At 69.2% G+C, this 112,777-nt stretch carries 115 protein-coding genes, 1 tRNA gene and 1 pseudogene (2 of these 117 cut by a window edge); 63 read left to right on the top strand and 54 right to left on the bottom strand.

Features of this window, described 5'->3' with window-relative positions:
• Positions 1–857 carry the 5' portion of a class A beta-lactamase gene (gene bla, locus HF024_RS18270; RefSeq protein ID WP_168690539.1) on the bottom strand. It extends 142 nt beyond the left edge of the window, so only the first 857 of its 999 coding nucleotides appear in the window; its start codon is at positions 855–857; its stop codon lies beyond the left edge, outside the window.
• An 88-nt stretch (positions 858–945) separates the two neighbouring features.
• Here bla and HF024_RS18265 point away from each other — a divergent pair, with 88 nt between their 5' ends.
• Complete coding sequence (locus HF024_RS18265) at positions 946–1,839, top strand: LysR family transcriptional regulator (protein WP_168690538.1); 894 nt, start codon at positions 946–948, stop codon at positions 1,837–1,839.
• Positions 1,832–2,728, top strand: a complete 897-nt coding sequence (locus tag HF024_RS18260) for a serine hydrolase (protein ID WP_247597191.1) — start codon at positions 1,832–1,834, stop codon at positions 2,726–2,728. The genes HF024_RS18265 and HF024_RS18260 overlap by 8 nt, the downstream gene beginning before the upstream one ends.
• Positions 2,729–2,829: 101 nt before the next feature.
• Here HF024_RS18260 and HF024_RS18255 read toward each other — a convergent pair whose 3' ends face one another.
• Both HF024_RS18255 and HF024_RS18250 read right to left on the bottom strand, forming a co-directional pair.
• A complete protein-coding gene (locus HF024_RS18255; protein WP_247597190.1) occupies positions 2,830–3,897 on the bottom strand; it encodes a S66 peptidase family protein in 1,068 nt (355 codons plus the stop codon).
• Positions 3,890–4,822, bottom strand: coding sequence for an NAD-dependent epimerase/dehydratase family protein (locus HF024_RS18250; RefSeq protein ID WP_168690536.1), 933 nt, complete (start codon positions 4,820–4,822; stop codon positions 3,890–3,892). The genes HF024_RS18255 and HF024_RS18250 overlap by 8 nt, the downstream gene beginning before the upstream one ends.
• A 466-nt stretch (positions 4,823–5,288) precedes the next feature.
• Between HF024_RS18250 and HF024_RS18245 the strand changes: the two genes are divergently transcribed.
• Complete coding sequence (locus HF024_RS18245) at positions 5,289–6,209, top strand: hypothetical protein (protein ID WP_168690535.1); 921 nt, start codon at positions 5,289–5,291, stop codon at positions 6,207–6,209.
• Between the two features lie 28 nt (positions 6,210–6,237).
• Here HF024_RS18245 and HF024_RS18240 read toward each other — a convergent pair whose 3' ends face one another.
• From HF024_RS18240 to HF024_RS18225, 4 genes are all read right to left on the bottom strand, one after another.
• Positions 6,238–7,776 carry a glycosyltransferase family 39 protein gene (locus HF024_RS18240; RefSeq protein ID WP_168690534.1) on the bottom strand — a complete coding sequence of 513 codons (1,539 nt, stop codon included), beginning with the start codon at positions 7,774–7,776 and terminating at the stop codon, positions 6,238–6,240.
• A gap of 133 nt (positions 7,777–7,909) precedes the next feature.
• Positions 7,910–8,986 carry a HAMP domain-containing sensor histidine kinase gene (locus HF024_RS18235; RefSeq protein ID WP_168690533.1) on the bottom strand — a complete coding sequence of 359 codons (1,077 nt, stop codon included), beginning with the start codon at positions 8,984–8,986 and terminating at the stop codon, positions 7,910–7,912.
• Positions 8,983–9,648, bottom strand: a complete 666-nt coding sequence (locus HF024_RS18230; RefSeq protein WP_085368281.1) for a response regulator transcription factor — start codon at positions 9,646–9,648, stop codon at positions 8,983–8,985. The genes HF024_RS18235 and HF024_RS18230 overlap by 4 nt, the downstream gene beginning before the upstream one ends.
• Positions 9,638–9,958 (bottom strand): hypothetical protein, encoded by a 321-nt coding sequence (locus tag HF024_RS18225; protein ID WP_168690532.1) that lies wholly within the window; start codon positions 9,956–9,958, stop codon positions 9,638–9,640. The genes HF024_RS18230 and HF024_RS18225 overlap by 11 nt, the downstream gene beginning before the upstream one ends.
• A gap of 73 nt (positions 9,959–10,031) precedes the next feature.
• Between HF024_RS18225 and HF024_RS18220 the strand changes: the two genes are divergently transcribed.
• From HF024_RS18220 to HF024_RS18190, 7 genes are all read left to right on the top strand, one after another.
• On the top strand, positions 10,032–10,775 hold the full coding sequence (locus HF024_RS18220; RefSeq protein WP_168690531.1) for a Type 1 glutamine amidotransferase-like domain-containing protein: 744 nt from the start codon (positions 10,032–10,034) through the stop codon (positions 10,773–10,775).
• 75 nt (positions 10,776–10,850) lie between these two features.
• A complete protein-coding gene (locus tag HF024_RS18215) occupies positions 10,851–11,627 on the top strand; it encodes a hypothetical protein (RefSeq protein WP_247597189.1) in 777 nt (258 codons plus the stop codon).
• Positions 11,628–11,676: 49 nt separating this feature from the next.
• A complete protein-coding gene (locus tag HF024_RS18210; RefSeq protein WP_168690530.1) occupies positions 11,677–13,047 on the top strand; it encodes a ferredoxin reductase family protein in 1,371 nt (456 codons plus the stop codon).
• Positions 13,044–13,568 carry an FMN-binding protein gene (locus HF024_RS18205; protein WP_168690529.1) on the top strand — a complete coding sequence of 175 codons (525 nt, stop codon included), beginning with the start codon at positions 13,044–13,046 and terminating at the stop codon, positions 13,566–13,568. The genes HF024_RS18210 and HF024_RS18205 overlap by 4 nt, the downstream gene beginning before the upstream one ends.
• 29 nt (positions 13,569–13,597) lie before the next feature.
• Positions 13,598–14,317 carry an FAD:protein FMN transferase gene (locus tag HF024_RS18200; protein WP_247597188.1) on the top strand — a complete coding sequence of 240 codons (720 nt, stop codon included), beginning with the start codon at positions 13,598–13,600 and terminating at the stop codon, positions 14,315–14,317.
• 35 nt (positions 14,318–14,352) lie between these two features.
• On the top strand, positions 14,353–15,012 hold the full coding sequence (locus tag HF024_RS18195; protein WP_247597460.1) for a response regulator transcription factor: 660 nt from the start codon (positions 14,353–14,355) through the stop codon (positions 15,010–15,012).
• A gap of 13 nt (positions 15,013–15,025) precedes the next feature.
• Positions 15,026–16,270, top strand: coding sequence for a HAMP domain-containing sensor histidine kinase (locus HF024_RS18190; protein ID WP_168690527.1), 1,245 nt, complete (start codon positions 15,026–15,028; stop codon positions 16,268–16,270).
• Here the strand turns inward: HF024_RS18190 and HF024_RS18185 are convergent.
• The gene (locus HF024_RS18185) at positions 16,230–16,601 is read right to left on the bottom strand and encodes a hypothetical protein (RefSeq protein ID WP_085368402.1); all 372 of its coding nucleotides are present in this window, start codon (positions 16,599–16,601) and stop codon (positions 16,230–16,232) included. The two genes, HF024_RS18190 and HF024_RS18185, sit on opposite strands and share 41 nt — an antisense overlap.
• Positions 16,602–16,711: 110 nt before the next feature.
• Between HF024_RS18185 and HF024_RS18180 the strand changes: the two genes are divergently transcribed.
• Positions 16,712–17,947, top strand: coding sequence for a prolyl oligopeptidase family serine peptidase (locus HF024_RS18180; RefSeq protein ID WP_168690526.1), 1,236 nt, complete (start codon positions 16,712–16,714; stop codon positions 17,945–17,947).
• A 12-nt stretch (positions 17,948–17,959) separates the two neighbouring features.
• On the opposite strand, the gene HF024_RS18175 is transcribed toward HF024_RS18180, so the two are convergent.
• Genes HF024_RS18175 through HF024_RS18165 form a run of 3 tightly spaced genes read right to left on the bottom strand, consistent with a single transcriptional unit; the run spans position 17,960 to position 19,371 of the window.
• Positions 17,960–18,265 carry an NIPSNAP family protein gene (locus HF024_RS18175; RefSeq protein ID WP_168690525.1) on the bottom strand — a complete coding sequence of 102 codons (306 nt, stop codon included), beginning with the start codon at positions 18,263–18,265 and terminating at the stop codon, positions 17,960–17,962.
• Complete coding sequence (locus HF024_RS18170) at positions 18,262–18,756, bottom strand: GNAT family N-acetyltransferase (RefSeq protein ID WP_168690524.1); 495 nt, start codon at positions 18,754–18,756, stop codon at positions 18,262–18,264. Before HF024_RS18170 ends, HF024_RS18175 begins: the two co-directional genes overlap by 4 nt.
• A 48-nt stretch (positions 18,757–18,804) precedes the next feature.
• On the bottom strand, positions 18,805–19,371 hold the full coding sequence (locus tag HF024_RS18165; protein WP_168690523.1) for an XRE family transcriptional regulator: 567 nt from the start codon (positions 19,369–19,371) through the stop codon (positions 18,805–18,807).
• A gap of 90 nt (positions 19,372–19,461) precedes the next feature.
• On the opposite strand from HF024_RS18165, the gene HF024_RS18160 reads away from it, so the two are divergent.
• From HF024_RS18160 to HF024_RS18110, 11 genes are all read left to right on the top strand, one after another.
• Positions 19,462–20,412 (top strand): NAD(P)/FAD-dependent oxidoreductase, encoded by a 951-nt coding sequence (locus HF024_RS18160; protein WP_168690522.1) that lies wholly within the window; start codon positions 19,462–19,464, stop codon positions 20,410–20,412.
• Between the two features lie 77 nt (positions 20,413–20,489).
• Positions 20,490–21,488 (top strand): LacI family DNA-binding transcriptional regulator, encoded by a 999-nt coding sequence (locus tag HF024_RS18155; RefSeq protein ID WP_168690521.1) that lies wholly within the window; start codon positions 20,490–20,492, stop codon positions 21,486–21,488.
• Between the two features lie 40 nt (positions 21,489–21,528).
• Positions 21,529–23,196, top strand: coding sequence for an ABC transporter substrate-binding protein (locus tag HF024_RS18150; protein WP_085368269.1), 1,668 nt, complete (start codon positions 21,529–21,531; stop codon positions 23,194–23,196).
• An 82-nt stretch (positions 23,197–23,278) separates the two neighbouring features.
• Positions 23,279–24,682, top strand: a complete 1,404-nt coding sequence (locus HF024_RS18145; protein WP_168690520.1) for a glycoside hydrolase family 32 protein — start codon at positions 23,279–23,281, stop codon at positions 24,680–24,682.
• Entirely contained in the window at positions 24,679–25,785 is a 1,107-nt protein-coding gene (locus HF024_RS18140; protein WP_168690519.1) for a glycoside hydrolase family 172 protein, read from the top strand. Before HF024_RS18145 ends, HF024_RS18140 begins: the two co-directional genes overlap by 4 nt.
• Positions 25,782–26,759: an ABC transporter permease gene (locus HF024_RS18135; protein WP_168690518.1), complete on the top strand. Its 978-nt coding sequence runs from the start codon at positions 25,782–25,784 to the stop codon at positions 26,757–26,759. Before HF024_RS18140 ends, HF024_RS18135 begins: the two co-directional genes overlap by 4 nt.
• A 4-nt stretch (positions 26,760–26,763) precedes the next feature.
• Positions 26,764–27,708, top strand: coding sequence for an ABC transporter permease (locus HF024_RS18130; protein ID WP_085368265.1), 945 nt, complete (start codon positions 26,764–26,766; stop codon positions 27,706–27,708).
• A complete protein-coding gene (locus tag HF024_RS18125; RefSeq protein ID WP_168690517.1) occupies positions 27,705–29,531 on the top strand; it encodes an ABC transporter ATP-binding protein in 1,827 nt (608 codons plus the stop codon). Before HF024_RS18130 ends, HF024_RS18125 begins: the two co-directional genes overlap by 4 nt.
• The gene (locus HF024_RS18120) at positions 29,528–31,003 is read left to right on the top strand and encodes a glycoside hydrolase family 32 protein (protein ID WP_210723985.1); all 1,476 of its coding nucleotides are present in this window, start codon (positions 29,528–29,530) and stop codon (positions 31,001–31,003) included. The genes HF024_RS18125 and HF024_RS18120 overlap by 4 nt, the downstream gene beginning before the upstream one ends.
• Positions 31,004–31,014: 11 nt before the next feature.
• Positions 31,015–32,040, top strand: coding sequence for an aldo/keto reductase (locus HF024_RS18115; RefSeq protein ID WP_168690515.1), 1,026 nt, complete (start codon positions 31,015–31,017; stop codon positions 32,038–32,040).
• The gene (locus tag HF024_RS18110; protein WP_168690514.1) at positions 32,037–32,996 is read left to right on the top strand and encodes a PfkB family carbohydrate kinase; all 960 of its coding nucleotides are present in this window, start codon (positions 32,037–32,039) and stop codon (positions 32,994–32,996) included. The genes HF024_RS18115 and HF024_RS18110 overlap by 4 nt, the downstream gene beginning before the upstream one ends.
• 56 nt (positions 32,997–33,052) lie before the next feature.
• On the opposite strand, the gene HF024_RS18105 is transcribed toward HF024_RS18110, so the two are convergent.
• Together HF024_RS18105 and HF024_RS18100 are read right to left on the bottom strand one after the other, a co-directional pair.
• Positions 33,053–33,123 (bottom strand) — tRNA-Gly (locus HF024_RS18105).
• A gap of 254 nt (positions 33,124–33,377) precedes the next feature.
• Positions 33,378–35,147: a chloride channel protein gene (locus HF024_RS18100; RefSeq protein ID WP_247597187.1), complete on the bottom strand. Its 1,770-nt coding sequence runs from the start codon at positions 35,145–35,147 to the stop codon at positions 33,378–33,380.
• A 67-nt stretch (positions 35,148–35,214) separates the two neighbouring features.
• On the opposite strand from HF024_RS18100, the gene HF024_RS18095 reads away from it, so the two are divergent.
• From HF024_RS18095 to HF024_RS19915, 5 genes and pseudogenes are all read left to right on the top strand, one after another.
• Positions 35,215–35,685, top strand: a complete 471-nt coding sequence (locus HF024_RS18095; RefSeq protein WP_168690513.1) for a MarR family transcriptional regulator — start codon at positions 35,215–35,217, stop codon at positions 35,683–35,685.
• Between the two features lie 48 nt (positions 35,686–35,733).
• The gene (locus HF024_RS18090) at positions 35,734–35,898 is read left to right on the top strand and encodes a hypothetical protein (RefSeq protein ID WP_168690512.1); all 165 of its coding nucleotides are present in this window, start codon (positions 35,734–35,736) and stop codon (positions 35,896–35,898) included.
• Entirely contained in the window at positions 35,885–36,523 is a 639-nt protein-coding gene (locus tag HF024_RS18085; RefSeq protein WP_168690511.1) for a DUF1295 domain-containing protein, read from the top strand. Before HF024_RS18090 ends, HF024_RS18085 begins: the two co-directional genes overlap by 14 nt.
• A 24-nt stretch (positions 36,524–36,547) precedes the next feature.
• Positions 36,548–37,078, top strand: a pseudogene (locus HF024_RS19920) (FAD-dependent monooxygenase); the annotation flags it as partial.
• Positions 37,079–37,265: 187 nt separating this feature from the next.
• Positions 37,266–37,724: a hypothetical protein gene (locus HF024_RS19915; RefSeq protein WP_247597468.1), complete on the top strand. Its 459-nt coding sequence runs from the start codon at positions 37,266–37,268 to the stop codon at positions 37,722–37,724.
• Between the two features lie 19 nt (positions 37,725–37,743).
• Here HF024_RS19915 and HF024_RS18075 read toward each other — a convergent pair whose 3' ends face one another.
• The 3 genes from HF024_RS18075 to HF024_RS18065 are packed head-to-tail and all read right to left on the bottom strand — an operon-like array spanning position 37,744 to position 40,702.
• Positions 37,744–38,928: a TlpA family protein disulfide reductase gene (locus tag HF024_RS18075; protein ID WP_168690510.1), complete on the bottom strand. Its 1,185-nt coding sequence runs from the start codon at positions 38,926–38,928 to the stop codon at positions 37,744–37,746.
• Complete coding sequence (locus tag HF024_RS18070; RefSeq protein WP_085368256.1) at positions 38,925–39,773, bottom strand: cytochrome c biogenesis protein CcdA; 849 nt, start codon at positions 39,771–39,773, stop codon at positions 38,925–38,927. Before HF024_RS18070 ends, HF024_RS18075 begins: the two co-directional genes overlap by 4 nt.
• Positions 39,770–40,702, bottom strand: a complete 933-nt coding sequence (locus HF024_RS18065; protein ID WP_210723984.1) for a cytochrome c oxidase assembly protein — start codon at positions 40,700–40,702, stop codon at positions 39,770–39,772. The genes HF024_RS18070 and HF024_RS18065 overlap by 4 nt, the downstream gene beginning before the upstream one ends.
• Before the next feature lie 519 nt (positions 40,703–41,221).
• Here HF024_RS18065 and HF024_RS18060 point away from each other — a divergent pair.
• Positions 41,222–41,965: an ABC transporter ATP-binding protein gene (locus HF024_RS18060; protein ID WP_168690976.1), complete on the top strand. Its 744-nt coding sequence runs from the start codon at positions 41,222–41,224 to the stop codon at positions 41,963–41,965.
• Positions 41,962–42,729 carry an ABC transporter permease gene (locus tag HF024_RS18055; RefSeq protein ID WP_168690509.1) on the top strand — a complete coding sequence of 256 codons (768 nt, stop codon included), beginning with the start codon at positions 41,962–41,964 and terminating at the stop codon, positions 42,727–42,729. The genes HF024_RS18060 and HF024_RS18055 overlap by 4 nt, the downstream gene beginning before the upstream one ends.
• A 74-nt stretch (positions 42,730–42,803) precedes the next feature.
• Here HF024_RS18055 and HF024_RS18050 read toward each other — a convergent pair whose 3' ends face one another.
• Together HF024_RS18050 and HF024_RS18045 are read right to left on the bottom strand one after the other, a co-directional pair.
• Positions 42,804–43,076 carry a metal-sensitive transcriptional regulator gene (locus tag HF024_RS18050; protein ID WP_179150718.1) on the bottom strand — a complete coding sequence of 91 codons (273 nt, stop codon included), beginning with the start codon at positions 43,074–43,076 and terminating at the stop codon, positions 42,804–42,806.
• A gap of 33 nt (positions 43,077–43,109) precedes the next feature.
• Entirely contained in the window at positions 43,110–43,295 is a 186-nt protein-coding gene (locus tag HF024_RS18045; protein ID WP_085368252.1) for a hypothetical protein, read from the bottom strand.
• A gap of 105 nt (positions 43,296–43,400) precedes the next feature.
• Between HF024_RS18045 and HF024_RS18040 the strand changes: the two genes are divergently transcribed.
• Together HF024_RS18040 and HF024_RS18035 are read left to right on the top strand one after the other, a co-directional pair.
• Positions 43,401–45,062: an FAD-dependent oxidoreductase gene (locus HF024_RS18040; RefSeq protein WP_168690508.1), complete on the top strand. Its 1,662-nt coding sequence runs from the start codon at positions 43,401–43,403 to the stop codon at positions 45,060–45,062.
• 146 nt (positions 45,063–45,208) lie between these two features.
• On the top strand, positions 45,209–45,625 hold the full coding sequence (locus HF024_RS18035; protein ID WP_247597186.1) for a hypothetical protein: 417 nt from the start codon (positions 45,209–45,211) through the stop codon (positions 45,623–45,625).
• A gap of 2 nt (positions 45,626–45,627) precedes the next feature.
• Here the strand turns inward: HF024_RS18035 and HF024_RS18030 are convergent, their stop codons facing one another.
• From HF024_RS18030 to HF024_RS18015, 4 genes are read right to left on the bottom strand one after another with little or no spacing between them, the layout of a single operon-like run.
• Positions 45,628–46,017 (bottom strand): carboxymuconolactone decarboxylase family protein, encoded by a 390-nt coding sequence (locus HF024_RS18030; RefSeq protein ID WP_210723983.1) that lies wholly within the window; start codon positions 46,015–46,017, stop codon positions 45,628–45,630.
• Complete coding sequence (locus HF024_RS18025; RefSeq protein WP_168690506.1) at positions 46,014–46,421, bottom strand: cupin domain-containing protein; 408 nt, start codon at positions 46,419–46,421, stop codon at positions 46,014–46,016. The genes HF024_RS18030 and HF024_RS18025 overlap by 4 nt, the downstream gene beginning before the upstream one ends.
• Positions 46,418–47,449 (bottom strand): zinc-dependent alcohol dehydrogenase family protein, encoded by a 1,032-nt coding sequence (locus HF024_RS18020; RefSeq protein ID WP_168690505.1) that lies wholly within the window; start codon positions 47,447–47,449, stop codon positions 46,418–46,420. The genes HF024_RS18025 and HF024_RS18020 overlap by 4 nt, the downstream gene beginning before the upstream one ends.
• Entirely contained in the window at positions 47,437–48,699 is a 1,263-nt protein-coding gene (locus HF024_RS18015) for a multidrug effflux MFS transporter (protein ID WP_168690504.1), read from the bottom strand. Before HF024_RS18015 ends, HF024_RS18020 begins: the two co-directional genes overlap by 13 nt.
• 102 nt (positions 48,700–48,801) lie before the next feature.
• Here HF024_RS18015 and HF024_RS18010 point away from each other — a divergent pair, with 102 nt between their 5' ends.
• From HF024_RS18010 to HF024_RS17990, 5 genes are all read left to right on the top strand, one after another.
• On the top strand, positions 48,802–49,704 hold the full coding sequence (locus tag HF024_RS18010; protein WP_210723982.1) for a helix-turn-helix transcriptional regulator: 903 nt from the start codon (positions 48,802–48,804) through the stop codon (positions 49,702–49,704).
• A 53-nt stretch (positions 49,705–49,757) separates the two neighbouring features.
• Positions 49,758–50,363 carry a dCTP deaminase gene (dcd, locus tag HF024_RS18005; RefSeq protein ID WP_085368246.1) on the top strand — a complete coding sequence of 202 codons (606 nt, stop codon included), beginning with the start codon at positions 49,758–49,760 and terminating at the stop codon, positions 50,361–50,363.
• Positions 50,364–50,397: 34 nt separating this feature from the next.
• On the top strand, positions 50,398–50,925 hold the full coding sequence (locus HF024_RS18000) for a hypothetical protein (protein ID WP_168690503.1): 528 nt from the start codon (positions 50,398–50,400) through the stop codon (positions 50,923–50,925).
• Positions 50,926–51,024: 99 nt separating this feature from the next.
• Entirely contained in the window at positions 51,025–51,999 is a 975-nt protein-coding gene (locus HF024_RS17995) for an alpha/beta hydrolase (protein WP_168690973.1), read from the top strand.
• A gap of 59 nt (positions 52,000–52,058) precedes the next feature.
• A complete protein-coding gene (locus HF024_RS17990) occupies positions 52,059–52,880 on the top strand; it encodes a M55 family metallopeptidase (RefSeq protein WP_168690502.1) in 822 nt (273 codons plus the stop codon).
• Here the strand turns inward: HF024_RS17990 and HF024_RS17985 are convergent.
• Positions 52,835–53,698: an NAD(P)H-binding protein gene (locus tag HF024_RS17985; protein ID WP_168690501.1), complete on the bottom strand. Its 864-nt coding sequence runs from the start codon at positions 53,696–53,698 to the stop codon at positions 52,835–52,837. The two genes, HF024_RS17990 and HF024_RS17985, sit on opposite strands and share 46 nt — an antisense overlap.
• 387 nt (positions 53,699–54,085) lie before the next feature.
• On the opposite strand from HF024_RS17985, the gene trpS reads away from it, so the two are divergent.
• Positions 54,086–55,138: a tryptophan--tRNA ligase gene (gene trpS, locus HF024_RS17980; RefSeq protein ID WP_210723981.1), complete on the top strand. Its 1,053-nt coding sequence runs from the start codon at positions 54,086–54,088 to the stop codon at positions 55,136–55,138.
• 18 nt (positions 55,139–55,156) lie between these two features.
• Here trpS and HF024_RS17975 read toward each other — a convergent pair whose 3' ends face one another.
• From HF024_RS17975 to HF024_RS17965, 3 genes are all read right to left on the bottom strand, one after another.
• Positions 55,157–55,492, bottom strand: a complete 336-nt coding sequence (locus HF024_RS17975; protein WP_168690500.1) for a hypothetical protein — start codon at positions 55,490–55,492, stop codon at positions 55,157–55,159.
• Positions 55,493–55,675: 183 nt separating this feature from the next.
• Positions 55,676–56,227, bottom strand: a complete 552-nt coding sequence (idi, locus tag HF024_RS17970) for an isopentenyl-diphosphate Delta-isomerase (protein ID WP_168690499.1) — start codon at positions 56,225–56,227, stop codon at positions 55,676–55,678.
• 109 nt (positions 56,228–56,336) lie between these two features.
• A complete protein-coding gene (locus HF024_RS17965) occupies positions 56,337–57,179 on the bottom strand; it encodes a hypothetical protein (RefSeq protein ID WP_168690498.1) in 843 nt (280 codons plus the stop codon).
• 61 nt (positions 57,180–57,240) lie between these two features.
• Here HF024_RS17965 and HF024_RS17960 point away from each other — a divergent pair, with 61 nt between their 5' ends.
• From HF024_RS17960 to HF024_RS17950, 3 genes are all read left to right on the top strand, one after another.
• Positions 57,241–57,954, top strand: a complete 714-nt coding sequence (locus tag HF024_RS17960) for a MarR family winged helix-turn-helix transcriptional regulator (RefSeq protein WP_168690497.1) — start codon at positions 57,241–57,243, stop codon at positions 57,952–57,954.
• A 137-nt stretch (positions 57,955–58,091) separates the two neighbouring features.
• Positions 58,092–58,511 (top strand): YciI family protein, encoded by a 420-nt coding sequence (locus HF024_RS17955; protein ID WP_168690496.1) that lies wholly within the window; start codon positions 58,092–58,094, stop codon positions 58,509–58,511.
• Positions 58,512–58,576: 65 nt separating this feature from the next.
• Complete coding sequence (locus HF024_RS17950) at positions 58,577–59,785, top strand: DUF6596 domain-containing protein (RefSeq protein ID WP_210724106.1); 1,209 nt, start codon at positions 58,577–58,579, stop codon at positions 59,783–59,785.
• A gap of 86 nt (positions 59,786–59,871) precedes the next feature.
• Here HF024_RS17950 and HF024_RS17945 read toward each other — a convergent pair whose 3' ends face one another.
• Both HF024_RS17945 and HF024_RS17940 read right to left on the bottom strand, forming a co-directional pair.
• On the bottom strand, positions 59,872–60,285 hold the full coding sequence (locus HF024_RS17945) for an NUDIX domain-containing protein (protein ID WP_168690495.1): 414 nt from the start codon (positions 60,283–60,285) through the stop codon (positions 59,872–59,874).
• Between the two features lie 122 nt (positions 60,286–60,407).
• Positions 60,408–61,874: an MFS transporter gene (locus tag HF024_RS17940; protein ID WP_168690494.1), complete on the bottom strand. Its 1,467-nt coding sequence runs from the start codon at positions 61,872–61,874 to the stop codon at positions 60,408–60,410.
• Between the two features lie 135 nt (positions 61,875–62,009).
• On the opposite strand from HF024_RS17940, the gene HF024_RS17935 reads away from it, so the two are divergent.
• Positions 62,010–62,966, top strand: a complete 957-nt coding sequence (locus HF024_RS17935) for a hypothetical protein (RefSeq protein ID WP_168690493.1) — start codon at positions 62,010–62,012, stop codon at positions 62,964–62,966.
• 12 nt (positions 62,967–62,978) lie between these two features.
• On the opposite strand, the gene HF024_RS17930 is transcribed toward HF024_RS17935, so the two are convergent.
• Entirely contained in the window at positions 62,979–63,719 is a 741-nt protein-coding gene (locus tag HF024_RS17930) for a GTP pyrophosphokinase family protein (protein ID WP_085368394.1), read from the bottom strand.
• A 36-nt stretch (positions 63,720–63,755) separates the two neighbouring features.
• On the opposite strand from HF024_RS17930, the gene HF024_RS17925 reads away from it, so the two are divergent.
• From HF024_RS17925 to HF024_RS17895, 7 genes are all read left to right on the top strand, one after another.
• A complete protein-coding gene (locus tag HF024_RS17925; RefSeq protein ID WP_168690492.1) occupies positions 63,756–64,373 on the top strand; it encodes a C39 family peptidase in 618 nt (205 codons plus the stop codon).
• A 203-nt stretch (positions 64,374–64,576) separates the two neighbouring features.
• Positions 64,577–66,439, top strand: a complete 1,863-nt coding sequence (gene dnaK, locus HF024_RS17920; RefSeq protein ID WP_168690491.1) for a molecular chaperone DnaK — start codon at positions 64,577–64,579, stop codon at positions 66,437–66,439.
• Between the two features lie 2 nt (positions 66,440–66,441).
• Positions 66,442–67,134 carry a nucleotide exchange factor GrpE gene (locus HF024_RS17915; RefSeq protein ID WP_168690490.1) on the top strand — a complete coding sequence of 231 codons (693 nt, stop codon included), beginning with the start codon at positions 66,442–66,444 and terminating at the stop codon, positions 67,132–67,134.
• 152 nt (positions 67,135–67,286) lie between these two features.
• Complete coding sequence (locus HF024_RS17910) at positions 67,287–68,276, top strand: DnaJ C-terminal domain-containing protein (protein ID WP_085368232.1); 990 nt, start codon at positions 67,287–67,289, stop codon at positions 68,274–68,276.
• A 2-nt stretch (positions 68,277–68,278) separates the two neighbouring features.
• Positions 68,279–68,695 (top strand): MerR family transcriptional regulator, encoded by a 417-nt coding sequence (locus HF024_RS17905; RefSeq protein ID WP_085368231.1) that lies wholly within the window; start codon positions 68,279–68,281, stop codon positions 68,693–68,695.
• Between the two features lie 111 nt (positions 68,696–68,806).
• Complete coding sequence (gene tdh / locus HF024_RS17900; protein ID WP_168690489.1) at positions 68,807–69,850, top strand: L-threonine 3-dehydrogenase; 1,044 nt, start codon at positions 68,807–68,809, stop codon at positions 69,848–69,850.
• A complete protein-coding gene (locus HF024_RS17895; RefSeq protein WP_168690488.1) occupies positions 69,850–71,034 on the top strand; it encodes a glycine C-acetyltransferase in 1,185 nt (394 codons plus the stop codon). The genes tdh and HF024_RS17895 overlap by 1 nt, the downstream gene beginning before the upstream one ends.
• On the opposite strand, the gene HF024_RS17890 is transcribed toward HF024_RS17895, so the two are convergent.
• Positions 71,031–72,080 carry a LacI family DNA-binding transcriptional regulator gene (locus HF024_RS17890; RefSeq protein ID WP_168690487.1) on the bottom strand — a complete coding sequence of 350 codons (1,050 nt, stop codon included), beginning with the start codon at positions 72,078–72,080 and terminating at the stop codon, positions 71,031–71,033. The two genes, HF024_RS17895 and HF024_RS17890, sit on opposite strands and share 4 nt — an antisense overlap.
• Before the next feature lie 142 nt (positions 72,081–72,222).
• Here HF024_RS17890 and HF024_RS17885 point away from each other — a divergent pair, with 142 nt between their 5' ends.
• Positions 72,223–73,620, top strand: a complete 1,398-nt coding sequence (locus HF024_RS17885; protein WP_168690486.1) for an MFS transporter — start codon at positions 72,223–72,225, stop codon at positions 73,618–73,620.
• 35 nt (positions 73,621–73,655) lie between these two features.
• Positions 73,656–76,151 carry a glycoside hydrolase family 3 C-terminal domain-containing protein gene (locus HF024_RS17880; RefSeq protein ID WP_168690485.1) on the top strand — a complete coding sequence of 832 codons (2,496 nt, stop codon included), beginning with the start codon at positions 73,656–73,658 and terminating at the stop codon, positions 76,149–76,151.
• Between the two features lie 48 nt (positions 76,152–76,199).
• Here HF024_RS17880 and HF024_RS17875 read toward each other — a convergent pair whose 3' ends face one another.
• Both HF024_RS17875 and HF024_RS17870 read right to left on the bottom strand, forming a co-directional pair.
• Positions 76,200–76,448 carry a hypothetical protein gene (locus HF024_RS17875; RefSeq protein ID WP_143465579.1) on the bottom strand — a complete coding sequence of 83 codons (249 nt, stop codon included), beginning with the start codon at positions 76,446–76,448 and terminating at the stop codon, positions 76,200–76,202.
• A 7-nt stretch (positions 76,449–76,455) separates the two neighbouring features.
• Positions 76,456–77,412: a DUF2599 domain-containing protein gene (locus HF024_RS17870; RefSeq protein ID WP_085368224.1), complete on the bottom strand. Its 957-nt coding sequence runs from the start codon at positions 77,410–77,412 to the stop codon at positions 76,456–76,458.
• A 191-nt stretch (positions 77,413–77,603) separates the two neighbouring features.
• Here HF024_RS17870 and corA point away from each other — a divergent pair, with 191 nt between their 5' ends.
• Positions 77,604–78,575 carry a magnesium/cobalt transporter CorA gene (gene corA, locus HF024_RS17865; RefSeq protein WP_085368223.1) on the top strand — a complete coding sequence of 324 codons (972 nt, stop codon included), beginning with the start codon at positions 77,604–77,606 and terminating at the stop codon, positions 78,573–78,575.
• Positions 78,576–78,645: 70 nt separating this feature from the next.
• Positions 78,646–79,767: a class I SAM-dependent methyltransferase gene (locus tag HF024_RS17860; protein ID WP_210723980.1), complete on the top strand. Its 1,122-nt coding sequence runs from the start codon at positions 78,646–78,648 to the stop codon at positions 79,765–79,767.
• A gap of 41 nt (positions 79,768–79,808) precedes the next feature.
• On the opposite strand, the gene HF024_RS17855 is transcribed toward HF024_RS17860, so the two are convergent.
• Positions 79,809–81,068, bottom strand: coding sequence for an MFS transporter (locus HF024_RS17855; protein WP_085368222.1), 1,260 nt, complete (start codon positions 81,066–81,068; stop codon positions 79,809–79,811).
• A 74-nt stretch (positions 81,069–81,142) separates the two neighbouring features.
• Here HF024_RS17855 and HF024_RS17850 point away from each other — a divergent pair, with 74 nt between their 5' ends.
• Entirely contained in the window at positions 81,143–81,322 is a 180-nt protein-coding gene (locus tag HF024_RS17850; protein ID WP_143465577.1) for a hypothetical protein, read from the top strand.
• An 80-nt stretch (positions 81,323–81,402) separates the two neighbouring features.
• Entirely contained in the window at positions 81,403–82,230 is an 828-nt protein-coding gene (locus tag HF024_RS17845; RefSeq protein WP_085368392.1) for an AraC family transcriptional regulator, read from the top strand.
• Positions 82,231–82,253: 23 nt separating this feature from the next.
• Here the strand turns inward: HF024_RS17845 and HF024_RS17840 are convergent, their stop codons facing one another.
• From HF024_RS17840 to HF024_RS17805, 8 genes are all read right to left on the bottom strand, one after another.
• Positions 82,254–83,462 (bottom strand): MFS transporter, encoded by a 1,209-nt coding sequence (locus HF024_RS17840; protein ID WP_168690484.1) that lies wholly within the window; start codon positions 83,460–83,462, stop codon positions 82,254–82,256.
• A gap of 87 nt (positions 83,463–83,549) precedes the next feature.
• Positions 83,550–84,080, bottom strand: a complete 531-nt coding sequence (locus HF024_RS17835) for a GNAT family N-acetyltransferase (protein ID WP_085368220.1) — start codon at positions 84,078–84,080, stop codon at positions 83,550–83,552.
• A 37-nt stretch (positions 84,081–84,117) separates the two neighbouring features.
• Positions 84,118–84,792: a LysE family translocator gene (locus tag HF024_RS17830; RefSeq protein ID WP_168690483.1), complete on the bottom strand. Its 675-nt coding sequence runs from the start codon at positions 84,790–84,792 to the stop codon at positions 84,118–84,120.
• Positions 84,793–84,811: 19 nt separating this feature from the next.
• The gene (locus HF024_RS17825; RefSeq protein WP_168690482.1) at positions 84,812–85,285 is read right to left on the bottom strand and encodes a GNAT family N-acetyltransferase; all 474 of its coding nucleotides are present in this window, start codon (positions 85,283–85,285) and stop codon (positions 84,812–84,814) included.
• Positions 85,282–85,653, bottom strand: coding sequence for a DUF2834 domain-containing protein (locus HF024_RS17820; RefSeq protein ID WP_168690481.1), 372 nt, complete (start codon positions 85,651–85,653; stop codon positions 85,282–85,284). Before HF024_RS17820 ends, HF024_RS17825 begins: the two co-directional genes overlap by 4 nt.
• The gene (locus HF024_RS17815) at positions 85,650–86,600 is read right to left on the bottom strand and encodes a hypothetical protein (protein WP_168690480.1); all 951 of its coding nucleotides are present in this window, start codon (positions 86,598–86,600) and stop codon (positions 85,650–85,652) included. Before HF024_RS17815 ends, HF024_RS17820 begins: the two co-directional genes overlap by 4 nt.
• Positions 86,597–87,223 carry a MerR family transcriptional regulator gene (locus HF024_RS17810; RefSeq protein WP_085368216.1) on the bottom strand — a complete coding sequence of 209 codons (627 nt, stop codon included), beginning with the start codon at positions 87,221–87,223 and terminating at the stop codon, positions 86,597–86,599. Before HF024_RS17810 ends, HF024_RS17815 begins: the two co-directional genes overlap by 4 nt.
• Before the next feature lie 41 nt (positions 87,224–87,264).
• Positions 87,265–87,621: a hypothetical protein gene (locus HF024_RS17805; RefSeq protein WP_168690479.1), complete on the bottom strand. Its 357-nt coding sequence runs from the start codon at positions 87,619–87,621 to the stop codon at positions 87,265–87,267.
• Between the two features lie 161 nt (positions 87,622–87,782).
• Between HF024_RS17805 and glsA the strand changes: the two genes are divergently transcribed.
• Positions 87,783–88,823: a glutaminase A gene (gene glsA, locus HF024_RS17800; RefSeq protein WP_168690478.1), complete on the top strand. Its 1,041-nt coding sequence runs from the start codon at positions 87,783–87,785 to the stop codon at positions 88,821–88,823.
• A complete protein-coding gene (locus HF024_RS17795) occupies positions 88,820–90,448 on the top strand; it encodes an MFS transporter (protein WP_168690477.1) in 1,629 nt (542 codons plus the stop codon). The genes glsA and HF024_RS17795 overlap by 4 nt, the downstream gene beginning before the upstream one ends.
• Positions 90,449–90,534: 86 nt before the next feature.
• On the opposite strand, the gene HF024_RS17790 is transcribed toward HF024_RS17795, so the two are convergent.
• Genes HF024_RS17790 through HF024_RS17775 form a run of 4 tightly spaced genes read right to left on the bottom strand, consistent with a single transcriptional unit; the run spans position 90,535 to position 92,865 of the window.
• Complete coding sequence (locus tag HF024_RS17790; protein ID WP_168690476.1) at positions 90,535–91,299, bottom strand: ABC transporter permease; 765 nt, start codon at positions 91,297–91,299, stop codon at positions 90,535–90,537.
• Positions 91,296–92,099, bottom strand: a complete 804-nt coding sequence (locus tag HF024_RS17785; RefSeq protein ID WP_085368391.1) for an ATP-binding cassette domain-containing protein — start codon at positions 92,097–92,099, stop codon at positions 91,296–91,298. Before HF024_RS17785 ends, HF024_RS17790 begins: the two co-directional genes overlap by 4 nt.
• 11 nt (positions 92,100–92,110) lie before the next feature.
• On the bottom strand, positions 92,111–92,503 hold the full coding sequence (locus HF024_RS17780) for a DUF1048 domain-containing protein (RefSeq protein WP_085368209.1): 393 nt from the start codon (positions 92,501–92,503) through the stop codon (positions 92,111–92,113).
• 2 nt (positions 92,504–92,505) lie between these two features.
• Complete coding sequence (locus tag HF024_RS17775; RefSeq protein ID WP_085368206.1) at positions 92,506–92,865, bottom strand: PadR family transcriptional regulator; 360 nt, start codon at positions 92,863–92,865, stop codon at positions 92,506–92,508.
• A 171-nt stretch (positions 92,866–93,036) separates the two neighbouring features.
• Here HF024_RS17775 and HF024_RS17770 point away from each other — a divergent pair, with 171 nt between their 5' ends.
• Entirely contained in the window at positions 93,037–95,196 is a 2,160-nt protein-coding gene (locus tag HF024_RS17770; RefSeq protein WP_085368204.1) for an AAA family ATPase, read from the top strand.
• Between the two features lie 55 nt (positions 95,197–95,251).
• Here HF024_RS17770 and HF024_RS17765 read toward each other — a convergent pair whose 3' ends face one another.
• The 6 genes from HF024_RS17765 to HF024_RS17740 are packed head-to-tail and all read right to left on the bottom strand — an operon-like array spanning position 95,252 to position 98,022.
• The gene (locus HF024_RS17765) at positions 95,252–95,794 is read right to left on the bottom strand and encodes a tail fiber protein (protein WP_168690475.1); all 543 of its coding nucleotides are present in this window, start codon (positions 95,792–95,794) and stop codon (positions 95,252–95,254) included.
• A gap of 7 nt (positions 95,795–95,801) precedes the next feature.
• The gene (locus HF024_RS17760; RefSeq protein ID WP_085368200.1) at positions 95,802–96,296 is read right to left on the bottom strand and encodes a tail fiber protein; all 495 of its coding nucleotides are present in this window, start codon (positions 96,294–96,296) and stop codon (positions 95,802–95,804) included.
• A 19-nt stretch (positions 96,297–96,315) separates the two neighbouring features.
• Positions 96,316–96,828 (bottom strand): tail fiber protein, encoded by a 513-nt coding sequence (locus HF024_RS17755; protein ID WP_085368198.1) that lies wholly within the window; start codon positions 96,826–96,828, stop codon positions 96,316–96,318.
• Positions 96,825–97,124 (bottom strand): hypothetical protein, encoded by a 300-nt coding sequence (locus HF024_RS17750; protein ID WP_168690474.1) that lies wholly within the window; start codon positions 97,122–97,124, stop codon positions 96,825–96,827. The genes HF024_RS17755 and HF024_RS17750 overlap by 4 nt, the downstream gene beginning before the upstream one ends.
• Complete coding sequence (locus tag HF024_RS17745; protein WP_168690473.1) at positions 97,121–97,585, bottom strand: N-acetyltransferase; 465 nt, start codon at positions 97,583–97,585, stop codon at positions 97,121–97,123. The genes HF024_RS17750 and HF024_RS17745 overlap by 4 nt, the downstream gene beginning before the upstream one ends.
• Positions 97,585–98,022, bottom strand: a complete 438-nt coding sequence (locus HF024_RS17740; protein ID WP_168690472.1) for a hypothetical protein — start codon at positions 98,020–98,022, stop codon at positions 97,585–97,587. The genes HF024_RS17745 and HF024_RS17740 overlap by 1 nt, the downstream gene beginning before the upstream one ends.
• 198 nt (positions 98,023–98,220) lie before the next feature.
• Here HF024_RS17740 and HF024_RS17735 point away from each other — a divergent pair, with 198 nt between their 5' ends.
• The 3 genes from HF024_RS17735 to HF024_RS17725 all read left to right on the top strand — a co-directional run bounded on the left by HF024_RS17735 (position 98,221) and on the right by HF024_RS17725 (position 104,422).
• Positions 98,221–102,087, top strand: coding sequence for a putative Ig domain-containing protein (locus HF024_RS17735; RefSeq protein ID WP_168690471.1), 3,867 nt, complete (start codon positions 98,221–98,223; stop codon positions 102,085–102,087).
• A gap of 311 nt (positions 102,088–102,398) precedes the next feature.
• Complete coding sequence (locus tag HF024_RS17730; RefSeq protein ID WP_247597185.1) at positions 102,399–103,304, top strand: homocysteine S-methyltransferase family protein; 906 nt, start codon at positions 102,399–102,401, stop codon at positions 103,302–103,304.
• 68 nt (positions 103,305–103,372) lie between these two features.
• The gene (locus HF024_RS17725; RefSeq protein WP_085368189.1) at positions 103,373–104,422 is read left to right on the top strand and encodes a zinc-dependent alcohol dehydrogenase family protein; all 1,050 of its coding nucleotides are present in this window, start codon (positions 103,373–103,375) and stop codon (positions 104,420–104,422) included.
• A gap of 75 nt (positions 104,423–104,497) precedes the next feature.
• Here HF024_RS17725 and HF024_RS17720 read toward each other — a convergent pair whose 3' ends face one another.
• The 3 genes from HF024_RS17720 to HF024_RS17710 form a co-directional block, all read right to left on the bottom strand.
• A complete protein-coding gene (locus tag HF024_RS17720; RefSeq protein ID WP_168690470.1) occupies positions 104,498–105,790 on the bottom strand; it encodes an extracellular solute-binding protein in 1,293 nt (430 codons plus the stop codon).
• Between the two features lie 160 nt (positions 105,791–105,950).
• On the bottom strand, positions 105,951–107,348 hold the full coding sequence (locus tag HF024_RS17715) for an APC family permease (RefSeq protein ID WP_210723979.1): 1,398 nt from the start codon (positions 107,346–107,348) through the stop codon (positions 105,951–105,953).
• A 173-nt stretch (positions 107,349–107,521) separates the two neighbouring features.
• Complete coding sequence (locus tag HF024_RS17710) at positions 107,522–108,112, bottom strand: nitroreductase family protein (protein WP_085368184.1); 591 nt, start codon at positions 108,110–108,112, stop codon at positions 107,522–107,524.
• 479 nt (positions 108,113–108,591) lie between these two features.
• Between HF024_RS17710 and HF024_RS17705 the strand changes: the two genes are divergently transcribed.
• The 3 genes in view from HF024_RS17705 to HF024_RS17695 are tightly spaced (at most 43 nt apart) and all read left to right on the top strand, a layout consistent with a single transcriptional unit that may run on beyond the window.
• On the top strand, positions 108,592–110,133 hold the full coding sequence (locus HF024_RS17705) for a glycosyltransferase (RefSeq protein WP_168690469.1): 1,542 nt from the start codon (positions 108,592–108,594) through the stop codon (positions 110,131–110,133).
• Between the two features lie 43 nt (positions 110,134–110,176).
• Positions 110,177–111,631: a glycosyl hydrolase gene (locus HF024_RS17700; RefSeq protein WP_168690468.1), complete on the top strand. Its 1,455-nt coding sequence runs from the start codon at positions 110,177–110,179 to the stop codon at positions 111,629–111,631.
• 25 nt (positions 111,632–111,656) lie between these two features.
• On the top strand, positions 111,657–112,777 hold the 5' portion of the coding sequence (locus HF024_RS17695; RefSeq protein WP_168690467.1) for a UDP-glucose/GDP-mannose dehydrogenase family protein. It continues 274 nt past the right edge of the window; 1,121 of the gene's 1,395 nt are visible here — the first part of the coding sequence; the start codon lies at positions 111,657–111,659; its stop codon lies off the right edge, out of view.

Raw genomic sequence — 112,777 nt, 5'->3', positions numbered from 1 at the left:
TCGCGCACGCCGTATTCACCCGTGCCCGTCTTGTCGGCGACCGGCCATGCGGGGTCCACTCCGGCGCGGATCGTCTCGTCGCCTGTCGTGTTGTCGAGCATCGTGTTGCGGAGCAGCGTCCGATCGGCCGCCTCCAGCGTCTTCCCGAGAACGACCGTGCGCAGGTCGGCGGCGAACTGGGCAGGGGTGGTCGTGTCGCGGGGGTCGCCGGGTAGGGCCTCGTTGAGGTCGGGCTCGACGCGGTCGACGTTGGTGACTCGGTCGCCGATGCCGCGCATCCACTGTTCGACCGCATCCGGGCCGCCGAGCCGGGCGACCAGCAGGTTGGCCGCGGTGTTGTCGCTGAAGCGGAGCATCGCGTCGAGGAGCTCGCGCACCGTCATGCCGGTGTCGACGAAACGGCTCGTGATCGGCGCGTAGTCGAGCAGATCCGCGCGCGTGTAGTGGATGACCGTGCCGAGGTCGGCGGTGGTCGTGCGCTGCAGGGTGGCGGCGGCGATGAACGTCTTGTTGGACGACGCGAACGGGAACCGCTCACCCGACCGGTAGCCCACCGCACGCCCGTTGCCGGTGTCGACGGCGGTCACTCCGAGGGTGGCGCCGTGGGTGCGTTCGAGGGCCGCGAAGGCGCGGCTGGTGGCGGTGGATGCGGCGGGGGCGGCGGGGGTGCCGGGGATGCCGGATGCAGCGAGGGCGCCGGATGCGGCAGGCGCCCCGGCCGTGCCGTGCACCCCGGACGCCGCCGCGGACACCCCCACCCCTGTCGCGGCGAGCGCCGCCTGGCACCCGGACAGCAGCACGGTGGCGGCGACGGTGGCGGCGGCCGCGCGGAGGACGATTCGTGTTCGAGCGTTCATGCCTCCAGCCTCACCGCCGCCACTTATCCCGTCCAAGACCGGATCGCGCCGACTCATGCGCAAACAGCATGACGTTAGGCTGCTTGGCGTGGACCTGATCGCGGCGTACCGGGTGCTCGTCGAGATCGACGAGCGCGGCTCGGTGACGCGCGCCGCGGCAGCCCTGGATGTTGCCCAGTCGGTCGCGAGCCGCCGCATCCTGGCACTCGAACGGCAGCTCGGCGCCCCGCTGCTCGAACGCAACGCCCGCCACGCCGTGCTCACCGCGTTCGGGCGCGACCTCGTGCCGTCGGCCCGTCGCCTCGTGCGGCTCGCCGACGAGGTCGAACTGGATGCCGAGCGCGCCAGACTGCGGCCGGTGACGGTCGCCGTACCCACCGGATGCTCGACACGCGACCTCGCCGTCACCGTCGCGGCCGGGAGCGCGGCCGGCCTGCGCCTCGAGTTCCGCGCCGCGCCGCCGCCGCGCAGAGCAGAGCTCGCCAGCACGCTCGCGGTCCGCGTTGCCGTGCTCGCCGTCCCCGTCGACGAGGCGGAGTGGGTCGCCGAACTCGGAGCAGCCGGACGTCGCCCCTCCGACCGCGCCCTCCGCCTCGAAGCGCTCCGGCCGAGCCGCCGCGGGCGCAGCACCAGAGATGCGGACGCCGGCGCCCGCATCCGGATCGCCCCCGAGGACGACCTGCCGCACCTCCGCGACCCCCTCACCAGGGCGGCGTACGCGGCGGGCCTGCTCCCCGGGCAGCTGCCGGTGGATGCGTCGGTCACGTCCGCGCTCGCCGCGGTGCTCGCCGACGGCGACCTGCTGCTGTGCACCAGCGCGGAAGCCCGCGACCTCGGCCTGCACTGGCGGCCGTTCACCGGCCTGCCGCTCGCACGCGGTTTCGCGCTTGCCGGCGACAGCGCCCACGACGTGGATGCGGTGCGCACGGCGGTCGCCGACGAGCTGGCGGCAGCGCTCGGGGCGGAGGCGTCGCGTGGCTGACCACCGCCTCCTCTCCGCCGTGCGTGCCGACCTCGCTGCCGCGGGGCTGCGCGCATCCATCGTCGTCCGGGACATCGACGCCGGCCGCGAGGTCGCCATCGACGCCGACGTCCCCACCCCGGCCGCCTCGCTCGCGAAGGTGCCGATCGCGCTGTCCGTCCTCCTCCGCATCGCCGACGGCCGGATCGGCGGCGCTGCGCCCGTGACCGTCCCGCCCGGCGACCCGGCGGAGGGCACCCCGGGCACCGGCCGGTTCCGTCACCCGTCGACCATCGCCGTCGACGACCTCGTCTCGCTCGCTCTCACCATCAGCGACAACGGAGCAGCCGACGCCCTCCTCGCCCTGGTGCCCGCCGCCGACGTCATGGCCGACCTGGATGCGCTGGGCATCCGCGGCATCGCCGTCCGCCACCCGTTCGCCGACCTGTCCGACACCCCGCTCGAACGGTTCGCGCCCGACGACGCGCACCTCGCCCACACCCTCGCCATCCGGGGCAGCACCCCCGCCCACGGCCATCCCGTGCGGCAGCTCGACGTCGCGCGCACCAACACGGTCACCGCCGCCGGTTTCGCCGACCTGCTCGAAGCGATCTGGCGCGAGCGCGGCATCCCGCCCGTGGCCGCGTCACGGCTGCGCGAGCACCTGCACGGCAACGCGATCCGCCACCGCCTCGCCCCCGACCTGGCCGCCGACGACGCCCGCTGGGCGTCCAAGACCGGCACACTCCTCAACCTGCGGCACGAGGCCGGTGTGCTCGAGAACGCGGACGGCTCCCGCTTCGCGATCGTCGCGCTGAGCGCATCCACGGTCCCCGCATCGGTGCAGCCGGCCGCCGAGGCCGCCCTCGGCGCCGCTGCCCGCGCCCTCTACGAGCACCTGCGCGGCTGACGCCCCCCACGCGAGACACCAGTAACTGTCGCGAAACGCCCGGGATGCGCGACAGTTGCTGGCATCTCGCGGCCAGCGGGGCGGCACGCGGGCGGCGCGGTCTAGCCGGCCGCGCCGTAGTCCGCCACCAGCGTCCGCGCCGCACCGTCCAGCTCCACCACGCCGCCGTACGGCAGTATCCACTGCGGCCGCGTGTGCCCGAAGGGCACGCCCGCGCAAACCACCGCATCTGGGTTGTACCGCGCGACCTCGTCGATGACGGTCGCGCTCTGCTCGGCCCGGTATGCGGCCCGGTCCGCCGCGGGCGGAACGTCGCCGAACTCACTTGCGGCCGGCCGCGCGACGATCACGCCCGCCACCGCGCCGAGGATGCCGCGCTCGCCGAGGGCGCGCATCCATCGCCGGATCAGTCGCGCGGGTGGCACCTCCTCACTCGTCTCGAGGATGAGCACCGCGCCGCGCAGCGCGTCGAGTGCGGGGAGCCGGTCGGCGACCGCCAGCTGGTCGACCACCTCGATGCATCCGCCCCAGGTGCGTCCGGTGACGCGCGCGGCGGGTCCGGCCCACACCCAGGGTTCGGTCGTCTCGCGGTCGCCGTGGTCGGTCAGCGCGCGCGGCGAACGCCAGTCGATCCCGAAGTCTTCGGAGTCGCCGGGATCGGTCACGTCGAGGCGGCCTCCGTCGAGCAGTGCAGCCCGCAGCGACGCCAGGTGGATGGGGTCGATGCCGGGACCGGGGCCCAGGTGCACCTGGGTGGAACCGCCGTAGTACGCCTCGATCCCGAGGTGCCACATCCAGTTCAGGATGTTCGTGTTGTCGCTGTAGCCGAGGAAGAGCGTGGGGTTCGCGGTGGGGAGGGCGGCGTCGAGATGCGGGACGACCGTGATCTGGTCGTCGCCGCCGATCGTCGCGATGATCGCCCGGATGTCCGGGTCGCCGAACGCGGCGTTCAGGTCGGCGGCGCGCGCCTCCGGTGTCGCGCCGAGCATCCGGGTGGTCGGGTATTCGACCGGCACCAGCCCGGTCGCCTCGGCGAGCCGCCGCATGGCCTGTTCGTGCACCTCCGGCGCAAACCCCGGCGCGGCGAACGACGGGGACAGCACCGCGATCCTGTCGCCGGGTCGCAGCTTCCCGGGCGAGCGGAGCGAACTGATGACGCGATCAGCCACGGCGCACCCAATCCACTTCGTCCATCAGCAGGTCGATCCCGCGCCCGACCGGCGTGTAGCCGAGCGACGTGGATGCGGTCGTGTCGAGCACGATCGGGTGCACCGTGCGCCACGGGTGGTGCCCGCGCTCGCCGTCGTCCGGCGCATCCACGAGGTCGAGCACTCCCTGCCAGCCCACCCGCACGCCGATCGCCCGCGCGATCTCTTCCGCCGTCGGCGTGTCCGGGTCGGCACTGTTCAGGATGCGCGTCCCCGGCGTGCCCGCGATGGCCTCGATGAGCGCGGCCGTGTTCGCCGCAGCGGTCAGGTGGTCGACGGACCGCCCACCCTCGGCCAGGTCGATCCGTTCGTCTCCGCGCAGCATCCGCTCGACGAAGTGCCGGCTGCGTGCATTGCGCGCCCAGCGCCCGTGCACCTTCGACGGCCGGACCACCGTGACGGGCAGTCCGCTGCTGAGCGCCGCCAGCTCCACGGCGACCTTCGACGGCGCGTACCCGTCGCGCGTGTACGGGTCGACGTCGTCGCCGGCAGGGGGAAGCGTCGGATTGTCTTCGCGCAGCGGAACGGCGAACCGCGGCGGCTCGTCGCCGTTGATGTGTCGCCCGTCCGCGTCGACGTAGACGGCCCTGGTCGAGATGACGACCGTGTGCGCGACCGAGCCCATCACGGGGAGCAGGCTGCGCACATCCCGTGCTGAGTAGGCCACCAGGTCGACCAGCAGGTCGGTGTCGTCGCCGACCAGCCGTCCGATCCCGGATGCGTCGGTCCGCGGCAGCGCATGGAACCGCACCCCGGCCTCGGCGAGTTCGGCGGGCATCGCCGCCGCGTCGCGACCGGTGACGTCGACCGTCCAGCCGCTCAGCGCGAGCCTCTCCGCCGTCGCCCCTCCGATGGCTCCCGTCCCGCCCAGCACGACCGCGCGCATCCACGTCCCCCGTTCGTCTCTGCACTGCAATCTACCGGTGCGCCGCGGGAGTCGGATGCACGTCGCATTGGATAAGTGAAAGCGGCCCCACTTCTCACACAAAACGTTGCATTCTTATAGAAAAATTTTAGATGCGCGCGACCCGCATATACCGTGTTGGTATCGCGATGAAGCGCTCAGGCGGTCGATGGCGATGTATCGAGATTGGAGTCAATTCATGAAAAAGATGGCAAAGACAGCTATGGTCGCGGTCCTCTCGATGGGCTCGCCAGGGCCGCGGGGCTCGTGTGCTCCCATCTCCGGACGATCTGCCCGCGGATGTCGTCGCCGCCATTGATGCCCTCGTCAGGGGTGCAGCAAGGCGGGGCGTCTCGCTCCCGCAGCTGGTCAGGTATCTGGAGGAAACGTCGACATGAGTGTTAGCCCCGTGGTTCGGTTCGATGGTGCACGAAGAGGTTTCGCGGCGATGTTGGTCACGGCCACATCCGTCGCGATCGTGTGGTCGCTCGTTGTCTGGGGCGATTCTCTGCCCGCTGAGCTGCCTTCACAGTGGTCGGGAGCAGAGGTGGTCTCGCGACTTCCCACGTGGGTGTTCGCTGGGATGGCAGTCGTGATTTCCGCTGTAGCCTCGGCCTTTGCCTGGCACGCTGCAGTCCGGCCCGAACACTACGACCGCCCCCGGCGGGTCTTCCTCATCGCGGGGTCGGTCGGGGCAGTCACCGCCGCGGCGTGGCTGATCAGCGCAAGCGCCGCTCGTACGTCCGGCCAGGAGATCGGTGCCGCCGGGCTCGTGGCGGTGGCTGCAGTGTTCTACGGCTTCATCCCTTTCGCTTTCGCACCGTCTCGCGCTCAGGCGGACTCCACCGGTGAACCTGCTGAGATCGTGCTGAAAGCCAACGAGACCCTTGCGTGGTCGCGAGCGCAGTTTGTACCGCTTTTTGCCTGGGCGACTGCGATCAGCGGTCTGGTGGCGATCGCGCTCGGCTACCTGCCGATGGTGATGACAGGAATCGTGGCGTCCAATCTCAGCGTCGCGATCGTGGCGTCGAGCCTCGCTGCAATGTTCTGCGTATGTGCTCGAGTGCGCGTATCGGTAGACCTTCGAGGGCTTCGTGCACGGTCCGCAACGCTAGGAATTCGGCTCATGTCGGTTCGATTGAACGAGATTGACAAGGCGGTTGTGACCCGACTCGAACCCTCGCGGTGGGCTGGATGGGGCTATCGCGTCGGCCCTCGAGGTATGGCTCTCGTTCTTCGGGGCGGTCCAGCTATTGTCGCGACACTTCACAGCGGGGCCGAGATCGCCGTCACCACCCCGGATGCGGACGAAGCTGTCGGTGTGCTTCTTGCTCTGAAGAGCCAGGAGCTCGGCCGCGGTCCGCAATAGTGATCCGCGAAGCCACCCGCCCCCACCGTCACCGCGTGAGCTCGATCACCAGCTCCCGATGCGTCGCCACCCGCAGCCCGGTCTGTACGAACCCTTCGCGCTCCAGCGGCAGCAGCCCCCAGCTGTCCGGCTGCTTCGGGGTCTCGGCGTCGACGTATTCGATCAGCCAGATGCGTTCGACGCCCTCCAGGCGGTCGCGCGCGTCCGCCTGGTCGACCGAGTACGCGGCGTCGTGCCAGGTGTCGTTCTGCTGGTACGGGGTCTGGAGGGTCACGTCGACCAGCCCGGCGAACCCGGCCGGGTACGTGTGCATCGCCAGCCGGGGGCGGCGGGAGGGGCGGACCGATTCGTCGAAGATCACGCCGTCTCCCGGGTGCGCGTGGGCGCCGACCACCGCGCTCAGCTCGGCCCAGTCGCTGTCGTTCTTCGCGTATGCCGTCCGCTGGCCGACGTAGACCGGCACGATCAGGGCGAGCAGCAGCGCCCCCGCCGTGATCCCGGCCCACGCCCGCAGACGGAACAGCGAGCGCACCCCGCAGGCGATCAGGATCGCCGCCGCCGGCGCACAGAACGAGACATACCTGGCCGTGAAGCCGGGGATCACCGCCTGCGCGGAGACGAGGATGACCGTCGGCACGACCAGCCAGGCCACGGCCAGGGCGAGCGGCGTCGGGGTGCTACGGGTGAGCATCCACGTGTTGCGGACGCCGGACCGCACGCGCAGCAGCCACGGGATGCACACCGCGGCCACCATGAGCGCCCACGCCGCAGTGGCCACCCACCACGACCCGAACCAGAGCGAGCGGAACATCGTCTCGAACGAGGACTGGTCGGTGGTCGCCAGGTAGGAGATCTGGTTGCGTTCCAGCAGGCCGACGACGCCGAGGGGAACGGCGGCGAGCATCGCGCAGGCGACGGCCGCCGCCCAACCGATCAGGGTCGCACGCCGGACCCGGAGGGTGGCGAGGATCACCGCATGCACCGCGACGAAGAGCGCCACGTAGAGGAACACGTACGTGCCGACCGCCAGGAGGGCCGCGTAGCCGACCCACCAGCCCGTCCCGACCTCTCTGCGGTGCAGGATCTCCACCAGCAGCACGGTCAGCCAGGCGACGACGGCCGCGCTGAACGCGTACGACCGTGCTTCCTCTGCCATATACGTCACGCGCGGGAGGATCATGCACACCGCACCGGCCAGCACGGCCAGTCGGCGGCCGTCGAGGCGCCAGACGAGCACCACGACCGCGGCGGTCGTCAGCCCGACCGCGACGGCGCTCGGGAAGCGGAGGGCGAACGGCGAGGTTCCGAACACACTGATCCACCAGTGCAGGCCCAGGTAGTAAGCGCCGTGCACGGCGTCCACGTGACCGAGCATCGTGGCAAGCGACGGCAGGGAGCGCTCGGCCGAGAGGAGACTGGCCGCCTCGTCTCCCCAGAGCGACGGGATCCACGACCCCGCAGCGGCGAGCAGCGTCGACAGGAGCCCGGCGACGGTGGCGACGAACCACACCGAGCCGGTGAGCGGCCGCGCTCGGAGAGGCGCTTGGCGCGTCGCGACGAGTGACACGGGGCGACCTCCCCTCTCACAGGCGAACCCTCACAGGCGAACTCTTCCCCTCAGTTCATCCTGTTGAGTCCCAGAATCCTCCAAGATGGAGGAATGCGCTACGAACCTGAGCGGATCGGCAGGGTGTTCAGGGTTACAGCGTCGGCAGGGTCAGTCTGAGCACTGTTCCCGCGTCGCTGGTGGCGGCGACATCGACGCTGCCGCCGGACCGCGCCGCGATGTCGCGCACGAGGGCGAGGCCGATGCCGAAGCTGGGACGGACGGGGGTGGGGCTGGTCCCCGACGCGCCCGCGCCCGCCGCGCCCGCCGACGCCTGCGGCGCCCGAGCGAACCGGTCGAAGATCCGCCGAGGGTCGATGCCCCGGATGCCCGTCCCCTGGTCGGCCACCGTCAGCGTCACCGTCCGCCCCTGCACGCGCACGGCGACGGTGATCGTAGACCCGTCCGGCGAGTGCGCGAGCGCATTGTCGACCAGCGCCGTCACGCAGCGTTGCAGGCTCGCGGCGGGCATCGCGACGAGCGCGTCGTGCCCGGCAGGAGCATCCAGTCGCACGTCGATGCCGCGCGGCTCGGCGAGCACCCGCATGGCGTCGGCCGCGCGGTCGACGGCGGCGAGCACCGGGGTGGGGTCTCCGTGGGCATCCTGGACTGGCTCTGCGGCAAGCAGCAGGTCGTCGACGATGTCGATGAGGGCGCGCGCGTCGGTGCGCAGCTCGGCGACGACCGGCGACGACGGGTCGTCGGGCGGCAGCGTGCGCTGCAGGATCTGCAACCGCGCGTCGAGCACGGCGAGCGGGGTGCGCAGCTCGTGGCTCGCATCCTGCACGAACGTCCGCTGCATCTGCAGTGCACGGCCGAGCGGACGCACGGCCCGGCGGGTGATGATCAGGCTGGCCGCCCCGGCCACCGCGACCGCGAGCACGCCGACCACCACGAACGCGATCATCGCCTCCGTGGTGTCGATGTAGATCTTGTGCTCGCCCGGCCGCGGCTTCTCCGCCAGCTCGGCGGGCCGCAGCTGATCGAGCACGAAGAAGAACGCCACCCCGATGGCCGCGACCACGAGCGCCCCGGATGCGATGGTCAGCTGCACCCCGACCACACGGGATGCGCGCCGCACGGCCGTCGCGTCGACGTCGGTCGCATCGGCCCCGGCCCGACCGCCGCGCACTCCGCGCCCGTCGCGCCCGCCGCGCACTCCGCGCTTCACAGCGCCCCCAGTCGGTATCCCTCGCCGCGCACCGTGCTGATGAGGTCTTTGTCGGTCTTGCGCCGCACGTAGTGCACGTAGGTGTCCACGGTCCCGGGCTGTTCGTCGTTCTCGAACACCTCGCTCAGGATCTGGCGACGGCTGAACGTGCGCAGCGGGTTCTCCGCCAGCAGGCGCAGCAGAGCGGTCTCCCGCGCGGTCAACTGGATGCGCCCGTCGTACGGCGAGTAGATGCAGCGGCTCTCCGGGTAGAACTGCCAATCGCCCACCGCGATCACCGGCCCCTCGCCCGTGAACGTGCGCGTGATGGCGCGCAGCCGCGCGAGCAGTTCGTCGAACTCGAACGGCTTCACGAGGTAGTCGTTCGCCCCGGCATCCAGCCCACCGACGCGGTCGGCGAGACCACCGAGCGCCGTCAGCATGAGAATGGGCGTGACGACGCGGCGCGCCCGCAGCGTCTCCACGATGGTCACCCCGTCCGTGCCGGGCAGTCGTCGGTCCACCACGATGGCGTCGAACGTCCCGTCGAGCCCGGCGCGCAGCCCGGCGTCGCCGTCGGCGATCAGCGTCACCTCATAGGTCTCCGCGAGCACCTGTTCGATCAGCGGGCCGAGGCGCTGGTCGTCCTCGACCAGCAGCACGCGCTGCCGTTCACGCTCCATGAGCGCTCCGCGCCCTCCTCACGGCGAGGACGACTCCGGTCAGCAGCAGAGCGACCCCGATGACGCCGATCACGATGCCGATCCACATGCCGGAGTAGTCGGCAACGGGGATGACCGGCATCGAGGTCCCGGCTTGGGTGTACTGGGTGTACGTGTTCACGGGGAGCGTCGGGATCGGGCCCTTCGAGATCACCACGATCGTGTCCACCGGTCTCGCCACCCAGGTCACGATCAGGCCGCCGATGGTCGCCAGCGCACCCACCACCAGCAGCGCAGTGATGCCCTTGTTCCCCCGCACGGCTTCGATCATGCAGCGAATCTACATGCCCACCGTCCGGTCGCGCTCCCACGGGGTGAAGGGCGATCGACGGTAGCGTGATGGGATGGGCATCCACTTGGTCGGCGGCGGCAATGACCCGCGCTACGACATCGACGTGTACACAGGCTTCGTGATCGAGGCGTCGCAGCGTGCCGCGAGACGCGAACCGGATGCGACGGCCAGAATCGCCGTGATCACGGTCCGCGAGGGTGGCGAGGCCGACCACGCCGCCCGGCTCGCGGAGGCGCTGACGACCGCAGCGGCGTCGGAAGCGGCCGGTGGCGTGAGCATCGAGCCGGTGATCGGCGCCTTCGCGGAGGGCCAGCTGGTCGACCCGAGCGCGCTGGAGGGCATCGACGCCCTGGTGGTCGGCGGAGGCCTCACGCCCGCCTACCTCGACGCCCTGCTCCCCTCGGCCGAGACCATCCAGGCGGCCGTCGTCGACGGGATGCCGTACCTCGGCTTCTCCGCGGGCGCGATGATCGCGCCGGATCGCGCCCTCATCGGAGGCTGGCGCATCGGTGGCGTCGAGGTCTCCCCGGAGGACGGCTCCGAGGAGCTGGACGAGGTCACCGTCGTCCCCGGACTCGGGCTCGTGGACGTGACCGTCGACGTGCACGCGGTGCAGTGGGGCAACCTCTCGCGGCTGATCGCGGCAGTGGATGCGCAACTCGTCGACGGCGGCGTCGCCATCGACGAGCACACGGTGCTGTCTGTCGGGTCCGGTCCGCTGCGCGCGGCCGGCGCGGGAACCGTGTGGGCGGTGACGCGGGGGACGCCGCACGTGCAGGTGCAGAGCATCCATTGATCGGGAGTGGCGCCGCGACGCGTGTGATCCCCGCCTCTTAGCGATTTCTGGGAACCGCAGCGCCAGAGTGTCCTGGTGCTGCGCAACAAAGTCCCCGAAGTGACCGCCCTGTTCTGGGTGGCCAAAGTGCTGACCACCGCGATGGGCGAGACGACCTCCGATTTCCTCGTGCACCGGATCGACCCTCCCGTGGCGGTCGCCGGGGCCGCCGTCGTGCTGGGGGTCGCCCTGGTGCTGCAGTTCGCGGTGCGCAGGTACATCTCGTGGGTGTACTGGTTCGCGGTGCTGATGGTGGCGGTGTTCGGGACCATGGTCGCCGACGTCATCCACGTGCAGTTCGGGGTGCCCTACCTGGTGTCGACGACGGTGTTCCTGGTGGTCCTCGCCGCGGTGTTCGCGCTCTGGTACGCGACGCAGCGGACCCTCTCGGTGCACAGCATCAACACGCGGCCGCGGGAGTTCTTCTACTGGTGCGCCGTGCTCACCACGTTCGCGCTCGGCACCGCGGTCGGCGACCTCACCGCGGTCACCTTCGGGCTCGGCTACCTCGCCTCCGGGGTCGTCTTCCTGGTGCTGTTCGCACTGCCGGGCGCCGGGTACCGCTGGTGGGGGCTCGGCGCCACGGCCGCGTTCTGGGCGTCGTATGTACTGACCAGGCCGTTCGGCGCATCCATCTCGGACTGGCTGGCGGTGTCGCACGCGCGCCACGGGCTGGGCCTCGGCACCGGCCAGGTGAGTCTGGCGCTGTTCGTCGCCATCATCGTGGTGGTCGGCATCAGCAGCGGCCGCAACCGGATGCGCGTCACTGGGCTAACCCATAGCAACCCCGCAGCCCCTCCCCAGGAGAACTAAGAATCCGGCAAGAATCAGCCGCGATCGTTGGAAGCATGGAGATCAGACCATGACCGCGATCGCGACACCGCCCCCGGCGGCCGCTGCGGAGACGAGCCGTCCGGCCAGGCGCCACGGTTCGGTGACCGTGCGCGTCGTGCTGGCGGTGGGCCTCGTCGGCGTGCTCTGGCTGTGGTGGGTCGGCGTCCCGGCGGGCTTCACCGCAACGCCCGCCAGCGTCGCCACCACCGTCGGCGAGCTGAGCGGGCTGCTCGGCGCATACCTGGTCTGCGCCCAGGTGCTCCTGATCGCGCGAGTGCCATGGTTCGAGCGGGCGGTCGGGCTCGACCGGCTGGTCTCCTGGCACCGGTCGCTCGGCGCATCCGTCGTCCTGCTCGTGATCACGCATGTCGTGTTCATGGTGCTGGGCGCAGAGATCCTGTCGAAGACGATGCCGTGGGATGCGTTCGTCGCGATGCTGCAGGACTACCCGGACATGCTCACCGCCTTCGTCGGCACCATCGCGTTCCTCGCCGTTGGGCTGAGCAGCGCCCGGCTGGTGCGCGCGAAGCTGTCCTACGAGGTCTGGTACTGGCTGCACCTGTCCACCTACGTCGCGATCTTCCTCACCTTCCTGCACCAGCTGAGCGGAGGCACGCACTTCGTCGGGCAGCCGTTCGCGCGCATCCTGTGGATCGCGCTGTACCTGGGGACGGCCGCCGCCGTGCTCACCTGGCGTTTCGTCCTGCCGACAATGGATGCGTGGCGGCACAGGATGCGCGTCGCCGCCGTGGTGCCGGAGGGCGAGGGCATGTCGAGCGTCTGGCTCACCGGCAACCGGATGCACGAACTCGGCGTGCGCGGAGGCAACTTCCTGAACTTCCGCTTCCTCGCCTGGGGTCACCTGCTCACGGCGCACCCGTACTCGGTGTCGCGCCTGCCCACCGACGGGTATCTGCGGATCACGGTCGGGGCGCTCGGCGACCACTCGACGCGCCTGTCCGGGCTGAAGAAGGGCACGCTGGTGTTCGCGGAAGGCCCGTTCGGGCACTTCACCGCGGACAGGGCGACCAGGCCGCGCATCCTGCTGATCGCCGGTGGTGCGGGCATCGGGCCGATCAGGGCGCTCGCCGAAGAACTCGTGGCCCGCGGGGCGCAGCCGGTGGTGCTGTACCGGGCGCACTCGACGGCGCACCTGGCGCTGGCCGCCGAGCTGCAGGCCATGCCGGGGGTCACGGTCGTGCCGGTGCCCGGCCGCCGCAGCGAACTCGGCTACGACCCGCTCGACGTCGAGCCGATGCAGCGGTTCATCCCTGCGCTGCGCGACTGGGAGGCGTTCATCTGTGGACCGCAGGGGATGGCCGACCGCGCAGAGCAGACCCTCCGAGAGCTCGGGATGCCCGGGCGCTTCATCCACCGAGAAGAACTGAGCATGTCATGAGCCAGAAGAAGTGGCGAGGAACCATCCTGTTCACGATCATCGTGGTGGTGATGGGCGGGACGATCGGCCTCAAGCTGTACGGGCTGGGGGAGACGCAGACCGCGACCACGGCGGCGGTGGCGGGGCGGACGAGCGCGGGTGCGAGCACGGGCACGGGCTCGTCGGGAACCACCGGCACTGGCAGCACCGGCACCTCCACCACCTCGTCCCCGTCCGCGACCTCCACCCCGGCGACCGCGCCCGCCTCCGCCAGCACGGTCGTCACCGGCAGCACCGTCGACACCCGCTACGGCCCCATCCAGTTGCAGGTCACCTTCTCCGGCACGACGATCACCGCGATCACCGCCCTGCAGACCCCCGATCAGGATGGCCGCAGCGTCTCCATCAACGAGCAGGCGGTGCCGATCCTCACCCAGGAGGCGCTGGCCTCGCAGTCGGCGTCGATCGACACCGTCTCCGGCGCCACGTACACGTCCGAGGGCTACATGCGGTCCCTGCAATCGGCGATCGACCAGCGGTGAGGTTCGTGGAGACGGTGATGGGCATCCCGATGTCTATCGACCTCCGGGATGCGGAGGACAACGCGGCGGCGGATGCTGCCACCGGGGCCTTCGCGGTGCTGAGGGAGGCGGACGAGCGGTTCAGCGTCTACCGTCCGGACTCCGAGGTAAGCGCGGCCAACCGTGGCGAACATCCATCGTCCGCGTTCAGCGACGAGCTGACCGCCGTGATTGCGCTGGGCGACGAGGCCGAGCGGGCGTCGGGCGGTGCGTTCCGAATCCGGAAGCCGGACGGGACGCTCGACCTCGACGGCGTCGTCAAGGGATGGGCGGCGGAGCGCGCGGCCGAGGCGTTGCGCAACCACGGGATGCGCCGCTTCTGTCTGAACGCGGGCGGCGACGTGGTGGTCGGCGACGCTCCGGATGCCGCGCCGGCCTGGAACGTCGGCGTGCGGGCACCGAGCGATCCCGACGCGATCCTGGCCGTGCTCGCCGCGGAGAACGCCGCGGTTGCCACCTCCGGCGCGTACGAGCGCGGAGCCCACATCGTCGACGGTCGCACGGGCGCGCCCGCCGCGGGGTTGCTCAGCGCCACCGTCGTCGCGGGCGACCTCACCACCGCCGACATCCTCGCCACCGCGGTCTTCGCCCTGGGCCGCCCCGGCGTCGACTGGGCGGTCGGGCACGGCGCCACCGGCGTGCTCGCACTCACCGACAGCGGGCAGCTCCTCGTCTCCGGCACCATCCACTTCGCGCGGCCGGCGGCATGACCGAGCCCGCGACCTATACTGCGACAGTGAGCGGGATGCCCCGGGTGCTGGTAGCCGAGGACGACGCGCGCCTTGCCGGGATGCTGACCGAACTCCTCACCTCGGAGGGCTACGAGGTCGTCGTCGCCACAGACGGCCAGCGCGCCCTCCACCTCGGCCTCACCGAGGAGGTCGACGTCGTGATCCTCGACCGCGGGCTGCCCATCCTGGACGGCCTGGATGTGCTCGGCCGCCTGCGCGACAACGGCGTCACCGTCCCCGTGCTCATCCTCTCCGCCCTCGGCAACGCCGCACACAGGGTCGAGGGGCTGGACGGCGGCGCGGAGGACTACCTGGCCAAGCCGTTCGACATCGACGAACTGCTCGCGCGGCTGCGGGTGCTCCGGCGGAGGAGCGCATCCACCACCCCCGCTGTGCGGTTCCCGGGCGGGATGCTCGAGGTCGGCAACCGCACGGTCGTCACCTCCCAGGGCGACCGCGTCGTGCTCTCCGAGCGCGAGTCCGCCCTGCTCGAACAGCTGGCGCGGCGGCCGACCCAGGTGTTCTCGCGCGCCGTGCTGCTGGACACCGTGTTCGCCGACGCCGACGACCCGGGAGTGGTCGACACCTACGTGCACCACCTGCGCAAGAAGTTCGGCCGCGACCTCATCGAGACGGTCCGCGGCCTCGGCTACCGGATGGGCCCGCTGTCGTGACGGGTGCAGCGTCGTGACCTCGCCCGAACGCACGGAGGCCCGCTCGGCGGCGACCAGGCTCGCGCTCCAGTTCACGGCGACCATCCTGGTGCTGTTCGTGGTGCTTGGTGCCGTTGTCCTGCTGGTCGTGTCGGCAGGGCAGGCCGAAGCGGCCAAGCGCACGCTGGCCGACGCCTCCCAGGTCGACTCGGTGCACGACGCACCGCGCAACCTCCTCGTCACGGTCATCTCGCCGCAGGGCAGGGAGAGTTCGCCCGGGCTGCCGGACGGGCTGCCGGACGAAGCGGCGCTCGCGCGCGTGCAGGCGGGCGGCCCGGCGGAGACCTCCACCGTCGAGGCCGGAGGACAGAGCTACCTCACCGTCACCGACGTCCGCCGCGGGAAGGTGGTTCAGGTGTCGTACGGGCTGGGCGAGCAGGCCGAGGAGTTGGGCCGCCTCGTCGGGGCGCTCGTCATCTCGGGCGTCGTCGCCGTGGTGGCCGGTGCGTTCCTCGCCGTCTTCTTCGCGCGCCGCGCCATGCGGCCGCTCGCTGACGCCCTCGCCCTGCAGCGCCGGTTCGTCGCCGACGCGAGCCACGAACTGCGCACCCCGCTGACCCTGCTCAGCACGCGCGCCCAGCTGGTGCGCCGCCGGGCACGGGATGCGTCCTCCGCCGTCGACCAGGAGGTCAGGTCCGGCATCGACGAGATCGTCGACGACAGCAAGGCGCTCACGGAGATCGTCGAAGACCTGCTGATCGCGGCCGACCCCCGGCAGGCGGCGGGGGCGGAACGGGTGGACCTCGCGGTTGTCGCGGCAGCGGTGGCGCGGGCGGCGGAGGCGCGGGCCGCAGAACGCGACGTGGTGATCGAGGTCGGCGGCGCGGGGGAGTCCGCCGAGGTGTCCGGGACCCCGGTGTCGCTGAGGAGGATGGTGGTGGCGCTGGTCGACAACGCCGTCGATCACGCCGCATCCCGAGTGGTCGTCGACGTCGGGCGCGCAGGAGGGGACGTGGTGCTCACCGTCAGCGACGACGGCCCCGGATTCGCGGACGGCGCCGATCGCCGCGTGTTCGAGCGGTTCGCGTCGACGCGCACCGCCGACCAGGCGGGCAGGCACTACGGCCTGGGTCTCGCCCTCGTCGCCGACGTCGTCGCCAGGCACGGCGGCACCGTCGCGGTGGCGAACGACGGGAAGGACGGCGGCGCAATCGTCACCGTCCGGCTCCCGGCCGACCTCAAAACGCGAACACCTGACCGAACACGATCACCAGGATGAGGAACACGCCCACGATCCCGCCGATCACGCCCAGGGTGCGCTTCGACAGCTTGGCGATGCCGAACCCGACGAGGAACGGCAGGGCGAGGCAGCCGAGGGCGAGGATCCACCAGAACGCCTGAAAGCCGAACTGAGACGCCGATTCGAGGCGTCCGCCGAACAGCTTCTGCGTCGCGGGATGCGTGGCGAACGCGATGCACGCGGACAGCGGGTATGCGATCAGCACGGCGACGATCAGCCCGGCGAAGGCGCCCCACGCGCCCCGACCGACACCGGCACTGATGTCGAGCGTCTCTTCCTTGTGGGGTCCCTGCCTGCTCTTGGTGCTCATGCGCACAGCATAGGGGTCGGCGTCGGCGGCCGGGAAGGGACCTCCTGGCGCAGAGCGCACGGCAGGATTAGGCTCCGAAATGTCAGCCGCTTCGTCGAAGGAGGCCGGACATGGCTCTCGGCTCACCTCTGCACCACCCGCACGGCCCGTTCACCGACGGGTTCTTCCACAACCACGACTTCGATTACGACCTCCGCGTCGTGCTCGGTCACGCGTTCTCCGGGGCGGCGGACACCGGTGAGGTGCTCGCCGCGGTGGAGTCCGTCGGGGAGCGGGACCACGAGGCCTGGTTCGCCGCGTGGCTGGCGCTCGGCTCGCGGCTGCGCGCCGCCGGGGACGATCAGGCGGCTGCGGGGAACGACATCAGCGCTTCGCGGTCGTATCTCCGCGCATCCACGTATCTGGGTGCGGCGCTGAACGCGGTCGCCTCCCTGCCGTCGTCGGATGCGCTGCTGCCGACGTTCCGCGAGCACCGTGCGGCCTGGGACCGTTTCGTCGACACGACTCCCGTCTCGATCCACCGGGTGAACATCCCGTATGAGGGCACGTCGCTTCCCGGCTACTTCTTCCGGCCGTGGGGCACGGCGGGGTCGGGCCGGACGCTCATCATGAACAACGGCAGCGACGGTGCGATCAGTTCGATGTGGGCGAGCGGCGGCGCTGGAGCGTTGCAGCGCGGATACAACGTGCTGATGTTCGACGGCCCGGGCCAGCAGTCGATGCTGTTCGAGCGCGGGATGCCGTTCCGTCACGACTGGGAGGCGGTGATCACCCCGGTGGTCGACTACCTCCTCGGCCGCGACGACGTCGACCGCGACAAGCTGGCGATCTGCGGCATCAGCCAGGGCGGGTACTGGGTGCCGAGGGCGCTCGCGTTCGAGCACCGCATCGCGGCCGCCGTCGTCGACCCGGGCGTCGTGGATGTGTCGACCTCGTGGACCGGCCACCTCCCCAAGAGCATGCTGAAGCTCCTGGCCGACGGCGAGAGCGAGAAGTTCGACCGCGACATGGAGCTCGCGATGAAGTTCTCCCCGGATCTCGCCCGCACGTGGGAGTTCCGGGCCAGGCCGTACAGGAAGGACAGCTATTTCGAGACGGTCAAGGCGGTCCTCAACTACCGCCTGGACAACGTCGCGTCGTCCATCACCACGCCGCTGCTGATCACCGAACCGGAGGACGAGCAGTTCTGGCCTGGCCAGTCCCGCCGCCTCGCCGAGCTGACGCCCGGCGTCTCCACCGTCGTCCCGTTCACCGCGGACGAGGGCGCCAACTTCCACTGCGAGCCGCTCGCCCGCTCGCTGGTCGACCAGCGCATGTTCGACTGGCTGGATGCGCGACTCGGGTGACCCTGCGGCTCGCTACTCGAAGACCGGCGTCGTGAAGCGGCGCTCGTAGCGGCGGATGCATCCGGTGTCGCGCGCGTACTGGAACGCCGCGATGCATTCGGGGTCCGACGCAGCGGCTATGCGGTACTTCTCGTACTCGGCCAGGGAGGGGAACGTGAACAGCGCGAACGCCTCGTCGCTGTCCCCTTCGCTCGGCATGAAGTAGCCGTGGTGCTGTCCGCCCAGCTTCTCGACCAGCCGGATCCACCGCCTGCCGTACTCGGTGAACTCCTCGAGTTTGTCGGCGTCGATCTCGTAGCGCAGGTGAACGGTGATCATGCTCGGTCCTCTCGTCGGGCGTCGATGTCCAGGGTCATGAAGGCGCTGTACGGGTCGTCCGTGTACGACCCGTACGGCCCGCACTCCACGAACCCGGCCTTGGCGTACAGCCGCCGCGCCGGCACGAAGAAGTCCATCGATCCGGTCTCCAGCGACACTCTCCGCACATCCCGTGCCCGAGCGTCGTCGAGCGCGTGGGCGAGCAGTGCCGCGGCGATCCCCTGACCCCGCCGCTCCGGGTCGGTGCGCATGGATTTCAGTTCCTCGTGCCCCGGCTCGTCGAGCGTGGCGAGCGCGACCGTCCCCACCACGTCGTCGCCATCGACCGCCGTCCACATCCGCACCCGCGGCAGCTGCAGTCCGGCGAGGTCGAGCGCGTGCCTGCTCTCCGGCGGCGCGGTCGGCTCGAGGTCGTCGAGGTGCGCCTGCAGGAACGCGAGCAGGGACGGTGAGGCGAAGTCGGCGCGGGTGATCGTGAGGGCGGCGGGCATGGGACGACGCTATCGCAGCGTGGCGGGGTGGATGCTCGGCCCCGGCGCTCAGGGGTCCTGCGGCTCGGGGGCGTGGGTGTGCATCCTGACTCCGTCGTCGTTGAAGATGCTGATCACCTGCGCCGGTTTGCCGCCCGCTGCCGAGATGGCGTGCGGTGTGCGCGTGTCGAACTCGGCGGCCTCGCCGCGCGTGAGGGTGAGGTCCTGATCCCCGAGCCGCAGACGCAGTCGGCCGGCGAGCACGTAGATCCACTCGTACCCGTCGTGCACCCGCAGCTCGGGAAGCACGGCAACCGGCGGATACGTGATCTTGTACGTGTGCACGGGCGAGCTCTCGGGCGCGAGCGGCGCGATCACGAGCCCGTCCCGCCGGATCACCGGACGATGGATGCGCGGATCGCTCGCGTCGACACTGATCAGATCGTCGACCCGGATGCCCAGCTGCCTGGTCAGCGGCAGCAGCAGCTCGAGGCTCGCCTGCCGCTTGCCGGACTCCAGCCGGGACAGCGTGCTCGCCGACATGCCGGCGCGGGACGCGAGCTCATCCAGCGTCCAGCCGCGCGAGCGCCGCACGATCCTGAGCCTCGCGCCCACCTGTGCCAGCTCGTCGCGCATCCACTGTCTCCCGCCTGTGCTGCCGTTGCCTGCCTTGCTGTTTCCGCAAACCGCCTTGCCATTCTCTCACCCGTGGTCTGGACTGTCGACATGAACACTGCAGACACCCCCACCGTTCGGGATGCGATCATCATCGGCGGCAGCGCGGCCGGCCTCTCCGCCGCGCTCATGCTGGGCAGGGCGCGCCGCCGTGTGCTCGTCATCGACGCCGGCTTCCCGCGCAACCGTTTCGCCGATCACATGCACGGCGTCCTCGGCAACGACGGAACATCGCCAGCGGACTTCGTGCGCGCAGGCCGCGCGGAGGCCGCCGCATACGGCGTCGAATTCCTGGATGCCACCGTCGACAGCGTGACCGACAACGGCGCCACCGTCACGGTGACGCTCACCGACGGCCGCGAACTGCCGACGCGCGCCCTCGTCGTGGCGACGGGCATCACCGACGAGCTGCCCACCATCCCGGGCCTGGCGGAGCGCTGGGGCACGACCGTGCTGCACTGCCCGTACTGCCACGGCTGGGAGGTCCGCGACCGCCGCCTCGGCGTGCTGGCGACGTCGCCGATGGCCCTGCACCAAGCCAAGCTCGTGCGCCAGTGGAGCGACCACGTCACTTTCTTCTCCGCCGCCGCAGGCGAACTCGCCCCGGCCGACGAGGCCCGCCTGCGTGCGAGAGGCGTGATCGTCGTCACCTCCCCGATCGCGGAGGTGCTCGGCGACGGCCCACAGCTCACCGGTGTCCGCACCGCTGACGGAACGCTGACCCCCCTCGACGCCCTCTTCACCGCCGGAGCGCCCCGCCCGCACGACACCTTCCTGACCGGCCTCGTCCTGGCACGCACGGACCTCCCCGCCGGCCTCGGCTCCTTCCTCACCGTCGACCAGGCAGGCGCGACGAGCCACCCCCGAATCTGGGCGGCAGGCAACGTGATCAACCCGATGGCCACCGTCCCGATGGCCGTCGGCGCCGGGGCCCTCGCGGGCGGGGCGGTGAACGGCGCGCTTGTGGAGGAGGACTTCGACGCGGCGGTGGGTGGATGTTGACCAAACTCACTAACGCGTGTTAGTGTCCCATCACCCCCGCAGCTAACGCGGGTTAGTTTCCGGAAAGGACCACCGCGATGACGCGCCCCGTGACCATGAGCGACCTCGCTCGAGCGTTGGGTGTTTCGCGATCCGCTGTCTCCTTTGCGTTGAACAACGAGAACCAGGTGTCCGAGGAGACTCGCCGCCGCGTCGTCGAAAAGGCGGCGGAGCTCGGCTACCGACCGAACGCCGGCGCTCGCGCCCTGGCCTCGCAGACGACCGGTCTCTACGGACTGGTCACGGACATCGTCACCACCCCGTTCGCCGGCGACTTGATCGCCGGTGCCCAGGAGACCTTCTGGCGGCACGGCAAGTCCCTGATCATCGCCGGGACGAACACGCCGGATCATCCCGACCGGCGTTCCGTCGAGATGATGCTCGAGCACCGCGTGGGCGGAGTCCTCTTCGCGACGACGTGGAACCGCACGATCAAGGTCCCCAGTGTGCTGAGCGGCGTCCCCATGGCGCTGGTGCACTGCTCGGACATCGACGGGCACTATCCCTCCGTCCTCCCCGACGAGGTCGCCGGCGGATACGAAGCCGGGTCTCTGCTTGCCGACAGTGGCCGGAAGAGGATCGCCATGATCAATCTTCCCGAGGGCCTCACGGCGGCGGAGGGCCGACGCGTCGGCTTCGAACGAGCGCTGAACGACGCCGGCCTCGCCGTCGACCCCGCACTGATCGTCACCGGCGGCGCCGACGCGACCGACGGCTACCGGGCTGCTAAGCACCTACTGCAGCAGCCGCTCATCCCCGACGGGATCTTCTGCGCGAACGACCGCCTCGCGATGGGCGCCTACGACGCCATTCGCGAGGCCGGGCTGCGCATCCCCGAAGACATCGGGGTCGTCGGCTTCGACAACCAAGAACTCATCTCTAGCTTCCTTCGCCCCGCGCTGACCACCATCTCCCTCCCGTTCCGGGAGATGGGTCGGATCGGCGCCGAGCTCCTCATGCAGATGGAGCGCGGCGAGGAAGGCCCTCGCGAAACCGTCGTGGTCAACTGCCCGACCGTGATCCGAGAGTCCATCTAACACCGCAACACATCCCCCCTTCAAAGACGAAAGGCAAGCAATGAAACCCACTCGCACGCGCCGCTTCTGGCGCGCGTTAGTTCTCGGCGTGGCCCTAGCCGTCGGAGTCTCCGGCGCACTCGCCGCGTGCTCGTCCACGGCGAACAAGGGGTCCTCTCAGACCCTCCGGATCGCGGCGATCGGCAACGCGTCGTTCGTCCGCAACTTCAATCCGTTCTCGCCCACCGCCCTCGGCATGACCACACACGCGGTCTACGAGTCGATGATCGTCACCAACCTGGCCAAGGGCAACGTCGTGCCGTGGCTGGCGAAGTCGTACGACTGGAGTTCCGACGGACTCAGCCTGACCTTCCACCTCCAGCCGGACGCGACCTGGTCGGACGGCCAGAAGCTCACCGCGGAGGATGTCGTCTACACCTTCGGGCTGGCGCGCACGGTGCTCGGCCCGACCACGTTCGACTACGTGTCGGATGTTCAGGCCAAGGACCCCGCGACGGTCGTCTTCACTCTGAACCGGAAGTACACGCCGGGGCTCTACGAGCTCGGGCAGCAGGTGATCGTTCCCAAGCACGTCTGGGAATCGCAGAAGAACCCGTCGACCTGGCAGAACCCGGACCCGGTCGGCTCCGGCCCCTTCACCCAGGTGACGAACTTCTCGGCACAGTCGTTCGACCTGCTGCGCAACCCGCACTACTGGCAGAAGGACAAGGCGAAGTACTCCGGCATCCGGCTGATCGCATACTCGGGCAACGACGCGGCGAACATCGCCGGCATCAACGGGCAGCTCGACTGGGGCCTTGGCTACATCCAGGACGTCCAGAAGACATACGTGGACAAGGACCCCAAGTACCGCGGCTACTGGTTCCCGCCGGTCGGCTCAACCATCGCCCTCACCCTGAACACCACCGTGGCTCCGTTCGACGATGCCAACGTGCGCAAGGCGATCAGTATGGCCATCGACCGCAACGAGGTCGTCAAGACCGGCATGAGCGGTTACGCCCACCCCGCCGACTGCACGGGCCTCAGCGACGCATACAAGTCCTGGCGCGATGCAAGCATCGCCGACAACTGCACCTGGACCAAGAAGGACGTCGCTGCCGCCAACAAGCTGCTCGACGACTCCGGCTACCCCAAGGGCTCGAACGGCATCCGCACCGACAAGGCAGGCAAGCCGATCAGCTTCACCATCGGCGTCGGTTCGGCCTCGACCGACTGGATCTCGGTCGCCCAGGTCATCTCCCGCAACCTGAAGCAGATCGGCGTGGACGCCAAGCTGAACGTCAAGGACTGGTCGCAGATCAACACCGCACTGTTCGGCGGTACGTTCACCGGCAACATCGCCTGGAGCCAGGCGGGCGTGACGCCGTTCGAGTACTACCGCAGCGCCATGTCCTGCCAGACGGTCAAGCCGGTCGGCGAGCAGACCTCGCAGAACTTCCAGCGCTACTGCAGCAAGGAAGCCGACGAGCTGCTCAACCAGTTCGCGGCCGCCACCTCGGAGAGCGAGCAGCACTCGATCATGAACAAGCTGCAGGCCCTCTACAACCAGCTGGCCCCGACCGTTCCACTGTTCCCGGGCCCCGACTGGGGGATCTACAACAGCAAGAACTTCACCGGCTGGCCCAGCGAGAAGAACCCGTACGCGACGCTCTCCCCGGGTGAGTCGAGCACCGTTCTCGTGCTGACCACCGTGAAGCCGCGCGGCTGAACACCCGGAGTGCCGCGGTCGGCCCCCCCCCCCCGGCCGCGGCACCCTCCCCCTTCGCCCATATCGAAACAGAGAGACAACGATGACCCGCTTCTACAAGCCCGTCGGCGCCCGACTCGGAGACACCATCCCCTTCTACTGGGACGGCGTGTACCACGTCTTCTTCCTCAAGCGCTTCGCCGACGACACCCACGACCGGGTAGAAACGGACTGGTGCCACATCTCCACCACCGACTTCGTCGACTTCGTCGACCACGGGGTCGCCATCCCGAAGGGCGGCGTCAGTGACCCCGACTTCTCCGCCGCCACGGGCAGCGTCATCCGCGTCGGCGACGAATTCCACGCCTACTACACCGGGTTCCGAAAGTGGGACGGCACGAGCGCTGGACGGCACCAGACGGTTCTTCGCGCCCGCAGCACCGACCTGATCACGTGGACCAAGGACCCGGAGTTCGCGTTGCTGTCCGATAAGGACCACTACAACGCTGACGAATGGCGCGACCCGTTCGTGTTCTTCAACACCGAACGGCAGCGCTACCAGATGCTGGTCGCCGGTCAGACCCTCACCGGGCCTGTCCTGCGCCGCGGCGCCACTGTGCTCGCAGAATCCGAGACCACCGACGAATGGACCATCAGCCCTGAGCCGTTCTGGGCTCCGGGCATCTACTCCATGCACGAGTGCCCCGACCTGTTCCGCATGGGCGACTGGTGGTACCTCGTCTACTCCACACTCACCGACCGCACCGTCACCCGCTACCGCATGAGCCGCACACTCGACGGCCCGTGGATCAGCCCCGCCGACGACGAGCTCGATGGGCTCGGGCTCTACGCGGCCAAGACGATCTCCGACGGAGCCAACCGCTACCTCGTCGGGTGGGCGACCAATAACACCGCCGGTCAAGACGGCGCCGGGTGGCTCTGGGGCGGCAACCTCGTCGTCCACGAGCTCGTCCAGCAGGACGACGGACGGCTCCTCGTGAAGCAGCCAGAGATCAGCCGCGCCGTGCTCGAGAGCCGGGCGCAGTCACGGACCCCGATGCCTGCGAAGCAGGTCGGTTCGGCGAACGGGTTCGCGACCAGCACGATCGCCCGGCTGCCTCACGCTGGGATGATCGACATCACCCTCACCGCCGAGCCCGAGACGAAGGCCTTCGGCATCGAGTTGCGCACTACACCGGAACGAAACCACGGCTACTCCGTCACCTTCGAACCGCCGCTCTCCCGACTCCTGGTCGACCGCCTCGACCGGTTCGGCGCCGATCGCCCATACGACATCCGCCCATACACCGGCGGCTCGGAGGTGCAGCTGCGCATCGAGACGCAGGGCGAGCTCTACGTCATCTACATCAACGACGAGCAGGCGATCACGCTCCGTGGCTACGACCGCACCGGCACCGAGTTCGGTGTCTTCGCCACCGAAGGCGAGGTGGCCGTCTCCGACGCGGAGCTGACCGTCATCCAGCAGGACGAGGAGGTCCAGCGATGAACAACGACTGGGTCAATGACATCCAGGAGCGGATCAAGCGTGGCGAGCAGTCCGCGTCGATCACCGCCGAGAACCCCACCGGTGCACGTGGCGCCGGTGGGCAGACATCCTCCCCGCTTGGTCCCGGTCGCAAAGGACGTCCGTGCATCACCCTTCCCGCCGGGGAGACCACCGAGCTCGCGAACATCGAGGGAGCAGGCACCATCCGCCACATCTGGATGACCGTCGCCACCCACACAGAGGCCGTCGGATTCGTCCTCCGGGACCTCGTGCTGCGGATGTACTGGGACGGATCGGAGACCCCCTCCGTCGAAGTCCCGCTCGGCGACTTCTTCTGCAACGGCAACGGCGAGCGCGCCCTGGTCACGTCCGACCTGGTCGTCGTCGCACCGACCGGCGGCATGAACGCGTACTTCACCATGCCCTTCCGCGATGGCGCCAGGATCACGATCGAGAACCAGCACCCGGCGGATGTGGGCGGCCTGTTCTACCAGATCGACTACCTCAGCAGCCCGGACCCCGAAACGGTCGCCGACCTGCGCTTCCACGCCACCTGGCGGCGCGAGAACCCCACCACGATCGCTGAGGACTTCACCATCCTCGACACCGTCCACGGCCGCGGCGCCTTCCTCGGCACCTATCTGAACATCGTCGCCCTCGAGCGGTACTGGTACGGCGAGGGCGAGGTGAAGTTCTTCATCGACGGAGACGCTGAGTACCCGACCATCTGTGGCACCGGCACCGAGGACTACTTCGGCGGCGCCTGGGCGTTCCAGGACCGGCTCTCCTCCGAGACGGAGCCCGAGGTCCTGACATTCTCGGCTCCGTACTGCGGCTACCCCACCTATTCGACCAACGACACCTCGCAGCAGGCGGTCTACTCCACCGCGATGGCGCCCGTTCACGGGATGTACCGCTGGCATGTGCAGGACCCGATCCTGTTCAGCGAGAACCTCCGTGTGACCGTCCAGCAGATCGGCCAGGTCGGCCCGGACATCGTCGAGCGCTCCGACGACGTCGCGGCCGTCGCCTATTGGTATCAGACGCCGCTCGCCACCGACCGCACCCCCATCGCCTCGAGAGAACTGAGGAGGCCGCGATGATCTTCGTGCTCCGCCGATTGGGCTACTACCTGATCGCCTTCTGGGCGTCTCTGACGCTGAACTTCCTGTTGCCCCGACTGATGCCGGGCGACCCGGTCGGCAGGATGCTCTCCTCCATGAAGGGCACCCTCGACGACTCCCAAGTCGCCGGCTACCGGCACCTGTTCGGCCTCGACAACACACCGGTCTGGCAGCAGTACTTCCGCTACATCGGCGACGTCTTCACCGGCAACCTGGGCATCTCGATCTCCAAGTTCCCCACCCCGGTGAGCACCGTCATCGGATCGCAGATCGGCTGGACCATCCTCCTGGGCGGCACAGCGCTGATCATCGCGGTGGTCCTCGGCAACCTGCTCGGCGTGTTCGCCGCGTGGCGACGCGGTGGCGCCCTCGACTCGCTGCTGCCGCCGATCCTGGTCTTCGTCGGCTCGTTCCCGTACTTCTTCGTCGCCATGGCGGCGCTCTACATCTTCGGCGCAGCCCTCGGCTGGTTCCCGATCGGGCAGGCGTTCACCCTCGGCACCACCCCCAGCTTCTCGTGGGACTTCATCGGAGATGTCCTCTACCATCTCGTGCTGCCGGCGGCGACCATCGTCATCGTCACCATCGGCGGGTGGATGCTCGGCATGCGCAACACCATGATCGCGACCGCCGCCGAGGACTACATCACCATGGCCCGTGCCAAGGGCCTCAAGGAAGGCCGGATCATGTTCCGGTACGCGGCCCGCAACGCGATGCTCCCCTCGGTCACCTCCTTCGGCATGTCGATCGGCTTCGTCGTCGGCGGCGCCCTTCTCACCGAGGTCGTCTTCGCCTACCCCGGCATCGGCTACCAGCTGCTCACCGCCGTCCAGGCGCTGGACTACCCGCTCATGCAAGGCATCTTCCTCAGCATCACGGCCGCCGTCCTCGTGGCCAACTTCCTAGTCGACATCGTGTACGTCCGGCTCGACCCGCGCGTGCGAGTGAGGTGAGATCATGACCATCCCTGACCAGCTCCAACCCCTCATCGACGAGGAGATCTCGGAGTCCGAGACCAGCCGGGACGCCCCGGCGGCCCAGCGTCGTCGCGGCAGCCTGGTGCACCGGCTCCTGCGGGACAAAAAGGCGATCTTCGGCGCCGTCGTCATCCTGATCTTCGTCCTCCTCGCCCTGCTCGCACCGGTGCTCTTCCCCGGCGATCCGACCAACCCTGTCGCGAGCGGGTCCAACCCGCCGTCACCCCAGTACCTGCTCGGGACCACGGCCAAAGGCGAAGACGTCCTGGCACTGACCTTGTGGGGATCTCGCAGCTCCCTGGCGATCGGATTCGCAGTCGGACTCGTGGCGACCCTGGTCGGCCTGATCGTCGGTCTCGCTTCTGCCTACTTCGGCAAGGCCGTCGACGACGTCCTCTCGGTGGTCACCAACATCTTCCTGCTGATCCCCGGCCTGCCTCTCCTGATCATCCTCGCCGCGTTCCTCCCTCCCGGCCCCGGGACGATCGTCCTGGTCTTGGTCGTCACCGGCTGGGCAGGCTCCGCCCGCGTCATCCGGTCCCAGGCCTTATCCCTCCGCGGTAAGGACTTCATCGACGCCGCCATCGTCACCGGCGAACGACCCGGCTACGTCATGTTCCGAGAGATCCTCCCCAACATGGCCTCCGTGGTGATGAGCACCTTCCTCGCCTGCGTCATCTTCGGCATCGGCGCCCAGGCAGGCCTCGAGTTCCTCGGGCTCGGCGACCTCGCCTCCGTCAGCTGGGGCACCGACCTCTACTGGGCGAACAACGAAGGCGCTCTCATCACCGGCGCCTGGTGGACCTTCGTCCCGGCCGGTACCTGCATCGCCCTCGTGGCGTTCGCGCTGGCGATGATGAACTACGCCGTCGACCAGATCACCAACCCCCGCCTCGCGCGACACAAGAAGGCGAAGAAGGCATGACCACCCAACACGACGGCGTCATCCTCGACGTCCAGAACCTCTCCATCGCCTACGACACCGACGACGGCCAATTCCTCGCTGTCGACGACGTCTCGTTCACCATCGGACGCGGTGAGACCTTCGGCCTCGCTGGGGAGTCCGGCAGCGGCAAGTCCACCATCGCCAACGCCATCCTCGGGCTGCTCGCAGGAGGCCGGGTCACCTCCGGCCGCATCCTGTTCGAGGGCACCGACGTGTCCACGCTGACCGGTGAGAATCTGCGCAACTTCCGCTGGAAGAGTGTGTCGATGGTGTTCCAGAGCGCCATGAATGCTCTCAACCCGGTCATGACCATCGGCGACCAGATCGTCGATGTGTTCACCACGCACACCGACCTCTCCCGCAGCCAGGCCAAAGCAAAAGCCCGCGAGCTGCTGACGCTGGTCGGGATCGACCAGAGCCGGATCAGTGCATACCCGCACCAGCTCTCCGGCGGCATGAGGCAGCGTGCCGTCATCGCCACCGCACTGGCGCTCAACCCTGCGCTGCTGATCATGGACGAGCCAACGACCGCGCTCGATGTCGTGGTCCAGCAGGAGATCATCCAGGAGATCCAGGATCTCCAGGCGAAGCTCGGATTCGCCATCCTGTTCATCACGCATGACCTCTCCCTCATGGTCGAAGTCACCAAGAACCTGGGCGTGATGCGCACAGGCCGACTGTTGGAGATCGGCCCATCGCGGACGGTGTACCGCGACCCGCAGCACCCGTACACGCAGCAACTCATCGCCGCCTTCCCTCCCGTCAGCCGCGGCACCGCCGAGCACAATCCGGCGCGGCGGCCAGAGAGCGGAGACGATCGCGATGTCGTGATCTCGGTGCGTGGGCTCTCCAAGAGCTTCCACCAGGGCGGCCTGTTCTCGCGCAGCGAGAACGTCGCCGTGAACGACGTCAACTTCGACCTCCATACGGGAGAGATCCTCGCCCTCGTCGGTGAATCGGGCAGCGGCAAGAGCACAGTCGCCCGAATGCTGGCACGGCTGGAATCGCCGAGTGCCGGCTCGATACTGCTCGACGGGACCGACATCCTGCAGTCCGAGCCCAAGCGCGCATCCCGCCGCTACCGCGGCGCGGTCCAGATGGTGTTCCAGGACCCTTTCGGCTCCCTCAACCCCTCCCACCGCATCCGCCACTTCCTGGAGAGGGCCGTCCTGATCCACTCCGGACGGAAGCCGCGCAAGGACATGGACGCCGTACTGGCCGACCTGATGACCTCCGTCGAACTGGATCCCGCGTTCCTCGACCGCTACCCGCACGAACTCTCCGGTGGCCAGCGACAGCGCGTCTCGCTCGCCCGTGCCCTGGCCGCGGAACCGCAGGTGATCCTTGCCGACGAGCCCACCTCGATGCTCGATGTCTCCGTGCGGATGGGGGTGCTGCAGCTGATGAAGAAGCTCCGCGACGAGCGCGGCATCTCCATCCTCTACATCACCCACGACCTCGCATCGGCCCGCTTCATCGCCGACACCACGATCGTCATGCTGCGCGGATCCTTCGTCGAGGGAGGCGCGAGCGGCGTCGTGATGGACAACCCCATCCACCCGTACACCCAGCTTCTGGTCTCCGCGGCCCCCGACCCCGAACGCACCACCCGGTACGAGAAGGACGAGCGCGCGCAGACGCGCGCGACCATCGCTGAGCTCATCGCCAACCGCACGCCCACGGCGTGGGTGAAGGCCGTGAAGACCAGCCCCGACCTCGACCGCACCCGAATCAGCGCCGACCACTGGGTTGCCACCAGCGACCTTCCGGCCACCCAGACCACCTCAGGAGCAACCACGTGACCGACAGCGCCCTCGTGCCCCGCCGCCTCGCATACGACAACGACCCCGCCCGACCGCGCTTCCACTTCGGCGCGCCGACCGGCTGGCTGAACGACCCGAACGGGCTCTCCCAGTGGGACGGCACCTACCACCTCTTCTATCAGTTCAATCCCGATGCGCCTCGCCACGCGAACATCCTGTGGGGGCACGCCACCAGCACAGACTTGGTGAACTGGCAGGACCGGCCGATCGCGCTGACCCCCGACGCCGACGGCCCCGACCGTGACGGATGCTGGTCCGGCGTCCTGGTCGACGACGACGGCGTGCCGACCATCGTCTACTCCGGTCACGCCGGCGACGTCCAGCTGCCCTGCCTCGCCATCGGTGACAGCACCCTCGACACGTGGACGAAGGACCCGGCCAATCCGGTGCTCTCCGGCCCCCCTGTCGGGACCGACGTCACCGCCTTCCGGGATCACTGCGTGTGGCGGAAGGGAGACACGTGGTTCCAGCTGATCGGCAGCGGATTCCGCGGCATCGGTGGTGCGGCGCTGCTCTACGAATCGCCGGATCTGCGCAGCTGGACCTATCGCGGCCCGATCCTGGTCGGCAGCGCCTCCGACGCCGAGCCGCTGTGGACCGGCACCATGTGGGAGTGCGTCGACCTGTTCGAGCTCGACGGCACCCACATCCTCGTCGTGTCCGTCTGGGACGAAGGCGACACCCACTATCCCATCTACTTCACCGGCAGCTACGCCGACGGCGTGTTCACTCCGCAGGAGGTGCGCCCCCTCGACCTCGGGCTGCGCCACTTCTATGCACCTCAGAGCTTCCGCGACGAGAGCGGCCGCCGCATCATCATGGGCTGGATGCAGGAGGGCCGCGACGACCGGCAGACCGGCGAGGCCGGATGGTCCGGAGTCCTCAGCGTCGCCCGCGTGCTCAGCCTGACCCCCTCCGGGAGGCTGCACCACGCTCCGGTCCCCGAGCTCACCGGGATCCGAGCTGCGCACACGAGCGTCGCCGCACAGTCTCTGACCGCCGGTCAGGACATGGTGCTGGATGCCGCCGGAGCCGCCGACCTGGAGCTGGAACTCGCCGTCGAGCCCGGGACCATCGTGCAGGTCGACCTGCTCCGTAGCCCCGACGGCGCCGAGGTCACCAGCCTCACCATCGACGTCGACCGCCGGACGATCGCCCTGGACCGCAGCCGGAGTTCACTCACCCCGACGGACAGCACGCCTCTCGGCGGAGAGATCGAGATCGAAGACGGCGCGCTTCACCTGCGCATCCTGATCGACCGGTCCGCCCTGGAGATCTTCGCCAACGGCACCCCCCTTGCCGCTCGGGTGTACCCCACTCGCCACGATGCCACCGGGATCCGGCTCGCCGGCGTCCGGGGTGACACGCTCGTCCGGCGGTTCGACTTCTGGGAGATGGCGCCAGCCGCCTCCCACAACGCCGCCTCCCTCTCCCTCACCACCGAACGCTGAAACGAGAAGCCATGCGCTATCGCACACTCGGCACCTCCGGAACCGTCGTCTCCGAACTCGCACTCGGCACGATGACTTTCGGCGCCGAAACCGACGAAACCGAGTCTTGCGCCATCCTGGATCGCTACGTCGACGGGGGTGGCACGTTCGTCGACACCGCCGACGTGTACGCCGGCGGCCGTAGCGAGGAGATCATCGGCCGCTGGATGAAGGCGGACCCGGGACGGGCAGACCGGATCGTCCTCACCTCCAAGGCACGATTCCCCACCAGCGATGACCCGAACGACGTCGGAGTGTCGCGACGACACCTCGCGCGCGCACTCGATGCCTCGCTCCGACGCCTTGGCGTCGATTACATCGACCTCTACCAGCTCCACGCCTGGGAACAGGTCACCCCCGTCGAGGAGAGCCTGCGCTTCCTCGACGACGCCATCCGTGCCGGGAAGATCGGGTACTACGGGTTCTCCAACTACACCGGCTGGCAGATCGCCACAGCCGCGGGAGTGGCGGCCCGCCACGGCTGGGCACCACCTGTCACCCTCCAACCTCAGTACAACCTCCTCTCGCGCGGCATCGAGCTGGAGATCGTGGACGCGGCCTCGGAAACCGGCCTCGGAATCCTTCCCTGGTCGCCGCTGGCCGGAGGCTGGCTCACCGGCAAGTACCAGCGCGGCGTCCTCCCCACGACCGGCAACCGGTACGCCAAGCCGCAGGACCAGGCGGCCCGCGAGGAACGTGACCGCGACGACCGGGTGTGGGAGATCCTCGACGTCCTCGCGCGCGTCGCTGACTCACATTCAGCCACCCAGGGGCAGATCGCACTCGCCTGGCTTCTCAGCAGGCCCATCGTTACCTCCGTCATCCTCGGTGCCCGCACTCTCGACCAGCTGACGCAGAACCTCCCGGCATCCGAAATCGAGCTCAGCGACACCGAACGGGAAGAACTCGACCGCGTCAGCGCGCCGCGGTTCGACGAGTACCCGTACAGTGGCTGGGCTCGGCAGGACCGGCACCGGCCGCTCGAGGGAGGGCGGTGACCGCCGCGCCCGCGTCCGCCGCTGCGGACGTCCTCGTCATCGGCGAAAGCGTCATGGACATCATCCTGACCCGGGACGAGGAGCTTCATCGTCCCGGCGGCAGCCCGATGAATGTCGCCGTCGGTCTCGCCAAGCTCGGAAACCGTGTCGAACTCCTCACCAACCTCGGAGCTGACCCCGCCGGTCATGCCATCACGCGGCACCTCGAACTGGCCGGTGTCCGTGTTCTGGACGCTTCGTACACCGCCGATCCCACCTCCCACGCCCGCGCCACCCTCGCAGCCGACGGCTCCGCCACCTACGACTTCGACATCGTCTGGCGGCTGCCGGAGACCAGCCTGCGACCGCAGCGCGTCATCCACACCGGCTCGATCGGCGCCATCCTGGAGCCCGGTGCACACCGCGTCCATCGGATCATCGAGAGCCAGCCCCAGGCTCTCATCAGCTTCGACCCGAACATCCGCCCCGGCATCATGGGAACCCGCGACAAGGTCCGCCGGATGGTCGAGGCGACGAGCGCCGTCGCCCACGTCGTCAAGATGAGCGAAGAGGACGCCGAGTGGCTCTACCCCGGCGCCGGCGCTGACGTCGTCTGCCGCGCACTTATCGCCGCCGGCGCACGGCTCGCGATCGTCACCCTGGGCGCGGACGGCAGCATCGTTCACACCCCCGACTTCGCGCTGCGGCTCCCTGCGTTCTCCGCGGTCGTGGCCGACACGGTCGGCGCGGGCGACTCCTTCACCTCCGCGTTGCTGGCCGGGATCATCCGCCGCGACCTCGTCGACACGCTTCGCGAGGCAAGACTCGGCCGAGGAGAGGCGACCGATCTGGCGACGGAGGCAATGGCAGCCGCAGCCATCACGGTGAGCCGGACGGGCGCGAATCCGCCTACCGTCGAGGAATTGGAGGCTTATCTCACCGAAGCTGGGCGCCACACGGCAGACACCGAACACTGAGCACCAGCTCCGCGCTCGGCAACGAAGGCCCACAGTGCTCAAGAAGTGAAAGACAGAGCGAGTGACGGGAATCGAACCCGCGCTATCAGCTTGGGAAGCTGAAGTTCTACCATTGAACTACACTCGCATGGCCTGGAATCCCAGATAAACACTGGGAAGTGAGGCTACGGCCCAGACTACCCGGTCAGTGGTTTTTGGCCAAACTCACCGTTTACTCCCCGCTTTGGGATTTATGCGCGCGGCTGGTCGCCCTCACCGATACGGGGGACGCGGCCTATTGCGGAGTTCTGCGATGCTGATGGGGGCGAAAGCCTTCGCGATTCATACGAGCTGAGGCCGCCGGGCAGCAAGCCGGTCGCCATTGGTCCGGCGGCGCTGGCCTCACCCGGTGGTTGCGCGCAGGATGTCGGCGGGCGCAAGCCAGCCCACGAGGGCGTCGCCGGAGACAACGGGCGCCCCGTCGGTCGCGCCGGCTTCGACGACGCGGTCCAGGACGTCGGCGACGTGGTCGTCGGCGGATACCGTCGACGCGACCTCCATCAGTTCCTCGACGCGGCGATCGGTCGCTGCGTCGTCGGTGCGGACGGCTTCGGTCGCATCGGCCGAGGTGAGGATTCCGACGAAATGGCCGTCGCGATTCACCACCGGGGCGGCTCGGAGGCGCGAGTCCGCGAGCCACGCGATCGCTTCGCGCGCATCCGCGTCGGCCGTGACCGTGGGCGGGGCCGCCGACATCACCGAAGCGACCGTGACGCCCTGGAGTGCCGGAACGGCAGGTGCGGACAGGTCGACTCCTCGACGGCTGAGCTTCCGCGTGTAGATGGTGTCGCGACTGAGCAGCCGCGAGATGCCGGTGGCGACGATGACGGCGAGCAGCAGGGGCAGGATGATCGTGTACTCGCCGGTCAGCTCGAAGAGGATGATCCCGGCCGTAATGGGCGCGCGGGTCGCCCCGGCGAACACGGCGGCCATTCCGACCAGGGCGAATGTCCCGGCCTGCCCGGAGAGACCGGGGATCACCAAACCGATCGCCTCTCCCGCAGCAGCACCGAACGCTGCGCCGATGACGAGGCTGGGCGCGAAGACTCCGCCGGAGCCGCCGATCCCGATGGTGAGGCTGGTCGCGGCCATCTTGGCGACGACGAGCAGCAGCAGGAACGCGATGGTGTACTTCCCCGCGACACTCGCTTCGAGCACCGGGTATCCGACACCGTACAGCTGCGGCATCGCGAACAGCAGCAGGCCGAGGAGGAGGCCGCCGACGGCAGGGCGCAGCCACTCGGGTCCACGCCAGGCCCAATCGCAGACATCTTCGATCAGATAGAGGATCTTGCTGAACAGCACCCCGACCGCGCCGGCGAGCAGCCCGAGGCCGGCGAAGAGAAGGTATTCGCTCGGCTGGCTGACTCGGAAGGCGGGCAGGACGAGGAAGGGGTGGTCGCCGAGGATCGCCCGTCCGACGACGGACGCGGTGATGGAGGAGAGCATCACGGCGGCGAAGGAGCGGGTGGCGAAGTCGCGGAGGATCAGCTCGAGGGCGAAGAAGACGCCGGCGATGGGCGCGTTGAACGTGGCGGCGATACCGCCGGCCGCACCGCAGGCGACGAGGGTGCGCAACTGGGACTCCGACATGCGGGCGATCCGCCCGAGGGTGGAGCCGAGAGCGGAGCCGATCTGCACGATCGGCCCTTCGCGTCCGACCGAACCGCCGGAACCGATGGTGATCGCGGAGGCGAGCGCTTTGACGACCGCGACGCGTCCAGGGATATGGCCGCCGCGTCGTGCCACGGCGTACATCACCTCGGGCACGCCGTGTCCACGGGCCTCCCGGGCGAAGCGGTGCACGAGCGGGCCGTAGATCAGGCCGCCGATGGCGGGGGCGAGGATGACGAACGCGCCGCCGAGCCAGGGCACCCACGGGTTCGCGGGATGCCCGGTGGTGGCGGAGTAGTCGGTCGTGCCGGTGAAGATCAAGGTGGCAGTCTGCACGAGCCAACGGAAGACGACGGCGGCGAGCCCGGCGCCGGCTCCGACCACGACCGCTGCCGCGATCAAGGGTGCGGGCGTCGCGAGGACGCGCCGCCACCAGTGCGTCATGCTGTCACGTGAACCGTCGACGATTCCACGGATGCTCGTGGTGATGGCGGACACCGAATTCCAATCGTGTAGAGATGCAACTGTTGCACAAGTGCATCAAAAGCGTAACACTGGAGGCACTATGCAGAATCACGGATTCCCCCACGAGGCCACCGAGGCGACGTTGCGCGCGTCCCGGGCGTTGCTGGGAATCGTCGCCCGGTCCGTGTCCGATGCGCTGGAGCAGGTGACGCTGCCGCAGTTCCGTGTGCTCGTCGTGCTCTCCGGCTCCGGCGCGATGAGGATGGGGGCGCTCGCGGCACGGGTCGGGGCCGTGCCGTCGACATTCAGCCGCACGATCGACCGGATGGTGGACGGCGGCTGGGTGCTCCGGCAGGAGAGCCCGCAGAGCAGGCGGGAGATCCTGGTCGATCTCACGGACGATGGCCGCCGGCTCGTGGACCAGGTCACCGAGCGGCGTCGCCGTCAGGTGGCGTCCGTGCTGACGTCGCTCACCGGCGAGGAGCAGCAACAGATCATCGACGCCATGGAGGTCTTCTCCACTGCTGCGGGGGAGCCGACTCCGGAGGACTTGCTGACGCTGGGCCTCTGACCCTGGCCGTGTGGGGACGCGGCTTTCACCCACCAGAAAAGAGATGCGATGGCGGATCCGGATACGGCATCGGCCGTAACGCAGGCGAGCGTTCAGAACTCCGTACGTCGCGGCCGCTCGATGGAGCGCGGCCCGGGGCTTTACCCGGATCCGGTGTGGTTCAAGGTCGACGATTCCGGTGACCTTCAGGAGGTCGGCGATGAATACGCCTGAGACGAGCAGCGGTCCACGCGCTGTGCTGACCGGTGCCGACATTCTGGGCGCCGCTGCCTTTCTGGTCTTCGGCCCGATCTCGGTGGCGTCGCCGGCACGGGCGTGGCTGGTGGTGGCGTTCTCGCTGGTGTATGTGCTGCGGGTGCTCGTCACCACGTATGTGACCGTGCAACGTCCGGTGACCTGCGCGGAGGCCGGGCTGGTGGGTGGCTGGATGTTCGTCATCCACGCCACGATGGGGTTCGTCGCCGCGCACGTGAGCGCCGTTCTGGACGGCTGGACAGTGTTGGGCGTCGTCCTCTACGTGTTCGGGTCCTGGATGAACACCAACTCCGAACTGCAGCGGCGGGCGTGGAAAGCGCGTCCGGAGAACGCCGGGCACCTGTACACACGGGGGCTGTTCCGCTGGTGCCGCCACCCCAACTATCTGGGAGACACTCTACTGTTCACTGGTTTCGCGGCTGTCACCGGCTCGTGGGTCGCCTTGGTGATCCCGGCGATCATGGCCGCCGGTTTCGTGTTCGCGGCGATCCCAGCTTTGGACCGACGGCTGCAGGAACACTACGGCGAGGAGTTTCTCGCCTGGGCGGCGAAGACGAGGCGGTATATCCCGCTCGTGTGGTGAGGGTAAGGCGGCGAGGAGGTCGTCATGAAGATATTGATCGTTGGAGCCGGGATCGCCGGCCCGACGTTGGCGTACTGGTTGCGGCGTAGCGGGCACGATCCGGTGCTGCTGGAGTCTGCGCCCGAGTTGCGGCGCGGCGGGTACTTGGTCGATTTCTGGGGTGCTGGGTTCGAGGTCGCCGACCGGATGGGCATCGCGGACCGTGTCCAGGCGGCGGGCTACCGGATGCGGGAGGTGCGCGACGTCGACGAACGCGGGCGCCGAATACTGTCACTGGACCCGGTGAAGCTGATCGGCCGGCACGGGGCCCATCATGTGAGCGTCGGCCGCTCGGATCTGTCCAGGATCATCATCGACGCGCTGCCGGATGACGTCCAACAGGTGTTCGGCGACACGGTCGAGGAGCTCCGCGACGAGGGCGACCATGTCGCGGTGCGATTTGCCCATGGCGGCGATCAGCATTTCGACCTGGTGGTCGGCGCCGACGGGCTGCACTCTGCTGTCCGTCGGCTGGCGTTCGGACCGGAGTCGGAGTACGAGCGCAGCCTGGGTATCGCCGTGGCGGTGTTCGACGTCGCCGGCTACCGGCCGCGGGACGAACTGGTCGCGGTCATGCGAACTCAGGTCGGCGCGCAGACACTGCGGCTGAGCCTGGACGACGACGTGTCCATGTTCGTCTTCACGTTCCGTCACGAGGGTCAGATCCCACTCGATGATGTCGACGCCCAGAAGGCGCTGCTCCGTGACCGGCTGGGTGGGCTCGGCTGGGAGGTGCCGGCGATCCTGGCGACACTGCCGCGGGCGCACCTTCTACTTCGACTCCGCCAGCCAGATCCGGATGCCGTCGTGGAGTCGCGGACGGATCGTCCTGGTCGGCGATGCCGCCGCGGCGCCGTCGCTGTTGGCCGGGCAGGGCACGGCGTTGGCGATGATCGAGGCGTACGTCCTGGCGGCGGAGCTGGATGCGGCCAGGGGCGACCACGTCCCGGCATTCGCCGCATACCAGGAGCGGCTGGGCGCGTTCATCGGTTCCAAGCAGCGCGGTGCGACCCGGATGGGCGGCGCATTCGCGCCGCGTACTCGAGCGCTGCTACGGCTGCGGAACACGGTGATGCGGCTGATGACGCTGCCCGGAGTGCCTGACCTCGCGGTCGGCCGCAGCCTGTACGACCGGATCGAGCTGCCCGACTTCCGGCCGTGAACGAGCGCCCGGTCCCGTCTTACTTCGTGGCGGGCGGAACGAGCGAGTCGAGCACGTACTCGAGCTGCTCGGCGGTGAACGCCCCGGGGTGGCGGATGGCGACGCGACCGGTCGGGTCCAGGATCACCGTGTACGGGAGCCCGGAGATCCGGTACTGACCAGCGACCGAACCGTTGGCGTCGACCGCGAGCGGATACCCTGTACCGGCTTGCCGCGTCGTGGCGCGGGCGGCCGTCGTATCGTCGGAGACGTCGATGCCGATCAGGTCGGCTCTGCCGGTGAACTCGTTCGAGATCTTCTGAAGGTCGGCAAGCTCGCCGATGCAGGCGGTGCAGGTGCTGGCCCAGAAGTTGAGCACCGTGTAGCGGCCGGCAGGCGCGGCGGCCCCGACGTGCCCCGACCCATTCAGGGCCGGCAGGGAGAACGGCTTCGGCTTCGCGCCGACGCCGGTGCCGTCGGCGGAGAGGTCGACCGCGGCGGACCCCGCCACGGTTCGACGCTGAGCGGCGGGCAGTAGGTCGACGGCCTCCTGCGCCATCGTGTGCGCGAACGGTGCGGTGCTGGCGGAGTCGGTGCCGAACTGGCCGAGGGCACGCTCGACTCCGGACGGGTCGATGAAGAAGATCTCCGTGCCGTGCACGACCGACTGGTCTGCCGCATCGAGCTGGATCGGCACACCGTAGGCCTGGGCCGCGGCGGCGAGAGTCGCTGGGGAGCCGGTTCCGAAGTACCAGTTCGCGTCGTCGCCGAGCCCGTGGGACGCGCTCCAGGAGGCGACGTCGGAGACCGCCGGATGGTACGGGTTGGCGTTGATCGAGACGAACGCGACCCGGGAGGCCGCAGCGCCGAGGTCGTGGTCGGCCAGCGCGACGTCCTGGGCGAGGAGGGTGCAGAGGTCCTGGCATTCGTCGTCGTTGAAGGTGAGCACGACGCTCCGACCACGGAATGTGTCCGGGATCATCGCGTTTCCGTGCTGATCCGTGAGCGAGTAGGCGGGGGCTTTGGTCGCGGCGTTCCCCAGCGGGTCGAGCTGCAGCAGGCTTGCCGCCGCGGTCGAGATGCCGGGGGCGGCGGGCGCCGACGAGGGGGCGACCTCGCTTCCGGACGGCGGCTGTGCCGCGGCTACCAGAACGGCGCAGAAGCCGACCAGCACGACGGTCGCGGCGGCCACGATCGGCCAGGTGCGTGGGTTGCGACGGGTCATGGCTCCTCCGGAGGGTGGCGATTCGATTGGACGGTCACCGCAGCGATGGCCGATGCTGTGAGGACGACGAGGGCGGCCCCTGCGCCGACAGCGAGCGGGTGGGCGGACAGCGCCGAGGTGAGCCAACTGCTCGCTTGCGAGACGAAAACCCCCAGGGAGGGCTCCTTGCCCGGTTCGAGGATCAGCCGCATTCCGTACGCGAGGAGGTAGATCCCGACGAACAGCAGGAGCGCGGACGCGGCCTTCGGAAGATGCCTCGCATATCTCCCGGCGGCGCGGACCGCTTCGGCGCCGATTAGGGCAGCGAGGATACTGCAGGCAGCGACGAACAGACCCATCCCCAGGGCGTACGAGAGCGCCGAGATCGCTACGTCGAGTGGAGCGGAACCGGCCGTGGCGGACGGCGCGACGGCAGCGGCGAAGAGGGGAAAGGCGCAGCCGAGCGAGGTGGCCGCGAACGCCGCACCATAACCCGCCATCGCCAGCACCCCGCGTCCGGACCTGAACGGGAGGGCGATCGTATGCATCCGAAGCTCACGGCCCGCCACTCCGAAGACACCGGCCACGAGAAGCACCATGCCGAGTGCCGCGGTGAACCAGGGCACCCACGCCACCGCGAGACGCACCCCCGTGGCGACCACGATCCCGACGACCGCGAACACTGCGACGAAACCACCCGTCATCGCCACCGACGCCCGGAACGCCCGGAGCAGCCGCATCCCCACCGGAGCCGGCTCGGACCCCAGGAACGCGGCGAGGTAGGCCGGCAACAGGGGGAATCCGCACGGGTTGACCGCCGCGGCCAGCCCGAGTGCGAACGCGTAGACGATCGCTGGCCCTATCATCGGGGGCCACCTCGGTCGTGAGCTGCCAGACGTTGGAGGTACTCGTTGTAGGCCAGCCGCTCCCCCTCGGCGCGCGCCGCCGATCGCTCCTCCCGTCGCGTGGCCCGCTCGTCCGAACGCTGCCACTGCAGGAACAGGACACCGAGCACAAACAAGGTGGGCAATTCGGTGAAGCCCCAGGCGATCCCACCGCCGACCGCCTGATCCGCCAGCGGTGCGATTTCCCAGCCCGGGATCGGCACACGGTAGAACCCGACCACGAGACTCACCGCCATCATCAGCATCACGCCGAAGAAGGCGTGGAAGGGCGCTGTCGCCGCCAGCTCCAGGATCCGCACCGTCGGGGCCGCATACTTCCGCAGCCCGCGGGAGGCCCGGCGTGGCGTGGGGTCGACGCCGAGCACACACCAGAAGTAGAGGAACCCGATGGCGATGAAGTGCAGCAGCATCAGGTTGTGGCCCCACATGGTGCCCATCAGCCAGTCGAAGATCGGTGTGAAGTACAGGCCGTACAGGCTGGCGAGGAAGAGCACCAGCGCCGTGGCGGGGTGCGCGACGAACCGCGCCGGGGGGCTATGGAGCACGGCGAGCAGAACCGATCTCGCCGACCGTTTACCTGCCGGCCGGGCTGGTAGCGCGCGGAGAGCGAGGGTGATCGGGGCGCCGAGCACGAGGAAGATCGGGGCGAGCATCGACAGCACCATGTGCTGGATCATGTGCGCGCTGAACAGTTCCATCCCGTACCCGTCGATACCGGTGGCCGTCATGGCGAGCACCGTCAGGATTCCGAGCGACCAGAACGCGATCCGGCTCACCGGCCAACGGTCTCCTCGGCGCCGCAGAACGACGGTGCCGGTGACATAGAGTCCCGCCAAGGCGAGCATCAGCACGGGGATGACCGGGATGGGTTGCGGATGGAGTGCGACCATCCGAGCGAACGTGGGCGGCGCCATTGGCATCCACATAAGACCGCTCATGGCGTGCACGGATGGCGGGTCGACGGGAGGCGTTGACCCGGAGAGCAGCTGGGGTACGGTGACTGATGCATTCATGCAACAGTTGCAACTGTACACGACTCGGTCGCGGCGACGAAAGGATCCGATCAAGCCACCGCGCGCACACGTGACCTCGGTCCTCACCGGTCTCGAATGTGAACCGGTGCCACAGCGTCTCCGTCCAGGATCGCGCCATCCGCCAGCAGTCTTGCAGCGTCCGGGAGAAGGCTGGCGGGGGTATTATGTCGTCTGGTGTGCCGGGAAGTCTGGTCGGCGGAAGACCTGACTGGTCGTCCTCGTGAAGGACGGAGCACCCATGCCCCCGGTTGCAACCTCGACAACAGCCACTCGCGCGATTTCCCGACGTGTCCGGTCCGGCCCGACGTGGCGTGAGCGCCGGATCGGGTCGCTGCGGCTTAGTGCTGCGGAGGCCGAAGAAGAAGCGGACGAGTGATGTCGAGCGGCATGGTGCTGTCCGGAGTCACCCGGACCTATGCGGGCGGAGCCGGCATCAGCGGTGTCGATCTGAAGGTGGCGCCGGGACAGGTGCACGCCTTGGTCGGATTGAATGGAGCTGGCAAGTCCACTCTGATGAAGGTGCTGCTCGGCATGATTCGGCCGGCGTCAGGGACCATCCGGATCGGCGACTACCCGGTACGCTCGGCGCCCGCCGAGGTGTGGTCGCGGGTAGGGCATCTCGTTGAGGGCGCGTTGATCTATGGTGAGTTCACCGTTGCCGGCAATCTGCGAATGTCGGCCGCCCTACACGGTGTCCCCAGGAGCAGGCGGGATGCGCTTGTCGGCACGAGCATCGAAGAGTTCGGGCTGTCGCGATACGCGCGCCGCCGTGCACGTACCCTTTCATTCGGTAACAGGCAGCGGCTCGGCCTGGCTGCCGCCCTCCAACATGATCCGGACTTCGTGGTCCTGGACGAGCCGACTACCGGTCTCGACCCGTCGGGGACCATCCTGCTCCGGGAAGAGCTTCGACGGCGTGCCGGAGCAGGCGCAGCCATCCTCATCTCCAGCCACCATCTCGACGAGGTGTCTCGCGTCGCCGATCGCATCACCGTCATCAATGATGGGCGCATCATCGGCCGCTTGACGCCCGGCGGTTCCGAGCTCGAGCGGGCCTTCTTCGCTCTTGTCCTCGCTGACGATGAACAGCGCCGGTCGCGTGCAGAGGAAGCACCATGAGCGGGGTGTTCGCGACGGCCATCGCGGTCGAGGTGGGCAAGTCGGTCCGTGCTCGCGTGCCCATCGTGGCCGCCGCGCTCCTAGTCCTCGGCGTCGTTGCCATCAGCGCCTCGGTCATCGTCGCGGTCGCGGACGGGCCGCCCGAGGTCGTCGCGAAGCTGGGCCCCGTCGTCCGGGGTGGCGGATGGGCCGGCTACGTCGATACCGCGCTGCAGGTTACCGGAGCGGCGGGAGCCGGCGCTTGTGGCATCCTGATCAGCTGGAGCTTCGGGCGCGAGTTCGCCGAAGGGACCATCCCGGGACTGTTCGCCCTCCCGGTCTCCAGGATGTCGCTCGCCGCAGCCAAGCTGACTGCCTTCTTCGTGTGGACGGTCTGCGTGGCGGCCGGCCTCGTTGCAGCCCTGCTGGCCGCGGGTTTCCTGATCGGGTTAGGTGCTCCGCGGGCGACAGATCTGGAGACGGTGGTCGGGCGTCTGCCGGTGCTGCTGCTGACGACCGCAGGCATGACCGTGCCCGCCGCGTGGGTGTCCACGCTCAGTCGCGGGCTGATGGGCGGTATCGCCACAACGGTCGTCCTCATGGCGAGCGCCCAGGTAATCGTCTTCTCTGGCGGAGGCAGCTGGTATCCACCGTCGGCTCCAGCGCTTTGGGCCCTCGCGCCCTCCCCCTCGACTGTCGGCACCCTGCTCTGGTCGCTCGTGCTCCCCGGTGCGGGTATCGCTGCGACCATCGTCAGTTGGCATCGCCTTCAGCTCGATCGGTGAGGCCGTGCCGGATGCGAGCCGACCGGGCGGCGGTCTGTGGCCAAACCTCTGCCTCCCGACGCATCCGGCGTGTGTCAGGCCAGGGTCAGGAAGAGCTTCTCCAGCTCTTCGACCGTGATCGGGTCCGTGGTGTCGTCCGGGTCGTTCAGGCACTTCTGCATGGCGGTGGAGATGATCTGGAAGCCGGCCTTGTCGAGTGCGCTGGAGACCGCGGCGAGCTGGATGACGACGTCGCGGCATTTGCCGCCGTTCTCGACGGCGGCGATCACCGCGTTGAGCTGGCCCTGGGCGCGGCGCAGCCGGTTGAGGACGGGCTTGATGTCGGCGGGGGTGGGGTTCTCGGCCACGGTTCCTTCTTTCTGCAGTAGGGAGGGGAGTGCTCAGCTTTTGCCGAACAGGCGCGCGAAGAAGCCACTGGTGGGTGCCGCCGCCGCCTTTTCCGCGTCGGTGTGGGTGCCGTTGCACCACTCGTTCGCCGGGACGCGCTTGCGGACCTCGGCGACGTGCTGGCCGCAGCCGTTCCAGGTGGTCTTGCCGCAGGTGGTGCAGGTGACGGGGTAACACACGGGGTGGATCCTCTTTCTCGGGTTGAGGGGCGATTTCGTATACCCCCCTCCGTATCGTACGATACCCGGGAGGGTATACCAAACCGCCCGAGGAGGCAGACAGGAATGAGAACCGTCATCATCGGCGGCGTCGCCGGAGGCATGTCGGCAGCGACCCGGCTGCGTCGGCTCGATGAGCAGCGCGAGATCGTGGTCTTCGAGCGTGGCCCGTACGTCTCGTACGCGAACTGCGGCCTCCCGTACTACGTCGGCGGCGTGATCAGTGACCGGTCGGCGCTGCTGCTGCAGACGCCGCAGTCTCTCGCATCCCGGTTCCGGCTGGATGTGCGGACCGGCCATGAGGTCCTCTTCATCGACGCCGCAGCCCGCACGGTGACGGTCCTCGATCACGCGTCGGGGGAGACCTCGACCGAGGCGTACGACGAGCTGGTTCTGGCCGTCGGAGCGACCGCGCGCGAGGCGGCGGGACATCCCGGAATCCCCACCCACACGCTGCGCACCGTGGAGGATGTCGACGCGATCGGCGCGCTGCTGGAAACAGCGGAGGACGGCGCAGGCGACCCCTCCGCGCTGGTGGTCGGCGGCGGGTTCATCGGCCTGGAGGCCGTCGAGAACCTGGTGCGGCGCGGGATCCACGTCACGCTCATCCAGCGCGGCCCGCACATCCTGACCCCGCTGGACGCCGAGATGGTGGTGCAGCTGGAGGCCGAGCTGCGCAGCCACGGCGTCGACGTGCGCACCTCGGTCACGATCGACACGGTGCAGGATGGCGTCGTCGTGCTCGACGACGGCAGTGTGCTGCGGCCCGACTTCATCGTCGACGCGTCCGGCGTGGTGCCGAGCGTGGACCTGGCGCGCACGGCCGGGCTGACGCTCGGCCCGACCGGCGGGATCGCCGTGGACGAGAGCAACCGCACCAGCGACCAGCACATCTACGCGGTGGGCGACGGCGTCGAAAAGGTCGACGCGCTGTCGGGCGGGGAGGCGCTGGTCACGATGGCCGGGCTCGCCAACCGGCACGGCCGCTCGGTCGCCGACGTGATCGCCGGGCGTCCGGAGCGGAACACGCCCGCGCTCGGCACCGCCATCGTGAAGGTGTTCGACACGGTCGCGGCGAAGGTCGGCTGGAGCGAGCGGCAGCTGGTGTCTGCCAGGCGCGCGCATCGGGTCATCCACACGCATCCCGCGTCGCACGCGACCTACTATCCCGGCGCGCAGTCGATGTCGATGAAGCTGCTGGTCGATCCGGAGAGCGACGCGATCCTCGGCGCCCAGATCGTCGGCGGCGATGGTGTCGACAAGCGCATCGACGTCCTGGCGGTGGCAGTGGCGGGTGGCATCACCGCCTCCGGCCTCGCCCGGCTCGAGCTCGCGTACGCACCGCAGTTCGGCTCCGCCAAAGACCCGGTGAACCAGCTCGGCTACGTCGCTGACAACCTGCGCACTGGCGCCACGGCCGCGATCCAGTGGCACGAACTCGAGGATGCCGTGGCCGCGGGAGCAACGCTCATCGACGTGCGCACGGCCGGCGAGCACGCGGCCGGCGCGATCCCGGATGCGCTCAACATCCCGGTCGACGAGCTGCGGTCCCGGCTCGCCGAGCTTCCGGATGGGCCGCTCGTCGTGCACTGCCAGGTGGGCCAGCGCGGTCACACCGCCGCCCGCATCCTCGCCCAGCACGGGTTCGACGTCGTCAACCTCGACGGCGGCTACCGCACCTGGGCCGCCGGGGCGGCGACGCGCGTGCGGCAGCCCGCCGGGGTGTGACCTCGCCATATCCTCCGACGACACGGGATGCGCGCCGCACGCCCGACGCGCCCGCCGAACGGATCGAGCAGGTTTCGAGAAGCGGCCGCATCCGGCCCCGTCGTAGATTGGCGGCAGTTCACCGGAACCCTGGCAGAGGAGACACCATGGCAACCACCACGTTCAGCAAAGAAGAGAAGGCCGCGATCAAGGCCGCCGTCGCAGAGAAGAAGGCCGCGCAGGAGGGGGCAGACGCCGCAGCGGCGTGCGATGCCGCCATCGCCGCCATGACCGGCGCGGACAAGGAGCTCGCCGAGGCGTTCCACGCGCTCGTCGCCGAGAACACGTCGCTCGCCGCCAAGACCTGGTACGGGATGCCCGCGTACGCCGACGCGGACGGCAAGACGGTCGTCGCGTTCAAGCCGGGCTCGAAGTTCAAGATCCGTTACGCCACCATCGAGTTCCAGCAGGCGGCGAAGCTGGACGACGGCAACCTGTGGCCGGTCGGCTTCGCCGTCACCAGCATGGACGACGCGGACAAGGAGCGCATCGCCGCCATCCTGAGGATCGCGGTCGGGCGCTGACGCTAGCGCCCAGCCGCCGTCACCTGTCCGCCGTCACCCAGCGGCCGTCGCACCGCCGAGGCATCGTCGCCGCCGAAGACCTCCTTCGCGACCGTCATCGCCGTCATCGCCTTCGGCCAGCCGCAGTAGAACGCGAGGTGCGTGATCGCCTCGACCAGTTCATCCCGGGTCACCCCGTTGTCGCGGGCGAACGGCAGGTGGAAGCGCAGCTGGTCGACGTTGCCGCCCGCCACGAGTGCGGCGACGGTGATCAGGCTGCGGTCGCGCTTGCTGAGATCCTGTCGCTCCCACACCTCGTCGAACAGCACACGGTCGGTGTAGTGGGCGATGCCGGGGGCGAAGTCCCCGAAGGCGCGCTTGCCGCCGGTCCAGCCGGTCGTCTCGTCGTTCACGGTCGCCGTCCTTCGTACTCGTCGTCGGTGATGTGCTCTTTCCAGGTGGTGGTGTCTGCAGGGTCGTCCGCGGACTCCAGCAGCGCGATGTGCTCCATGAAGCATCCGGGGGCTGCGGCGTGCCAGTGGTCCTGGCCGGGCGGCGTGTAGAGCGTCTGGCCGGGATGCACCTCGATGATGGTGCCGTCGCGGTCGCCGAAGCGCGCGACGCCGGCAGTGACCCGCAGGTACTGGCCTCTCGCGTGCGAGTGCCAGGCCGTGCGGGCGCCCGGCGCGAAGCGCACGAGGGCTGCGGTCATCCGCTGGTCCGCCTCGTGCGGCGCGGCGATCGGGTCGACCCAGACGTCGCCGGCGAACTGCTCCGGCGGATTCTTGACGGTGGAAATGGTCGGTTCGATGTTCATGCGTTCTCCGTTTCCAGCAGCACTTTGGTGGCGCGGCGCTCATCCATCGCCCGGTATCCCTCTGCCGCCTCCTCGAGCGGCAGGGTGAGGTCGAAGACCGCTCCTGCGTCGATGTCGTCATTCATGATCAACCCGATCAGCTCGGGGAGGAAGCGGCGGACCGGGGCGGGACCGCCGTGCAGGTGCACGCCGGAGAAGAACAGTTCTTCGCCGGGCAGTTCCACCCCGTGCGAGACGCCGACGTAGCCGACGTGTCCGCCCGGCCGGGTGGCCCGGATGGCCTGCATCATCGACTCCTGGGTGCCGACGGCCTCGATGACCGAGTGCGCGCCGAGCCCGTCGGTGAGTGCCTGGATCTTCGCGACGCCGTCGTCCCAGCGCTCCTCGACGATGTCCGTCGCTCCGAAGCGGCGAGCGAGCGCCTGCCGGTCGGCGTGGCGGCTCATCGCGATGATGCGGTCGGCACCGAGCTGCTTCGCCGCGAGCACGCCGAGGAGGCCGACCGCGCCGTCACCGACGACCGCGACCGTCTTCCCAGGACCGGCCTCGGCAGCGACGGCCGCGAACCATCCGGTGCCGAGCACGTCGGAGGCGGCGAGCAGTCCGCGGACCTGCCGCGGGGTGGGAGCCGTCGCGGTGGCGACGAGCGTGCCGTCCGCCAGCGGCACCCGGAGGAGTTCCGCCTGGGTGCCGAGCGTGCCCATCGGCACCCGATGGATGCAGTGGGACTGGTATCCCGCCCGGCAGAGTTCGCAGGTGTTGTCGGAGGCGAAGAACGACCCGACCACGAAGTCCCCGACCTTCACGTTCTTCACGTCGTCGCCGAGCTGCTCGACCACTCCGACGTATTCGTGCCCCATCGGTGTCGGGCCGGTGAGCTCGTCCGTGCCGCGGTACGGCCACAGGTCTGAACCGCAGATGCAGGCGGCGGAGACGCGGATGATCGCATCCGTCGGCTCCTGGATGGTGGGGTCCGCGCGCTCTTCGACGCGCACATCCCGGGGTGCGTACATGACTACTCCACGCATGTTGGGGTTCCTTCCGTTGCGGGGTGGGTGATGCCGGCGCTCGCTCGCGCCGGACGGAGGAGGAAGACGAGCACGGCGGCCATCGCCAGGACGATCGACACCGAGGTGACCAGGCCGAGAGGCAGGATGCTCAGGGCGCCGGCGACGCCGACCAGCGGAGCGGCCACGCCTCCGAACGCGAAGCGTGCAGCGCCCAGGACAGAGGATGCGGTCCCCGCGATCTGCGGGTAGTCCGCCAGTGCGATGGTCGTCGACGGCGGGCTGGTGATCGCGGTCCCCGCCGCCAGGAGGAAAAGCGAGACGACGACCACGATCAGCGGGACGTGCGCCAGTCCGGCGACCAGCAGCCCTGCGGCCCCGAGCCCGGCCACCGCGAGGCCGGTGACCAACGTGCCCAGCACGCTCCACGTCTCGCTGGCGCGTCCGGCCAGATACCCGAAGACCATGAACCCGGCCGAGTTCAGCCCGAAGGCGGCCGCGTAGCCCTGCGGGGACAAGCCGTAGACGCCCTGCAGCACGTAGGTCGCTCCGCTGAGATACGCGAACAGAGCTGCGTAGACGAAGCCCTGCGCGATCACGGCGCCGACGAAACGGCGGTCGGCGAACAGCAGCCGCAGGTCGCGGCCGATGACGGAGAAGCCCGCCGCCGTGCGTGCATCCGGGTGCAGCGTCTCCGGCAGCCGGAGGGCGACCCAGCCGAGGATGACGGCGCCGATCGCGGCGAGCACCAGGAAGAGCCCGCGCCAGTCGAGCACCGCGGTCAGCGCCCCGCCGAGCAGCGGCCCGACGATCGCGGCGAACCCGCCGACCACCGTCAGTCGCCCGTAGAACCGGATGAGCCTGCCGCCGTCGTACACGTCGCGCCCGGCTGCCTGCGCGATCACGATGCCGACGCCCCCGGCGATCCCCTGGACCAGCCTGGCGGCGATGAGGGTCTCGACGGTGGGACTCACCGCGCAGAGCAGCGACACGATCACGTAGGCCGCGACGCCGATCAGTGCGGGGCGCCGCCGCCCGAACCGGTCGGACAGCGGCCCGGCGATCAGCTGCCCGGCCGCCAGCCCGACCAGGCAGGCCGTGACGGTAAGCTGCGCCGTGGAGGTCGCCGCCGCCAGCTCGGTGGTGAGAGCGGGGAGGGCGGGAAGGTAGAGGTCCATCGAGATCGGGCCGAAGACGGTCAGCACCAGCAGAAGCGTGGCGAGTCCGCGTCCTGCCGGAACCCGGGAAATGGTCGGGAGAGAAGCTGTCACGACATCAAGCACACTCCCGTCGTGCGGCGCGAGGGAGTCTCTGACGAGAGGTGTACTGGCAGGGCACCCGTCCCGACCGGATCCTGGCCTACCCTCGACTGCATGGACAATCGAGACGAGGTGCGTGAGTTCCTCATGTCGCGCAGGGCGAAGCTCGCGCCGGAGCAGGCGGGGCTTCCTGCTGGAACCGGGCGCAGGGTGGCCGGACTGCGCCGCTCGGAAGTGGCGATGCTCGCGGACGTGAGCGTGGAGTACTACGCCAAGCTTGAGCGCGGGGTCATCGCGGGGGCGTCGGCTGCGGTCCTCGACGCCGTGGCGCGGGCGCTGCAGCTCGACGACACCGAGCGGGCGCACCTTTTCGACCTCGCTCGTGCGGCAGACGGCATCCCCCTCTCCGGGCGCCAGCGCAGGCGGTCGGGCACGAGTCCGGCTGCGCGTCCGAGCCTGCACTGGGCGCTGGAGGCGTTCACGGACGGTGTCGCGGTCGTGCGCAACGCCCAGTCGGACGTGATCGCGTTCAACGCTCTCGGGCGGGCGTTCTACTCGCCGCTGATCGGCGACGGAGGGCGGACGCCGAACCTCGCCAGGTTCCAGTTCCTCGATCCCGTGTCCCGCGACTTCTATCCGGACTGGGACCTGTTCGCCGACATGTGCGTCGCCATGATGCGCGCAGAGGCGGGCAGGGATCCGCACAACAGGGCGATGCAGGATCTCGTCGGCGAGCTCTCGACGCAGAGCGAGACGTTCCGTCGGCTGTGGGGTGCGCACAACGTCCGCACGCACGGTGCAGGCACGAAACGCTTCCACCATCCGGTCGTCGGCGAGCTGACCCTCGCCTTCGAGGAGTTCGCGGTGACGGCGGAGCCGGGCCATGTGCTCCTCGTCTACACGGCGGAGCCCGGCTCTCCGTCGGCCGAGCGGCTGCGGCTGCTCGCCTCGTGGGCCGCCGAGCACCCGGACGCCGCGGTGGATGCTGCCGATGCGTCCGCCGACGCCGGCCGCTGACCCCGCGCCCGGTTTCCCTCTGCGCGCCACGCGCATCCCGGTAGGCTGATCCCGTGCTTCTCTCAGACCGCGACATCAAGGCCGAGCTCGGCTCCGGCCGTATCGCTCTCGAACCGTTCGACGTGTCGATGGTGCAGCCGTCGAGCGTCGATGTGCGCCTCGACCGCTTCTTCCGGCTGTTCGACAACCACAAGTACCCCTTCATCGACCCGGCAGAGGATCAGCCCGAGCTGACCAGGCTGGTCGAAGTGGATGCTGACCAGCCGTTCATCCTGCACCCCGGTGAGTTCGTGCTCGGCTCCACCTTCGAGCTGGTCTCGCTTCCGGACGACGTCGCCGCCCGGCTCGAGGGCAAGAGCTCGCTCGGTCGCCTCGGCCTGCTCACGCACTCCACCGCGGGCTTCATCGACCCGGGATTCTCCGGGCACGTCACGCTCGAACTGAGCAACGTGGCCACCCTGCCGATCAAGCTCTGGCCCGGCATGAAGATCGGGCAGATGTGCTTCTTCCGGCTCACCTCCGCGGCCGAGAAGCCGTACGGGTCGAGCGAGTACAGCTCGCGATACCAGGGCCAGCGCGGCCCGACGGCGTCGCGTTCGTTCCTCAACTTCCACCGCACGGACGTGTCCACGACAGAGGCGGGTCGCACCGCCGGTTGATCGCGTCCGTCCCATCCTCCCGGAGGGCAGAACCATGAGCGAGACGACAGACGCAGCGTTCGCGCGGGCACTCGTGGCGGCAGGCCCGACGCCCGTCCGCCCGCAGAGGATGCAGCTGTTCGGCCAACTGGTCGGCAGCTGGCGGGCGGAGTGCCGCTTCCTCGACGAGGAGTCGGGCGCGTGGTCGGAGTTCACGACCGACTGGCTGTTCGCGTACACGCTCGGCGGCCGAGCCGTTCAGGATGTGCTGGTCGCCCCGGCAGCGTCCGACCCGTCGATGACGGAGGCGAAGGGCACCACGATCCGCGTCTACGACCCGGTGCTCGGGCTGTGGCGGGTGAGCTGGTTCGGCGCGGTCGCCGGTGACTTCTGCACGCTCGTCGCGAGCGCCCACCACCGCGACGGGATCCGCCAGGACGGCACCCAGACCGACGGCAGGCCGATCCGCTGGAACTTCAGCGCGATCACCGCTGACTCGTTCTCGTGGGACGGCTGGGTGTCCGACGACGAGGGCAGCACCTGGTGGCTGGAGCAGCACATCGACGCCACCCGCACGGGCTGAGCGGGGCGCATCCCGCGCATCCGGCGCATCCAATAGGGTCATCCCGTGGGGACTCGTATACATAAACGCTGGTATGACAGCGTCGTCGCGGTCGTGTTCATGGCGCTGGGGCTCGCGGTGGTCACTGTCCTGGTGGTGGCGTTCTTCAACCCGTGGCCGTCTGCGCTGCTCATCCGCTCGCTGTTCGAGCGGGGCGCCGCCGACACCGTCGCGGAGATGGAACCGTACGTCCCGAAGTCCGGGGTGGATGCGCACCGCGACATCGCGTACGGGGACGCCGGATCCGACACCTCGCTGGACGTGTTCACGCCCACCGGCGCATCCACCCCGTTGACCACGGTGGTCTGGATCCACGGCGGCGCCTGGATCTCCGGCGACAAGTCCAACGTGGACCCGTACATCCAGATCCTCGCCTCGCACGGCTACACCACGGTCTCCCTCAACTACACGATCTCGCCGGAGACCACGTACCCCACGGCACTGAACCAGCTCAACGACGCCCTCGGCTTCCTCGTCGAGCACGCGGCCGAGTACAACATCGACCCGAACAGCATCGTGATCGCCGGCGACTCCGCCGGTTCGCAGTACACGGCGCAGCTCGCCACCATCGTCACCAACCCGGCATACGCCGAGCGCGTCGGCGTCACCCCGACGCTGACCGCGAAGCAGCTCAAGGCCGTCATCCTCAACTGCGGGATCTACGACGTGCGCGGCATCCCGGACGCCCCCGGCATCGGCGGCTGGGGCTTCCGCATCGCGCTCTGGTCGTACCTCGGCGAGAAGGACTGGTCGAAGACCCCGGGCGGCCGCGACATGTCCACGATCGAGGACGTGACCGCCGACTTCCCGACCACGTGGATCTCCGGCGGCAACGCCGACCCGCTCACCGACAGCCAGTCGAAGCCGCTCGCGAAGAAGCTCGAAGGGCTCGGAGTGGATGTGACGAGCGTCTTCTACCCGGCCGACGAGTCGCCCGCCCTGCCACACGAGTACCAGTTCCACCTCGACTTCGCGAAGGCGCGCTCAGCCCTGCAGTCGACCATTGCCTTCCTGGACAGAGTCAAAGCTCACTGAGCCTCCGTGACGCACGGTGAGCCCACCGACCTCGTCGGCGTCCGTCCTATGATGCGGTGATGCGAGTTCTGATCTCTGTGGACATGGAAGGCATCGCCGGGGTGGTCGACCGCGCCGACATCGCACCGGGCTCCCCGGAGTGGGCGCTGGCAAGGGAGTGGATGACCGACGAAGCCAGCGCGGCCGTCCGCGGGGTGCTCGCCTTCGATCAGGACGCTGAAGTGCTGGTGTGCGACGCCCACGCGAAGTACCGGAACATCCTGCCGCAACGGCTCGACAGACGAGCGCGACTGGTTCGCGGCACTCCCCGCCCGCACGACATGCTGACCGGCATCGACAGTGCAGTGGATGCGGTGTGCCTGATCGGCTACCACGGCCGGGCCGGCACCGCCGACTCGGTCCTGGCACACACGATCAGCGGTGCGGTCATCTCGTCCGTGCGCATCGACGGGACGGCCCTAGGCGAAATTGGCCTGAGCGCAGCACTGGCAGCGCACTACGGCGCCGTTCCGGTGCTGGTCAGCGGCGACGACACGGTGGCCGCCGAAGCCGAGGAGGTCGCTCCGGGCATCCGGGCGGTGATCGTCAAATGGGCTCGCGGAGGTCATGCCGCCGAGAACCTTCACCCGGCCGTCGCCAGCGAGCGCATCGAGCAGGCCGTGCCGGAGGCTCTCGCAGCCCGCGCATCCGTGCGGCCCCCACGATTCGCCGGGCCCGTCGACCTGGAGGTGGATGTGCGCCGGCCGGAGATGACCGAGCGTGCTCTGCTCATCCCGGGCATGGAACGCCGCGGACCCTGCACGCTCGGATTCTCCGGCCTCGGCCTCCCGGAGAGCTACGGCCTGGTGGGTGTCATCGCCGACCTCGCGGGAATCGCGTGAGAAGCATCCGCTGAGCGCGTGGCCATCTCCCTCACGACGACGCGGATGTCGGCTGGTGCGCGGCCCAAGAGCTCGGCGAGGTCGGGGGTCTCGAGGCCGAACACGCCGCGCCGGATGAGCGGAAAGAGAACGGCGAAGGGTCCGGTGTCTGCGTCGTCGACGTCCTCGTGGCTGATCGGTCTCCCGAGAGCCACCGTCAGTGCCGCTGCGAGGTCGTTGAAATCCCACCGGGGGCCGCGAAGCTCCCACAGAGTCTTCTTCGGCATGGTGAAGGAGGCCGCTGCGGCAGCTTCGCCCAGGTCGGCGATCGCTGCGGTTGTCAGGCTCTGCCCCGTGCTCGCCGACGTGATCAGCCCATCGGCGCCGGCCTGGGCGATGGCGCGCTCGACGAACGCATCCGTGTACAGCGCGTTCCGGAGAATCGCGTGATGGACACCGCTCTCGGTGAGCGCGTCCTCGGCGGCGGAGTGGCCGGGGTCGTACCGCGCTCCGATTCCGCTCGTGTAGACCACGTGACGCACCCCGGCGGCCACAGCCGACTCGATGACAGTGCGGTGCTGCATGACCCGCACTGACGGGTCCAGCACCGGGCTCGAAATGACGATGGCACGGTCCGCCCCGGTGAAGGCGGCGTCCAGGGACGCGGCATCCGAGTAGTCCCCGATGTGGGCAGCGAGGCCGCGAGCCGCGAAATCAGCTGCGGCCCGGTCGGTGCGGACGAGGACGCGCACCTCCGACGTGGGGGCGCGTTCGAGCAGGCTGCGCAGTGCAGCGCCCCCGAGGTTGCCCGTCACTCCGGTCACAAGAAAAACAGTCATTACCTACTCCAGTCGAGAGATTTTGTGTGGGTCGGATCAAGCGGGAACCCGAAGGCGGGCTCGCCCTCGAAGGCGCACAAAATCGCCATCCCTGGACGGCGTAGCGGACTACTGCGGCGAGAGTGGATGCGAGTTAGGCAACACGACGAATGAGCATTCGCCTCACTGTAGACCGAGAGCGTTCACACGCACCACCTCGGATCCGGACGGCATCACGTTGACCGGCGTGCGCGCGAATGGTCGTAGGCTTCTGGCATGCGCTCAATGCACTCTTCGTGGTGGTGGCTGCACTAGCAGCCGCTTGACGCATGTTCGCGGGCTGCACGGCAGCCCGCGAGATCCGCGGAAACTCTTCCCCGTGCGGCCCCTCATCGGAAGGGAATCGCCATGGACTCGTTCGCCGCCACTCGCTCACGCATGCCCGATCTGGAAGACCGGATCGCTGCCGATCCGGGTGCGTTCCGTGTCCTCACCGGGGAGCGACCGACGGGGAAGCTGCACCTCGGACACTACTTCGGAACCATTCGAGAACGCGTGCGGCTCCAGGCTCTCGGCGTTGAGACGTTCGTGATCCTCGCGGACTATCAGGTCATCACCGACCGCGACACCTCTGCCCATGTCGCCGACAGCGTCAGGTCCGCTGTCCTGGACTACCTCGCGGCCGGGCTCGACCCGACCACGACGACGATCTTCACTCACTCGGCCGTCCCAGCACTGAACCAGCTGATGCTGCCGTTCCTCAGCCTCGTCACCGAGGCGGAGCTGCGCCGCAACCCGACGGTGAAGGCGGAACGTGCCGCATCCGGACGCGCGCTGAGCGGCCTGCTGCTCACCTACCCGGTGCATCAAGCGGCCGACATCCTGTTCTGCAAAGGCAACCTGGTGCCGGTCGGCAAAGACAACCTGCCGCACATCGAGCTGACGCGCACGATCGCCCGCCGCTTCAACGACCGCTACGGCCAGGTCTTTCCCGAGCCGGAAGCGATGGTCACGGATGCGCCGGAAATCCCGGGACTCGACGGCCGGAAGATGTCGAAGAGCTATGGCAATGCGATCGCGCTGTCGATGACCGCAGACGAGACGGCGGACGCGATCCGACGCACCCGCACCGATGGCGAACGCGTCATCACGTACGACCCGGAGCGGCGCCCCGGCGTCTCCGGACTACTGTCGACCGCAGCGCTCTGTCGCGGCACCACGCCCGAGCAGATCGCCGAGAAGATCGGCGACCGCGGGAGCGTGATGCTCAAGCAACTCACGACCGATTCGGTGAACGACTTCCTCGCCGCCCATCGGCGTCGACGTGCCGAGCTGGAATCGGACCCCACCGTCGTCAGCGACGTTCTCCGGAGTGGCAACGAGCGGGCGAACGTCATCGCAGACAGCACACTCGCGGAAGTCCGCGATCACATGGACATGGGGTACGCGAACGCGCGATAGCCGAGCGACGGACGTGCCCTACTGAGCGACGGCGGCACCTGTCTCGCCGTGCTCGCCCTGCTCGCCGGCTGACGCGATCTCGCTGCGCGGGCGGCGGCCGGGAGTCAGCCGCTCAGGTCCGCCGAGGTATGGTCGCCCGTCGTTGTAGAGCGCTTCGCGGCGTTCCAGCTCAGCGACGAGCGCCTTCTCCATCAGGTCGGACCAGCTCCGGTCGGATTCGTGGTGCTTGGTCGCCTCGAAGGCCGCGCGCGAGCGCTGGCGCACGGACGATCGCAGATAGAACGAGACGGAATTGCGCTCGTCGTCGTCCGCCATCACTGGTACCCCCGTCCCGCTCGATGCTGTCGTGGACACGACGCTAGGGGATGCGCGAGGCTCGCCACGAGACGATTCGCGCCCGAACGGTAGCCGATTCCGGCCACCGTTTCCGGCGCCGCCGGGGGTGGGATGCATGTCCCGTGGGGAATACGGCGAGCTAGTTATCCACAGTGAATTACACAGGTGGAAATAATGAGTTCATTTCATTGTTCGGCCGGCTCAGATCAGGTCGGACGCCTCGATGCTCGTATCGGCGTACAGCGCGGGAAGCTGCAGTGTGAGCCACGGGCTGAACGCCCAGGGCGTCGCCTCGACGGCGTCGAGCAGCACGCGCGGGTCCACCCAGCGCCACTCCGCCACCTCACTCGGCTCCGGAGCAAGCTCGCCGGAGATCGTGGCCGTGTACACCGGGCACACCTCGTACTCGACGATGCTCGCCGCATCCACTGCCCGGTAGCGGAAATCGGGGAGGGCCACCACCAGGTTGTCGATCGCGGCGCCCAGCTCCTGACCAGCACGGCGCGCGATGGCGTCCTCGAAGTCTTCGCCGGGGGCCGGATGCCCGCAGAACGAGTTCGTCCACACGCCGGGCCAGGTCAGTTTGCTCAGCGCCCGCCTGGTGACCAGGATGCGTCCATCGCCGTCGAACAGGTGGCACGAGAACGCCAGATGCAGGGGCGTGTCCGTGGTGTGGACGGTCGCTTTGTCGGCGACCCCGATCGGGGTGCCGTCGTCGGCGAGCAGGACGACCTCTTCGCGGGATGCGGTCATGCATCCATTCTCGCCGATCAGGACGCGGGCACTCGCCCCCGCCGCACGGCGGAACGCGAACGCGCCCCGGTCCCTGGGGAACCGGGGCGCGCCCGCGTGGTCACGGTGCTCACTCCGCCGCGTCGGACGGCTGACCGTCCTGGGCGGGGCGCTCGCGCCAGCCGAGGTTGCGGGCCATCGCTTCGAGCGTTTGGAGCGTGGTCGTGTAGTCCTCCTCCGCGATGCCGGCGGTCACCGCATCCCGGACTCCCTGGATGCGCGCCAGCGCCGACTCGTACGCCGCACGCCCGGCCTCGGTCAGCTCGACGCGCTCGTTGCGCTCGCCGGACAGGGTGACCCATCCGCGCTCCGCGAAATCGGCGATGGTCGACTCGACGCGGGAGGCGGGGGAGTGGTGCTTGCGGGGGTGGTCGTGGTGGTGGGGGTGCTCGCCGTGAGCGTGCGGGTGCTCCCCGTGCGGGTGGTGGTCACCGTGAGGGTGCTCGCCGTTGTGGTCGTGCGGGCGCGGGTGGCCATCGGCGAACGGGCCGGGACGGTGCGGGTGCTCCCCGTGGCGCTGTGCGCGCAGCTCCTCGAAGCGCTGACGGCGTTCCTCCCAGAAGGCGGCGCGCTCGCTGTCGGAGGCGAATCGGGGGTGGTCGCCGAAGCGTCCGTGCCCGTCGCTGTCCCGCCGGGACTCGCCGCGGCCGTTCCAGCCGCGCGTGCCGCCGAACGGCATGCGGCCTCTGCTGCCTCGGTTGTCTCGGCCTGCCCGTCCACGGCGGGGCGGGAGGGCAGCGGCGACCTCGTCGACGCTGGTGGCGCCGTCGGCGATCGTGCTGAGGATGCGCCAGCTTCCGCGGCGGAGGTCGAAGTCGGAGAGCTCGTCGCGCATCCGGTGGCGGAGCTCGTGCTCGATGACGCCGAACCAGTAGGCCGGCGGGGTGGTGTGTGAATTCGTGTGGGTGTTCATTGTCGAACCCTTTCCTATTGCATGTACTGTTACAAGCAGGTGTATGATTACATACATGGAAATGGATGGTCAAGCCCCCGAATCCGATTCGCAGGATGCGGACATCGTCGCGCTCGTCGAGCAGTCGCTGATGGCCGTGCGCCACGACCAGTCGCGGCGTCGGATGCACGGAGGCCCGCCCAGCCACGGGATGCCCGGACGCCCGCCGTGGCAGGACGGCTTCGGCCGCAGCGCCCACGGCAGCCCGGGCTGGGGCGGCCACGGCGACCACCACGACCCGCGCACGCACGACCACGGTGAACATGGCGAACACGGTGGTGGCGATCAGGAGCCGGGTACTGGCGCAGGCCCCTTCCCCGGCTTCCCCGCGTTCGGCGACTCCGGTCGTCCGGGTCCCGGACGCCGCGGCCGCCCCGACGGCTCACTCGGACGCGCCGCCCGCTTCCGGATGCTCGACGTGCTCGAAGCGGCCGAGCGAGACGGCACGACGTACTCGATCAGCACCCTCGCGCCCGCCATCGGCGTCGACCAACCGCGCGCGAGCAGGCTCGTGCAGGAGGCGGTCGATCGCGGACTCGTCAGCAGGGTCACCGATCCGGCGGATGCGCGGCGCACCCTCATCCAGTTGACCGCCGCGGGACGCAAGCAGATCGGCGAGGTGCGCACCCACCGGCGCTCGGCGGTGGAGCAGGCCCTCGCGACGTTCACGCCGCAAGAGGCGCGGGAGTTCGCGGACCTGTTCGCCCGGTTCGTGCGGGCGTGGCCGCGCGACTGACCGCCGACGCCCGCTTCCCACCCCAGCGCGCAAAAGAAATTCCGAAATCTCCCCGCATTCATGTCGATCGGGGCTCGCGCCGTTCGACCTCTGGGTGCAAAGGTCGAAGAGCGACCTCAGATCAAGGAGAACACCCAATGTCCAAGTACATGCTCATCCTGCGGCCCACCGAGGCTGCTGCGGCGGCTTTCGCGAACGTCGACTTCACCGAGGTCCTGGATGCGATGGGCCGGTTCAACGACGAGCTCATCCGGGCCGGCGTGCTGCTGGCCGCCGAGGGTCTCGCCGACCCGAGCGAGGGCGTGGTCGTCGACTTCACCGGGGAGGCGCCGGTGGTCACCGACGGTCCGTACGGGGAGACGCGCGAGCTGTTCAACGGCTACTACATCCTCGACGTCGCCTCTGTGCAGGAGGCCGTCGAGTGGGCGAAGCGGGCGCCGATGACGTCCGGCAGCATCATCGAGATCCGCCGTGTGCCGTCGATCGACGAGTTCCCCCAGGACAACGAGTGGATCCAGAAGGAACGCGCCTGGCGCGAGCAGACCGGGCAGCTCTGAGCACGCCAGGCTCGCCCACCCCGGCGCCCACCCCGGCGCGCGCGGCGGTCGAGGCGGTGTGGCGGATGGAGTCAGCCCGCATCGTCGGCGCCCTCGCGCGCTACACCGGCGACTTCGCGCTGGCCGAAGACCTTGCCCAGGAGGCGCTTGCAGAGGCGCTCGTCTCCTGGGCGGTCGACGGCGTCCCCGCGCAGCCGACCGGCTGGCTGTTGACCGTCGGGCGGCGCCGGGCGATCGACTCGTTCCGCAGGAGGGCGGCCCGCGATGAGCGGTATGCGCTCCTCGCCCGCGACCTGGAGGAGGAGCTGCCGGGTGCCGACGCCCTGTTCGCTCCGGACGCCATCGACGACGACGTGCTCGCGCTCATGTTCGTCAGCTGCCACCCCGTCCTCTCCCGGGAGGCGCGGATCGCGCTGACGCTGCGGGTCGTCGGCGGCCTCACGAGCGAGGAGATAGCGCGGGCGTTCCTCGTGCCGGTTCCGACCATCCAGGCCAGAATCACCCGCGCGAAGAAGACCATCGCCGCCGCGCGCGTCCCGTTCGCGATCCCGGAACCCGACGAGCGCGCCGAACGCCTCGGCTCGGTGCTGCAGGTGGTCTATCTGGTGTTCTCGGAGGGCTCGTTCGCATCCACTGGCCAGACGTGGATGCGCACCGACCTCGCCGACGAGGCCAGGCGGCTGGCGCGGGTGCTGGTGCGCCTCGCCCCCGAGCCGGAGGTGTTCGGCCTGCTGGCGCTGATGGAGCTGACCGCCGCGCGCTTTCCGGCCAGGATGGATGCGCGGGGCGAGCCGATCCTGCTCGAAGACCAAGATAGGGGCCTGTGGGATCAGGCGGCGATCCTCCGTGGTCGCGCAGCTCTCGCGCACGCCGCATCCGCCGGTCGCGGACTCGGGGCGTACGGTCTGCAGGCCGCGATCGCCGAGTGTCACGCGGTGGCGCCGTCGGTGGCGGAGACCGACTGGAAACGCATCGTGCTGCTCTACGAGGCCCTCGGTCGGCTGGCCCCGTCGCCGGTCATCGAGCTGAACCGCGCGGTCGCGGTGGCCATGTCCGACGGCCCGGCAGCGGGCCTCGCTCTCGTCGACGCGATGGTCGCGCGCGGCGACCTCGCGGGCTCCTACCTGCTTCCGGCCACCAGAGGCGAGTTGCTGACGCGCCTCGGCCGACGGGATGCGGCCATCGCCGCCCTCGAAGAGGCGCACGCCGCCTGCCCATCACCCCCCGAGCGCGCCGCCCTCTCCCGCAAGCTCACCGCCCTCCGCGCCCCCTGACCGCCCTCGCCCCGCTCCCGCCCGGCCCCCCAAGCCATCGAGTCCGGACTTATGCACGCGACACGCCGCGCCGAGCGTGCATAACTTCAGACTCGATCGTCGGGGAGCAGCGCGAGCGCGGGGATGACGCGGTCGCGGAGGAGCGGGGCGAGGTCGCCCAGCGGGTCGGCCGGGTCCGACCAGCGCAGCTCGGCGATCTCCGCCGCGGCCACCGGCACGCCCGTGAGGTCGGCCGCGTACACCGTCGCGTCGAGCGTGTGGCCCGGTTCGTTCGCGGCGTCGGCCTCCCACGCGCCCAGCAGCCGGAGTTCGTCGATGGCAAGCCGGATGCCCACCTCCTCGCGCACCTCCCGCACCGCGGCCTCAGCCGCGGACTCGCCGGGCTCCGGCTTGCCGCCGGGCAGCATGAACCGGGATGTTCCCCGCTTGCGCACCGTGAGCACGTGCCCGTCCTCCCTGACGAACGCGACGGCGGACACGATGATCACGGGGTGCGGCATTCTTCGAGCGTATCCCGGCTGCATCCCACGTCGTCGTCCCGCCTCCCCGCCCGCGCGCATCCATCGAGTCCGAAGTTGTTCACGCCCAGCGCGGCGTGTCGCGTGAACGAGTTCGGACTCGATTACTTCGTAGCGCGCACCGGGATGAGGAGGGCGAGGCCCGCGGCCAGCACCAGCACGATCCCGAGGATGCCCCAGTACTGCGCGCCGCCGACCGCGACGAACGTCGCGAACAGCAGCGGCGCGAGGAACGACACGGCGCGTCCAGTGGTCGCGTACAGCCCGAACACCTCGCCCTCGCGGCCGGCGGGCGTGACCCTCGCGAGGAACGTCCTGCTCGCCGACTGCGCCGGCCCGACGAACAGGCACAGAACGAGGCCGCCGATCCAGAACGCCGTCGCGCCGAGGTCGTGCGCGAAGAACACCGCCAGCCCGGCGATCACGAGGCCGACCAGGGAGGTGACGATCACCGGTTTCGCGCCGAACCGGTCGTCGAACCGGCCGGACACGAAGGTGCTGATGCCCGCGACCACGTTGGCCGCGATGGCGAAGATGATGACGTCGCCGCTGCTGAACCCGAACGTGCCTTGGGCGAGGATGCCGCCGAACGTGAACACCCCGACCAGCCCATCGCGGAACAGCGCGGACGCGATCAGGAAGAGCACCGTGTTCCTGCTCTCCTTCCACAGCGTCCCGATGTCGCGCACCAGCACGCCGTACGACTGGAAGAACCCGACGCGCGGACGGCGGGAGCCGATCGGCATCTCCGGCACGGCGATGAGCACCGGCAGCGAGAAGATCAGCGTCCAGGCGGCGGCGATCAGCGCGATGATCCGGATGTTGAGGCCGGCATCCTCGGTGACGTGGAGCATCCCGCCCGTGCCGTCGTCGTTGCCGGTGACGAGACCGAAGTAGACGATGAGGAGCAGGACGATGCCGCCCAGGTATCCCGCGCCCCAGCCGAAGCCGCTGACCCTGCCGACCGTCTTCGGCGTGGAGACCTGCACCAGCATCGCGTTGTAGTTGACCGTCGCGATCTCGTAGAAGATCGTGCCGACGGCCACCAGGACCACTCCGAACAGGAAGTAGCTCGGCTCGCCGACCACGAAGAACATCAGCGCGGTCATCACCACGACCACGCCGGTGTTGATGCCGAGCCACAGCTTGCGCCTGCCGGACCCGTCGGTGCGCTGCCCGAGCACCGGCGCGATCAGGGCGACCACGATGCCCGCGATGGCGAGCCCCCAGCCGAGCCCGCTCGACAGCGGGGCCTCTGCCGCGGTGACGGCGGCGTGGGCCGGTCCTTTGAGGTCGGTCTCCGCATCCCGGGCGACGACGAGGGCGGGGTCGACGAACAGGCTGCCGGTCAGATAGACGGTGAACACGAATGTGGTGATGACCGCGTTGAACGCCGCGCCGCCCCAGTCCCACAGCGCCCACGACACCACTTGACGACGCGGGATGCGCCGCTCGGCCGAACTGTCCACGAACAGCGGAGAGGTCGAGGTGACCAGGGCGTCGGTGTTCACGGGCGCCGGCTGCTTGCCGCGCTCGGCGTCGCTGCCGTTCGCGCTCGGGGGAGTGCTCATGTGCTCAGCGTATGGGTTCGCGGTTGCCGGAGGGTGAACCGGGACGCCGTGGCGCGCCCGGTGCCGATGATCCGTGCGCGCACGGTTCCCGCTGTCGTCCGGACGCCGGTAGGCTCGCGGCCGAAGGTGCTCCGGATGCGCAATATGTCCGGAGCGGCATACGAGGCACGGGAGGCTGGAATGACCGCTACGGCGCACGAGGTTCGACAGTACGGCTGGGTGCGGCATCTGCTGCCCCGCATCGTGATCGGCGCGCTCATCGCCGCCGCGCTGGTCGGCGTGTACGCGGTCGTCATCGGCCGGTTCGACGAGACCTGCTGGCGGCTCATCGGCACCATCGCGCTGCTCGTCTTCTTCTCGCTGGTGTCCTGGTACGACGCGGACGTCTCCGCCCGGCGCGCTCCCTGGTTCGGGGTGGTCAGCGTGATCACGTCCGCCTACCTGCTGATGGCCGGGCTGGCGAAGATCTGGGTGCCGGTCGCGGGCGGACCGTACGATCCGTTCGCCTACCGCCCGTGGTGGGAGCCGTTCGCCTGGTTCGCGCTGGTGGCGGTGACCAGGCTCGGCCTGCTGCACATCCACCTGGTGCTGAACACACAGCGCCGGTTCACGGGCCCCGTGATGAGCAACGTGACCGTTGTGACCCTGCTGCTGGTGGGTGCGCTGACGCTCGGCCTCTCGCTGCCGCTTGCGCTGCCGGCGGTGGACTTCGGCGAGACGTACTGGCGGCTGCTGGCGGTGGTGGCGATCCTGGATGCGCTGGGCACGATCCTGATCCCGCTCACGTACTCGCTGTTCGGGCCGAAGGCGGCCCCGCAGCAGACCGCGTTCGCTCCCGCCCCTGCTCCGGCCTTCGCCCCGCAGGCGTTCCCGTCGGCGCCACCCGCTGCTCGCGCACCCGCACCTGCGCCCGCAGCACCAGCAGCACCCGCCGCATCCACCACCCCGCACCCGGTGCCGCCGACCGCTGCATACCCGCGCCTCGACGCCGCCGCCGGGCTGCGGCTGGAGTGGCCGCGCTACATCAGCGGCCAGCCGCTCCCTGCTCGCGCAGACGGTTCCCCGGACTTCACCGGCGTCGTCGGATACTGACCCGCGGGCGGCCTAGATCGCGATCGGCAGCGTGTACTGGTTGCCGCCGTGGTTGCGCACCTGGCGGTGCAGGCTCTCCATCGTGATGTCGAGCTGGTTCGCCTTCACGGCGGCGTCGGTGAGGTCGCGCAGCAGCTCATCCGGCACCTCGCCGTCGTACTTGTAGTAGATCTTGTGTTCGAGGCTCGCCCAGAAGTCCATCGCGACCGTGCGGATCTGCACCTCGACGGGCACCGCGATCGGCCCGCCGGACAGGAACACCGGGACCTCGACGATCGCGTGCAGGCTCTTGTAGCCGTTGGGCTTCGGGTGCGCGATGTAGTCCTTCACCCGCAGCACGTTCACGTCCGCCTGCGCGGAGAGCAACTCGAACACGTGGTAGACGTCGGAGACGAAGCTGCAGACGATCCGGATGCCCGCGATGTCGGTGATCGCCTCCCTGATCGCGTCGAATGACGGCTCGCACTCTTTGCGGACGATCTTCTGCTCGATGCTCTCCGCCGACTTGAGCCTGCTGTTGATGTGCTCGATCGGGTTGTAGTCGTGCAGCTCGGCGAACTCTTCGCGGAGGATCGACACCTTGGTGGAGATCTCGTCGATGCCGAACTTGTAGGGCATGATGAACCGCGCGAAGTCCGTGTTGAACGCCTGCACCTCATCCAGAGTCGCCGGGTCGATGTTCTGCAGAGCCTCGATGGCCCTGGACGACAGCAGCGGGCCGTTGTGATCGACGTGAAAGGACTCCGGAACCATGTACAGCACGCTATCGACGGTCCTTGTGGAGGCGGTGTGAATCCGCGGGCTTCGTCGTTCCCGTACGAGTCGCAGTGGGGCGACCCGCGCTGCAACGAGGCGCTGATCGTCCGCGGCGAGGACCCGGCGGCCTTCCACGACTGGATGCTCGACGGGTACGCGACCGCCGACGAGTACCGCTACTGGGCGCGCAACGTCTGCGGCCTGGCCTGCCTCCGTTCCGTTGTGAGGGTGTGGCGGCCGTCCGCCGCCGACGCGACGATGCGCGAGCTGATCGACGGGGCGATGGATGCGGGGGCGCTCGTCCCGGAGGAGCACACCGTCCGCGGCCTCTACTACCGCCCCTTCCTCTCCTGGATCGCCGACGAGTTCGGCCTGGACGGCGAGGTCGTCGAGGGGGTGACCGCGCGCGAGCACTTCTCGGCGGTGGCGCCCGGCGTCGTGGCCATCGCGTCTGTCGCGCCCGAGATCCGCTACCCGGACCGGCCCAACGAGCGGGTCGGCGGCCACCTCGTGCTCGTGCACGGCTTCGACGGGGAGACCGTGTCGTTCCACAATCCGTCCGGCATCGGGCGGACGGCGGCGGACGCATCCCTGCCCGTCGATGAGTTCGAGCGCTTCTACGCCGGGCGCGGGATGCTCCTCCGCGACTGAGCATTCACGGCTGGATGCGCCGTTCTTCCCGCCGATTCCGGGAATGAAACCCCTCTCGCCAAAGTTGAGTCTAGTGTGCTCAAGTTTAGAGCTCGCAGCTTGACAGTCTCCCCCGCGGATGCGACACTTGAGCCGTCGGGACTCAACTCTTGACCCCCAGCTTTTACAACCGAACATCCAGCAACAAAAGGAGAACAGCACATATGTCACGTGCAGTAGGAATCGACCTCGGAACCACGAACTCGGTCGTCGCCGTCCTCGAGGGTGGCGAGCCCACCGTCATCGCCAACGCGGAGGGTTTCCGCACCACCCCGTCGGTCGTCGCGTTCACGAAGGACGGCGAGGTGCTCGTCGGCGAGACCGCCAAGCGCCAGGCCGTGACCAACGTCGACCGCACCATCGCGTCGGTCAAGCGCCACATGGGCACCGACTGGACGGTCGAGATCGACGACAAGAAGTACACGCCGCAGGAGATCTCGGCCCGCATCCTCGCCAAGCTCAAGAGGGACGCGGAGCAGTACCTCGGAGACACCGTGACGGACGCCGTCATCACCGTCCCCGCGTACTTCAACGACGCCGAGCGTCAGGCCACCAAGGAGGCCGGTGAGATCGCGGGCCTCAACGTGCTCCGCATCATCAACGAGCCCACCGCAGCCGCACTCGCGTACGGCCTCGACAAGGGCAAGGAAGACGAGCTCATCCTGGTCTTCGACCTCGGTGGTGGAACCTTCGACGTCTCCCTCCTCGAGGTGGGCAAGGACGACGACTTCTCGACCATCCAGGTCCGCGCGACCGCCGGTGACAACCGCCTCGGTGGAGACGACTGGGACCAGCGCATCGTCGAGTGGCTGATCAAGCGCTTCAAGGACTCGACCGGTGTCGACGTCTCGAAGGACAAGATCGCCCTGCAGCGTCTGAAGGAAGCCGCTGAGCAGGCCAAGAAGGAGCTCTCGTCGAGCATGTCGACGAGCATCCAGCTGCCGTACCTGTCGCTGACGGAGAACGGCCCGGCCAATCTCGACGAGACGCTCACCCGCGCCCAGTTCGAGCAGATGACCAGCGACCTCCTCGACCGCACCAAGAAGCCGTTCCAGGACGTCATCCGTGAGGCCGGCATCAAGGTGTCCGACATCTCGCACGTCGTGCTCGTCGGTGGTTCCACCCGCATGCCCGCCGTGAGCGAGCTCGTGAAGCAGGAGACCGGCGGCAAGGAGCCCAACAAGGGCGTGAACCCGGATGAGGTCGTCGCCGTCGGCGCCGCACTCCAGGCCGGCGTCCTGAAGGGCGAGCGCAAGGACGTCCTGCTCATCGACGTGACCCCCCTGAGCCTCGGAATCGAGACCAAGGGCGGCATCATGACGAAGCTGATCGACCGCAACACCGCGATCCCGACCAAGCGCAGCGAGACCTTCACGACCGCGGACGACAACCAGCCGTCCGTCGCCATCCAGGTCTTCCAGGGCGAGCGTGAGTTCACCCGCGACAACAAGCCGCTCGGCACCTTCGAGCTCACCGGCATCGCCCCGGCACCCCGTGGCATCCCGCAGGTCGAGGTGACCTTCGACATCGACGCCAACGGCATCGTGCACGTGTCCGCCAAGGACAAGGGCACCGGCAAGGAGCAGTCGATGACGATCACCGGCGGTTCCTCGCTGCCGAAGGACGACATCGAGCGCATGGTGCGCGAGGCCGAGGAGCACGCGGCCGAGGACAAGAAGCGTCGTGAGACCGCCGAGACCCGCAACACGGCCGAGCAGCTCGCATACTCGATCGAGAAGCTGATCAAGGACAACGAGGACAAGCTCCCCGAAGACGTCAAGAACGAGGTCCAGGGCGACGTCGACGCGTTGAAGACCGCACTCGCGGGCGACGACGAGGACGCTGTCAAGACCGCGTACGACAAGCTCAACGCGAGCCAGCAGAAGCTCGGAGAGGCGATCTACTCGTCCGCTCAGGCCGACGCGGGCGCCGGTGAGCAGGCTCCTGCGGGTGACCAGCCCGCCGAGGAGAACTCGGACGAGGATGTCATCGACGCAGAGGTCGTCGAAGACGAGGAGAAGAAGTAAGCATGTCGGACCAGAACCCCAACGGGCAGGGCGAAGACCCTGAGCGCGAGGAGCCGGTAGTCCGCGACAAGCGGAGGATCGACCCCGAGACCGGCAAGGTTCGGCAGCCGGCGGGCCAGGACGGCCAGGACGGCCAGGAGGGCGGGGACGCCGGAAACGACGCCCCCGACCTCGCCCACGAGGAACTCGTCGATGTCGGCCCGGCCGACGGCGAGGGCCTCGGGTCCTTCCTCTCCGACGAAGACCTGGACGTGCTGAGCGGCCAGTCGACGGCGGACCAGCTCGCGGCCGAACGGCTCGCCGACCTCCAGCGGGTCACCGCGGAGTACGCGAACTACCGCAAGCGGACAGAGTCCAACCGCGAGATCGAGCGCGAGCGCGCGGTCGGCGACACGGTGAAGAGCCTTCTTCCCGTGCTCGACGACCTCGACCGTGCCGAGAAGCACGGCGACCTCGAAGAGGGCAGCGCGTTCTCGACCATCGCGGCCAAGCTCCGGACCACCGCTGAGCGACTCGGCCTCACGCCGTACGGCGAGAAGGGCGACCCGTTCGACCCGCAGATCCACGAGGCGATCTTCCAGCAGCCGACCCCCGGCGTGACGGTCGACACCGTCGCGGACGTGGTCGAGACGGGCTACAAGCTCGGCTCCACCACGGTGCGGGTGGCCAAGGTCGTCGTCGCGGTTCCGGCCTAGGCTCCGGATGCGCACGCCACGCGAAGCGGCGGGATACTCATCCCGCCGCTTCCGTGGTGCGCGCTCGCGATAGATGCAGACTTCATACACACAGACTTCACACCAACAGACTTCATACACACAGGCACACACAGGCTGAGAAAGGAGGCGCCGTGGCAAGCCAGGACTGGTTCGACAAGGACTTCTACAAGGTTCTTGGCGTCTCCAAGGACGTCACCCCCGCGGAGCTCAAAAAGGTCTACCGCAAGCTCGCGCGCAAGTATCACCCGGACTCCAACCCGGGCGACCCGGCGGCAGAGGCCAAGTTCAAGGAGATCAGCGAAGCGCACTCCGTGCTCGGTGATCCCGAGCAGCGCAAAGAGTACGACCAGATTCGCGCGATGGGCTCCGGTGCCCGCTTCACCGCGCCGGGCTCGGCAGGCCAGGGCGGCTTCGACGACGTGTTCGGCGGGATGTTCGGCGGCGGTGGCAACCGCGGATACAGCTACCAGCAGGGCGGCAACTTCGACGACGTGTTCGGAGGGCTGTTCGGCAACAGCGGCGGTGGCTTCGGTTCGGCGAGCGGCGGATTCCGCGGCTACGGCGGACCGACCCGCGGCCGCGACGTGACCGCGCACACCACCATCGACTTCATCACGGCGACCAAGGGCGAGACCATCACCCTGCAGGCGTCGGACGGCAAGCCGATCAAGGTCAAGATCCCGGCCGGCGTCGCCGACGGGCAGAAGATCAAGCTGCGCGGCAAAGGCCAGCCCAGCCCGGATGGCGGAGAGCCGGGCGACATCGTCCTCACCGTCACTGTGCGCAAGCACCCGGTGTTCGAGCGCGACGGGCTCAACCTGCGCGTCACGGTTCCCGTGACGTTCGCGGAGGCGGCCCTCGGCGCGACCATCGAGGTGCCGACGCTGGGCGGCGACCCCGTCAAGCTGCGCGTCGCTCCCGGAACGCCGAGCGGTCGCGTGCTGCGCGTCAAGGGCCGCGGGGTGCAGACCTCGAAGGGCACCGGCGACCTGCTCGCCGTCGTCCAGGTGGCCGTGCCGTCGCACCTGTCCGCCGAGGCTCAGGAGGCGCTCAAGGAGTTCGCCGCGAAGCTTCCGGACGAGAACCCGCGCGAAGAGCTGCTCGCCAAGGCCCGCACCTGATCATGGATGAGAACAGCCAGGTCTTCGTGATCTCGATCGCGGCCGAACTGGCGGGGATGCACCCACAGACCCTCCGCCAGTACGACAGGCTCGGTCTCGTCAGCCCGAGCAGGACGGCGGGCAAGTCCCGCAGGTACTCGATGCGGGATGTGGCGAAGCTGCAGGAGATCGCGCGGCTCGGCGCGGAGGGCGTGAGCCTGGAAGGGATCAGGCGCATCCTGGACCTGGAGGATCAGGTGGGAGCGCTGACCACCAGGGTCCGCGAACTGGAGACGGCGCTGGCCGACGAGCTCCTGAACCGCCCGGGCCACCGCGTGTTCGCCGCCGGCCCCGCGGGCGAGGTCGTCTCGCTGCGCGCGGGCACCCGCACCAGGCGCAGCACCCAGGTGGTCGTCTGGCGCCCGCTCGACAGAGACTGAAGCCTCTCGCCCGTCTAGGCTGTCAGCGGCGATACGTCCCGCCTCACGAGGGCGGCGCATCCCGAACAGCTTCAGCACCCCCACGAGGGGCCGTCCACAAGGAAGGTGGCGATGAAGGCTCTCTTCAAGAGCGAGGCCGGACCCGGTCTCGAACTGGTCGACGTACCGGAGCCCGTGATCGGGCAGGAGGACGTCAAGATCCGCGTGCTGCGGACGGGCATCTGCGGAACCGATCTGCACATCCAGCGCTGGGACGACTGGGCGGCCTCCGCCGTCGCCGCCCCGCTGATCCCCGGGCACGAGTTCTTCGGCGAGGTGGTCGAGGTCGGGCCGCTGGTGCACGACGTCGCCGTGGGCGATCAGGTGTCCGGCGAAGGGCACATCGTCTGCGGAACCTGCCGCAACTGCCGGGCCGGCCGCCGGCAGATGTGCATCCGCACCCAGGGCCTCGGCGTGCAGCGCAACGGTGCGTTCGCCGAATACCTCACCCTCCCCGCCACCAACGTCTGGGTGCACCACAGCACCATCGAGCCGGAGGTCGGCGCACTGTTCGACCCGCTCGGCAACGCGGTGCACACGGCCCTCGCGTTTCCCGTGGTCGGCGAGGACGTGCTGGTCACCGGATGCGGCCCCATCGGCCTCATGGCCATCGCCGTCGCGAGGCACGTCGGAGCGCGGTTCATCGTCGGCACGGACATCAGCGCATCCCGGCTCGCTCTCGCGGAGGGCATGGGCGCCGACTACACGGTCGACGTCTCGCAGGCCCCCATCCGCTCGGCGCAACAGGCGCTCGGGATGCGCGAAGGCTTCGACGTCGGCTTCGAGATGAGCGGGGCGCCCAGCGCGCTGCCGCAGATGATCGAGAACATGAACCACGGCGGCCGCATCGCCATGCTCGGGCTTCCCTCCGCGCCGATCGCGATCGACTGGGGCAACGTGGTCACCCACATGCTCACCCTCAAGGGCATCTACGGCCGTGAGATGTTCGAGACCTGGAACGCGATGGGCGCGATGCTGCAGACGTCGGCGACGCTGCGCGACGCCATCGCCTCCATCGTCTCCGACCGGTTCGCCGCGCGGGACTGGGAGAAGGGTTTCGCCGCCGCGGCGTCGGCAGGCGGAGGCAAAGTGATCCTGGATTGGACGGAGCTCTGATGTACGGAACGTTTCGGGAGACGGTCGCGACGCAGCTGAGCGAGATCGAGGAGGCCGGGCTCACCAAGCGCGAGCGCAGCATCCACGGTCCGCAGTCGTCGCAGATCGTGGCGGACGGCGCGGAGGTGCTCAACTTCTGCGCCAACAACTACCTGGGCCTCGCCGACCATCCTGCGCTGCGGGATGCGGCCAAGCTCGCGCTCGACGACTGGGGTTACGGCCTCGCCAGCGTGCGCTTCATCTGCGGAACGCAGGAGCAGCACCTGGAGCTGGAGCGGCGGGTGTCGCAGTTCCTCGGCACGGAGGCGACCATCCTGTTCTCGTCGTGCTTCGACGCGAACGGCGGCGTGTTCGAGACGCTGTTCACCGCGGACGACGCGATCGTCTCCGACGAGCTGAACCACGCATCCATCATCGACGGCATCCGCCTCTCCAAGGCGCAGCGGTTCCGCTACAAGAACCGCGACCTGGCCGACCTGCGCGCCCAGCTCACCGCGGCACGGGATGCGGGCGCCCGCCACACGGTGATCGTCACAGACGGCGTGTTCTCGATGGACGGGTACATCGCCCCGCTGCGCGAGATCTGCGACCTGGCGGACGAGTTCGGCGCCCTGGTGTTCGTGGACGACTCCCACGCCGTCGGGTTCGTCGGGGAGCACGGGAGGGGGACGCCGGAGTTCTGCGGCGTGGCGGACCGGGTGGACATCTACACCGGCACGTTCGGCAAGGCGCTGGGCGGCGCATCCGGCGGCTACGTGTCGTCGCACCGCGAGATCGTGGACCTGCTGCGCCAGCGCGCACGGCCCTACCTGTTCTCGAACACGCTCGCGCCGTCGATCGTCGCCGGCACCATCGCGGCACTCGACCTGCTGGAGCAGTCCGACCAGCTGCGGGCGCAGCTCGTCGCCAACGCTGCACTGTTCCGCTCGCTGATGACCGAGGCCGGCTTCGACCTGCTGCCGGGCGAGCACCCCATCGTGCCGGTGATGTTCGGGGATGCGGCACTCACCGCGCGCATCGCCGACGAGATGCAACGCCACGGCGTGTACGTGACGGCGTTCTCGTTCCCGGTGGTCCCGCGCGGGAAGGCGCGCATCCGGGTGCAGCTGTCCGCGGCGCACACGGAGGACGAGATTCGCCGTTGCGTGGAGGCGTTCAGCGCTGCCCGGGATGCGGTGGGCTAGCGCTCCCTGCCCGCCCCGCCACTTCTGGGGGCGGCGGTGGACTCGCGCGCGATGACGCGCACGGGCGGCGCGTCGACGCGTTCGACGCGCTCGCCCGCGCGCATTCTCGTGTACGCGTCGTGCAGGGTCGCCGCGAGGGCGTCCGCGTCGAAGGCGACCGTGCTGAGGCGCGGGATGAACTCGGCGGAGCCCGCGTGGTCGTCTGCGCCGATCACGGACACGTCGTGCGGCACGGGGATGCCCGCGTCGGCCAGCGCGCGCACGGTCGCCATCGCGAGGCGGTCGTCGTATGCGGCGACGGCGGTGGGGCGGTCCGCGTCGAAGCGCCAGCCGCGCGCCCAGTCTCGGAGGGAGGCCGCCGACGTGCCGGCGTGGGAGACGGTGAGGGTGGCGCCGGCGCGTGCTGCCGCGGCGCGCGCCCCGGCAAGACGGGCGGCGGCGGTCGCGGCGGCCGTAGGGTCTGTCGGGGCGATGAACACGATCCGGTCGTGCCCGAGCCGCGTGAGCTCGGTGACGGCTGCGTCGCCGAACGGCTCCTGCGGCACGACGAGGGTGGGGGCGTAGCCGACCGGCTCCTGGCCGTGCACGATCAGCGCGCGGACCCCGGCGAGACGCAGCAGCTCCGTCGCCTCCGCGTCGCAGCGGGCCGCCTCGGCGAGCACGGCCTCCGGGCGCAGCCGCGCCCAGAGCTGGGCGGCCTCCGCACCGGTGAGGTCGGTCTCGACGTGGCTGAGCGCATCCACTCCGTCGTCGACGGTGCGAGCGAGGAGTGCGGCGAACGCGCGTTCCAGCGTGGCTCCGCTGTCGCGCCCGGAGGCGGTGAACAGCAGCCCGGAGACCGCCTCGCCGCTGGCGAGTGACCGCGCCGCCGTGTTGGGCGTGTATCCGAGCAGCCGGGCGGCCTCGAGTACGCGGTGCCTGGTGTCGTCGGAGACCCGGGAGTTGGGCTTGTCGTTGAGCACAAAGGAGACCGTCGCGCGCGAGACGCCTGCCGCGAGGGCGACGTCTGCGCTCGTCGGGGCTTTGACGACGTGAGGGGTGAACATCCTGGTCTCAGTCTAGGCCGGAGCGACCCCGGTGGTTACGCGAGTAAGCGGAAAACCGACCAATGACTTGTATTAAGCCCGACGGTGTCCTATGGTTACGCGTGTTAGCACGCAACGTCGCCTGCTCGAAAGGACAACCCCTGTGACAACGCCGTCGGAAGAAACCGGCACCACCCCCCAGCGTCCGGTTCAGCCCACCATCCCCTCCAACCTCTCCGGAGTGCCAGAAAGCTCGGCGCTTGCGTCGACGATCACCACTGCCGGCAGCCCGTTCAGCGCGGCCCCGACCTCCGCCGTCAGCGCGCAGCGCCCGGAGAAGGTGCGCATCCGGGGCAGGCTGCTCAAGCTGATGCTCTCGATGATGGTGGGCAACATCGCCATCTTCGCCATCTGGGGCGCCGTGCCCGGCGTGCTGCTCCCCCTGCAGGTGCAGGGCATCGTCGGCGAGCAGAACAGCGGGCCCATCTTCGGGCTCGTGGCGACCATCGGCGCGTTCGCCGCGATGATCGCGCAACCGGTCGCGGGCCTCGTCTCCGACCGCACACGCAGCAGGTTCGGCCGCCGCGCCCCGTGGATGGTGCTCGGCGTGCTGCTCGGCGGCCTGTCCCTCCTCTTCATGGGCGCGGCCAACGGCATCGTGCAGCTCACCGTCGGCTGGGTGATGGTGCAGATCACCTTCAACTTCGCCCAGGGCCCGCTGAGCGCGATCCTGCCCGACCGTGTCCCGAGCGGGGCGCGCGGAACGTTCTCGTCGCTGTCCGGGCTCGGCCTCATGCTCGGCTCGCTCGGCGGCTCCATCGCCGGGGCCCAGTTCGCGAAGTCGATCCCGGCCGGCTACCTCACCTTCGCCGGAATCGCACTCATCGTCATCGTGCTCTTCGTGCTCTTCAACCCGGACAGCTCCAACAAGGGGGAGCCGAAGCCGCCGTTCAGCTTCGTCGCCTTCCTGCAGACGTTCTGGGTCAGCCCGCGCAAGCACCCGGACTTCTTCTGGGGCTTCACCGGCCGCCTGCTGCTTTACGCCGGCTACTTCATGGTCACCGGCTTCCAGCTGTTCATCCTGCAGAAGTACATCGGTCTCGGCGACAACGCCGTCGGCATGGTGCCGGTGCTCAGCCTGATCAGCCTCGTCGGCATCATCATCACCACCCTCATCGGCGGCCCGATCTCCGACAAGATCGGCCGCAGGAAGATCGTCGTCATCATCGCGGGCTCCGTCATGGCCATCTCGCTGGTGTTCCCGCTGATCCTGCCGACCGTCACCGGGATGATGCTGTTCGCCTTCGTCTCCGGGCTCGGCTTCGGCGCATACCAGGCCGTCGACACCGCCCTGATGAGCGAGGTCCTCCCGTCGAAGGACGACTTCGCCAAAGACCTCGGCGTGCTCAACATCGCTGCCACCCTGCCGCAGACGCTCGCCCCCGGACTCGCCGGGCTGCTCGTCTTCGCTTTCAGCTCGTACACGCCGCTGTTCCCCGTCGGCATCGTGCTCGCCCTCGTCGGAGCCTTCGCGGTCCTCCCGATCAAGTCAGTGCGCTGACCAGCGCATCCATCGAACCGAAAGACGCACCAACCATGACCGACCTCAGCACCGACATCGACACCGACTCCGTCGTCGCCGGCCTCGTCTCCTCCCTCACCCTCGAACAGAAGGTGCGCCTGCTCACCGGCGCCTCGTTCTGGACGCTGCACAGCGAACCGCAGATCGGGCTCGACACGATCGTCGTCTCCGACGGGCCCGCCGGTGTGCGCGGTCAGCTCTGGGACGAGAGGGACAGCTCGGCCAACCTTCCGTCGCCGACCGCGCTCGCCGCATCCTGGGACGTCGACCGGGTGTACGCACTCGGCCAGCTGATCGCTGCGGAGGCGCGTCGCAAGGGGGTCGGCGTCGCACTCGGCCCGACCGTCAACATCCAGCGCTCGCCGCGCGGCGGCCGCCACTTCGAGGCGTACAGCGAGGACCCGTGGCTGTCCGGCGTCGTCGGCACGGCGTTCGTCAGGGGCGTGCAGTCCTGCGGCGTCGGCGCGACCCCGAAGCACTTCGTCGCCAACGACAGCGAGACCGACCGCATGACGGTCAACGTCAACGTGGATGAGCGCACCCTGCGCGAGGTCTACCTCGCGCCGTTCGAGCGCATGGTCACCGAGGGCGGAGCCTGGCTGGTGATGTCGTCGTACAACTCGGTCAACGGCGTCACGATGACCGAGAACGAGTTGCTGCGCTCCCCGCTCAAAGACGAGTGGGGCTTCGACGGCGTGGTCGTCTCCGACTGGATGGGCGTGCGCGACACGGTCGCGGCCGGTGTCTCGGCACAGGACGTCGCGATGCCGGGTCCGGACGGCGTCTGGGGCGATGCGCTGGTCGAGGCCGTGCGCGCCGGTCAGGTGTCGGAGACCGACATCGACGAGAAGGTGCTGCGCATCCTGAGGCTGGCAGGGCGTCTCGGCGCGCTCGACGGTGTTGAAGCGGCGACCCCGCTGGCCGAGCCGTGGCCGGCCGAGCGCATCGACGCGCTGCTCCGTGAGGCCGCGGCGGACGGCATGGTGCTGGTGAAGAACGACGCGGCGGGCGCATCCCCCGTCCTGCCGCTCGGCACGGACCCCGGCACCGTCGCGGTGATCGGTCAGCACGCCCGCATCGCCCGCAGCCAGGGCGGTGGATCGGCGACGGTGTTCCCCGATCACGTCGTTACCCCGCTCGACGGTCTGGAGGAGGCGTTCGGCGCAGAGCGCGTGTCGTTCGCGCCAGGGGTGCGGGCCTCCGAGTCGCTGCTCCCCGTGGATGCGACGGTCGCCACCGATCCGGCGACCGGCGAATCCGGGGTGCACGTGCGCTTCCTCGGCGCGGACGGCGGCGTGGTGCTGGACGAGCACCGCGGAAGCGGCCGCCTCACCTGGCTCGGAGACCCCGTGCTCGCCGACACGGCGGTGGTCGAGGCGACCACCACGTTCACCGCGCCGGAGGACGGCGAGTACGCGGTCGGCTTCGCCGGTCTCGGGCTGTTCCGCTTCGAGGTCGACGGTGAGCTGAAGAGCGACGGCCTGTTCTTCCCCGACGGCACCGACCCGTTCATGGCGTTCCTCAACCCGCCCAAGCAGTCGTTCCCGATCACGCTCGCGGCCGGGCAGACGGTCGCACTGCGGCTCGAACACCGTCCCCAGCAGCAGCTCGGACTCGCGGCCGTGATGTTCACGCTCGGGTACGAGGAGCCCTTCGGCAGCGCGGACGACGAGCTGGAGCGCGCCGTGTCGCTCGCCGCGGCCTCCGACGTGGCCGTCGTGGTCGTCGGCACGACGGAGCAGCTCGAATCGGAGGGCTTCGACCGCGACGGCCTGCGCCTCCCGGACGGACAGGACGAGCTCGTGCGCCGCGTCGTCGCCGCGAACCCGCGCACCGTCGTCGTCGTCAACTCGGGCGGCCCGGTGATCCTCCCCTGGCTCGACGACGCTCCCGCCGTGCTCCTCACCTGGTTCCCCGGCCAGGAGATGGGCCACGCGCTCGCCGACGTGCTGACCGGCGCCGTCGAACCGGGCGGCCGCATCCCGACCACCTGGGCGGCGACGGAGGACGACGTGCCGGTCTGGCAGGTCGAGCCCGTCGACGGCCAGCTCTACTACGACGAGAAGCTCAACGTCGGCTACCGCGAGTGGATGCGCAGGCAGGCGGCGGGCGGACCGGCCCCGGCCATCCCGTTCGGTCACGGCCTCGGCTACACGAGCTGGGAGTTCGGGGAGCCGAGCGTCGAGGGCGGCGGTGCCGGCGGTGTCGGCCTCGAAGTCAGCGTTCCCGTGACCAACGTCGGCGACCGTGCAGGCAAGCAGGTGGTGCAGGTGTACCTGAGCCGGGTGTCGGACTCCGACATCGAGCGACCGGTGCTCTGGCTCGCGGGCTACGCGGTGGTGCGCGCGGAGGCGGGAGAGTCGGCGGTCGCGACCGTCGCCATCGAACCGCGCTCGCTGCAGCACTGGTCGGTCGACGACCACGCCTGGCTGACCGAGGGCGGCACGTACGCGGTGCGCGTCGGTTCGTCGGTAGCGGAGCTGTCGGAGGCGGTGGAGTTCACGGTGTGAGCGGTGCGCTGGTCACGCCGTGTGGATGCACGGTGTGACCAGCGTGGTTCAGTTCTGCCGGTTGCCGCCGGGGTGTCTGGAACTGCTGTGCTTCGACATCCCGTACACGGCCAGGACGAGCCCCACGCAGGCAGCGCAGAGCCCCGCGACGAATGCTGCGATGACGAACGGGTTCAGCTGAGCCGCCGTTCCGTTCAGGTCGGCATCGACGCCGCTTTCGAACAGCGTGGTGCCCGACCAAAGGGCTGAGACCGTGCCCACGAGGGCAAGGGCAAGTCCGATGAGACTCGTCTTCACGGTTGCCTCACTGCGGGTTGCACGCCGCGAGAACAGTGCGCGCGTAGCCGACGTCGGGACGCCACGAATCCAGGTTCCAGGGTGTCTTCCAGATCCCGACGTTGGCTGCGTGGCAGACGAGTTGGTCCCGCCATTTGTTTCCTTCGTAGGCGGCGGGAACGATCGCCTTGTAGTTCGCGTAGATCGTGTCTCCCGAGTACGCATTCCACTTGATCTGTGCAGGATAGACGCTGATGATCGTTCCCTGCGAGCTGCTGTTCTGGACGATCTTGGTGTAGAAGCCGTTGCTTCCGAGTGTCGTCGGATCGGCGACGATCGGGTACGCCGACCCGACGCCATGCTCAACTATCTGCGTGAGCGTGGTTCCGTTGATGACGTACCGCGTCGCAACATCCTTTCCTCGCGCATCCTTGGCCCACGGCAGCGCGATGGAGGCCACGAGTTCTCCCGCTCCGTCGACAGCGACAATTCCGCCGTCCGCCAACCGTCGCAACGTCACGCCACCGGAGCAGTCATAGTCATACGAGTACGACGTCGGCGCATCCGCCCCTTCGATGATGGTGTTGATCTGCACACTGCCGTCGCTTTGGACAACCGGGACCGTGCTCGATCCATTGCGGTTGTCGAATGACACCACACCCGGCTTCTGCACCTCCGCGTCCGCCGCCTGGTCAGCGAACGGGAGGCCGATCGAGACCGTGCCGCCTTCGCTGCCCAGTGTGATGCCGTTGGATGCGTCGACCGGCACCGTCACCGTCGCCCCGGCCACGGTCGCGTCGATCGCATTCTCACCGGTAGCGGTCGTCGGCACGCTAGCCGCAGACTCGATGGTCTCTGGTGTTGCGGAAGCCACCACCGCCAACGTGTCGTCCGGGTTATCCGCGAATGCGGGAACCGCGCCAGCCGTCCCGATTGTTGTACCCACTGCGAACGCGGACACCCACCGCTTCGTCACCTTCGTCATGCTGTTCCTCTCGTCATCGAGTAGAAGCCGGGATATCTAAAATTCCGAACCTAACGTCATACACTAATCCATCCTCTATGTGGCGCGCCCTGCACCGCTCACGCGTCCCCGCAACCACAACGCCCCGCGCCTCCGCCCCACCTCACCGTGTGACCGGGTAGCGTGGGGGAGCCCTCCCGGAAGGAGACCCCATGATCGTCGACAACGCCGTCTACGTCGACGGTCGGCGCACCGCTGACCCGACATCGCTGGAGCAGACGTTCGAGACGGTGCGGGAGCGCAACGGGTTCGCCTGGATCGGCCTGTACCGGCCGACCGAGAAGGAGCTGGCCGCCGTCGCGACCGAATTCGAGCTGCCGGAGCTCGCCGTGGAAGACGCCCTGAGCGGGCACCAGCGCGCAAAGCTGGAGAAGTACGGCACCACGACGTTCGTGGCGCTGCGGCCCGCGCACTACATCGACGAGACCGAGAAGGTGGAGTTCGGTGAGGTGCACGTCTTCCTCGGCGAGCAGTTCGTCATCACCGTGCGGCACTTCGAATGGCCGGACCTCTCGATCGTCCGGCACAGGATGGAGCACGACGCGCGGCTGCTCGCACCCGGTCCGATCGGGGTGCTCTACGGCATCCTGGACCAGATCGTCGACGACTACGCCCCCGTGATCGCCGGTCTGGAGAACGACATCGACGAGATCGAGGACCAGCTCTTCAACGGCGACCGCACGGTGTCGCGCCGCATCTACGAGCTGTCTTCCGAGGTGATGACGTTCCAGAGGGCGGTCAACCCGCTCGGCGGTGTGCTGCAGAGTCTCAGGGACGCGCTCGCCGCATCCGGTGCGGACGAGTCGTTGCGCGACCGGTTCCGGGATGTGCACGACCACGTCATCCGGATCGTGGAGCGGGCGGACGGGTTCCGGCAGATCCTGCAGAACGCGCTGCTGGTGCACACCACGCTCGTCGGCCAGGCGCAGAACGACGAGGTCAAGAAGATCTCGTCCTGGGCGGCCATCCTGTTCACCCCGACGCTCGTCGGCACGATCTACGGGATGAACTTCGACCACATGCCGGAGCTGCACTGGGCGCTCGGCTACCCGTTCGCGCTCGCGCTGATGCTGGCGACCGGCATCGGGCTGTACTACGCGTTCAAGCGGAACAACTGGCTCTGACGCCGGAGGCGCGGGGCCGGTTTGCATCCCGCGAGGCTGGTGGCATCCCGGGGCTGCGAGAATTGATCCCGTGTTCGAGTATGCGCGGTTGCGGCGGTGGCCGGATGTGGAAGGCGAGAACCTGTTCGCCTCGGATGCGGCCGACCGCCTGATCGCCGACCTGGCACGGGATGCGGTCGCCGCGGCTGCGGGCGGCGAGGTCGTCGTCATCGGCGACGCGTACGGTGCGCTCACCCTGGCGGCGGCCGCCGAGGGCGCCACCGGTCTCCGAGTGCGCCAGGATCCACTCACCGGAGAACAGGCGCTCGCCGCCAACGCCGCCGAGCTCGGCTACTCCGACGCATACCGTGGACTCCCGCTCGACGCCGAACTCGTCCGCGACGCGCGGGTGGTCCTGCTGCGCCTGCCGCGGAGCCTGGATGCGCTCGACGAGATCGCGACGCTGGTGGCCGCGCACGCGCATCCGGAGGCGGTCGTCTACGCGGGCGGGATGCTGAAACACATGAGCCTGGCGATGAACGACGTGCTCGGCACTGCTTTCGCTTCCGTCACGGCGTCGCTCGCCCGGCAGAAGGCGCGCGTGCTCACCGCCGAGCATCCGCAGCCGGTCGCGGTCGCGGACGACCGGTGGCCGCGGCGTTCGCACGACGACGAACTCGGGATCACGGTGTGTGCGCACGGCGCCGCGTTCGCGGGCACCTCGGTCGATATCGGCACCCGCTTCCTGCTCAGCGTGATCGACGCCGCCGCTCCGGATGCGCACACCGCCATCGACCTCGGCTGCGGAACCGGCGTGCTCGCGACCACGCTCGCCCTGCGCAGGCCGGGCCTGCGCGTCATCGCCACCGACCAGTCCGCCGCGGCCGTCGCCTCGGCCACGGCCACCGCAGTGGCGAACGGCGTCGCCGACCGCGTCACGGTGGTGCGCGACGACGGTCTCGCCGGGCAGCCGGATGCGAGCGCCGACCTGATCGTCCTCAACCCGCCCTTCCACATCGGCAGCGCCGTGCACACCGGGATCGCCCACCGGATGTTCGCCGACGCCGCACGCGTCCTCGCCTCCGGCGGTGAACTGTGGACGGTCTGGAACTCGCACCTCGGCTACCGCTCCGCGCTGGAACGTGCGGTCGGGCCGACCAGGCAGGTGGCGCGCAACGCCAAGTTCACGGTCACGGCCTCCCGCCGCGAGTGACCGTGGCGGGCGGGTGACCAGCCGAGTGGCTGACGTCGCCCTTAGCCGACCACGTCGTCGCTCGCGTGGCGGGCGCGGCCGAACGGCGAGAGCGCGAGGAAGACGGTGACCACGACGATCCCGGCTATCGCGATCCAGAGCGTCGGCCGGTAGCCGATGACCGTCGCGGCGAGGCCGCCGATGGGCGCCCCGACGACGATCATGGCGCGGTTCGCCGACCGCATCGTGGTGTTGGTGCGCGCCTGCAGCTCGTCCGGGGTGACGGCTTGCCGGTAGCCCATCTCGTTGGCGTTGCTGAGTCCCAGCCCGAGCCCGTAGAACCCTTGGCCGACCGTGAGGACCGTCACCACCAGCCAGGTGGCTGCGTCGCCGGGCACGGTCGCGATGAGGACCCAGCCGACCGCCATCAGCAGGTTGCTCGCGACAACCGCGACGCCCGCTCCCCAGCGGCGTCCGACGCGGATCGACACCGAGCTGCCGATCAGCCCGGCGACCCCGGCGCCGGCCAGGGCGATCCCGAGCTGGAACGCGCTCAGGTCGAGCGCGAGCAGCGCGAACGGCACGAAGACCGTGCCCAGGATGCTGTTGAAGAAGAACCAGCCGTGCGAGCCGAACGCCATCGGACCGAGCACGGGATGGCGGTAGACCCACCGCAGTCCCTCCGCGATCTCGCGGCGAAGGCTGCGGGCCGGGGTCGCCGTCGCCGGTGGTTCGTCCACCCTGACCCGCCAGATCGCGACCGCGGAGAAGAGGTAGGACACCGCATCCACGACGATGGCGGACGCCGCGCCGACGAGCGACACCAGCGCACCGGCGACGAGCGGCCCAGAGGTCTGCGCGACGGCGTCGCTCTGATCGGTGCGGGCGTGCGCGGCCAGCAGGGCGCCTCGGGGCACGATCCGCGGCACCAGCGACTGGGAGGCGGCGTCCCCGAACAGCGACAGCAGGCCCACGGCGCAGACGATCGCGAGCAGAACCGGGATGTTCAGCACGCCGAGAACGAAGAACAGCGGGATCAACGCCAGCAGCACCGCCCGCCCGAGGTCGCTCCCGATCAGCACCGGGCGCCGCCTCCGCCGGTCGACCAAGGCCCCGACCACGAGGCCGAGCACCAGATACGGGAGCCACCTGGCCGCGTTGAGCAGCCCGATGTCCGCGGCGGTCCCGTGCAGCGACACCAGCACGAGCACCTGGAGGGCCAGCGTCGTGACGTACGTGCCGAACCCCGAGACGGTGTACGACGCCCAGTACGCGAAGAATCCGCGAATCCTGAAGACGTCGCGTCGCCCCGGTCCCGACATGCCGCTCCTCCGCTTGTGTCTGCGATCAGGCTAACGAATGGGGCGCGTGTGCCACGATGAGGCAGGGGGGTCCCATGGTTTCGGAGAAAACAGATCCAGTCGTCGTCCGCGTCGGCCGGGTTGTCGGCCGCGCGTTCAAGCGGGTCGTGGATGCGTTGATGGTCGTCGGCTCGTCGCTCGGGCCAGCGCGTGGTGCGGGTGATCCGGAGGCTAGAAAAGGCTACGAGCAGCCGAATCGTGACTACCGGCCGTAGAGCACGACCGTGCCGCCAGCCCTCGCCCCAGGAATAGCGCACCCCCTCGCGCTGTTTTCGCGAGCGTGACGATCACCGCGATGACCTCCCCCGCCACGCTCGACGAGTTGCTGTCCACGCTCGAGTGGCGAGTGGATGCGTCGCGTCACGTCGCACTCGGGCCCGGCGACAGGGCGACCTTCCCCGGTGCGACGTTCGTCTATCTGCTTGCGGGGTCCATCCGGGTGCGTTCGCGCGGCCCGCAGGGGGTACAGCTCGCCTTTCACGCTGGCGACGTCGTCTTCACGACGGGGCGCAACGCGGTCGACCTGCTGGCGGACGGTCTCGGCGAGGTGATCGTCAGCGAGCTGCGGCCGGTGGGCGGCACCCGCGCGCTCGACGCGCTGCCCGACGTGGTGGGCGTGAACCAGCTGGCGGAGCTCGATCCGGCCATCGCCCTCCTCGCCGCGCAGATGGGCGGCTCGCTGAAGCCGCGCCGCGCCGGCGACGACGTGATCTGCGGCCGGATGGCCACCACCATCGTCTCGGTGGCGATCCGGGCCTGGGCGGAGGGCGACTGCGCTCCCGAGAACTGGCCGTCGGTGGTCGAGGACCCGTTCGTGTCCCGCGTGCTCGACGCGATGCACGAGAATCCCGGGCACCCGTGGACCGTGGGCGACCTCGCTGCGGTCGGCGCGATGTCGCGCACGATCTTCGCCGAGCGTTTCCGCGAGCAGGTCGGGCAGTCGCCCGCCAGCTATCTCGCCCAGGTGCGGATGGATGCGGCCATGACCTACCTGTCGCAGGACGGTCTCACGGTCAGCGAGACCGCCAGGATGCTCGGCTACGAGTCGGACGCCGGCTTCAGCCGTGCCTTCCGCCGCCACACCGGGTCCGCCCCGTCCGTCTGGCGGCAGCGCGCGAGCTAGCCGCGCGCGCCCCCCAGCCGCCCTCACCCCTGCAGCGCCCGGCGCCTCCCCGCGCTGCCGAACAGCACCACGCCCACCGCGACCACGGCCACCGCCACCAGGTACGTGAACCGCACATCCACGCTGTCGACCAGGATGCCGCCGAGCCCGGCGCCGAGGGTGATCGCCAGCTGGAACCCGGCGACGACGAGGCCACCCGCCGCTTCGAGCCTGTCCGGGATGTAGCGTCCGGCCCAGGTGTTGATGACCGCCGGCCACGCCCCGAAGCCGAAGCCCCAGACCACGATGGCCGCTGCCACCACGATCACTGAGCCCTGGCCGAGCACCGAGAGCAGGATCGCCCCGGCGATGAGCGCCGGCTGCAGGTAGCGCAGCAGTCCGAGGTACCGGTCGGCGAGCGCGCCGACCACGAGGTTCCCGACCACGCCGCCCACGCCGAACACCACGAGCAGGCCGGCCGCGAAGGCCGTGTCGAGTCCGGGCACCTGGTCGAGCGCGAGCCGGATGAACGTGTACGCCATGAAGTGCCCGAACACGATCAGGATGTGGCCGGCGAGGCCTTGCCGCACGCCAGGCCGCTTGAGCGTGTCGACCAGGATGCTCAGGCTCGACGCCTCGGCCGGGGCGATCCGTGGCAGCGTCAGGCGCAGGGCGACCGCGACGACGGCGGTGAGCACGGCCGCGCCGAGGAACACGCCCCGCCAGTCGACCAGCTCGGTGAGGTACACCCCGATCGGCACACCGGCCACGACGGCCAGGGTCATGCCGGCGCTGACGATGGTCATCGCCCGCCCGAGCCGTTCCGGGCTGGCCAGCTGCGCGGCCACCGTCAGCGACATCGACCAGAAGCCGCTGATCGCCACGCCGATGAGCAGTCGCGCCACCAGCAGCAGCCACAGCGACGGCGCCACCGCCACGGCCAGGTTGGACACCGCGGCGAGGATCGCGACGAGCACCAGGAAGGTGCGCCTGTCCATCCGGGGGATCAGGATGCCGAGCGTCGGCGCCGCCAGGAACCCGACGAACGCGGTGACGGTGACGGTCTGCCCGGCCTGTCCGGGCGTCACCCCCAGCTCGGCGGCCATCGCGGTCAGCACACCGGACGGCAGGAACTCGGCCGTCACCAGCACGAAGCTCGTCAGGAGCATGACGATGAGGGCGGCCCAGCGCGTGCGCTGGTGCGTGGGAGCGGCGGGGGAGGTGGCCCGGATGGGAGAGGTGTCTGTCGTCACTGTTCCACCCTGGCGGATCGCGGAGGGGCGCACCTGATCCTCCGTCCGGGACAGGCGACCATCCGTCCGGATCGTCTGCGCGGTCGGTCAGACCGCCGACCGGCGCCGCGCATCCCGCGCCATCGCCACCCGGGGCCAGTCGCTGAGCGCGAGCCCGGCAGCGGCCTCCTCGCGCACCCGCTCGCGGAGCGCGTCGTCCCGCTGCTCGTCGGGAAGCAGCGAGAATCCGAGACGGGCGTAGTACGGCGCGTTCCACGGGACGTCCGCGAACGTCGTCAGCGTCAGCTCGGTCAGCCCGCGCTCCAGCGCCCAGGCGTCCGCAGCCTCGATCAACCGCGCGCCCAGCCCCTGCCTGGCGTGCGATGGATGCACGGACACCTGCTCGATGTGCGCCCGGCTGCCGAGCGTCTCGACCAGCAGATACGCGACGGGGGTGTCCGTCCCGTCGACCGCCACCAGCGCTCCGCCGCTCCGGATGCACGCCGCCAGCTCGTCCGCGCCGGGCGGCTCGTCGTCGGCGATCTCCGCGAGCCCGATCCCGCGGAAGGGCTCTCCCGCTGCCCGTTCGATCTCCTGGATGGCCGGGATGTCCGTGGTCCGTGCCGCTCGAATCGTCACCGTCCGAGCGTATAAGAACGGGGAAGGTCGGGCAGGGTCAGCTTTCCGCGCCGGCGACCACGGTGCCGATGCCGAGGGCCGCGAGGATGCCGGCGGACACCCGTTCGAGCGCGCGGGTGACCCGCGGGCGCTTCAGCCAGGCGACCATGCGGGAGGCGAGCAGCACCACGACGCCGAGGTAGGCGACGGAGACGAGCGCGTCCACCGCGCCGAGCAGCATGGTCTCGCCCAGACCGGCGTTCGCCGGCACGAACTGCGGCACGACCGCGAGGAAGAACAGGCCGACCTTCGGGTTGAGCAGGGTGGAGAGCATCCCGGCCAGGAGGCTGCGGAGCGACCAGCCGCCGGTCGCCGGAGCCGCGGGGGACTCCGCGCCATCCTCCGCCGAAGCGTCAGCGGCGGCGGCGGCAGCCGCAGCGCGGGCGCTCCTCCGCGTCGCGACGAACGCCATCACGCCGAGGTAGATGAGGTACAGCCCTCCCACGATCTTCACGATGCGGAACACCTCCGCCGACTGCTCCATCAGCGTCGCGAGCCCGACCGCGACCAGCCCGGCCCAGACGAGCGAGCCGAGCGAGCAGCCGACCGCCGCCGCGAAACCGTCGCGCGCCCTGGCCATGCTGTAGCGGAGCACCAGGAACGTGTCAGGTCCCGGCGTCAGCGCGAGCACCAGGCAGAGCCCGGAGAAGGCGAGGATCGTGAGCAGCGACATGCGACGATCCTAGGGCCGGTCAGAGCGCGAGGGTATAGGTCTGCGACGCCTCCCCGCTCAGTGGATGCGCGTGAGCCGCCCCGCACGCCACCCACCCCCGCGACGTGTACAGCCGCACGGCCGCGGCGTTGGACGCGAGCACGTGCAGGAGGAGAGCGGTGTGGCCCGCGTCGCGCGCATCCCTGGTCGCGGCGCCGAGCAGCTGAGCGCCGAGCCCGGCGCCCTGGTGGGCCGGGGCGACGGCGAGCAGGGCGAGGTAGACGGCGTCGGGCGGATCGGCGGGAGTGCCGGTGCCTGGCGCGGTCGCCAGGACGAAGCCGGCGAGCGCGTCCCCGTCGCGCGCGACGCGGAACGAGACGGTGTCCTTCGCGAACTTGGCCGCGCAGCGCTCCGTCGTCCCGTCGGGTGCAGCGTGTCCGTCGCGGGCATGGAGGGCGTCCAGCCACAGCCGGATGCACGCCTCGCGGTCATCCGCGAAGCCCGCCGCGATCACGGGGCGGCCTCAGCGTCCGGCGCCGCCGCATCCGCTGCCGCGCGCGCCGCCAGCGCCCGCTCCCGCATCGCGAGGAACAGCGGAAGCGCGAACGCGAGCGCCACCAGCGGGATGAGGACGATGTAGACCCACACCCGCCGCATCCCGAGCCGCCTGCTCTCGAAGACCATGAACGCGATTGCGGCCACGGCGGCGATCAGCACGTCGACCGTGAGCGACGAAACCGCCGGGCCGCTCTGCAGCCAGTCGCCCACGTAGTCGCGGTGCTGCAGGATGGCGGCGATGTTGAACGCCCAGGTGCCGACGAGCCCGAGGAGGGCGACGACGAGGAAGAAGACCGCCCTGCCGTTCCAGCGCGGCCCGGTCATGCCGTCGCCCCCGCGTGCATCCTCGGCCGCGAGCCGGAGTGCGTTCCGACCGCGACGACAGCGACGGCGGCGATCACTCCGCCGACGGCGATGATCCATCCTCCGGCCAGGAAGAGCCCGTCCGGCCGCACGATCGACTGCCCGGCGAGCGCCTGGAACGTCACCAGGACAAGCACGGCCGCGTACACCGCGGTCGCCACCACGACGAGCCGCAGCCGCACCCTGTCGTCGGCGACGGCGCGCCAATGGCGGCCGAGCCAGCCGAGCGCGATGGCGAAGAGCGGCAGCAACTGCAGCGCGTGCATCCCGATGAAGTGCGGGATGCGCAGATCGCCGCCCACCGTGCTCCAGCCGAGCAGCGGCAGCCCGGGGCCGCCGTCCGCCAGCCCGACCGTGTGGGCGCCGGCGATGCCCTGGAAGTCGTGGAGCTGCGCCGCGGTCGGGCCGGTCATCAGGTAGGCGAGGCCCATCCCGACGAGCGCGATCAGAGCGCCCGCCCGCACGGCGATGGTGGTGGATGCGGTCGGCAGCCGCAGGAAGAACACCGCGATCGTCGTCACGAACGTCCCGACGTAGAGCACCGTGATGGACACGGCCATGATGCCCCACACCGCGGCCGCGAGTCCGGTGGAGACGTTGAAGTGGCTGGTGGTGCCGGCCGCGGCGGCGCCGACGATGGCGACCTGTTCGACGATCAGGGCGACCGCGATGACGGTTCCCGCGGTGTGCGCCACGCGGCGGAACCGGGGGAGGTGCGCGATCAGCCAGGCCCAGGTCACGCTGTAAAGCAGGATCGACAGGGAGAACTTGAGCGGCTTGAGCCAGGTGTCGACGCCGAGGACCTGCCTCTGGTCGACCAGCAGGCCGATCAGGCAGACGATGGTGCTGACGACCATGAGGGCGGCGACCGTCATGAGCGGACGGTGCCAGGCGAAGACGGACTTCATGAGAGCCTTCTCTCCGAGGTGACGGCGGCCTGGGCGATGCGCCGCAGACCGAGGGCGAGCGAGTCGCCGAGCACGGTGCCGACCACCATGAGCTCGGCCATCCGCGACGCGTCCGGCAGAGCCGCGACGGCGTCGAGGTCGGCGTCGGCGGCCGCACGGGCCGCTGACGCGTATGCGTCCAGATAACTGTCCGGCAGCGGGAAACCGGCGTTCGCGAACGCGTCGAGCACGCGCGCGGCGATCTGCTGGCCGATGTTGCCTTCGCAGTCCGACCATCCCGCGCGCCCGATCAGCGCGTCGATGCGGGCGATGGATGCGTCCGTCGGCTCCGACACGTCGGGGACCGCGGCGCGGGACAACGCCTGCTGCGCCACGTCGAACGTGTGCGCGATCGGCGCATCCGGATCGTCGAGCGCCGCCAGCACCTGCGCCACCGAGCTGACGGACAGGTGCCCGACTTCGAGCATCGACCGGATGAGCCGCAGCCGGTGGATGTGCGCATCGCCGTATTCCGTGCGGTTGCCGTTGAGGCGCTCACCGGCCGGCAGGAGTCCCTCGCGCACGTAGTACTTGATCGTGGCGGACGGGGTTCCGGTGGTCTCGGCGAGTTCCGTGATGAGCATGCGCTGATAGTAACACTACCGGTAGCGCCACTACCAGTGTCTCAGAGCGCGTCGTCTCCGTGTGAGCGCTTCGACCGGGACGGGGCCTCCTGCAGTGAGAGCCAGAACAGGATCGCCAGCAGGCCGAAGATCACCAGCGAGGAGGCGAGGTCGCTCCAGGTGAACGGCACGAGCTCGCCGTCGATCGACAGCACCAGCGCTGACTCGATGAAACCGAAGACCAGGAAGAACGCGGCGAGCAGCGCCCTCGTCCTCCGCACCGAGCGTCCGCGCCTGTGCAGTTCGAGCCTGCGCAGCTCCACCATCAGGGTCAGCAGCAGCAGCGGAAGGATCTGGGCGAGTGCGGCGGCGGTCGCGCTGTCCATGAGCACGATCCGCACATCCATCGGGTCAACCACGTCCCCATCTTTCACCGCCGGGCCGCCCCGCGCCACCCCGCTCGTTACGGCGGGGGAAACATTTGTTGCGCGCGGCACCGAACAGCGAAATGATGAGCCCGACGGGCCTACAGCGCCGCACACCGACCGTCGTGCGGCGACGCGTGGAGGGGAGCCCACACATGGAGTTGGATGTCGATGGAGTAGCCGAACGGGTCTCGACCGGCGCGCTCCCGTCCTGGGACGACGTCGAGCACCTCGTCCAGGATGCGTTCGAACGCAACAGGGGTGTGAGCGCGGGAACGGTCGCCGACTACATCCCGGCGCTGGCCGTCGCCAACCCCGCCCTGTTCGGTGTGAGTGTCGCCGAGGTGAACGGCGCCGTGCACAGCGCGGGCGACGTCGGGCACGCGTTCTCCATCCAGTCGATCTCGAAGGCGTTCGTCTACGCCCTGGTCTGCGAGGAACTCGGCCACGAGCTCGCCCTCGAACGCGTCGGGGTGAACAACACCGGCCTCGCCTTCAACTCGGTGATGGCCATCGAGCTGAACGACGGGCACCCGATGAACCCGATGGTCAATGCGGGGGCTCTCGCCACCACGGCGCTCGTTCCGGGATCGAACGCCGACGAACGGTGGGCGTTCATCCAGGAGGGCCTCTCGCGGTTCGCCGGGAGGCGGCTCGAAATCGACGCCGGCGTGTACGAGTCGGAGACGGCGACCAACCAGCGCAACCAGGCCATCGCCCGGCTGTTGGAGAGCTATGGCAGGATCACCGCGGAACCTGTCGAGGTCGTCGACGTCTACACGCGGCAGTGCTCGCTCCTCGTCACGGCACGCGACCTCGCCGTGATGGGCGCCACCCTCGCCGACGGCGGCGTGAACCCGGTCACCGGCGAACGCGTCGTCTCCCCGCACGTCTGCAGGGACACGCTCGCCGTGATGGCGGCCAGCGGACTCTACGAGCAGTCGGGGGAGTGGCTGTTCGAGATCGGGATACCGGGCAAGTCCGGCGTCGCGGGCGGCCTCGTCGCCATCGCGCCGGGCAAGGCGGGGATCGGCACGTTCTCTCCCCCGCTGGATGCGGCGGGCAACAGCGTTCGCGGCCAGCGGGCCACGGCGTTCCTCTCACGCAGCCTCGGGCTGAACGTCTTCGCGTCCGACGTGCACGGCAGGCCGGACGCGCAGCTCCATGACACGTCGACAGAAGGGCAGGAACGATGAGTGCAACAGAAGCCGTCGCACCGGTGATCGAGAAGGCCTCGTGGCGACCGATGATCGCGCTGTTCTGCGCGCAGATCCTGATGTCGTTCAACGTCGCCGCCCTGCCGGTGTCGCTCGGAGGAATGGTCGACGACTTCGGGGTCCCCCCGACCACCGTCAGCACCGCCATCGTCATGTACGGCATCGCGGTCGCGGCGCTCGTGATGGTGGGTGCCAAGCTCGGTCAGCGCGTCGGCTGGGTGCTGATCTTCCGCATCGTTATCGGCCTGTTCGCGGTCGCCGAGGTGATGATGATCTTCGCGCCGACCGTTGGCTGGGTGATCGGCGCCCAGGCGCTCGCCGGAGCGTCCGCGGCCATCATCGTGCCCGCCCTCGTCGCACTGATAGCGGAGAACTACCGGGGCACGCAGCAGGCGACGGCCATCGGGTCGCTCGGCTCCGCCCGCGCCATCTCCGGGTTCAGCGCGTTCTTCATCGGCGGCGCGCTCGGCACCCTGGTGGGCTGGCGGCCGGTGTTCGCGATCCTGGTGGTGCTCGCGGTCGTGGTGTTCATCCTGAGCTTCTCGCTGCGCTCCGACCGCGGGGACAGCAGCATCAAGATCGACGTGGTCGGCGCCATCCTGATCGGCCTCGGCATCGTGCTGCTGACGCTCGGCTTCAACAACCTGAACGCGTGGGGCATCATCGAGGCCAGGCCGGATGCGCCGTTCGACATCCTGGGGCTCTCTCCCGCGATCGTGTTCATCGTGGTCGGCATCGTGCTCGGGCAGGCGTTCTTCCTCTGGACCCGCCGCCGCACCAAGACGGGACGGGTGCCGCTGATCGCGCTGAGCGTGCTGCGCTCGTCGCGGGAGCGCTCGGCGGTGTACGCGATGTTCATCATCGTGCTGCTGGAAGCCGCCATCAACTTCACCATCCCGCTCTACACGCAGATCGTGCAGGGCAGAACCCCGTTCGACACGTCGCTCGCGATGATCCCGTTCAACCTGACCGTGTTCGTCACCGCCATGCTGGTCGTGCGCTTCTACCGCAGGTTCAGCCCGCGCACGATCGGCGTCTTCTCCTTCATCCTGACCACCGCGGCGCTGGCCTGGCTGTCGCTCGTGGTGACCAACAACTGGGAGACGCTCCCGACCATCCTGGGGCTGATCGTGTTCGGCATCGGGCAGGGCGCCCTCGTGACCCTGGTGTTCAACGTGCTGGTCACGGCGTCGCCGAAGGAGCTCGCCGGAGACGTCGGCTCGGTACGCGGGACCACGCAGAACCTGGCCTCCGCCGTCGGCACGGCGATCGCGGGCGCGCTGCTCGTCACCATCCTCGGGCTGAACGTCGGGCAGGCGGTGATCGCGCATCCCAAGCTGCCGGAGTCGCTGACCTCGCAGGTGGATCTCGACAACGTCAACTTCGTCAGCAACGACCGCCTCCGCGACGTGCTCGCCCAGACGGACGCCTCACCCGCCCAGGTGGATGCGGCCGTGCAGATCAACGAGCAGGCGCGCCTCGACGCCCTCCGCCTCGGCCTGCTGATGCTCGGCGCTGTGAGTGCGCTCGCCATCATCCCCGCCGCGCGTCTCCCGCGCTACCGCTCCCACGAGATCCCGGACCCGTCGCCGGCCGCCGACTGACCATCGGGCCCCAACACATCCACGCGACACCCGAGACGGGTGCCGCGTGAGTGTGTTCGAACTCGATGATCGCGCTCATTCCGAGGTCAGCTGATCTTCCGCCGGTAGATCGCGATGGCGAAGCCGTAGGCCACCACCAGGATGCCGACGAGCCAGGCCAGAGCGATCCAGATGTCCCCGCCCACCGGCTGCGCGGCGAAGAGCGCCCGGATGGTGTTGACGATCGAGGTCACCGGCTGGTTCTCGGCGAACCAGGCCACCGGGGCCGGCATCGACTCGGTGGGCACGAAGGCGGAGCTGATGAACGGGAGGAAGATCAGCGGGTAGCTGAAGCCGCTCGCCCCGTCCACGGTCTTGGCCGAGAGCCCGGCGATCACGGCGATCCAGGTCAGCGCGAGGGTGAACAGGATCAGGATGCCCGCGACGGCCAGCCAGGCACCGACCGACGCCCCGGTGCGGAACCCCATGATCAGCGCGACGCCGATGACGACGGCCACGGAGACCAGGTTCGCGGCCAGCGAGGTGAGCACGTGGCCCCAGAGCACGCTCGACCGGGAGATCGGCATGGACTGGAACCGCTCGAAGATGCCGCCCTGCAGATCGAGGAACAGCCGGTACGCGGTGTACGCCACGCCGGATGCGATCGTGATGAGCAGGATGCCGGGGAGCATGTAGTTGACGTACGACTCGTCCGAGCCGGTGTGGATGGCCCCGCCGAGCACGTAGACGAAGAGCAGCATCAGCGCGATCGGGGTGATCACGGTGGTGATGATGGTGTCCGGGCTGCGGAGGATGTGGCGCAGCGACCGACCGGTCAGAACGCCGGTGTCGCTGATGACGTGCGTGGTCATCGGTCTGCCTTTCGTGTGGTTTCGGTTGCGGTCTCTTCGGCTGTCTCGCCGGTCTCACCGACGAGGGCGAGGAACACGTCCTCGAGCGACGGCTGCTTCTCCACGTACTCGACTTTCGCCGCGGGGAGGAGCTGCTTCAGTTCGGCGAGCGTGCCGTTCTGGATGATCGTGCCCTTGTGCAGGATCGCGATCCGGTCGGCGAGCTGCTCGGCCTCGTCGAGGTACTGCGTCGTGAGCAGCACCGTCGTGCCCTGGCCGGCCAGCTGCTTGACCGTCTGCCACACCTCGATGCGCGCCTGGGGGTCGAGGCCCGTCGTCGGCTCGTCGAGGAAGATCACGGGCGGATTGCCGATCAGGCTCATCGCGATGTCGAGGCGGCGGCGCATCCCTCCGGAGTACGTGGCCGCCTTGCGGCTGCCGGCGTCGGTGAGCGAGAACCGGGCGAGCAGGTCGTCCGCGATGCCGCCCGGGTTCTTCAGGTGGCGCAGCTTGGCGACCAGGATGAGGTTCTCCCTGCCGGTGAGCACCTCATCCACTGCGGCGAACTGGCCGGTCAGGCTGATCGACTCGCGCACGCTGCCCGGCTCGGCCGCCACGTCGTATCCGGCGACCGTCGCGGTCCCCGCATCCGACTTCAGCAGCGTCGACAGGATGCGCACGAGGGTGGTCTTGCCCGCGCCGTTCGAGCCGAGCAGGGCGAAGATGCTGCCGGGGGCGACGTCGAAGTCGACGCCGCGGAGCACGCTCAGCTCCTTGAAGGACTTCTCGATGCCGTGCACCCGGATGGCGGGTGCCGGCATGGTGGTGGTGGTCATTCGTCCGTCTCCTTGTTGTCGGGGGCGGCCTTTCCGCTGACCGCCGCGTCGATCGCGTTGGTGAGGCGTGCCCGCTCCTTGTCGATCCACTGGTGGCCCGAGTACGAGGCGGCGAACTCTTCCGCGAACTCCACGGGGTCGTCGCCGACGATGTCGCGCACCGGAGTGCCGTCGATGGATGCGCGCTCCCACAGGTCGGTGTGGTCGCCGATCATCGTGACCAGGGTGTCGCCGTCTGTGATGCCGCCGTAGTACATGAAGTACCTGTTGAGGGCCTTGGCCGTGCTCCGATAGGGCTCGGGGAGAGCTTCGACGCGGGCGACGGCCTGCTTGTACTGCTTCTTCTGTTCGAGGGAGCCGGTGAGGGCTTCGATCCATTTCGCGACCATGACTACTGTTCCTCTTCCTGGGTGTGTGTTTCGGTCTGTTCGGTGTGGCGGAGCTGTTCCAGTCGCTCGGAGAGGAAGCTCCAGGTGGTCCAGAATTCGTCGAGGTATTCCTGGCCCTGGCTGTTGAGGGAGTACACCTTGCGGGGCGGCCCCTTCTCGGACGGGACCTTCTCCACATCCACGAGGCCGCGCTGCTCGATGCGGACGAGCAGCGCGTAGATGGTGCCCTCTGCGATGTCGGAGAAACCCTGGTCCCTCAGCCAGGAGGTGATCTCGTAGCCGTATGCTGCGCGGCCGGCGAGGATGGCGAGGACGATGCCCTCGAGGGTTCCCTTGAGCATCTCTGTCGCTTGCTTGCTCATGACGCTCTCCTTACTACTCAGTGTTGCTTGGTACTACTAGATAGTAAGGCCGAGTACCGGTAGTTAGCAAGACTGAATAGTGAACTTTTTCCAAGCGGGTGGAAATAGGGGGGTGCGAAAGAAAGTTGAGCCTAGTAGACTCAAGTTTGCCCGACCGAGGAAAGGACACCAATGGCGAACATGCAAGGCGCGCCCTCCACTCAAGAGGAGCAGAAAAGCGCGCTCGAACAGTACGGCGTCAACCTCACCGAGATCGCCAAGAGCGGCAAGCTCGACCCGGTCATCGGCCGGGACGCCGAGATCCGCCGCGTCAGCCAGGTGCTCACGCGCCGCACCAAGAACAACCCCGTGCTCATCGGTGAGCCGGGCGTCGGTAAGACCGCTGTTGTCGAAGGCCTCGCCCAGCGCATCGTCGCGGGCGACGTCGCAGACTCCCTGAAGGGGAAGCAGCTGGTCTCCCTCGACCTCTCCGCGCTCGTGGCAGGCGCGATGTACCGCGGCCAGTTCGAGGAGCGGCTCAAGGCCGTCCTCAAGGAGATCAACGACGCGGAGGGGGAGATCATCACCTTCGTCGACGAGCTGCACATCCTGATGGGCGCCGGTGGTGGAGAGGGCTCCGTCGCGGCCTCCAACATGCTGAAGCCGATGCTCGCCCGCGGCGAGCTGCGCCTCATCGGCGCGACCACGCTCAACGAGTACCGCGAGTTCATCGAGAAGGACGCCGCCCTCGAACGCCGCTTCCAGCAGGTCTACGTGGGTGAGCCGAGCGTCGAGGACACCGTCGCGATCCTCCGCGGCCTCAAGGGCAGGTACGAGGCGCACCACGGCGTCACGATCGAGGACTCCGCCCTGGTCGCAGCCGCATCCCTGTCGAACAGGTACATCACCGCCAGGCAGCTGCCGGACAAGGCGATCGACCTCATCGACGAGGCCGCGAGCAGGCTCAAGATGGAGATCGACTCCGCCCCCGTCGAGATCGACACGCTGCAGCGCGTCGTCGAGCGCATGAAGCTCGAAGAGTTCGCGCTCAAGAAGGAGAAGGACGAGGCCAGCAAGGAGCGCCTGGAGCAGTTGCGCACCCGGCTGCACGAGCAGGAGGCCCAGCTGGCCGAGCTGCAGGAACGCTGGCGTGCGGAGAAGGCGTCGCTGAACCGCGTGGGAGAACTCCGCTCCCAGCTGGATGAGGCCAAGACCAAGCGCGACCTCGCGCTGCGGGACGGCCGCTACCAGGAGGCGTCGCGCATCGAGTATGAGACCATCCCGGCCATCGAGCGGGAGCTCGCAGAGGCGGAGAACGCCGAGAAGCACCCCGACCAGCCGCGCATGGTCAACGAGCAGGTGACCGCCGACGACATCGCCGCCGTCGTCGCCGCGTGGACGGGCATCCCCGTCGACCGGCTGACGCAGGGCGAGACGGAGAAGCTGCTGCACCTGGAGGCCGAGCTCGGCCGCCGCATCATCGGGCAGAAGAAGGCTGTCGCCGCGGTGGCGGACGCCGTGCGTCGCACGCGCGCCGGAATCTCCGACCCCGACCGGCCGACGGGTTCCTTCCTGTTCCTCGGGCCGACCGGTGTCGGCAAGACGGAGCTGGCGAAGGCGCTCGCGGCCTTCCTGTTCGACGACGAGAAGTCGATGGTGCGCATCGACATGAGCGAGTACGGCGAGAAGTTCTCGGTGTCCAGGCTCGTCGGCGCCCCTCCCGGCTATGTCGGTTACGAGCAGGGCGGTCAGCTGACCGAGGCTGTCCGCCGCCGTCCGTATTCGGTGATCCTCCTCGACGAGGTGGAGAAGGCGCATCCCGAGGTCTTCGACGTGCTGTTGCAGGTGCTCGACGACGGGCGCCTCACCGACGGCCAGGGCCGCACGGTCGACTTCCGCAACGCCATCCTGATCCTCACCTCCAACCTCGGAAGCCAGTTCCTGGTCGACCCGGCCCTGAACGAGACCGAGAAGGAGGAGGCGGTGATGCAGATGGTCCGCCAGGCCTTCAAGCCGGAGTTCGTGAACCGCCTCGACGACATCGTGGTGTTCTCGGCTCTCGACAAGGAGGAGCTGGGCGAGATCGTCGAGCTCAACATCGACCGGCTGATGCGCCGCCTGCAGGAACGCCGCCTCGAACTGGCGGTGACCCCGGATGCACGGCGCTGGCTGGCCGAGCGCGGCTACGACCCGATCTACGGTGCCCGCCCGCTGCGTCGCCTGATGCAGCGCGAGATCGACGACAGGCTCGCCACGGAGCTGCTGGCCGGAGAGATCCGGGACGGCGACGTGGTGAGGGTCGACCTCGCGGAGGATGGCGAGCACCTGACCGTGGCGCCGGTGCGGGAGTAGCGCGTCCGCCGCTGTGCCGTACTAGCCGCTGTGCCGTACTAGCCGCTCTGCCGTACTACGGACGCGGCGGGAAGACGCCCTGGAGGGCGATGATGTAGTTGAGCGAGAGGTACGGCTGCAGGTTGTTGTGTGGCTGGCCGCCTCCCGCGACGGCGAACGCGCCGGCCGCGAGCGGCACGGTGGCCTGGTCGGTCGAGTACGCCCGCTCGGTCACCCTGCCGTAGCGCGGGATGGCGAGCGAGGCGTCCGAGGACACGACGCCCGTCGTGCCCGGCGCGTTGACGGCGAGCACGTTGTGCGTGTGCGACGGGATCGTGCTCTGGTCGAGCGAGACGGCCTGTTCGCCACCGCTCTGACCGAGGTCGTACGACGAGAGTCCGCCGCGTGGCCCGTTCGGCGTCCAGCCGAGCGCGGTCCGCCCTTGCAGATTCGGCAGCGCGAACGTCGACCTTCCGTCTCCGCCGTACGTGGTGCCGAGCAGGGAGAAGAGCGCCGTGTTCTGCGAGAGCGGCAGGAGCTGTCCCAGGCAGAACGCCCACCCCTGAGGGGCGAAGGCGAAGGCGACGAGGCGGATCTCGCCGACGAATTGGTCAGACATCGGTTCCTCAGTTCGGGGTGGGGAAGATGCCCACCAGGGCGATCAGGAAGTTGACGGTGAGGTATGGAGCGGTGTTGGTGTGCGCCAGGCCGCCGCCGACCTGCGACACGGCGATGGGCGCCATCGTCGCCGTCGGAGCGGCTGCGTACGCCGCCTTTCCCGGCTGGGCGAGCTGCGATCCGGTCGGCGTCGCCGTGTTCGGCACGACGGCGACGGCCGCTTGATGCGTGTGCGCGCCGAGCTCGCTCGCGGTCAGCGTGTGGTCGTATTCCCCGCCCGCCTGGCCCTGCGGGAAGTCGTTCGCGAACCCGACGGGCACCCGCCCGCGCAGGTCGGGGAGGCGGAAGTTGGTCTGACCGTTTCCGCCGTAGGTCGTGCCGAGCAGCGAGAACAGTGCTTGATTCTGGTTGATCGGAAGGAATTGCCCGTCGCACATCGCCCAGTTCTTCGGCGCGAATGAGAACGAGGCCAGGCGGATTTCGCCCAGGTACGGTGTGCTCACGCTGGTCTCCTCAATGTGTTCAAGTCTGGGACGGAAACAGGCCGTACAACGAGATGATGTAGTTGATGGCGAGGTACGGCGGCATGTTGTCGTGCGCCTGATTGCCGCCGGCCGGGTTGAGTGCCGTTCCGAGCTGGGCCGTGGGCGTGTCCGTGCTGAACGGGACGTCGGCCCAGCCGGCCAGGTAGTTGCCGGAGGCGGACGGCGTGGTCGCCGTCGCCGCCGCGGCGATCGGGTGCCCGTGCCGGGGGAGCTGCTGCACACCGAGCTGGACCGTCTCCGCCCCAGCGGCTTCGCCCATCGTGAAGGTGCGACCCAGCGAGGGCCCGGTGCCCTGGTGCACGGGAAGGCGCCCGCTCAGGTCCGGCAGGCCGAAGGTCTCGATGCCGTCGCCGCCGTATGTCGTCCCGATGACCTGGAACAGCACATCGTTGTCCGAGATCGGCAGCAGACCGCCGGTGCAGAGCGCCCATCCCACCGGCGCGAAGGTGCCCGCGAACATCCGGATCTCTCCGACGTACGGCTGACTCATGCCTGCTCCTTGTCCTGGGTGAAGACGGCTTCGAGGCGGAGCCCCTCTGCGTCGCGCGCGAGCGGCACGACGAAGACGGGTTCGGCGATCCCGGCGCCGACGATGTCGTAGCTGTTCTGCTCGGCGGGGAAGTCCGTCCCCGCGCGGAACTCGACTGAGAACGTCGTCCAGGCGCCGTCGGTCTGCTGGTCGCTGATCGACGCCAGGTGGATGCGGTACCGCGTTCCTGCCCCATCCACGGCCTCCAGGTCGGCGCCGTTCGCCGCGCTCCAGCGCTCGTATGCCGTAAGGCTCATCGGGCGGCCTCCGTGCTCATGGCCAGGTAGCCTCCCTGCTCGGACACGGTCGTGAAACCGTGCCGCCGATACAGCCGGATCGCGCCGTCGTTCAGCGCCCAGACGGTGAGGGTCACCCGGTCGGCCGAGGCCGCGAGCCAGGACAGGGCGCGCGAGCCGAGGCCGCCGCCTCTGTGCTGCGAGAGGATCGAGAGATCGACGAGGTGCGCATCCCTGCCGGTGTGGTCGGCCGTGATCGAGCCGACCACCTCGCTGTCGAGGAGGACGAGCGAGGTGACGGCGCCGGGATGCCGCGATGCCCGCTCCGCCGATGCTGCACGGAACTGCAGGTCGAGCAGCTGGTCGAGCGCGGGGCCGTCGATGCCGGGGAACTCGCTCCGCTTTGCGTCGTCGAAGATCGCGCGCACCAGGGCGGCGTCGTCCGGGGTGGCGGCACGGAACCCGATCGTGTCGGTCAGCATCACAGGTTCCGGATGACGATGGCCTGAAGCGAGCGCGTCCTGCGCCTCGGCCCGATCGCGACGAGGAACAGCGTCGTCGCCGGCACGCCGTCGGCGGTGAGCGTGTAGATGCCGTCAGCCGCCTCGTATCCGGCGGCGGCGGTGAAGTGCAGACCGAAACGGTGCTCGTGACCCGCATCCGCCCCTCCGGCGACGTCGTCGACGCTCGCGAGGGTGAGGTGGATGGTGCGCTCGTCCGAGACGGCGGTGAAGGCGCGTCCGATGGCGGGGAGGTAGAGCGAGCGCGTCGGCTCGACGGCGGCCGCAGCGGTCCCCGGGGTCGCGGCGGCTGCTCGGGATGCGGTCCCCGCGAACGCGGGAACGGCGGGAGCGGCCGCGGCGACGGCGGCGACACCCAGCCCGCTCAGCGCAGAGACCATGACGGTTCGACGTGACACCTCGGGCACGAGAGTCCTTCCTGCGGGCACCGCGCGGGTCGGGTCGCCGCGGGAGTTCGACTGCGAGCCTAGGGCATCGCCGCCTCGCGTTCTGACACTCACAGAGGGGGCATTCGCGGACGCGCCGGTGCCGATAGCATCGCAATGCACTCATAACTAGGCCAGCGACCCGGGTTGGCAGAGGGAGCCCGACCGCCCATGCCGTCCGTACCCGTGCGCGCCCTCTCGGTCGTCACCGCCCTCCTTCTCGCGACCGCCGGGATACTCACCGCTCCCGCACCAGCGCTGGCGGCGGGCTCGACCGTCGTGGTCACCAGCACGGCCGACACGGATGCGACCGGCGCATGCTCGGGCGGGACGACACTGGCGAACCCGGTCACCCTCCGCAACGCGCTCTGCGTCGCGAACAACGCGGGCGGCGCGTGGGACATCACGGTCGGCGCGGGAACGTACGCGCTCGACGACACGCTCGGCCCGCTGACGGTGGGCACCGCATCCGGAGCGGACATCACCCTGGCAGCGGCATCCGGTGCGTCCCCGAAGGTGGTGGGCGCCGGGGCGAAGCAGGTGTTCGTGCTCGACCCGAGCGGTGTCGGCGGCGTCTCCGTGACGCTGGACGGACTCTCGGTGCTCGGCGGCGTCGACAACGTCATGGGAGGCGGGGCACTGATCGGCGGCTCCGGCAGCGCAGCGACGCTCGACTCCCTCACCATCCGCAACTCGACGTTCTCCGGCAACAAGGCCAACACGGCGACGGGCCAGAGCACTGCGAACCCCGGCGGCGCGATCCAGTTCATCGGAGGTGCGCTCACCGTCGTCGACTCGACCTTCACCGGCAACGACGCCGGCAGCAGCGCGGGAGGCGCCATCGCTTACCAGGCGCAGGGCGCAGCGTCCGGCGAGAAGCTCTCGATCACCGGCAGCCGGTTCACCGGCAACACCACGACGGCGACGAGCCCGGTCGGCAACGGCGGAGGAGCGCTCGCGATCAGCGACGTCGCCGGGTCGACGCCGATGAGCATCACGGGAAGCACCTTCGCGAACAATGCAGGAGTGTCGAGCGGTGGACCGTCCACCGGCTCGGCCGTCTGGCTGAACGGGGGCTCGCTGTCCATCACCGGTTCGACGTTCACCGGCAACACCGGAACGGGCGGCTCCGCCGTCGCCGTGACGGCCGGTTCCCTCACCGCCCACTTCAACAGGATCACCGGGAACACCGCTCCGGCGCTCGCCGTCGCCGGGGGCTCGGCGCTCGCGACCCAGAACTGGTGGGGATGCTCGACCGGCCCGGGCGGCTCCGGATGCGACACGGTCAGCGGCACCACGGCCGCGGCGTACACGCCGTACCTGCGCTTGACGGCCACCGCGAACCCCTCGCCGATCGTGCGGCCTTCGACCACGTCGACCTTCACCGCGAGCCTCCTCCTCGACTCGGCGGGCGCGATGGTCGCGCCGTCGTCGCTCACGGCGTTCGACGGCCTCCCCGTCGCCTGGTCGAACGCGCTGCCGGCCGGGTCGTCGATCGGTGCGTCGTCGACCATAGCTGCCGGTGTCGCCTCCTCGACATACACGGCGGGCGCGACGGGCGGGGTGGGTTCCGCGACCGCTCAGCTCGACGGTGGCACGGTGTCCGCCCCCGTCTCGGTCTACACGCTCGCGTCGTTCACGTCGCCGTCCACGTTCGGCGCCGTCGTCGGCACCCCGGCATCGTTCACGGTGGTCGCCACCGGCTATCCCGCTCCTGCGCTCACTTTCGTCGGCACCCTGCCGCCCGGACTGACCGCCACGATCAACGGCAACGGCACCGCGACCATCAGCGGGGTCCCGGCAGCGGGCAGCGCGGGCGACTATCCCGTCACCGTCACGGCCAGGAACGCCGCATCGCCGTCCAGTGTCGCTCAGACGGTGACCATCGTGGTGCAGCAGGCCGCCGCCTTCACGAGCGCGGCAGCGAGCACGTTCGCGGCTGGATCGAGCGGGAGCTTCACCGTGACCGCATCCGGCCGCCCGACCCCCACGCCGATCACCGTGACCGGCACGCTCCCGTCCGGCGTGACGTTCACCGACCACCACGACGGAACCGCCTCCATCGCCGGGACCCCGTCGGCAGGGTCTGGCGGGGTGTACCCGGTGACCCTCCAGACCTCGAACGGCGTCGGCGCCACGGCTGTCCAGTCGTTCACGCTGACCGTGAACGAGGCGCCGCGCATCACCAGCGCGCCGAGCGTGACCACCACGCTCGGCACAGCGGCCGCGTTCACCGTCACCACCGGGCACGCGTACCCCGCCGTCTCGGCGCTCGCGGTCACCGGGGCTCTGCCCGCCGGTCTGGTCTTCGTCGACAACGGCGACGGCACGGGCACCATCTCCGGCACCCCCACCGGTCCCGGCGGAAGCACCGTCGTCACGATCACCGCCGCCAACGGGGTGGGCCAGGATGCGACCCAGTCCTTCCAGCTCCTCGTGCACGCGGCCCCCGTGGTGACTGTCGCCGCGGCAGACCAGACCGCGAACGTCGAAGCCACGGTGAGCTTCACGGCCGCCGCGAGCGGCTTCCCCGCCCCGGCGGTTCAGTGGTGGGTCTCCTCGGACAACGGAGCGACGTTCGTCCAGATCCCCGGAGCGACGTCGACCACGGTGTCGCTCACCGCGCGCACCATCGACGACGGCCGCATCCTCCGCGCCGTCTTCACCAACGCGGCGGGCAGCTCGCACACCGACGCACGTCTGACCGTCGGCGACGCCCCCACCATCTCGAGCCCGGCCGCAGCCGAGGTCACGGCGGGCGCCGGGGTCCAGGACATCGCCGTGACCACGGCGGGCTTCCCGTCTGCGACGCTCACGGCGACCGGCGCGCTCCCCGCCTGGGCGACCTTCACCGACCACCACGACGGAACGGCGACCATCTCGGCCGACCCTCCCGCCGCATCCGGTGGCCTGTACCCGTTCACGATCACCGCGAACAACGGCTTCACGCCGAACGCCAGCCAGGCCTTCGTGCTCACCGTGCTGCAGTCCCCGGGGTTCACCTCCGCGGCCACCGCGGGGATGAGCGTTGGCAGCGCCGGATCGTTCACCGTCACGACGGCGCCGGGATTCCCCGTGGCGACGACCGTCACGGCGAGCGGGACGCTGCCGTCCGGACTGGCGTTCACCGACAACGGGGACGGCACGGCGACACTGTCCGGGACCCCGGCACCTGGTGAGGGCGGCGCGTACGCGGTCACCATGACGGCGACGAACGGACGCGCAGCCTCGGCGACGCAGACGCTCACGGTCACGGTGATCGAGACGCCGACGTTCACCAGCCCAGCCGCCCTGACAGTCACGCGCGGTGTCACGTTCGCGGCCACCGTGACCACCGGCCACGCCTACCCGGCGATCGGCGCGCTGTCGGCGACGCCCCTCCCCGCTGGGCTGACCTTCACGGACAACGGCGACGGGACCGCGAGCATCCGGGGCGTCACCACCGACCAGGCCGGCGCATCCACTGTCACCATCACCGCAACGACGCCGGGACAGCCCGACCTCGTGCAGGTCGTGACCATCGCGGTCGTCGACGCCGCCGCCGTGCCCCTGCCGCCCCTCCCGCCCACGGCGGCAGGGCCGCTCTCCGGCGTTCCGACGACGGTGACAACGGGCCAGCAGCTCACGCTGACCGCCAGCGGCTTCGCCCCAGCGGCCCCCGTCACCTTCGGCATCTACTCCAGCCCGGTCGTCCTCGCTACGGTCACGGCCGACGCCACGGGCTCGGCCACGGCGACGGTGACGATCCCCGAGGGACTGACGGGCGCGCACTCGCTGGTCGCGAGCGGCATCGGCCCGGACGGCACGCCTCGCTTCGTGCGCACCGACATCGCGTTGCCGACCGCCCCGGTCGACCCGGGGACGCCGGGGACGCCTGGCACGCCGGCCACGCCAGGTGCGCCCAGTGCGCCGACCGCGTCCGGCGGCTCCGGCCTGGCCGCGACCGGCCTCGACGCGTCCGGGCTCGCCGCCCTCGCGGTCCTGCTCCTCGCAGCAGGCGCCGTCGTCGCCTTCCGCCGCCGCCCGCAGCGGCCATAGCGTGACGCGAAGCCGCGCCGAACGTCACCGGTCGTCGACGGTGCGCAGGTACAGGGCGAGGCAGATCAGCCCGGCCGCGAGCGGCATGGCGAACGCTGTCCAGATCTCACCCGCTCGTCACGATTCCGCCAACCATAACAGAAACCTGACGTTGAAAATGTTACGCCTCGGGTAACTCGCCCACCGTGACCACCCTCTGCGCGGCGGCCCCGGCGAGACAAGCACCTCGCCCTGTTGAGGAGACGCAGGCGAGTAGCATCTCGTTACTGATCTGGTGCATGGTGTGCACGCGGTCTGGAAAGGCGCTGACCATGGGAATGCTCGACGGGAAATGGGTGACTGACGGAGGCCTCGAGACCGACCTCATCTTCAACCACGGAATCGACTTGCCCTCCTTCGCCGCTTTCCCGATCCTGGAGAGCGCCGACGGGATCGACCTGCTGCGGCGCTACTACGCCGACTACGCCGCGATCGCGCACGCGGCGGACGCGGGAGTGCTACTCGAGACACCCACCTGGCGAGCCAACTCGGCCTGGGGCGGTGAGCTCGGCTACGACGAGGCTTCCCTCGACCGGACGAACCGGGATGCGGTCGCGCTCATCCGGTCTGTGCTCGCCGATGCCGGAGCGCTCGACGGCCTGGTTTCGGGATGTATCGGGCCTCGCGGCGACGGGTACATCGCTGCGGATGGCGACGCCGACGAGGCGGCGGCGTTTCACCTGCCGCAGGTGCAGTCGCTCGCCGATGCCGGAGCCGACCTCGTTCACGCTATGACGATGACCGGGGCCGCCGAGGCGATCGGCGTCGTGCGCGCCGCCCGGAGCGTAGGCGTCCCGGTCTCGATCTCCTTCACCGTCGAAACCGATGGGCGGCTGCCGGACGCAAGCCGGCTGGTCGACGCGATCGCATCGGTGGATGCGGCGGCTCCGGCCGACTTCTATGGTGTCAACTGTGCCCACCCGACACACCTCATGGCCGCGCTCGATGGTGAATCGTGGCAGGAGCGTCTCACGTTCTTCCGCCCGAATGCCTCGACGCTTTCGCACGCCGAACTCGACGAGATGGAGGAACTCGATTCCGGTGATCTTCCCCTCCTCGTCCGAGCGACACGGGAGCTTCTCGTTCAGCTACCCCAGGTGACGGTCATCGGCGGATGCTGCGGCACAGACAGCCGGCACGTCGCTGCGCTGTGGGCGAGCATTGATCGGTCAGGGTGAATCGGTCGACGCTCCCCGGAGCAGGCGGACAGCCGCAGGCCTCCACCGTGCGGCGTAGGCTTCTGACCATGCTTGCAACGGTCATCCACGGTGAAAAAGACATCCGCGTCGAAGAGGTTCCCGATCCCGTCCTGTCCACCGGAGGCGACGCCATCGTGCGCGTCGTCGCAGCCTGCGTCTGCGGCTCCGACCTGTGGCCGTACCGCGGGGTCACGCCGACGCACCACGCGCACCGCATCGGTCACGAGTTCGTCGGCGTCGTCGAGGAGGTGGGGCCGGACGTGAAGACGATCGCCCCCGGCGACTTCGTCATCGCGCCGTTCTACGACTGCGACATGACGTGCGTCAACTGTAAGAACGGCGTCAGCACCTCCTGCCTCAACGGAGGATGGTGGGGGTCGGACGACAAGCTCGGCGGCTTCGCCGACGGCGGCCAGGGCCAGAAGGTGCGCGTCCCGCACGCGGACGGTTCGCTCGTGGCGACGCCGGAATACCCGAGCGACGACCTCATCCCGAGCCTGCTGACGCTGTCGGATGTGATGGGCACCGGCCATCACGCCGCCGTCTCCGCCGGGGTCACCGAGGGCAGCACGGTCGTCGTGGTGGGCGACGGCGCAGTCGGGCTGTGCGCGGTGCTCGCCTCCGCGCGCCTGGGCGCTTCGCGCATCATCGCGATGTCTCGGCACGAGTCGCGTCAGGAACTGGCACGCGCGTTCGGCGCGACCGACATCGTCGCCGAGCGCGGCGACGACGGCGTCGCGGCGGTCAAGGAGCTGCTCGGCGGCATCGGTGCGGACTGCGTGCTCGAGGCCGTCGGCACCAAGGAGTCGATGGACCAGGCGATCCGCTCGGCGCGCCCGGGCGGCATGGTCGGATACGTCGGCGTCCCCAACGGCGGCCCTGAGCTGCCCGTGCGCCCGCTGTTCAACAACAACGTCGGTGTGAACGGCGGTGTCGCTCCCGTGCGCAACTACGTCGAGGAGCTGCTGCAGGACGTCTGGTCCGGCGCCATCGACCCCGGCCGCGTCTTCGACCTGGAGCTCCCGCTCTCCGAGGCGGCCGAGGCGTACGCGGCGATGGATGAGCGCCGCGCCATCAAGGTGCTCCTCCGCCCCTGAGCCGGCCACCGACGAGAAATCGGGGGCGACGCGCACACGGCGCGTCGCCCCCGATCGGTTATCGCGGATGTCCGGCTACCCCTTGGAGGCTGCCTGGTTGACGGTGTCGATGATGTCCGCCGCCGAGCCCTTGCCTGCGAGCAGGTTGACCACTCCGGTGTTCATCGCGTTGCCGACGTTCTGCCCGAGCAGGGTGTCGAGGAACTGAGCCATGAACTTGGTGTTGTTGTACGCATCCAGTTCGGACTTGGTCACGGAGTCGGTGATGCCGCGCTGCGCGTCCTTGTTGACCGGGATCGCGTTGAAGGCCGTGTAGTTCTCCTCCTGCACCGACTTCGTCGTCATGTAGTTGAGGAACGCGGTGCACTCCTTCTTCGGGGCCTTCGCCGAGCACGAGTACCCGCCGACGCCGCCCATCATGGCGCTGGGGTCGCCAGCTCCGCCGGGGACGGACGGGAAGGGGAACCAGCCGAGGTCGGGCAGCGGCTTCTGGTCGGGCGTGAGCGACGCGATCACTCCCGGGTCCCATCCGCCCATGAGCTCCATCGCCGCCTTGTGGTTGGCCAGGAGGCCGGCGGAGCTGCCCGCGCCCTGCTGGGCGGGGGTGGTGAGGAAGCCGTTGTTGAACGGGTTCGTGTCGTTGAACGCCTCGAGGTCCTCTCCGGCCTTCGTCCAGCACTTGTCGCTGAAGTCGAGGGATGCCGCCGACTTGTTGAGTGCGCTCTCGCTGCACTCGCGCAGGGCGAAGTTGTAGTACCAGTGCGCAGCAGGCCAAGCGTCCTTCGCGCCGACGGCGACGGGGGCGACGCCGGTCGCCTTCAGCTTGACGATGGCGGCGTTCAGCTCGTCCATGGTGGTCGGGGGAGTGTCGATCCCCGCCGCCTTGAACAGGTCCTTGCTGTAGAAGATGCCCTCGGGGTTCACGTTGACGGGCATCGCGTAGATCTTGCCCTTGTACTCGTTGCTCTTGAGCACGCCGGCGTTCACGGACGCCTTGGTGGTCGCGTCGATCGAGTCGGTGATGTCCATCAGCTGGCCGGCGTCGACCATGGCGTTCATCTTGCCGCCCCCGCGCTGCAGGAAGATGTCCGGTGCGGACGCCGAGTTGAGCGCGGTCTGGAGCTTGCCGTCGAGGTCCTCGTTCTGGACCGTCTGAAGCTTGATGGTGACGTTCGGGTTGGCCTTCTCGAAGTCCGCGATCGTCTTGACCCAGAACGCCTTGCCCGGGCCGGTCGTCGAGTTGTCCCAGAAGGACATGGTGACTTTGCCGTTGCTGGGCGTTGTGCCTGAGCCGCTGCAGCCTGTGGCGAGCAGCGCAGTGCCCGCGACAAGTGCGAGAACGCCCGCGACGCGAATATTCCTCTTCATTGTGGAAACTCCTTGATAACGGTTCACGACGTGCGACGGTCGCGCCGTCGCCTGCCGAGCTTCGCATCCGAATATGTTGTTTGTCCATCGAAATGGCCAAACTTCGATAACGATTTCGAAACGACCGATCCGAGGCCTCGGAAGGGCCTCCGAGCGCGCGTTACTTGACGGCTTTGTTGAACCCGGTGACCGGCTGGCTCTCGTCGAAGCCGGGGACGCTGCGGCGGAAACCGCGCGTCAGGACCAGCAGATAGACGAACCCGAGCGCCATCCAGATGCTCCCGCCGATCAGTGCGTCGATGTGGAGGTTGGCCCACAGGATGCCCGTCAGGAGCATCCCGATCGCGGGCAGGACGATGAACGTGACGATGTCGCGCGGCGTGCGCCTGCGGCCCTTGCGGATGGCGAACCAGGCGATCACCGAGATGTTCACGAAGGTGAACGCGATGAGCGCGCCGAAGTTGATGAACGCGGCGATCGTCTCCAGTGTGAACGCGGCGGCCAGCAGGCTGATCGCGCCGACGAGCACGATGTTGAAGGTCGGTGTGGACGTTTTGGCGTTGATGTGGCCGAAGAACCGGTTGGGCAGCACGTTGTTGCGCCCCATCACCAGCAGCATCCTGGACACCGAGGCGTGCGAGGCCAGCCCGGAGGCCAGCGTCGCGGCGAACCCGGCGGCTGTGAGCACCGCCTGCAGTGTCTGGCCGCCGACCTGCTTGCCGATCTCCGGGAGTGTGCTGTCCTCGATGGCCGCGGTCGGGAACTCGTCGGACGACGGGAACCTGAGCTGGGTGAAGTACGACGTGATCAGGAAGATCGCGCCGCCGATGATCACCGTGAACAGGATCGCCCTCGGCATGATCTTCGGCGACTTCGCCTCTTCGGCGTACATTGTCACGGCGTCGAAGCCGATGAACGAGAAGCAGACGATGGTGGCCCCGGTGAGCACGGCTCCGAGCGTCACGGCGTCGTGGAAGAACGGCTGGGCGGAGGCGATCGTTCCAGCCCCCTCGCCCTGCACCAGCTGCGCGATGACCATGATCACGAACACCGCCATCACCACCACGGCGAACACGAGCAGCAGCATGTTGATGTTCGACGTGCCGCGCATCGTCAGGTAGATGATCGAGGTGACGACCGCACAGTAGATGACCACCCAGATCCAGCCGGGCACGCTGGGGAACAGCGCCTCCAGGTAGCTCCGGATGATGAGGCAGTTGACCATCGGCAGCAGCACGTAGTCGATCAGCGACGTCCAGCCCACCAGGAACCCGACGTTCGGGTGGATGGACTCGCGCACGTAGGTGTACGCCGATCCGGCGCTCGGGATGGCCCCGGCCATCTTGCCGTAGCTGACGGCCGTGAACATCATCACGACGAGAGCGACCAGGTAGGCGGATGGCACGACGTTGTTCGTGTCGCGTGCCACCATGCCGAACGTGTCGAAGACGACCGTCGGGGTCATGTAGCCGAGCCCGAGGCCGACGATGGCCCACAGGCCGAGGTTGCGCTTGAGCTTCCCGCCGGTGGCGATCGCCGGGGCGATGGGAGTCGTCATCGTCTCTCCTTCAGCGGGCGACGCTGCGTCCCTGCAGCGACCCGCGACACTGCTTGGCCGTCTGAGTTCGGCCATATTCCCACAGATCGGGCGGCCGGCAAATTCGACGAAGACGCGAAAAAAGGAGGGCGTCGCTGACGACGCCCTCCTCGGGTACTGCTGACCGGCTGCTCTCAGGCGTTGACGACGACGATCTCGTCCAGCGCGGCACGCGAGCGGGGTGCGAGCTCGCGCTCGCGCAGCGGGTCGGGAAGGGCCTCCGGGTCGCCGAGGATGCCGATGGCGCTGACGGAGGTGGGCACGAAACGCTCCTCGATGTCGAACGCCGAGCGGAGCGCATCCACGTCGAATCCGCCCATCTGGTGCACGTGCAGTCCGTCGTGGTGGGCCTGGACGCTGAGGTGCGCGACGGCCTGACCCAGGTCGTACGTCGCCCAGCGGCGCGGGGTGCCCTCCGCGTCCTCCATCTCGGCGATGGCGACGATCAGCGCGCTCGCCGAGCCCGCCCACGCCTGGTTGAAGCCCATCAGGGCGGAGGCGATGGTGTCGAACTCGGCGCTTCCGCGACGGGCGACGATGAAGCGCCACGGCTGCGTGTTGCTGGCGGACGGCGACCAGCGCGCTGCCTCGAGAGCCGCGGTCAGAGCGGTCTCCGGAACGACGGCGGTCGGGTCGAAGGCGCGGGGGCTCCAGCGCTCGGCGAGTGCGGGGATGAGGGGTGCTGCGGTGACGGCGGCGCGCGAATTCAGCTCGGCGATGGACATGACTCTCCTGGTGCTTGACGACATGGATGCGCTTGTCTCCATTGCCAAGCTATATCCATGCAAACACATTTTGCTGGCGAGTATTCCTGCTCCCGGGAGTGAATCGATTGTTACGGCTGTGTTAATTCTCAGCCGTTTCGCGTCATAGTTTTTCTACCCGCATCCGGGGTACAAAACGGCCCCGTCGTCCCCCGGTCATCGTCCCCCGGTCGCCCGATCGACCGTCCGAGCGATTCCATTCCTGACCTGCCGTTACGCCTCCCCCGAACGGGGGTGTGTCCACCATTCTGCCGACAGCCACCAGGTGTCCGCGTGTCGGCGGACAGGGGCACATCCGGGGCCACCGTTTCCCGCCGTGACCACCGAGAAAACCTCGCTTGCGCCGTGAGAGAGCCCACAGCTACAACTTGATCAACCCGACCGCCCAGATCCCCAGAGACGTGGATGCAACCCCTGTCCCCCCTGAGAGGTCTCGTCCCGTGTTCATTTTCATTTTGCAGATCCGGCACATGCTGGAGGGCCATCCAGAGTTCTATCTGTTCGCCGTCTACTCCGCCTTCATCTGGGTCATCTGGATCATCAAGGTGGCCGTCTCCCGGCGATACCGCGCATACACCGAGGACTTCGAGGTCTCCACGAGCGTGGTCGTCCCCGTCGTCGACGAACCGCTCGACCTGTTCCGCGACGTCATCGGCCGCATGGTGGAGCAGAAGCCCGGTGAGATCATCGTCGTCATCAACGGCGCCCCCAACCCCGGCCTGGTCGAGGTGTGCGAGGAGTTCGCCCCGCTGGTGCGCTGGGTGCACACCCCGATCCCCGGCAAGCGCAACGCCGTGATGATCGGCACGAGGATGTCCACGGGCGACATCACCGTGCTGGTCGACTCCGACACCGTCTGGACGGAGGACACCCTCTCCGAGCTCGTCAAGCCGTTCAAGGACGAGCGCGTCGGCGGCGTCACGACCAAGCAGCGCATCCTGGAGCCGGAGCGCAGCTGGATCACCCGCTGGGCGGACTGGCTGGAGAACTCCCGGGCGCTGTACTCGATGCCCGCGCAGAGCGTCGTCGGGCAGATCGGCTGCCTTCCGGGCCGCACCATCGCGTTCCGCCGCTCGATCCTGATGCGCGTCATGGACAAGTTCATGAACGAGAAGTTCCTCGGCGTCTTCCTCGAGGTCTCCGACGACCGCACGCTCACCAACCTCACCCTCAAGGAGGGCTACCGCACCGTCTACCAGCACACCAGCCTGGTCTACACGGATGCGCCGCTCAAGGTGAAGAAGCTGTTCAAGCAGCAGCTCCGCTGGGCTCGCGGCAGCCAGTACAACACCCTGCGCATGCTGCCCTGGATGCTCGGCCACGCCCCGCTGCTGGCGTTCTTCTTCATCTCGGACATCATCCTGCCGTTCGTCCTCGCGGGCGTGCTCGGCGGCTGGGTCTACCGCTCGATCACCGGCGAGGGCTACAACTTCTACGCCGGCTTCCTGCAGGCGTACGGCGTGCAAGGCGGTGTGCTCACCGTCGTCGCCCTGATGGTCGCGTCCTCCGTGATCAGCATGTCGATCCGCCAGATCAGGCACCTCTCCGAGAAGCCGTCCGACTTCTTCCGCCTGCCGGTCTTCATCATCGTCTCGACGTTCTTCCTCATGCCGATCCGGCTGCTCGGCTTCTTCCGCATGGCGCACGCCAGCGGCTGGGGCACCCGTGCCGGCGCGTACAACGGCGGTCCGAACGAGATCAGCAGCGACGACGAGATCGCCCTGGCGGCCTCGGCGAAGGATGCGCCCACCGCTCCGGATGCGCTTCCGCAGCTCCCCGACTCCGTCGGCGGGCTGACCACCACTACGGCTCTGGCCACCCGCGCAGAGACCCGCAGGGCGACGGCCGCAGGGCCGGCGTCCGCATCCACACCCAAGACCAAGACCGCTCGCGCCGAGCGGCGTCGGCTCAACCCGCTCGCCGCCATCCCGTACCTGATCGGTATCGCGATCCTGACCCTGGAGGCCCTGTTCCTTGTCTAGCAAAGCAGTTCACTGGTGGGCGGCGACCAAGTCGCGCTCCCTGATGACCACCGCAGCCTTCGTCGTCCTCAGCCTCGTGCTCGGCGGCATCTCCTACTACGTCTGGTCGTCCCCGACGAGCGCGGTCCGCACCGTGGTCGACGCGGCGGCGACTGCCGTCAACCCGCTGGCCGCGCAGAACGCCAGCCTGCAGAAGAACCTCAGCACCGCCAAGAAGACCATCGCCACCCAGAGCGGCAAGCTCACCTCGCTGCAGCAGCAGGCGCTCGCCGCCCAGGCGTCGACCGCGAAGCAGCTCGCCACGGCGCAGCAGCGCGCGGTGAGTGCGGAGAAGGCGCTCGCCCAGGCGAAGCTGCAGCTCGCCAGCGCGAAGGGCGCACTCGCCGCGAACACGGCGGCAGGTGCGAAGGGCAGTGGAGCATCCGGGACCAAGAGCGGAACCGGCGGCAACAGCGGCACCGGCGGTAGCGGCAACGGCGGCGGCAACATCGCGCCGGAGCCCACCCCCATCACCGCGCCGACCAAGGCGGAACTGCTGCAGCCGGCCAGCCGCTACTACGGCATGTACACCGAGCAGGCTCCGTTCAACTGGGCCACCTTCGACGCGACCAGCGCGAAGGTCGGCGTGCAGCCGAACCTCGTCGGCTACTTCAGCGGCTGGGACGAGACATTCCGCGCCAACGCGGTCACCCGCGCCTGGCAGCAGGGCAGGCTGCCGATGATGACCTGGGAGTCCCGGCCCATCTCGGCGGGAAACGACTCGGTGGATGCGCCGGAGTACTCGCTCCCGAAGATCATCGGAGGCGACTTCGACGCCTACCTGCACCAGTACGCCAAGGACATCGTCGCCACCGGACTGCCGCTCGCCATCCGTCTCGACCACGAGATGAACGGCGTCTGGTACCCGTGGTCGGAGACCGACGGCAAGGGCAACTCGATCAACGGCAACAGCCAGGGCGACTACGTGAAGATGTGGAAGCACGTCCACGACGTCTTCCAGGCGGAGGGCGCGAACGACCTGGTCATCTGGGTCTGGGCGCCGAACATCGTCAACAACCTGCCTGCCCAGCACAAGGTCGACGGCTACCTCCCGTCGCTCTACCCCGGCGACGACTACGTCGACTGGGTCGGGCTCTCCGGCTACCTGCGTCCTCCGTACAAGGCCGACCAGTCCTTCACCTTCGATTACACCTTCACGCCGAGCCTCGACCAGCTCCGTGCCATCACGAAGAAGCCGATCGTCCTCGCCGAGGTCGGGGCATCGGAGACCCAAGGACACAAGACGGCCTGGGTCACCGACTTCTTCAACGCGCTCGGCAAACCGGAGAACGACGACATCGTCGGCTTCTCCTGGTTCAACCTCGCGGTCACCAGTTACGTCGAAGGGGTCAGAGCCACGAACGACTGGCGCATCGACTCCCGGGCGGACACGCTCTCGGCGTTCATCGCTGGGCTCACGCGACCGGAAGACCGCTTCACCCTCACCCCGGCCTCCTAGCCATCCCCGCGAAAGGACAACGCGAATGACGACCAAGAAGAAGGAACAGCCCGCCCCGCGCATCAGCGTGATCGGCACCGGTTACCTCGGCGCGACCCACGCGGCGGCGATGGCCGAACTCGGATTCGACGTGATCGGCGTCGACACCGACCAGAGCAAGGTCGACGCCCTCCGCGACGGCCGTGTGCCGTTCTTCGAGCCCGGGCTGCCCGAGCTCATCACCGAGCACGTCGCATCCGGTCGGTTGAACTTCACCACCGACATCGCCGAGGCCACCGCGCTCGCCGACGTGCACTTCATCTGCGTCGGAACGCCGCAGCAGTCCGGCAGCTTCGCCGCCAACCTCAGCTACGTCGAGGCCGCCGCACGGTCGATCGCGCAGAACATGACCCACGACGGCGTCATCGTCGGCAAGTCGACGGTGCCGGTGGGCACCGCGGCTCGCCTCCGGGCCATCGTCGCCGCCGAGCTTCCGGATGGGGTCTCCGCCGAACTCGTCTGGAACCCCGAGTTCCTGCGCGAGGGCAAGGCGGTGGAGGACACCCTTTCTCCCGACCGCCTGGTCTTCGGCGGAACGTCGGAGCGCTCGGAGGCGGTGCTGCGCCGCATCTACGCGACGCCGATCGAGACGGGGACGCCGGTGCTCGTCGCCGACCTGCCGACCGCCGAGCTGGTGAAGGTGAGCGCGAACGCGTTCCTCGCCACCAAGATCTCGTTCATCAACGCCATCGCAGAGGTGTGCGACGCGGCGGGCGCCGACGTCTCGCTGCTGGCGGATGCGCTCGGTCACGACGTGCGCATCGGCCGCCAGTTCCTCAACGCGGGGCTCGGCTTCGGCGGAGGGTGCCTGCCCAAGGACATCCGCGCCCTGATGCACCGGTCGAGCGAGCTCGGCGCCCACGCGGCCGTCGGACTCCTGCAGCAGGTCGACGAGATCAACATGGGCCGCCGCCAGCGGGTCATCGACCTCGCCCTCGAAGCCTGCGGCGGCTCCGTGCTCAACCGCAGGATCGGCGTGCTCGGCGCCGCGTTCAAGCCGCACACCGACGACGTGCGCGACTCACCGGCCCTCAACGTGGCTGCGGCCCTGCACCTCCGCGGAGCCCAGGTCGTCGTCTACGACCCGGAGGCGCGTGCCACCGCCCA

Origin of the sequence: Leifsonia sp. PS1209 (assembly GCF_012317045.1) — a bacterium.
GTDB lineage: Bacteria > Actinomycetota > Actinomycetes > Actinomycetales > Microbacteriaceae > Leifsonia.
Note: the sequence above shows the minus strand (reverse complement) of the source record. Positions and strands in the feature narration are given on the sequence as shown.

Coding starts and splice junctions, on each gene's coding strand:
- HF024_RS17755 (WP_085368198.1), bottom strand. CDS start 96,828: ATGAGTCAGCCGTACGTCGGAGAGATCCGGATGTTCGCGGGCACCTTC.
- HF024_RS18095 (WP_168690513.1), top strand. CDS start 35,215: ATGCAGAATCACGGATTCCCCCACGAGGCCACCGAGGCGACGTTGCGC.
- HF024_RS18055 (WP_168690509.1), top strand. CDS start 41,962: ATGAGCGGGGTGTTCGCGACGGCCATCGCGGTCGAGGTGGGCAAGTCG.
- HF024_RS17895 (WP_168690488.1), top strand. CDS start 69,850: ATGTACGGAACGTTTCGGGAGACGGTCGCGACGCAGCTGAGCGAGATC.
- HF024_RS18245 (WP_168690535.1), top strand. CDS start 5,289: ATGTTGGTCACGGCCACATCCGTCGCGATCGTGTGGTCGCTCGTTGTC.
- HF024_RS17955 (WP_168690496.1), top strand. CDS start 58,092: ATGTCCAAGTACATGCTCATCCTGCGGCCCACCGAGGCTGCTGCGGCG.
- HF024_RS17710 (WP_085368184.1), bottom strand. CDS start 108,112: ATGTCCATCGCCGAGCTGAATTCGCGCGCCGCCGTCACCGCAGCACCC.
- HF024_RS18180 (WP_168690526.1), top strand. CDS start 16,712: ATGGCTCTCGGCTCACCTCTGCACCACCCGCACGGCCCGTTCACCGAC.
- HF024_RS17775 (WP_085368206.1), bottom strand. CDS start 92,865: ATGAGCAAGCAAGCGACAGAGATGCTCAAGGGAACCCTCGAGGGCATC.
- HF024_RS18115 (WP_168690515.1), top strand. CDS start 31,015: ATGCGCTATCGCACACTCGGCACCTCCGGAACCGTCGTCTCCGAACTC.
- HF024_RS17915 (WP_168690490.1), top strand. CDS start 66,442: ATGTCGGACCAGAACCCCAACGGGCAGGGCGAAGACCCTGAGCGCGAG.
- HF024_RS17770 (WP_085368204.1), top strand. CDS start 93,037: ATGGCGAACATGCAAGGCGCGCCCTCCACTCAAGAGGAGCAGAAAAGC.
- HF024_RS18025 (WP_168690506.1), bottom strand. CDS start 46,421: ATGAACATCGAACCGACCATTTCCACCGTCAAGAATCCGCCGGAGCAG.
- HF024_RS17750 (WP_168690474.1), bottom strand. CDS start 97,124: ATGAGCCTTACGGCATACGAGCGCTGGAGCGCGGCGAACGGCGCCGAC.
- HF024_RS17715 (WP_210723979.1), bottom strand. CDS start 107,348: ATGACGACTCCCATCGCCCCGGCGATCGCCACCGGCGGGAAGCTCAAG.
- HF024_RS17790 (WP_168690476.1), bottom strand. CDS start 91,299: ATGACCACGCACGTCATCAGCGACACCGGCGTTCTGACCGGTCGGTCG.
- HF024_RS18175 (WP_168690525.1), bottom strand. CDS start 18,265: ATGATCACCGTTCACCTGCGCTACGAGATCGACGCCGACAAACTCGAG.
- HF024_RS18185 (WP_085368402.1), bottom strand. CDS start 16,601: ATGAGCACCAAGAGCAGGCAGGGACCCCACAAGGAAGAGACGCTCGAC.
- HF024_RS17850 (WP_143465577.1), top strand. CDS start 81,143: ATGGTTTCGGAGAAAACAGATCCAGTCGTCGTCCGCGTCGGCCGGGTT.
- HF024_RS17870 (WP_085368224.1), bottom strand. CDS start 77,412: ATGACGAAGGTGACGAAGCGGTGGGTGTCCGCGTTCGCAGTGGGTACA.
- HF024_RS17820 (WP_168690481.1), bottom strand. CDS start 85,653: ATGACCGGGCCGCGCTGGAACGGCAGGGCGGTCTTCTTCCTCGTCGTC.
- HF024_RS17940 (WP_168690494.1), bottom strand. CDS start 61,874: ATGAGCACTCCCCCGAGCGCGAACGGCAGCGACGCCGAGCGCGGCAAG.
- HF024_RS17935 (WP_168690493.1), top strand. CDS start 62,010: ATGCGCAATATGTCCGGAGCGGCATACGAGGCACGGGAGGCTGGAATG.
- HF024_RS18070 (WP_085368256.1), bottom strand. CDS start 39,773: ATGATAGGGCCAGCGATCGTCTACGCGTTCGCACTCGGGCTGGCCGCG.
- HF024_RS17845 (WP_085368392.1), top strand. CDS start 81,403: ATGACCTCCCCCGCCACGCTCGACGAGTTGCTGTCCACGCTCGAGTGG.
- HF024_RS17950 (WP_210724106.1), top strand. CDS start 58,577: ATGGAGTCAGCCCGCATCGTCGGCGCCCTCGCGCGCTACACCGGCGAC.
- HF024_RS17905 (WP_085368231.1), top strand. CDS start 68,279: ATGGATGAGAACAGCCAGGTCTTCGTGATCTCGATCGCGGCCGAACTG.
- HF024_RS17730 (WP_247597185.1), top strand. CDS start 102,399: ATGGGAATGCTCGACGGGAAATGGGTGACTGACGGAGGCCTCGAGACC.
- idi (WP_168690499.1), bottom strand. CDS start 56,227: ATGACCGCATCCCGCGAAGAGGTCGTCCTGCTCGCCGACGACGGCACC.
- HF024_RS18195 (WP_247597460.1), top strand. CDS start 14,353: ATGCCCCGGGTGCTGGTAGCCGAGGACGACGCGCGCCTTGCCGGGATG.
- corA (WP_085368223.1), top strand. CDS start 77,604: ATGATCGTCGACAACGCCGTCTACGTCGACGGTCGGCGCACCGCTGAC.
- HF024_RS17945 (WP_168690495.1), bottom strand. CDS start 60,285: ATGCCGCACCCCGTGATCATCGTGTCCGCCGTCGCGTTCGTCAGGGAG.
- HF024_RS17965 (WP_168690498.1), bottom strand. CDS start 57,179: ATGAACACCCACACGAATTCACACACCACCCCGCCGGCCTACTGGTTC.
- HF024_RS17880 (WP_168690485.1), top strand. CDS start 73,656: ATGACCGACCTCAGCACCGACATCGACACCGACTCCGTCGTCGCCGGC.
- HF024_RS18075 (WP_168690510.1), bottom strand. CDS start 38,928: ATGACCCGTCGCAACCCACGCACCTGGCCGATCGTGGCCGCCGCGACC.
- HF024_RS18060 (WP_168690976.1), top strand. CDS start 41,222: ATGTCGAGCGGCATGGTGCTGTCCGGAGTCACCCGGACCTATGCGGGC.
- HF024_RS17995 (WP_168690973.1), top strand. CDS start 51,025: ATGGCGCTGGGGCTCGCGGTGGTCACTGTCCTGGTGGTGGCGTTCTTC.
- HF024_RS18085 (WP_168690511.1), top strand. CDS start 35,885: ATGAATACGCCTGAGACGAGCAGCGGTCCACGCGCTGTGCTGACCGGT.
- HF024_RS18230 (WP_085368281.1), bottom strand. CDS start 9,648: ATGGAGCGTGAACGGCAGCGCGTGCTGCTGGTCGAGGACGACCAGCGC.
- HF024_RS17745 (WP_168690473.1), bottom strand. CDS start 97,585: ATGCTGACCGACACGATCGGGTTCCGTGCCGCCACCCCGGACGACGCC.
- HF024_RS18130 (WP_085368265.1), top strand. CDS start 26,764: ATGACCATCCCTGACCAGCTCCAACCCCTCATCGACGAGGAGATCTCG.
- HF024_RS18205 (WP_168690529.1), top strand. CDS start 13,044: ATGAGCCAGAAGAAGTGGCGAGGAACCATCCTGTTCACGATCATCGTG.
- HF024_RS17990 (WP_168690502.1), top strand. CDS start 52,059: ATGCGAGTTCTGATCTCTGTGGACATGGAAGGCATCGCCGGGGTGGTC.
- HF024_RS17700 (WP_168690468.1), top strand. CDS start 110,177: ATGACCACCGCAGCCTTCGTCGTCCTCAGCCTCGTGCTCGGCGGCATC.
- HF024_RS17735 (WP_168690471.1), top strand. CDS start 98,221: ATGCCGTCCGTACCCGTGCGCGCCCTCTCGGTCGTCACCGCCCTCCTT.
- HF024_RS18010 (WP_210723982.1), top strand. CDS start 48,802: ATGGACAATCGAGACGAGGTGCGTGAGTTCCTCATGTCGCGCAGGGCG.
- HF024_RS17830 (WP_168690483.1), bottom strand. CDS start 84,792: ATGTCGCTGCTCACGATCCTCGCCTTCTCCGGGCTCTGCCTGGTGCTC.
- HF024_RS18145 (WP_168690520.1), top strand. CDS start 23,279: ATGACCCGCTTCTACAAGCCCGTCGGCGCCCGACTCGGAGACACCATC.
- HF024_RS18000 (WP_168690503.1), top strand. CDS start 50,398: ATGAGCGAGACGACAGACGCAGCGTTCGCGCGGGCACTCGTGGCGGCA.
- HF024_RS18125 (WP_168690517.1), top strand. CDS start 27,705: ATGACCACCCAACACGACGGCGTCATCCTCGACGTCCAGAACCTCTCC.
- HF024_RS17765 (WP_168690475.1), bottom strand. CDS start 95,794: ATGTCTGACCAATTCGTCGGCGAGATCCGCCTCGTCGCCTTCGCCTTC.
- HF024_RS18155 (WP_168690521.1), top strand. CDS start 20,490: ATGACGCGCCCCGTGACCATGAGCGACCTCGCTCGAGCGTTGGGTGTT.
- HF024_RS18020 (WP_168690505.1), bottom strand. CDS start 47,449: ATGCGTGGAGTAGTCATGTACGCACCCCGGGATGTGCGCGTCGAAGAG.
- HF024_RS17890 (WP_168690487.1), bottom strand. CDS start 72,080: ATGTTCACCCCTCACGTCGTCAAAGCCCCGACGAGCGCAGACGTCGCC.
- HF024_RS18140 (WP_168690519.1), top strand. CDS start 24,679: ATGAACAACGACTGGGTCAATGACATCCAGGAGCGGATCAAGCGTGGC.
- HF024_RS17780 (WP_085368209.1), bottom strand. CDS start 92,503: ATGGTCGCGAAATGGATCGAAGCCCTCACCGGCTCCCTCGAACAGAAG.
- HF024_RS17960 (WP_168690497.1), top strand. CDS start 57,241: ATGGATGGTCAAGCCCCCGAATCCGATTCGCAGGATGCGGACATCGTC.
- HF024_RS17985 (WP_168690501.1), bottom strand. CDS start 53,698: ATGACTGTTTTTCTTGTGACCGGAGTGACGGGCAACCTCGGGGGCGCT.
- HF024_RS18065 (WP_210723984.1), bottom strand. CDS start 40,702: ATGGTCGCACTCCATCCGCAACCCATCCCGGTCATCCCCGTGCTGATG.
- trpS (WP_210723981.1), top strand. CDS start 54,086: ATGGACTCGTTCGCCGCCACTCGCTCACGCATGCCCGATCTGGAAGAC.
- HF024_RS18090 (WP_168690512.1), top strand. CDS start 35,734: ATGGCGGATCCGGATACGGCATCGGCCGTAACGCAGGCGAGCGTTCAG.
- HF024_RS17855 (WP_085368222.1), bottom strand. CDS start 81,068: ATGTCGGGACCGGGGCGACGCGACGTCTTCAGGATTCGCGGATTCTTC.
- HF024_RS18210 (WP_168690530.1), top strand. CDS start 11,677: ATGACCGCGATCGCGACACCGCCCCCGGCGGCCGCTGCGGAGACGAGC.
- HF024_RS18170 (WP_168690524.1), bottom strand. CDS start 18,756: ATGCCCGCCGCCCTCACGATCACCCGCGCCGACTTCGCCTCACCGTCC.
- HF024_RS18225 (WP_168690532.1), bottom strand. CDS start 9,958: ATGATCGAAGCCGTGCGGGGGAACAAGGGCATCACTGCGCTGCTGGTG.
- HF024_RS17785 (WP_085368391.1), bottom strand. CDS start 92,099: ATGCCGGCACCCGCCATCCGGGTGCACGGCATCGAGAAGTCCTTCAAG.
- dnaK (WP_168690491.1), top strand. CDS start 64,577: ATGTCACGTGCAGTAGGAATCGACCTCGGAACCACGAACTCGGTCGTC.
- HF024_RS18035 (WP_247597186.1), top strand. CDS start 45,209: ATGGCAACCACCACGTTCAGCAAAGAAGAGAAGGCCGCGATCAAGGCC.
- HF024_RS18165 (WP_168690523.1), bottom strand. CDS start 19,371: ATGCGCGACGAGCTGGCACAGGTGGGCGCGAGGCTCAGGATCGTGCGG.
- HF024_RS18135 (WP_168690518.1), top strand. CDS start 25,782: ATGATCTTCGTGCTCCGCCGATTGGGCTACTACCTGATCGCCTTCTGG.
- HF024_RS18160 (WP_168690522.1), top strand. CDS start 19,462: ATGAACACTGCAGACACCCCCACCGTTCGGGATGCGATCATCATCGGC.
- HF024_RS18220 (WP_168690531.1), top strand. CDS start 10,032: ATGGGCATCCACTTGGTCGGCGGCGGCAATGACCCGCGCTACGACATC.
- HF024_RS17720 (WP_168690470.1), bottom strand. CDS start 105,790: ATGAAGAGGAATATTCGCGTCGCGGGCGTTCTCGCACTTGTCGCGGGC.
- tdh (WP_168690489.1), top strand. CDS start 68,807: ATGAAGGCTCTCTTCAAGAGCGAGGCCGGACCCGGTCTCGAACTGGTC.
- HF024_RS17810 (WP_085368216.1), bottom strand. CDS start 87,223: ATGCTCATCACGGAACTCGCCGAGACCACCGGAACCCCGTCCGCCACG.
- HF024_RS17725 (WP_085368189.1), top strand. CDS start 103,373: ATGCTTGCAACGGTCATCCACGGTGAAAAAGACATCCGCGTCGAAGAG.
- HF024_RS17795 (WP_168690477.1), top strand. CDS start 88,820: ATGAGTGCAACAGAAGCCGTCGCACCGGTGATCGAGAAGGCCTCGTGG.
- HF024_RS18150 (WP_085368269.1), top strand. CDS start 21,529: ATGAAACCCACTCGCACGCGCCGCTTCTGGCGCGCGTTAGTTCTCGGC.
- glsA (WP_168690478.1), top strand. CDS start 87,783: ATGGAGTTGGATGTCGATGGAGTAGCCGAACGGGTCTCGACCGGCGCG.
- HF024_RS18250 (WP_168690536.1), bottom strand. CDS start 4,822: ATGCGCGCGGTCGTGCTGGGCGGGACGGGAGCCATCGGAGGGGCGACG.
- HF024_RS18200 (WP_247597188.1), top strand. CDS start 13,598: ATGTCTATCGACCTCCGGGATGCGGAGGACAACGCGGCGGCGGATGCT.
- HF024_RS17930 (WP_085368394.1), bottom strand. CDS start 63,719: ATGGTTCCGGAGTCCTTTCACGTCGATCACAACGGCCCGCTGCTGTCG.
- HF024_RS18040 (WP_168690508.1), top strand. CDS start 43,401: ATGAGAACCGTCATCATCGGCGGCGTCGCCGGAGGCATGTCGGCAGCG.
- HF024_RS17815 (WP_168690480.1), bottom strand. CDS start 86,600: ATGAAGTCCGTCTTCGCCTGGCACCGTCCGCTCATGACGGTCGCCGCC.